Genomic DNA, 115,343 nt, shown 5'->3' with positions numbered 1-115,343 from the left:
GCCTGCCGGCGCGGATCCATCACGAACAGTTTTGCGCCGTTCTGCTTCACCGCGTTCTTGATGAAGGTCGCGGCGACCGGGTGGTTCACGGTCGGATTGGCGCCGATCACGACGATGACTTCCGCATCCATGGCCGCCGAGAACGGCGCGGACACCGCGCCCGAGCTCAGGCCTTCGAACAGCGCCGCCACCGACGAGGCGTGGCACAGGCGGGTGCAGTGGTCGACATTGTTCGAACCAAAGCCGGTGCGGACCAGCTTCTGGAACAGATAGGCCTCTTCGTTCGAGCCCTTGGCCGAACCGAAGCCGGCGAGCGCCTTGACGCCGTTCTCGTCGCGGATCTTGACGAGACCCTTGGCGGCGATGTCGAGCGCCTCTTCCCAGCTCGCTTCACGGAAATGCGTGAACGGATTGGCCGGATCGACCTGATCGTTGGCGTCCTTCTTCGCATTCGGCAGCCGCACCAGCGGTTTTGTCAGGCGATGCGGATGGTGGATGTAGTCGAAACCGAAGCGGCCCTTGACGCAGAGACGGTTGTGATTAGCCGGGCCGTCGCGGCCCTCGGCGTAAATCACCTTCTCGTCCTTGACCTCGTAGGTCACTTGGCAGCCGACGCCACAGAACGGGCAGAGCGAATCCACCTTCTTGTCCGCGTAAGTCACGCGGGTCTGCTTGTCGTCGAGCATCACGGCCGGCATCAGGGCGCCGGTCGGACAGGCCTGCACGCATTCGCCGCAGGCAACGCAGGTGGATTCGCCCATGGGATCGTCGAAGTCGAACACGATCTTGGCGCCGGCATTGCGATAGGCCATGCCGATGACGTCGTTGACCTGGACCTCGCGGCAGGCGCGCACGCACAGGCCGCACTGGATACACGCATCGAGATTGACGCGCATGGCCGGATGGCTGGCGTCGGTCGCCCAGCGCTCGGCGGCAGGGAAGCGGCTCTCGGTGACGCCGGTGGTCTCGGCCCAGTGCCAGAACTTCGAGTCCGGATCGTGCGAGGTTTCGCGCGCCGGCTGGTCGGCGACCAGCAGCTCCATCACCATCTTCTGTGCAGAGACTGCACGCGCGGATTCCGTCTTCACCTTCATGCCGACAGACGGCGTGCGCTTGCAGGACGCCGCCAGCACGCGCTCGCCCTCGATCTCGACCATGCAGGCGCGGCAATTGCCGTCGGGCCGATAGTCCGGTGCGGGCGAATAGCACAGATGCGGAATGTCCCGGCCCTGACGCTTCGCAACCTGCCAGATCGTTTCGCCAGGATTGGCCTCGACCTGCTTGCCGTCGAGCTCGAACGTAATCTTCGTCATTCGGCCGCTTCCTTGAACTCGTCAGGGAAATATTTGATTACGGAGGACAGCGGATTCGATGCCGCCTGTCCGAGCCCGCAGATCGAGGCATCGCGCATCGCCTGGCTCAATTCTTCGAGCAGGGCACGGTTCCAGACGGGCCTCTGCATCAGCAGCGCCGCCTTCTGGGTTCCGACGCGGCACGGCGTGCACTGGCCGCAGCTCTCATCCTCGAAGAACTTCATCAGATTCAGCGCAGCCGTTCTCACGCTGTCCTTTTGCGAAAGGATCACGATCGCGGCCGAGCCGATGAAGCAGCCGTATTTCTCCAGCGTGCCGAAATCGAGCGGGATGTCGTCCATCGATGCCGGCAAAATGCCGCCGGACGCACCGCCGGGGAGATACGCATAGAACTGATGGCCGTCAGCCATGCCGCCACAATATTCCTCGATCAGCTCACGCACGGTGATGCCCGCCGGCGCCAGCTTCATGCCGGGATTCTTGACGCGCCCCGAGACCGAGAAGCTACGCAGGCCGTGACGCTCGTGGCGGCCATGGCTCTTCCACCAGTCGGCGCCCTTCTCGACGATGTCGCGCACCCACCACAACGTCTCGATGTTGTTGATCAGCGTCGGCAGGCCGAACAGGCCGACCTGGAACGGGTAAGGCGGCTTGTGCCTGGGCAGGCCGCGCTTGCCCTCGATGCTCTCCAGCAGTGAGGATTCCTCGCCGCAGATGTAAGCGCCGGCGCCGCGGCGCATGTGCAGGGTCGGTCCGCCCGGCGGGAGCTTGGCGATCTCGCGTTCGAGGATCTCGCGCGAGGCCGGATATTCGTCGCGCAGATAGATGTAGACATCGGAGGCCTGAACCACATGCGCGCCGATCAGCATGCCTTCGATGAAGCGGTGCGGATCGGTTTCCAGATAGTAGCGATCCTTGAACGTGCCGGGCTCGCCCTCGTCGCCATTGATCGCCATCAGCCGCGGGCCGGGCTCGCCCAGTACGGCGCGCCATTTCCGTCCCGTCGGAAAGCCGGCGCCGCCGAGACCGCGCAGCGACGCATCGTCGAGCGCCTTCAGAAGATCGTCCTTCGGCAGCTCGCCCGAACGAACGCGATTGAGCAGCTTGTAGCCGCCAGCGGCGACATAGGCGTCGTACTCGGTATATTTTGGAAGATGCGCGTGAGTGTCGCGGGCCTTGGCCGTCGCCATCACATTAGCGACGGTGGCGTGATCGACGAAGTTGTGACCGACTTCCGCGGCGGGCGCAGTATCGCAACGGCCGACGCAGGGCGCGCGGACGACGCGGATGCCGGGACCTGATGCGCTCTGCAGATCCTCGAGCAGCTTCTCGCCGCCGAGCATGGCGCAAGTCAGCGAATCGCAGACGCGGATCGTCAGCGGCGGAATGTCGGGCTCACCTTCCTTCACCACGTCGAAATGCGCATAGAAGGTCGCCGTCTCGAACACCTCGGCGAAGGCGAGCTTCATCTCGTCGGCGAGCGCGGCCAGATGCGCAGCCGAGATCTGGTGGTACTTGTCCTGGATCAGGTGCAGATATTCGATCAGCAGATCGCGCCGTCGCGGCCTGTCGCCGAGCAACAGCTCGATCTCGTGCGCAGCGGTCGGATCAACCTGGCGCCCTTTGGGGGTGGCCTTGGCGCGTCGGCGTCCCTCGCCGGGATGCTCGAACGGGCGGACCTTGTGCGCGTCGTGGCTCATCGATTCGTCTCGACCTCGTCCTTTAGAACGGCTTAAGTTCTAACTCCTGGCATGCCAGATGCCAAGAAGATTATCATGTTCTCGGAAGCAGTTAAGCGCAGCCCAAGACAAGCCCTGGATCGCTGCGGGGACACGGCCTTGCGTTCGTCCAACGCGCCACCCGATAGAACGAAGCCTGAATTGGTCGGCAGATCAATAAAGGCTTCCCATGCTGCGATAGCGAAGTCGTATCGAGCTCTTGCTCCGAGGCGACGGCGGGAGCGCGCAAGGTGCGCTCCCGCTCGCGATGAATGTGCGATCAGAAAAACTTGACCGCGCTCTCCAGCGTCTTCCACACACCCCAAGCCAAGGGAACGCCGACGAAGGCCCAGAACAGCGCCGCCTTGGCGTCGAGCCCGCCAAAGCCGATGCCGTAGGAGCCGTGCGGGCCTGCGGCTGCAGCGCTGGCGCTCGCCGCCTGCAGCTTGGCGACATCGGCATCCTTCATGTGCCACTTCGAATCGACCGGCTTGATCAGGTAGTTGCAGATCAGGCCCGCGACCAGCATGGCGCACAGGATGTACATGGTGGTGTTGTAGAGCTGGTCGCGCGGCACGCCAGCGGCAAGCTGGAACTCGCGGATGTAGTTGACCACGACGGGACCGATGATGCCCGCCGTCGACCATGCCGTCAGCAGCCGGCCGTGGATGGCGCCGACGAACTGGGTGCCGAACATGTCGGCGAGATAGGCCGGCACGGTCGCAAAGCCGCCGCCATACATCGACAGGATGATGCCGAAGCCGACCACAAACAGCAGCTTCGAGCCCATCGCCGCGAAGGTCGGCGCCAGCGCATAGAGCGCGATGCCGAGGACGAAGAACGTGTAGTAGGTGTTCTTGCGGCCGATCTTGTCCGACAGCGAGGCCCAGAAGAAGCGGCCGCCGATGTTGAACAACGAGAGCAATCCGGCAAAGCCAGCGGCGATCGCTGCGATCTGGGCCTTCTGCCCGGCATCGAGCGCATTGAAGCCGACGTCCGGCAGGCCGATCAACTTACCGCCGAAGATCTCCTGCAGCATGGGCGAGGCCATGCCGATCACGCCGATGCCGGCGGACACGTTCAGGCACAGCACCCACCAGATCAGCCAGAACTGCGGTGTCTTGTGCGCATCGTTGAGATGCACGTTGTTCTTCGAGATCATCGCGTTGGCCTTGACCGGCGGGGTCCAGCCCTCCGGCTGCCAGCCGGGCGGCGGCAAGCGATAGCGGAATGCGCCGATCATCATGAACACGAAGTAGATGACGCCCATCGCGACGAAGGTCTCCCAGACGCCGACCGAACTCGGGCTCTTGAAGTAGTTCATCAGGAGGTTCGCCAGCGGCGCGCCGATCATGGCGCCGCCGCCGAAGCCCATGATGGCCATGCCGGTCGCCATGCCGCGGCGATCCGGGAACCACTTCACCAGCGTCGACACCGGGGAGATGTAGCCGAGCCCGAGACCGATGCCGCCGATCACGCCCGACCCCAGCCACAGCAGCCAGAGCTGATGGGTGTAGATGCCGATTGCACCGAGGAAGAGGCCGCCGCACCAGCACAGCGCCGAGACGAAGCCCGCCTTGCGCGGCCCCACGCGCTCCAGCCAGCCGCCCCAGACCGCCGCCGCAATACCGAGCAGCACGAAGAACAGCGTGTACATCCAGCCCATGCTGGCGACCTTCCAGTCGCAGCTGGTCGTGAACAGCTCCTGCACCAGCGACATGTCCGGGCAGGCCTTCGGCGCCGTGATGCCGATCGCGCGCGACAGCGGCAGCCAGAACACCGAGAAGCCGTAGGCCATGCCGATGCACAGATGGATGCACAGCGCCGCCGGCGGCACCAGCCAGCGATTGAAGCCGGCCGTCGCGATCGTGCGTTCACGATCGAGAAAGCCGGAAGCACCAACCGGTGCAAGAACGGTATCGGCAGTCGTCATAAGCATTACCTCCCAAGCGCGGCCTTGCCGGCACATCGGTTTGAGACCGGTCCTGCGTGCTTGCAGCCGCGCATGACAGGTCGAACTTCATGCCGAAGCGGAATTGTCTGGTGCGCATCGCCTCATGCGCGCCGAGCAAGCAGCTGATCGCGGGTGATGTCCCTTCGCCTCGCGAGCAGCGTTGCAGTGACGGCTATTGCGCCCTCATCCCCCTCAACACCCTGTCTTGAGATGAGCAACGCGCGTGCCAGAAATAGCATCGTGACAATTCAACGACTTGCCGCAGCGCAATGTGCTGAGTTGGACAGAATGTCCTGAGGCCTTCGGACAAAATGTCCAATCAGGCCGCTTCCGGCAGCCACACCGTGAATATACTCCCGGAACCGACGCGGCTTTCGGCCGTGATCTGTCCGCCCTGGCGCTTGATCAGCGTCTGGCTGATGGAGAGGCCGAGCCCGGTGCCTTGCCGCCGTTTCGTGGTGTAGAAGGGGTCGAATATCTTTTCGATCACCTCAGTGCTTATGCCGATGCCGGTGTCGGCGACCTCGATGGCGACGCCTTGATGGCCGTCGCGTTCGGCATCGAAGGAGCGGAGCGTCAGGGTTCCGCCTTCGGGCATGGCGTGGATCGCGTTGACGATGAGATTGACCAGCACCTGCTGCAGCTCGTTGCGGTTCATCAGCACGAGCCGGTTGGCGCGGTCGTCCCTGACCACGGCGATCTCGGTCTTGTTCAGAAGATGCTGCACCAGCGGCAGACAGTCGGAGATGACGCTTGCCGGCGCATGGCGCTCGACATAGCCGGCATATTCCTCCGGCCTTGCAAACTGCAACAGCTTGGTCACGATCTGGCTGATGCGGTGAATCTGCTCGTCGAGCAGTCGAAACTCGACCTTCGCCTTGTCGGCATCGGCGCCGAACACGCTGCGGATGACGTCGAGATTGCCCTGCATCACCGCGATCGGATTGTTGATCTCGTGCGCAACGCCGGCGGTGATCTCACCGATCGCAGCCAGCTTCTCGGACATGATGAGCTGCTTGGTGGTCGCCTCGAGCTTGAGATTGGCGTGCTCGAGGTCGCGCGTGCGCTCCCGCACGCGGACGTTCAATTCCTCATTCCATTCCCGGAGCTGTCGGTCGCGTTCCTGGATCTGGTCGAGCAGGCTGTCGAGATGAACCGCGACGCGGCCGATCTCGTCACCCAGCACCGGCATCTTGGTGCGCGCGGAGAGATTCCCGCGCTCCACCTCGGTGATCGTCGCCGTGACGCGCTCCAGCGGCATGAAGATGGAGCTCGCCCAGCGCAGGAAGATCGGCACGGTCGCAGCGGTGATCGCAATGAACGCTGCGACGATGATCACCAATGTCTGGTATTTGGCCTCGCTGAACGGCTTCTCCAGAAAGCCGACATAGAGCATGCCGACCCGCTTGCCATAACTGTCGACCAGCGGCTCGTAGGCGGAGATGTACCAGTCATTGACCACGAAAGCGCTGTCGAGCCAGGTTCGCCCCTCGCCCAGCACGGCCGAGCGCACTGCCGCCGACACGCGCGTGCCGAGCGCGCGCCGTCCCTCGAACAGGCGGACGTTGGTCGATATCCGCACGTCGTCCAGGAACAGCGTCGCGGTGCCCTGGCTGCCCTCCGGCAGGCTCGCCGCGCGGTAGACGAGATCGTTGATCGTGTCGATGAATTCGAGATTCTGGTTGAGCAATGTGCCGCCGACCAGCGCAGCGGCACCACCGTCAGGTAGCATCGCCCGACTGGCCGCATGCACGACCATGCCGCGCGTCTCGGTACTGCGGTCGGTCGGCACCGCGTTCGGGGTCGGCACGAGGTCCAATCGCGCGCGTTCAGCCAGCACGGGCGAAATTGCGGCGAGCTCGTCATTGCCGAAAATGTCGACACCCGTCGCAGGGACCTGGCCCGACAGTGCCGACATGATGATCGGCCAGTCACTTCTCGGTCCATGCTGCAGCGGCGGTGATGAAGCCAGGACATCGCCGCGATCGTTGGTCAGATATAGGAAATCGAGACCGATTTCCTTGCGGGTCTCGTCGAGCAGATCCTGCAGGGAGCCGCGGGCATCCGGCGCCAGCACCTCGTGGAAGCGGGCCGACAGGCTGAGCGCCCGGAGCTGGACGCCGGTCTTTTCCAGGATGCGGGCGAGATATTGGTGGGCGATGGTGAGATCGCCGTTGACCTTGGAGATCAGCGTCGCGTCGAATTTCGCGTTCCAGCGATAGATCGCAACGCCGAGCAGGAGCGGCAGGATAACCAGCATCGGCAGCAGCGCGATCGCGAGCAGCCGGAAGCGCACGGAGCGTCCCCGCACGGGCTCGCCGCTGCGGCCGCTAGCATCAGACATCCCACAACGCGCATTTGCGGTCGATGGTCTTGCGCGAGATACCGAGGCGCCGCGCCGCCTCCTCGCGATTGCCATGGACCTCCTTCAGCACGCCGAGAATGTGACGGCGCTCGAGCTCCGCGAGACTGTCGACAGGCGCCGACTGACCTTCGTTGCGGGAACCCGCGAAATCGTCGGGGAAGGCGCCGAGGATCAGCGTGCGCTCTATCAAATTGCGCAGCTCGCGCACGTTGCCCGGCCAATCATAGCTTGCAAGCGCCGCCCGCACCGAGGCGTCGATCGGCACCGGCGGCATGCCGAGCTGAACCGACAGCTTGCTCATGAAGATGGCGGCGAGCTCCTGTACGTCATCGCCGCGATCCTTCAGGAGCGGCAGACGGATCTGCATCACGTTGAGCCGGTAGAACAGATCGGCTCGGAAACGGCCCTTCTCGACCTCCTTCTGAAGCTCGGCATTGGTCGCGAAGATGAAGCGCAGGTCGACCGGAACCTCGCGCTCGGAGCCGACGGGCCGGACGCGACGGTCCTCGAGCACGCGCAGCAGCTTGCTCTGCATCGGCAGCGGCAGCTCCCCGATCTCGTCGAGGAACAGCGTGCCGCCATGCGCATACAGGAACAGGCCCTCGCGCCCCGAATCGGCGCCCGTGAAGGCGCCCTTGATGTGCCCGAACAGCTCGGCCTCGATCATCTCAGGCGGGATCGCCGCGCAATTCACGGGCACGAAGGGCTTGTCGGCGCGTTCGGACAGCGAGTGGATCGAGCGCGCGGCCACTTCCTTGCCGGTGCCGGATTCGCCGGTGAGGAGGACCGAGGTCGGCAGGCGCGCGACGCGCGCGATGGTCTCACGCACGCGCAGCGTCGCCGCCGACTGTCCGATCAGATTGTCGCGCAGAAAGGTGCGGTCGGACGAGGCCCGCAAAGCATAGCGCAGGACATAGTTCTCGCGCTGGAGGCGGACACGGTCGAGGCATCGTGCCACCGCGTTGAGGATCTGGTTGGAGCGGAACGGCTTGAGCACGAAATCGGCCGCACCGGCGCGCAGGGCCTGGATCGCGGTGTCGAGGTCGGCATAGGCGGTGATCAGGATGGCGTCGGCGAAAAAGCCGACGGCGCGCTGCTCGGCGAGCCAATCGACGCCATTCTTGCCGGGCATGATGTTATCGAGAATGACGACGTCGTAGCGGTTGGAATCGAGCTTGCGCGAAGCCTGGTCGGTATCGGCCGCCTCGTCCACCAGCTTGCAGCGCGGCGCCAGCGTGCGCACCAGGAAATTGCGCATGCCCGGCTCGTCGTCGACGATCAGGATGGAGGCCTGCGCCAGCGCGCTGAATTCCGGCCCTGCAGCCGTCTTGCCGACCTTGACGGCAGGCTCGCGGCCCACCGCGGGACTTGCGGCTGCGCTTGCCCTCGATGTTGAGAAAGTCATGCCCGATGTCTTAGGTTTGAGATCGTCCACGGCTTGTCGGCGCCTTTCGCATTGCAGCGAAGCTCCGGCCGTTTCCCCCGCGGGCGCAGCATAGTCAAACGTCACCGCCGCGAATATTCGCCTTTCTACGGGGCGTCGCTCTTTTCGACCAGGAACACGATGCGCGCCTCGCTGCGCTCAGTGATCTCGACCTTGTCGCCGGTCTCGCGAATCAGGTTCGGAATGTCAATCACCGACAACGGATCGGTGCAGTGAACCTCGAGCTGATCGCCCGGCTGCAAAGGTTTGAGCGCCTTGCGCGTCTTCAGAGCAGGCAGCGGGCATTTCAGTCCGGTGAGATCGAGTGTCGTTCTGGCCATGACCGCAACATGGCGGGACGAAGCGGCGGCGTCAACGGAAGGCCCCTAGAGCAGGTCGGCGTAGGACAGGAAGCCCACGTACTGCCCCTGCTCGACGTTAGTGATGTCCTCGCCGAGTTCGACGAGGCCGTCGGTCTCGACCAGCGAGGACAGCAGCCCGGCTCCTTCGCGCGGGAACTTGATCGCCTCGAGCCCGCCGTCCTCCGCGCGGCGCAGCGAGGCGCGTACATATTCGCGCCGGCCGGTCTTCTTCTTGTAAGTGAACGCCGCTCGCAGCGGGATGGGCGTCAGCGGCTCCGGCAGGGCTCCCGCCAGCGCCAACGCCGTCGGTCGCACCACATGGACAAATGTCACGAAGCTCGCGACGGGATTGCCGGGGAGCCCGATCAGCGGCACGCCATCAATGATGCCCATCGCCACGGGACGGCCGGGCTTGATCGCCATCCGCCACAGCACCAGCGAGCCGACGCTCTCGACCGCCGCCTTGACGTGATCCTCCTCCCCGGTCGAGACGCCGCCCGTGGTGAGGATCAGGTCATGGTAACCCGCAACCTGTTTCAGGCCGCTTGCGAGCGAGGTGCGCTCGTCGCGGAGGATGCCGAGATCGCTGACCTCGCAGCCGAGCCGCCGCAGCATCGCCATCAGCATGAAGCGGTTGGAATCGAACAGCTGCGAGGCGGCGCGCGGCTCGCCGGGCGAAGCCAATTCGTCGCCGGTCGAGAACACGGCGACACGGATGCGCCTGACAACGTCGAGCCTTGTCAGGCCGAACGCGGCGGCAAGGGCGACATGCTGCGGCCGCAAGCGCTGGCCGCCGCGGAGCGCGACGTGACCTTGCGGAATGTCCTCACCTGCGGGACGGACATTGGCGCCGGGCTTCAGCCCCGACGGCAACACGATCTTGCCGGACTCATCGATGCGGACGTCCTCCTGCATGAAGACGGTCTCCGCACCCGGCGGCATCGGCGCGCCGGTGAAGATGCGCGCGGTGTGGCCGGGCTTGATTGGCGCTTGCGCAAGGCCGCCGGCCTGGATGCGACCGTCGAGCGGGAACGCCTGCCCGGCGCTTGCCGGAAGGTCGGCGTTGCGCACGGCGTAACCGTCGACCGCGGAGTTGGTGAACGGCGGCAGCGGCAGAGGTGCGGCCACATCGCGCGCCAGCACGCGCCCGTCGGCATCGACGAGCGCCACAGTCTCGAGATCGGTAATCGCGTTGACGCGCGTCGTGATGAGACCGACGGCTTCGTCGACCGACATCATCGGGCCGCCGAAGGCAAAGCAATCGTCCGATAATTGCGCCATGGTGCCTCGTCAGCGTATCGCGGTGCTTCTTGCCACCGCTTCCTCGACCGGCATCGCCGCACGCAGCAGCAACGCGGCCACGGCGGGGATATCATCGAGATGGACGGTCGGCAGCCGGGTTTCAACCGCGGTGTCGGTCGCAATCCCGGCAATTCCGGGATCGTCCGGAAACAGCAGCGGTTTGCCGTTCGCGGCACGATACACCTCGATCTTGCGATGCGGCTCGCGCTTGAAGCCCTCGACCACGACGAGATCGACCGCGGAGAGCTTGCCGAGCAGTTCCGGCAGCCGCGGCTCGGCCGCCCCGCGCAACTCATGCATCAACGCCCAGCGCTTTGACGAAGCGACCAGCACCTCCGCTGCGCCGGCCTCTCGATGGCGCCAGGAATCCTTGCCGGGCACATCGACGTCAAACTGGTGATGCGCATGCTTGATCACGGAGACACGCAGGCCTTGCGCGTTGAAATGCGGGATCAACCGCGTCAACAGCGTGGTCTTGCCCGCACCACTCCAGCCCGCAAGGCCGATGACTTTCATCGCAACTCGATCTCCGCCAGCCGCACGACGCGACTGGAACCGCCTTCTCCATTGTCTTGAGCATGCTTATATCGGCTTGACCCGAATGTCATGCTAACCTCGCCGCCATGATGAAGATCGACAAAGCCCCGGTGCCGCTGATCGTCCCCAACCCGGACGACCCGCGCCTGACCCAGAGCGTGACCGGCACCGACCAGACCGGCGCCAGGGTCGAGATCAAGGTCCCGATGGAGCGGCCGCTGACGCTCTACCTGAATGCCCAGGAGATCGTCACCATGATGACGATCGGCGACTATCCGGAATATCTGGCGCTCGGCTACCTGCTGAACCAGAACATGCTGAAATATAATGACGTGGTCACCGAGGTCGAATACGACGACGACCTCCAGGTGGTCGTCGTGCGCACCGAGCACCACACCAATTTCGAGGCCAAGCTGAAGAAGCGTACGCAGACCTCGGGCTGCGCCCAGGGCACCGCCTTCGGCGACCTCTTGGAGGCGGTCGAGAGCGCCGCACTGCCGAAGGCGGAGCTGCGCACCTCCTGGCTCTACCAGATGACGCAGACCATCAACACCATGCCCTCGCTTTACCTCGAGGCCGGCGCGATCCACGGCTGCGTGCTATGCAAGGAGGGCGCGCCGCTCTGCTACACCGAGGATGTCGGCCGGCACAATGCCGTCGACAAGATCGCCGGCTGGATGTACCGCCACGGCGTCGATCCCTCCGACAAGATCCTCTACACCACGGGACGCCTCACCTCGGAGATGGTGATCAAGACCGTGCGCATGGGCATTCCGATCCTGGTGTCGCGCTCCGGCTTCACCGCCTGGGGTGTTGATCTCGCAAGGCAGGTCGGCCTGACGCTGATCGGGCGCACCCGCGGAAAACGCTTCATTGCGCTCGCGGGCGAGGAGCGCATCGTCTACGACCAGAACCTCGCTTACGTCGAGGAGGAGTCGGCCAAGCACAAGCGCAAGGGCGAAGGTGGTGACGACTAGGATTCCGGCAACGCGTGTTCCTTCGACTCTTGGCGTGCTGCTCGCCGGCGGGCTCGCACGGCGCATGGGCGGCGGTGACAAGCCGATGCGCACCATCGGCGGCCGCACCATTCTGGAGCGCGTGATCGCGCGCCTATCGCCCCAGTGCAGCGGGCTGATCCTCAACGCCAACGGCGATCCCGCCCGCTTCGCCGCCTTCGGCTTGCAAGTCGTCGCCGACGACGTGCCCGGCTTTCCCGGCCCGCTCGCCGGCATCCTCGCCGCGCTCGACTGGACCGCGGCGAACCGGCCGGAGATCGAATGGGTGCTCAGCGCCGCCGGCGACTGCCCGTTCCTGCCGCGCGATCTCGTCGCACGGCTGCATGACGCGCGCGCACGCGAGAACGCGCAGCTTGCGGTCGCCGCATCAGGCGAGCAATCGCATCCGGTGATCGGCCTGTGGCGCGTCGCCTTGCGCGACGAACTGCGCCACGCGCTTGTCGTCGAAGATCTCCGCAAGATCGACCGCTGGACCGCGCGCTATCCGCTGACGACGGTGACATGGCCGAACGAGCCGCTCGATCCATTCTTCAATGCGAACACAGTCGAGGACATTGCCGAGGCCGAGCGGCTGGCGGCACGGGATGACGCATCCTAAGGCGGTGCATTGAGCTTTTGGCCGTGAACCGGGCCGAGCAAGGGAACGACCAATGATTGGTACGTTACCCCGGACGAGCCATGGCCGACTCTCTCTTGGACGTCATATTCGACGTTGTCGATCTCGCACTGGATGTTTCGGACACGATCGATCGCACGAAACAGCTGAGCAAGCCTGACAGCGTCGAGGTCCCGCCGGACCCGAAGCCGCTGCCGCCCGCCGCGCAGCGTGCGCTCGCCGAAGCCGAGGAGCGCGAGCGCGCCGCTCAGGCCGCCAGTGGCACCGACCAGCCGTCGTAGCCATAGACCCAGCTGGTATCTACGCGGGCCGGAAGCCCGCGCGCTCGAGTGCTGCGCGCGCCGCGTCCGAGCCGAGCGCATCGAGAAAGGCCTGCACTCCCGGCCGGTCTTTGCGCGGCGTCACCAGCGCGAAGTCATAATGCTCTTCCGCCAGCGGAATGAAGCCGAGGCCGGCCGCATGGGCGACTGGCGCAATCGTCATGCCCCAGTCGGCGCGCTGCTGGGCGACGGCCGCCGCCACCGCATTGTGCGAACGCGGCTGGTTCCAGTAGCCTTCCGGCCGTACGCCGCCGAGTAGTCGGTCGATCAGGATGCGCGTGCCGGCGCTCTGGTTGCGGTTGACCATGATGCAGCTTGAGTCCGCGAGCGCGGCAGCGACCGCATCCTTCGCGTTCAGGCCCGCGAAGCGCGTGTCGTCCTTGCGGAAGACAATGCCCTGCATCCGGCGCCACCCCGGCACGAGCTCCAGTCCCTCGACAAGGTAAGGCGTGTTGTAGGTCTCGCTCTTATCGTCGAACAGATGGATTGGCGCGAGGTCGCACTCGCCACGCTTTGCTGCCGCCAATCCTCCGAGGCTGCCGATGGCGATCGAGCGCACGGTCAGGCCGGCATGCGCGAGCTGTGCGGTGACGAGATCGAGGCCGGTGCAATGGCTGCCGACGATGACGAGATCGGGCACGCGCACATGCGGCGTGAACAGCGTCACGTCGGCTTCAGTTCCGGCCGCCATCTGGTCCGCCAGCGCATCGATGCGCAGAAAACCGTCGGCCTGCGCGAACGAGGTGATTGCACCAGAACCCTTGCCGGAAGGATAGGCGATCAGGCCGTCCCTGCCCTGCACGAGCGAGAGCGAGACCATGACGAACTCGGTGCGGCCGAGCTCGGACGCAATGCGCACCGGCACGGTCGCGCTGACCTTGGCATCGGAGCGCGGCGGCAGGCCGGCCATCCTGCGCAGCACCGGCACGATCATGTCGTGGAAGGTGAACATGGCCGAGGTTGGAAATCCCGGCAGGATCACCACCGGCTTGCCGTCGCACACCGCAAGGCACAGCGGCTTGCCCGGCTTGAGCGCAACGCCATGCGCAATGATGCCGGGCTGACCGAGCCGGCCGATGATGCGATGGGAGAGATCGCCCGCGCCTTTCGACGTGCCGCCCGACAGCACCAGCATGTCGGAGTCCGCCAGCGCGCGCCGCATGGCGGATTCGAGCTCGGCTTCATCGTCGGGAATGGCACCGAGGAAGATGGCCTCGCCACCATTCTCGTCGACCGCGGCCACGACGATGGCGCCGTTGGTATCGTAGATTTCGGCAGGTCCGAGCGGCTGGCCCGGCTGAACCAGTTCGTCGCCGGTGGAGATCACGGCGACCCGCGGCCGACGCGCGACACTCACCTCGGCAATGCCGCAAGCGGCCAGCATGCCGATCTCGCGCGAGCCCATGATGGTGCCGGCGCGCAGCAGCGCCTCGCCGCGTGCGATGTCGGATCCGGCGTACGAGACGAACTGCCCCGGTGAGGCGGCGCGACGGACTTCGATCGCATCGAGGCCGGCCGGCTGGGTGTGCTCGACCATGACCACGGCATCGGCGCCGCGCGGCAGCGGACCGCCGGTGGCAATCAGCGTCGCGGTCCCGGCCGCCACTTGCAGCGACGGCGCGGTGCCGCAATGAATGGTCTCGCCGTTCAGCGCCAGGCGCACGGGCGCGCCTTCGCCAGCCGCCGCAAGATCGGCAGAGCGCACGGCAAAGCCGTCGACATTGGACCGGTCGAATGGCGGCACGTCGATCGGCGCGGTGATATCTTCGGCGAGCGCCGCACCGAGCGCAGCGGCGAGCTTGCGCGTTTCGCTTCGAAGCACGCGCGGGAACAAAGCCGCCTCGAAGCGCGCCAGGGCCTCCTCGCGCGAGAGGATCTTGAGGAACTGCTCCTGTTCAAGCGCGCTGCGATCTGGTGATTTCGGGATCATCGTCATGCCAGACCCATATCACTCCCGCATCGGATGCGCATCGACCGGCATACCTGCCGCAAATCCCTCGTCACTGGCGGGAATGAGCAGCCATGCGTCCGCACGGACGATTGCCTGAAGCGGCCATTCGCCCACGGCAAGCGGCAGCCACGCACGATGTTCCTCGGCCAGCAAAGCGATCTCAGTGATGCCGACACTGGATGCGATTTTTCGCGCGAGCGGCAGGGACACTTTTAGGCGCGGCCGACGCGCCGACAAACGGTCGACGAGCGGCAGCACGAGCGCGAGCCACGCCGCAAGCGCAGAATCGGGCGAGCCGGGCAACGCGACGACGGGAACTCGTCCCAGCCGTCCGACGGCGGCGGTACGCCCGGGCTGGAGCGCAAGGCCGTGCGCCATCACCTCGCCGCGCTGCGCCAGGGCCGTGATGGCGGCGTCCTGGCGTCCGACACCGCTACCGCCGATGGACAGCAGAAGATCGCAGGAGGACGCATCAAGCACATCGGCAATCGCTGCTTCATCGCGTGCACGAGCTTGACGCGTGTCCACGTCCAGCCCCGTGGCGCGCGCAATCCCGGCGATCATATGCATCGCTGCCGTTGCGCCCGGCACGTTCACGATGTGCAGCCGCGGCCGGCGCACGCCGATTTTCTCCACGCCCGCAACGCGCGCGAGCAGCAGATCCGCCGCGCCGATGGGACGGCCCTCGGCGCCGGCAGGCATGCGTTCCACGATGTCGCTGCCGGCGCGCCGGACGCCCTGTCCGGGCACGCCCTCCGCCAGCACCTGGGCAAGCGGCCCCGACACATCCACCGCGTCGGCATCGAGCACACAATCGCGTCCCGCCGGCATCGCGTCACCGGCCTCGACCCACGAAGGCACTTCTGTCAAAGGCAGCGGCGAGTAAGCGGACGCGCCGACGAGATCATTGGCGGATAGCGCCCAACCGTCTGCGGCGGCAATGTCGCGCGAAGGATAGGCCGCAAGCAGTGGAGTGCCCGCCGCGATGCAGCCGATCGCGTCCGCCAGCAGCACCTCCACCGGCGCGACGGGATCAACGCCTCGCAGCAAAGCGGCGAGCGCGGTGTCGAGCGGCGTGAGCGAGGACGGCAGGCGCTGGGTCATGCGCCATGATGGATCATGCATCGTCCGGTTTGGCAACCGCCGACGATGGCGACCTCAGCCGCCCGACCTGTCCGAATTGGGAAAGAACAGCTGCTGCCCGTCGACCTTGTAGCCGGCGATCGCCGTCTGCCCCTCGGGCGACGTCAGCCAGTCGATGAAAGTCTGCGCGAGGTCCTTTTTCACGTTCGGGAACTTCTCGGGGTTCACGAGCATCACGCCATACTGGTTGAGCAGCCGCCGGTCGCCTTCGACGACGATGTCGAGATCGCCGCGATCTCTAAAGCCGATCCAGCTGCCGCGGTCCGACAGCACATAGGCGTTTGCCGCACGCGCCGCCTCGAGCGCCGCGTCCATGCCCTGCTTGGCCTCGCGATACCAGGCGCCCTTGGCGCTCGCGATGTCGATGCCGGCGACGATCCAAAGCGCGAGCTCCGCGGCGTGAGTGCCCGATCGATCGCCACGCGTCACGAACGGCGTGCCCTTGGCCTCGATCGCCTTCAGCGCCGTCGCGATGTCCTTGCCCTTCACGCCCGCAGGATCGCTCTTCGGCCCGATCAGCACATAGTCGTTGTACATCACGTCGTAGCGCTTCACGCCAAAGCCGTCGGCAACGAATTTCTCCTCCTGAGGCCTCGCGTGCATCAGCACGACGTCGACCTCGCCCCGTCGCGCGCCGTCGAGCACTTCGTCGGCGCGCCGCGCGATCACGGTTACGTCGATGCCAGACTTATCGCGGAAGATCGGCAGCAGATAGTCGAGCAGGCCGGACTCCTGCGTCGCCGTCGTCGTAGCGAGGACTATGCCGCGGTCCTCCGCGGACGACGCCGCAACGCCCGCGACAAGGCCGCACAGAAGCGCGAAGGCAACGGACAGGCGGCCCATGATCAGGTTCCCCACTGGCTATGAGGCGATCATGATGATCGATTGCGCCGCGCTCGTGACGCGGTTGCGCTGCTTAGCCGGGAAATTTCGGCAACACAGAGCGCTTTGGGATCGTTCACCAAAGCAGAAATCGCGCGTGCGGATGTGTTGCAAAGCAGCGAGATGATCGGGCATGGTTCCCGCGGACAAAAATCTGAAATGCAGAATTCCACCTGCGTCGGACGTCAAAAAGAAGCAAGAATTTGCATAGGAATGCAGGATGGAATTCCTGACGACCAGCGAAGCCGCCGATTATCTCCGGCTCGGCGAACGCAAGCTTTACGAACTCGTCACCACCGGTGCGATCCCCTGCAGCAAGGTGACGGGGAAATGGCTCTTCCCGCGGCACGAGCTTGACCTCTGGGTCCTGTCGGGCCTAGCGCGTCCGGCCGGCATGCTGATCGCCGAGCCACCGCCGGTCGTCGGCGGCAGCCGGGACGAGCTTTTGGACTGGAGCTTGCGCGAATCCGGCTCAGGGCTGGGATCGATAAGCGAGGGCAGCGCGCGCGGGCTCGAGCGCTTGCAGCGCAACGAGGTGATGGCTGCGGCGGTGCACTTCCACGCCCTGGACGCCTCCGACAATCTCGCCAGCGATGCCAGTGTCGAAGCCCTGCGGGCGGCTGCCGACCTGCATGATGCTGTGCTGGTCGGGTTCGTGCGCCGGGAAACGGGCCTGGTGCTGCCGCACGGCAATCCCAAGCAGCTGCACGGACTGACCGATGTGCTCGCAACTGGCGCCCGGATGGCGATGCGGCAACAGGGCACGGGCGCGCAGATGCTGCTCGACATGCTCCTGAAGCGCGCGGGCGCCTCGATCCGGGATTTGCGCCGCATCGAGACGCCGGCGCTGACCGGGCCGGATCTTGCCGAACTGGTTCGCGCCGGCCAGGCCGATTGCGGCATTGCGACGCGCGCCGCGGCGCGCTCGGCCCGTCTCGATTTCGTGCCGCTGGTCTGGGAGAACTTTGACCTTGCGATGCGGCAGCGCAGCTATTTCCGCCCTGCCATGCAGGCCTTGCTCCGCTTCCTGAACGAGCGGCGGCTGCGCCAGCGCGCCGAGGAGCTGACCGGCTACGATCCCTCGCCCGCAGGACTGATCCGCTTCGCTGCCTGACGTTGACGCCCGCCCCTAAACAGTTGCAAAAGAAACCAATTCAGCCGGGCATACCCGGACGCAACACCGGCCAACGAGCCGGCTCAGGGGAGGACAAACGTGAATCCAACCAGATTTGGACGGCCGGTCGCGGCCGCCTTCGCAGCGATGCTCTCGGCGGCGGCGCTGCTTTCAAATGCGGCGTCGGCGCAGGTTTCCGACGACGTCGTCAAGATCGGCGTGCTCACCGACATGAACGGACCGGCCTCGGCGCCGACCGGCCAGGGCTCGGTGACGGCGGCGCAGATGGCGATCGACGATTTCGGCGGCACCGTGCTCGGCAAGCCGATCAGCATCGTGATCGGCGACCACCAGCTCAAGGCCGATGTCGGCGGCGCCATCGCACGGCGCTGGTTCGACGTCGACCAGGTCGACCTGATCGTCGACGTGCCGGTCTCGGCGGTCGGCCTCGCGGTGCAGAACATCGCCAACGAGAAGAAGCGGCTGTTCATCACCCACTCCACCGGCACCGCGGATTTCCACGGCAAGTTCTGCTCGCCTTACGCGATCCAATGGGTGTTCGACACCCGCGCGCTCGCTGTCGGCACCGCGGATGCCGTGGTCAAGCGCGGCGGCGACAGCTGGTTCTTCATCACCGACGACTATGCCTTCGGCCATTCGCTGGAGCGCGACGCCTCCGCCGTCGTCACCGCCAATGGCGGCAAGGTGCTGGGCTCGGTGCGGCCGCCGCTGGCAACGCCCGATCTCTCCTCCTTCGTGCTGCAGGCGCAGGCCTCCAAGGCCAAGATCATCGGCATTGCCGCAGGCCCGCCCAACAACATGAACGAGATCAAGACCGGCGCCGAGTTCGGCGTGTTCAAGGGCGGCCAGCAGATGGCGGCGCTGCTGGCGCTGATCACCGACATCCACGGCCTCGGCCTGCAGGCGGCTCAAGGCCTGCTCCTGACCACGTCGTTCTACTGGGACATGGACGACAAGACCCGCGAATGGTCGAAGCGCTACTTCGCCAAGATGAACAAGATGCCGTCGATGTGGCAGGCCGGCGTCTATTCCAGCGTGATGCACTATCTCAACGCGATCAAGGAGACCGGCACCGACAATCCGCTTAAAGTCGCGGCCAAGATGCGCGAGAAGCCGATCGAGGATTTCTTCGCCCGCAACGGCAAACTGCGCGAGGACAATCTGATGGTGCACGATCTCTGGCTGGTGCAGGTGAAGACGCCGGAGGAGAGCAAGTACCCGTGGGACTATTACAAGATCCTCACGACCATCTCCGGCGACAAGGCGTTTGGTCCGCCCGACCCGGCGTGTGCGCTGGTGAAGAAGTGACGATCGCTTAAAGCGATCGTCACTCCGTGGCGGTGCGAAGCACCGAACTACGGTGCGCAATTGCGCACCTGAGAATCTCGAGATTCCGGGTTCGCGTCTTCGACGCGCTCCGGAATGACGGCCGCTTAGGCGACCGTCACTTCACCACCCCGATCTCGCGAAAATACTTCATCACGCCCGGATGGATCAGCTCCACCTTTGGCGCGGCCGCGACCGTGTTCGCGGCCGTGGTTTCGCAGGCCTGCGCCAGCTTCCTGCAGAACGTCGCCTCGATACCGTGCAGCGTCTTCGCGAGCCGATAGGCGACATCGTCGGACAGATCTTCGCGCGTCAGCACAAAGCTCCACGAGCCGAGCGAGGCGATCGGCTCGGTCTGCTTCGGGTAGCTGCGGGCCGGCACAGTCAGCGGCTTCAGGAACGCATGCTTGGCGCGGATGCGCGCGATCTCTTCCGCGCTCGGCGCGATGAAGCGCGCGCCTGATGCGCTCGCGGCCACCGCGGCAAAGCCGGGCCAGCCGATGCCGGCGCCCCAGAGCGCGGCGACGCGGCCGTCCTCGACCATCGCAGGGCCGTCGCCGGCGCGGTCGAGATAGATCGCCTTGAAGTCCTCGTCCTGCTTCAGCCCGAGACCATCGAGCACATAGCGCGCCAGGATCGGCAGGCCGGAGCGTTTGGCGCCGAACGCGACGGGCTGGCCGACGAGATCGCGAATCGTCCTGTAGGGACTGTCCGCGCGCACCACGAACATGCCGGGGTTGGAATAGATCGCCGTGAGAATCTTCAGACGCACCGGCGCGCGGCCGATGCCGGCAAAGGCCTCGTAGGCCGGCTCGCCCGCGACCAGCGCGAGATCGAGCTCGCCCTTTTCCAGAAGCGGGATGTTCTCGTTGCTGCCCTTGGTGTTGCGGGGAGCGATGGACATTTGCGGATCCGCCGCGTTCATCACCTCGGCGAAGGCGCTGCCATAGAGCGGAAAGCCGCCGCCAGGTGTCGCGGTGCCCAGGCTGAGTGTCGTGGTCGGAATGGCCGTGCCTCCGGTTTGAGCGGCGGCCGGGCTTGCGAGCAACGCCGCGCTGATCAGGATAGTCGCGAATCTCATGGTCGTTCCTGGCGGACCTGCGTCAACACCGACTTGCGGCGATGTAGGCAGCGGCCGGTTTTTGTGAAAGCATGCGCCCAACGACAATAGAACAATGGGAGGTGTCATGTTGCGAATTTTGCGTAACGGTGTTTTCGGGCTCGCAATTCTCTTAGGTCTTTTCAGCGCCACCCCTCCCGCCGCCGCCGGCTACCCCGACCGCCCCGTGCATTGGCTGATCGGCTTTGCCGCCGGCGGTCCTGTCGACATCGTGGCGCGGATCATGGCGCAGTGGCTGTCGGACCGTCTCGGCCAGCAGGTCATCGTCGAGAACCGCACCGGATCCGGCGGCAACATCGCCGCCGCGGCCGCGATCAACGCAGCCCCGGACGGCTACACGCTGCTGTTCGTCGCGCCCAACAACGCGATCTCGACCTCGCTCTATAAGAAGCTGCCGTTCGACTTTTTGCGCGACACCGTGCCTGTCGCCAGCATCATGCAGCTCACCAACATGCTGGTCGTCTCCAACGCGTTTCCGCCGAAGACGGTTCAGGAGTTCATCGACTATTGCAAGGCCAATCCCGGCAAGATCTCCTTTGCCTCGTCCGGCAACGGCACCTCGGTGCACATGTCGGCCGAGCTGTTCAAGGTGATGACGAAGTGCGACATGGTGCACGTGCCCTATCGCGGCTCGGCCATCGCCTTCCCCGACATCATCTCCAACAAGGTGCAGCTGATCTTCGACAATTTGCCCTCGGCGATGGAGCAGGTGAAGGGCGGCAATGTCCGCGCGCTCGGGGTGACCTCGCCGCAGCGCTGGCCGAGCGTGCCCGACGTGCCCGCGATCGCCGAGACCGTGCCGGGATTCGAAGCGGTCGGCTTCTACGGCATCTCCGCGCCGAAGGGCACGCCGCCCGAAGTGATCGAGATCCTCAACAAGGCCGTCGGCGAAGCGCTGAAGGACCCGAAGCTGGTCGCGCGCCTCACTGAAGTCGGCGGCCTCCCCAAGCCGATGACGCCCGCCGAGTTCGGCAAGCTGGTTGCGGACGAAACCGAGAAGTGGCGCAAGGTCGTGGAGTTCGCCGGGGTTTCGGTGGACTAGGGCCGAGGCCCGCCCGCTTGCTTGCAAGACATCTGGGGGACCCGCGGGTCCCCTTCAAACAAAAAATCGAAAAACAACCCCATGCACAGTAGACGAGGCCAGCAATTACAAGGGCTTACGGAAGCACCAAACGAGCCTTGACGGAGTTCGATTTGACCCGTCGGGCAAAACAGGACTATAAGAGCATCATCGCGGATTTCGGGTATTCAAAAAGATCGGTCACGCTGGCGTTCCCGTCCGCGAGAGCCAGCATTGCACCCCCGCCTCAGGCCCTGTAAACGAACCGCGCACCGTTGCCGGCCGCGCCAAGCGGCCGCCTCGCGGCGGGGCCTGTAGCTCAATGGTTAGAGCCGGCCGCTCATAACGGTCTGGTTGCAGGTTCGAGTCCTGCCGGGCCCACCAATGAGATCAAATACTTGGCTTGACGTACATTTCTACGGCGGACCGTTTCGCGGACCGCTTCGCAACCCTCGTTATCACTTCAGGCCCGACATGAAAGGCCTTTTGACGCTCGCCATCCAACGGGAATGGCTCCCCGAGGCGGCATGTGGTCATGTGGTGGACATCCTGCCGATGCTGCGCAATCACCTCCGGCCCAGCCAGCCGCATCTCAACCCCGATGGCAGCTTACAAATGATGAAGCTTTGTCGCCTGTTCGCGCCCTGAAGGCGGCCACCCGCTCCCCCACGCAACCGGAAGCTGTTAGAGTGTTGCCGTGCCAAGGCTGGGGAGATCGCAGAGTTGAACGTCCAACAAGAAGTCACGATCAAGATCGACGATTCATTCACGGGACCAGTCTGCGACTACAGCATCGGTTTCCTCAAGTTCAGGTACGAGGGAAAGATTGAAGTCGCCGATCCAAAAGGGACCGGCACCTTCGTCAAGCTCGGCAAGCTCTACGGCATCCTGACTGCTGGGCACGTCCTGAAGGAATTTAGCGAGCAGGAAACGGTCGGCCTCGTACGCTTCCCCAGCGTAACACCTGCGCTCCAAAACCGCCGCCTCAACCTCGGCCACACCAAGCGCGTGATTGACTGGAACGGTATTCAAAGAAGACGGTAACGATCTGGTCGAAGTCGAAATCAGCTACGAGACGGGACCGAAAGTTCCGAAATCCTACGGCGGAGTTAGCGGCGGGGCTTTATGGGAGTTGCATGTTGAGCTCGACAAGGATTTGAAGGTGTTCAAGGTCAATAAAAAGCTCCACGGCGTCGCTTTCCGCCAGTCGGGCGATAAGAAGCGCGTGACGGCTAACGCCGCAGCGTTGATCGATGGCATCGTCGAAACGAAAATTATCCCGACCTGCCCTGAGGCCAGCGCTTAAACATTTCCCGCCCTGAAATTTGAGCCTCGAAGGAGCCCATGGCAAGCAGACTTTTCTTGGGAGTAGCAAGTGCAAGGAGGTTCCGGATGCAGTGCGCCGAGGGTCCGCGCGAGGGCTCCGTTTAGGGATACGCGGGGATGCGGCGCGATGAATCGGTATACCTTGCGCGCGCGAGGGGCTTGCCTTGCCCCTTAGCAAACGAATGAGGAGCCACCCGCTGAGGGGCAGTGATAGCGACGCGGGACGGCGGGACCCGAAAGCGAGTACAGTCGCGAGACCGGAAGGCACCCGCGCGACGGGCATTGATAGCGGTGCCGGAACGGCATTTCTGCGAGTGCCTCCGGCGAGCGATACCTGACCCGCGCGAGGAACGAAGGCGGATGGCCGACACGCCCATGCGGCTCGGTGCACGAGAGCCATTCCGACTATCGGACGCGCACCAAATGCTTGCATATTTGCTATCATAGATGGAGCATTTTTTGATTCTTCAACTTGATAGGCTTTCTTGTCAAAGACAACCTTTAAACCCGCTGCAATCACGCGCGCGGCTTTTGAGTATCAAGACCTCATTGGCATTGAGGTGTTGATCAATTTTTATCGCGACCCTAGCCGTTATCAGTGGGTCGAACTTGAATCAGAGGATCGATCGGCAGGCTATCTCGATGACGTAGTGGCATTGCGAACAGATGGAAAGTTTGAATACACACAGGTCAAGTTCACGGTCGACCCCGACCGTTACGCCCTTACCTGGGATTGGCTCCTCGAACGGAAGGAACATGGTACGTCGCGGCTGAAAAAGTGGGCCGCGTCGCTCCAAAAGCACGGCAAGTCGGGTTTTATGGGCCTCGCCCAGCTTAGGACCAACCGCACGCCTGACGCCGAATTTGACCGAGCGCTCAAGGGGGAATTTGTCCAGCTTGGAAAGCTCTCACCGTCTCGCCGAGCGGAAATTGAACAGGAGCTTGGCGGCAGTGCCCCAACCCGCGCCTTCTTCAAGGTCTTTCGATTCAGACATTCCGAGATTACAGATGTTCAAGGGCTGGAGCAGCGGCTCAAAGGGTCGGTTGTGCCGACGGACACGACCACGGACGGTTGGTTATTTCTCCGGCAACAAGTTCGGAGATGGGCCACGGAGAAAAGGCAGCCAGAACCGGATGGCAAAATCCGCCATGACCATCTCGTGCAGGCCATTTCAAAGAAGCGGCCGAGGCCAATACCGCAGAACTTTCTAGTGCCGGACGTCTACGCGGTTCCGAGCCTAGATTTTCATGATCGCTTTCTCAAACGCGTTACGTCTGGACGATCCGCTCTCTCCGTTCTTTGGGGAACGCCGGGGCGCGGAAAAAGCACTTATCTCAGCTTCCTCATCAACGAATTAAGCAAGAAGAAGCTGCCGTGCATTCGCCATCACTATTTCCTCTCACTCGATGACACGACGACGGACCGCATCTCGTTCGCGGATATTGCCGGGTCCATGATGGAGCAGATGGCCGCGCGCTATCCTGAAGCCGTGAAGGATCGGAACTTAGAGGAAGCGCCGAACACTCTGCGCAAGTGGCTCGAAGCGTGCGGAGAGTATTTCGCGGCTCAAAATAAAAAGTTCTACGTTGTGGTCGACGGGCTTGATCACGTCTGGCGCGAACGCATGAACATCGACCAGATGGATCATCTGTTCAGCTATCTACTCCCCTGTCCCAAGAATGTTGTGCTGATCGTTGGGACGCAGCGTGTCGCCGACGTACAGCTACCCGCGAAATTGTTGGCAAGGGCCAGCTCCTCGGCTTGGATCGAGATTCCGCCGATGGACGAGCGCGCGGTCGATGACTGGATAAGAGGTCAGGACAAGGCCAAGCGGTTGAGGCTTCCGGATTATGCGCGCCGAAAGGAGCAGCGGAATGAAACCCTCGACGAAGTTAGCCGCGCCTTCTTCAAGATATCGCGTGGGCACCCGCTTCATCTGATTTATTCCTTTGAGACTCTTGTGCGGAGAGGCGCGATCGTCACGTCTGACGAAGTAACGATCCTCCCTCGCTGCCCTGACGGTGATATTCGCACCTACTATAGGAGCCTCTGGCGAAGGCTAAACCCTCAAGGCAAGCAGGTACTACATCTCGTCGCCGGTTCGGAGTTTCGTTGGCCTGCAGATGGTTTGAGACGCTGCGGCGGGAGCCTCGATGAGGTTGATCATTTACTTGAGCATCGCCGAACGGGCGTCATGCCGTTTCACGGCAGTATCGTCGCTTACGCGCGCGAACAGAGTGATCATGAGAGCACCTACCGAGCACTTCTGCCGAAAGTAATTAGGTGGCTTGAACGCGACGCACCGCCATTTTGGCGTTGGGGGTGGTTGTGGATCGCAAAAGCTCGGGTAGGCAAAGAGAGCGATCTTCTCACGAAGACGACGCGCAAATGGGTGATTGACTCTCTCGCTCTAGGGTGGCCTGACAGCCAAATCATCGCCATTCTTCGTGAAGCGGAAAACGCGGCTTTCGCCAAGGGTGACTATTGCCGCTGCGTCGAAGCCAGGAGCCTGAAGGTTCGCCTCCAGAATGGACCTCAATTCCAGATGCACCGGTATCCGGAGTTGGCTGAGGCAACCCTTCGCTCCTCAGAAAACCGCCAGCAAGTTCTTAACATGGCCGATGAGATCGGCTCGCTTCCCGATGCACAAATTATTACGCTGCTGCGGTCGCTTCCGGATGATCTAGCGGATGAGATCGGCGCGGAGTGCGAAGCCGAATTGCGGCGACGCGTGAACCTCTGGCTGGTACTCCGCAATCGACGCAGTGACGAATTTCGCGCCCTAGTTCGGAACGCCTTCGAAGCCCTGACGCGGATGCCAGATATTAGCGTCAAGAAGATACTGACATTCGTTGAAGGGTTCTCCTCGAATGATCCAATGTTCCACGCATTACTCGATTGCTTGACTCGTGGATTGCAGCTCGACGCCCTCGCAGACCTCGTCGGACTACTAAAGGGCGAGAAGTACAAGGCTCGGCAGGCGTTGGCTGGCGATGCGCTACTCCGTGCGTGCTTGATCGCTGGAGCCGATCCCAAAACGCGGATCGACGTGCGGCCCATAGCCGCATCGCCTCTCGTGGGCTGCTATCTCGTTTTGCAAGGAGAGTCTTGCCCGATCCTCAATTTCGAGTTCGACCCGGGCTTTCTTGAGCTAGAAAGGTACGAATACACTCCGGGGCCCAATCCGGGCTTGCAGCGGTTTTTCCACGGGCTGTTCTTTTCCGCGCTTGCGACATGCCGCAGCGCCGTTGGCAGTTTTTCGTTTGTGTTTCCCGGCGTAGATGAAACACGAATGGGATGGATGAAGGCTGCGGTGGAGGCACTTCGCGATCTCGCGCTTAGCATTGGAAATGGGAGTGCTGAGGCCAGTTTTTCGATTGTATTTGAGCGAGCGAACAACATCGCTCAGGTGATGGGTCGACGAACGACCGAAGCCGATTCCGCGCAATACTGGTCCTTCAAGGGCGCACTCCGGCAAATCGCCCTTGATCTGCATCTCATCACAGCGCCTCCCGGCGAACTCATCCCGGCTGCTCAATTCGCGGCGGCGAGGGCTACGCGACACTGGCTGGACGAAGCATGGCTCAACGACAATCTGGAAAATCGCTTCGTCTTGGTGGAAAAACCTGGAGCGCAAGTTCTTTTGGATGCCCTGCGTGAAAAGGAAAGCCGATCCGTAACGACCTTCAACGAGAGGGCCGAACGCTGGACGGAGCTCGCCCTGTTCGCACTCCTCTATGGGTTGCCCGACGCCACGGGATACGTAAAGCGTGCGGCAGATTGCCTTATCGGCTATGGATACCATAAGGACGTTTACATTTATGATGTGCTTGGTTCGATCGAACTGCTTCAAAAAGCAAAGTCGCCCAAAGCACTCGGCTTTCTGAAAAAAGTCGCGCCTGTCGTTGACCAAATAATGGATATGACAGATGGCGACGAAGTCCGAGGATCGCGCTCCGAACTTATCGAATTGATTGCGGAGTTGTGTCCAGAGAAGCTTCCAGATTGCTACGCCCACCACATTCAAGCAGATCGGCTCTCCTTGGCTGAAGATGTGCTCGAAGCCCACTGTAAACGGCTAAGTTTCGAGAATGAGGTTGAGAAGGCATTGGCGCGTACGTTCCTGGAACGCCGTGATGTTCTAATTCTCTCCGACTTGAAGGCTGCCGGAGTTTCAGCGGCAGGCGTTGCCTTTGCCGAGCAGGAACGTTTTCTAGGTGGCATCGCTCCCAGTAGGGAGTTTGATCGCAGTAGTTCGGATGATCCCGGGCGCAGGGGTAAACCGCCGGACGTGCGAAAGTTCAAACCATCACAATTTGCACAGCTTGTTGCTCGGGTTGGAGATGTTAACCTGGGTTACGATCATCGCGACGAAGCGCTCAGGCAATGGATCGATTATTGGCATGAGAAAAGGAAAGGCCGGGAAGCGTTAAGGGCTGTTGAAGCGTTTTTTCGGGACGAAGAACGGACCTACTCAACGGAGAGAGTTCTCGACAGTGCGTTTCTCGTGAGCTTGGCCGTCCAAGGAAGGCGGGATGCGTACAAATGGCTTGTTAAGGCGCATGCCGTACGGCGTGGTTGGCAGAGTTATTGGAGTTCAAGCGAGGAAGTCATTAAGCGGCTAGAATGGGCTGCAAAATACTATAAGGACCGCTGGCAGGAATTCATTCGAGACAGCTCAAAACCCGAGGCATTCTGGGAAAAGCGCGACTATGGGTTTAGCCTCGGGCTCAGATACCTTGTCCGCTTTCTCATCCTAGTCGGCCAGATCGAACTTGCGGAGAGCTACACGGCCACTCTCGTTGCAATCCTAATCGAGGAAACAGCGGACCAACCTTTGCCGGAGATTCCATGGCTTCGGTAGCATCTTCCTTGGATTCCACACTTCGGATGTTGCTGGAGCGGCTCAACTGGCCTGTCCGGATGGTGCGCATGGTCGCGGCCCGTGAATATGCGAAGCTGCTTTCTTCCTCTAAGCATAAGAAGGCCGCCACTAGAGCGTTTCTGCACTGGCTCTCGATAAGAAGGTTTGAGAGCGAAATCGCGACCGGTCTTGCGGTCCTTTTATGCGCTCGCGACGAAGACTTGCCGCCATTCAAAGATGTTTGTGAAGCGATCCAGCAGCCTTCGATCATCGTGGATATGCTACTGCAACACATTTATGGGGTTGGGCACCGGAAGAACGATTGGCGTACCGCACATTCCGGCTTGGCCCCGGACGACTTTGTGCCATCGAAATACTTCGAAGACCATAAGACTCAGAATGTTCCATTTCTTTTCAGCAACCAGATTAAGCGACTTGAGGGCCGCTATTGGTTTCCGTTTTCGCGGCAATGGGCCTTTGAGTGGCAAAAATTGATGGATCGAGGCGGAATTCCCCATTCGGACTTTCCGTACCATTTCGTCGGAAACCTCGCGCGAAGTGGAATCATCGGCCAATTCGAGCTGGCTCAGAGCGACGTGATGCGGTCGGCCTATCTTCGGATGCTGGCCTGTGCGGTCGCCGAAGGAGCCATGACGGCGCAACAGACCGGTTTCTACGCCATGGATTGTCTGCCGATCAATCGCGGTTTGTTTCGCATCATGCCGGTCGATCGCCCTGCATGGTTGGCGGACATCCCGGAAGAGTGTTGTGCCGAAGGAGCTTCGCTCGAAGTAAGCGCACGGAAGCTCATCGCGGCGAACGTCAATGGTTCAGATATGCAGTTCGTGAGCTTACTAACCCCGATTAAAGCGAGCCTATATGAATTTGGCGACCTGACCGTTTCTGCGGTACTCGCGACTGATGACTTTGTGCCGCCTGACATGAAGGAACCGTACTTTTCCCCCGGAGCAGGATGGCCTTTGCCGGATGCAATTACGTTCGAGGGAAAGTTAGACGAGGAGGATACTGAACGCTACGCCGTCGATGGGAAGTTGGGACGTTGCTTGCCTACTTGTCTGGATATGTTCCCTATGCCGTACGGCTACTGGCTATCTGACTATCTTGTCGCAGGGTACGCGCTGCCTGCTTCCTATCTCTTCCCGACGCCTCCTGACGTCGCTTGCGACGAAGCTGGAATTTCGGTGTACGCGGATGGTTCGATTGTGGCGAAGCTTTCCATTTGGCACGACCAGTGGACGCCTCTCTACACTCAAGACGGCGGCAACACACGTTGCGGAGTGCTGACAGAGATGGATAAATCCGCTTTGGAGCAAGCTTCTGCGCGGCATGGCTTGCGCCTTGGGTGGGTTGCTCAGTTGCGTCTCTGGAGCCGCAAGACAGACTACGGTGAGTATGAACTATCGATGCGGCGAGAGTTCTTTTTTGATTAGTCTCAAAGGTGTCGGATTTGAACGATGACGAGCCAGACCTAGAAGAGCTAATGCGCGCGATTGCGGCGAGCGTCGGTGCTGTACCCGTTGCGATGGTCATTGAGGAGCACCGTGAAGCTCTTGCAGATGTGGCTGATTTTGATCCTCTTCGGCTTGCTGCGACGTTCGCGGGGCTCCTCACGGTCCCCGAACTTCAATCGAGCTGTATTCGCTTAGAAGCCCTGGTGCATGTTTCTCTGGCGGTTGGACAAGGTCGCCGCAAGCCGGTCGACAGAGTCGTCGCACGATTGTTTCAGGAATTTGGAACAGGAAGGTTGGGCCGTCAGGAGGACCCCGCAGAAGACGTATTCGTTTCACTGATACGCTCACCGCGTGGAAATTTCCGCATCTTAGAGGGGACGTGGGAATCAGCGGGGTTTGATCTGCAACGTGTGTTGAACGCCCTTGAGCGCACACCCGCAAGGCCCCAGTTCGATCATTTGCGCAATGCTACATACGCGTTGTTGCAGCTTTCCGAGGCGATCTGTGCCCGCGCTAAGCTGGACCGCTATCAGCTAGGAAATGACATTCCGCAGGAGGCGCTTTCAAGCAAAATAGTCGGCTCGCTGAGTAGCCTGCGGCGGATTGTGCGGTTTAGCGATAATGACCTCGCCGACCTCGGCATTTCGATGGATGCCCTCGCTGAATTCGGATTTGATCCAAGCAGGCGCGCAGAGCTTGCCAATGAGCGTGTTGGAAATTCGTTCCTGGAGAGGTTCCCCGTTGCGTACAGAAACGGAGAGTGTGTTCTTTTGCTGCCTACGGCAGTAAGCGTCGCTATACGCCGTTTTCTCGTGGAAGAGATGAGACGCAAGGGCCTTACGGCCGTGTTCGCTGCAACGTTGGCATATGAGCACGCGCAACTGCTTGCCGAGACACCCTTGCTGGGGATGGCATCAGGCGCGCCCATCGAGTTCAGGCAGACGGATTATGGTCTGCTTGCCGGTGCCATGACGACCGCTGATCGCGGGCTCTATATAAGTTTTGTGTTCTTCGCCGACACGTTGGAGGATTTTGAACGCGAAGGAATGATGGGCATCTACCCGCCCGGCGATGCTTCGAAGCTTGATCAACTCATAGAGCGTTGGATTGACGAGGCGTACAACGCGGCAGTCAAGGAGCCCGATTTTCGTGAGTGCATAACGATCTTGGTGGGCTGTGGAATAGGCCGCGCAATCTCGGTCTATAAACCTCAAAAACGCCGTGAAAATTGGAGGCTGGAGTTCATCAGCGCGCCTGATCTCGTGACGTTGAGTTGGCTTGAGGATTTTACGGCGCTTTCACTGTGGCGTCTTATGGACTCCCGCGAACGGCTGTCCCAACTCGGAGTGATGCTGCAAAATATAAATGGTCTCTTGAACATCGTTGGCTGGGCGCGGTCTCTGGGCGGCGGTCATCTCGTGCCTCACGGGGACATGCCAGACGATTTTGGCAAGAGCGGAGTTCCGGCGTTTGTCATGGTGCAACAAAACGCTATCAAGGACGTGCGACATGAAGTCGTAGCTCACTGGAACCCGCACGTCACGCAGGACGTAGATGGGAAATGGATCAACGTACGGCGCGATGGCCGCGCGCTATTTGCCGAAGATAACGGTACGCCGTTTTATATGGCGGAGGAGAAATACGTTGGCGAACGCTGGCCGCGCGGCGTCTATGAAACCGACACAAGAGCGTGGTGGATGCAGCTCGTTACAACCAGCGACACAAGCGGCCATTGGGCTTATCAGCGCTCGTTAATGTTGAAGACGTGGATTTGCCGCATGGCTCCCGTTTTGGAGAGCATTCTCCCAGGGTTGCCGCGCGGGGCTCTTCTGTGGCGTGTGGAGTTTTCGGGAACGATTGGAGATGTCGAAGGGGCGGGCAAACGGGAGTTTCTAACGTTCGAAGCGGCGCAGGATGCGATCTCTATTTCCCTTCCGGGTGGCGGTCGGACTGTCGTACTGGCTGCGGGGCCAGATTTTGAGAAGGCGATCTATCATCCTGAAAACATAGCGGAGCGCGCGCTCGTTAGTCGATCAGTTGAAGCGTTCGCTCGTTTAGGCGGTGCTTCCTTTACTGAGGAACAGGTTCGCGCGGCAGTTCAGCAGATCGTGCAAGACGCAAGTGCGCGTCAATCGCACGGGTTTATGGCTCGGCGTTTCCGGGACTATGTACGGGACAGCGTTTGGGGAGAGCCAATCAAGGTAGACGAGGATGATTCCGCTTGGCTCAAGCTAGGCCTCGGGTGGCGAAAGCGTTCAAGAGATGAAGGGGGAGATATTCAAGGCAAGGAGAATTGCACGACTTATTTGAATGCGGTTGTACAAGAACTTGAGCACGAAATATGCGCCGATCTTCGAGCCTTAGATCGTCGTTCCGTTATCATGTTTGCGCTGAATAATCACGAGGCCGCGATAAATGATCGTGATAACTGGCGTCGTACGTCTTCGGCGGTACTTGCCCTCCATTCCGATAAGGAGGCCACGCTACGAACGATTGCCGAGCACGACTTTGAGCTCAACGCGATTTTTCTCGGTTCGCGCCTGATTGTGGAGTTTGCGATTTGTGAATGCCCACTTAGCGGAGGTCGCAAGCCGGGCCGTTTGGATATGTCCCGGCTGATGGCAAAGATGCTAACTCTATCCAACATGGGCGGTTGGTCCTCCGCTATTCATTGGGATGCCATGGAGCCGCGCGTTCGCATTACGCCGCTTGGCGACATTCACGCCAATGTTAGCTTTCAGGACGAGGTTCTAGCGCCCTATGCTCGTGCGGGCAGTGATTTGACTGTCGGAGAGGCTGTAAAGAATTACGGGAAACACCTTGAGCAGCCCGTTCCGAAGCCGACAGATGAAAGTGGATTTCCAAAGGAGTTCTGGGACGCGCTCGAAGAGGAAAGCGGCGCATCATTTGATGCCTCGCGCAAATTTCTCGATCTGGTCGAGGATTTGGGTATTAAGCGCGGCAAGGCAATCTTCACTATCAAGAAGGGCGAGCTAATTGACCTTGCAAAGGCGCAGGATGGAATAGAGTCCGAGGAGGCGTCGCGGCTAGTTGAGTTTCTGACTTTCGAGAGCCGACCTAGCTGGCGAGATGTGCCAAGTGGCTATGATGAGCGCGACCGTTTCCCATGGCGATTTCGTCGGCGACTGACAATCCTGCGCAAGCCGTTCTTGCAATTGGGGGACGGCAGCGATGATCCGGACCTCATCGTATCTCCGGGGATCGCGCGAGACGCCTACGTATATATGGCGCGGAACTACCATCGGGGCGATTTCCCGCTGTGGCAGTTGAAGCCGAAGATGCGGGTATGGTCCGGTCGTTCTCGTGATCGGATTGGTCATGAGTTTTGCCAAGAGGTCGCCGCCCGGATGCGAGAACTCGGCTGGAACGTCGAGACGGAAGTACCGGTAACAAAACTTCTGAGAAAGGGCTTTGATCAAAATTATGGTGATGTCGATGTTTTAGCTTGGAATAAGGATCTCGGCCGTGTCCTGCTAATGGAGTGCAAGGACGTTCAGCATCGAAAGATCGAAGGTGAAATAGCCGAGCAGCTTGCCGATTTCAGAGGCGAGTTGCGGTCGGACGGAAAGCCTGATCACCTTTTGCGGCACTTGAGGCGAATTGAAGTTATCACGGCTCACCCAAAAGAGGTTGCTGCGTATGTCGCGATCAACGCGCCAAAGATCGAGGGCCACCTCGTATTTAGGCATCCGGTCCCAATGAAATTTGCATGGCAGCGGATGGAAGCTCGAATAACCCTAAATTTGATGGATGATTTGGGAGGGGTCTAAGCATTAGGAAGGCGTATATCCCTGTATGACTAAACCTACGAGATGTGCGAGGGATTCCGCGCGATGCGCTGGTTAAAGCTGGTCGCGTTTCGGATTCGCGAATGATCGAACCGAATCTACTGCACTCCTGCATACGTTGGAAACTGCGCTTGATCTGGCAGAACGTAAATCTCAAGAAGCCGACTCGATAAATTATGTTCACAGTCGTCGGGATCTGGGCAGACCTGAAGGCGCATTCAGCTATGGTACCCATTTTTGGAGGGGTGGAATGTCGTATGCGGAAGAGTGGGACGCTCTGGCTAACCGAATACGTTCGCTCGGCGAGGTTGCCAGACTGTTTGCGCAATTCGCGGCGTCTAACGCCTCCGATACTTATGGGATAGCGAAAGATTTGGGCGATCAATGCGAGGCCATACTGCGGGAGATTGCGTCGTTCGAATCCGTGCACCATTCGACGCTGCCTAAAGAAGCGCTCGATTGCCTCAATAGATTCTTGAACGGGCATCCGGCAAAAGTTATTGGCACCAAAGGGAGCTCCCGCGAAGTCAAGGCCAGCATCTCCTTTTTATTATCGTTTGAATCCGAACTGACATACGCGCTTAAGGGAAAGCAGGAACTTCTCCGATCAAAGACGGAGCGAGCATTTCTTCATCTTCAACGCACCTTGGCGGTGGACAAGCAACATCAACAGAAGTGGAAGGATGCCTTCGCTAGCACGCGCGGCGAAGAAGCCTGCGAAAAGCTCGGCGCAGTTCACTTGCTTTGGCACGGGATATACCCATTCAAAGCTGGTGCCGCTGGCGCGACCACCGATTTGATATACCAAGAGCCAATCGACACCTCTATTGGAAGACGCGGTATTGACGGCTTGGTGCTAACAGAATGGAAAGTGGCCGACGAAAAGACCGCTCAGACTCGTTTTAGAGAGGCGCGTGATCAAGCCCAACTCTACAAGGGCGGTCTCTTGGCTGGCCTCGAACTAGCACAGTATCGCTACGTGGTCGTAGTGACGTTGCTCGATTTGCCGAAGGCCTTGATACCGGACGATGTACGGATTGGGGACGTTATTTATAGACACATCAATGTCGCGATAGAGCCTCGCTACCCTTCGCAACAGGCCCGCGCGACGACTAAGAAGAGCTAGGCACATTTCTCGGAGGAAAAGGACCGATATCAAACGTTTCTGCAATTGCCGGGATGATGAGCGCCCTTCGGGGCGCGACGGACATAACGAAGCCGCTACGGTCGCCTAGAGATCCCCGGGGCTTCCTGCGATAGTCGATTCTACCCACACGCGGAGAGCGCAAGTTTACTACTGCCAGAGCAACTGATAGTTGTTGGGCTGGACGGCGGGACGTTCAATGGAGGCTTCGTATGCAATCGCCTCATCTTTTCATGCAAAATCTTTTGAGCAGCATTCGCCTTTTTGCCGGACTGGTCGCGATATGCCTGCTCGTCGCCTATAACTTGCATACCGAGCAAATCTTCAAATGGTCGAGTATTTCGGACTCGGCTGATATCGACGTGACAAAAGCGATAACTGACAAGCTCGCGACTCTTGGGAAGAGCGGTCGCGTTGATGAAGGAGCTTTTCTTGAGGTGCTGCGCTTGCGCGGCTCAGCGCGAAATTTGATGAGTATATTTGTTGCACAAGGCGATTTCACAGAATCTCGGACAATAGAAGGGATAGAACATTGGAAGGATTTGGTGGCGGGCGGGGCCTTGCTCGTGAATTCGACTGATGAGTGGCGAACGAACGATGGCGGAATGAGCAAGAGTGTAGCGGCCGGATGCACGATCCGTTCAAAGGATCCGAGCAAGGATTTTCCGGATCAAGTTGGAAGCGTGTCTATCGAACCCTGTGTTGGCTCCTATCAGTCAGAACATCACGTCGAGCGCGTCGCTCATGCAGCGATTGTGACGTGGGGAACGGAGGGAGACCTTGGTCGACCGTCTTGTAAGAGAACCGACAAGGACCAGTCTCCTGGACGCTATTCAACCGATCAGGGTTACCTAAAATGTGCGACTGAGGCGATCAAAGAAGCCGTTACCGACCTATTCTACCGACGCAAGGAAGTTCGCACTTTGCCGACGCTATTACTACCCGCGCTCGGTACAGGCACTGGAGCGGTCCAACCCAACGCCGTGTACGACGTCTACCAAAACGTCATATATGAGTTCTTGTCGAAACCCGAACTCTCGCCACAGCTCCCAGAGAAGCTTGTCTTGTTGTTGTCCCGAAACTGGACCGAGGCTCAGTGGAAATACCACCGTTACGGCATTGCGCACATGGTCTCGGGTCTCCACGACCGATGGAGCATATTCTCCGGCAAGTATCGACAGACAGGCCCGATAGAGACCTTGTTGGGAGTTCTGATAGGGCTAATCGTACTTGTTCTCGGGATCGCTGCGCGCACTCCCCCGATCTCACCTCGACTATTTGGGCTCGACGAAGGCAAATTGACGCTGACGTTAATCGGATGGGGCCTGGGAGCCTTTGGTTTGATAGCCGCGCTCCAGGCGGTCCTGACTCCGCTACTCGGACTGAATTTCTCGTCAAAGTTCGGCACGGAGATAAACATTGGTCTCGGGATAGCCGCAGTCCTGCTTGCGACATTCGTCCTTCAAGGTGAGGATCTTTTCAAGAATCTCATCAAAGACGGTGGTGGCAAGTCCTAGACAGCGGCGTCGCTTCTGTGGGCTGCAAAACTTGAATATCGGATCGAGGCGCAGATCGACAGAGCCTCAATTCATTTAAACGCGAGCCAAAGGGCAAATGAGGCACAGCGCCAAACCAAGCTCAAAATGCTTGCACTTCAGGAGCATTCCACCTTGGATCGGGTCGCATTCATTGAAAAAGTTGATGAGAATCGCAGTGGCTATGGTTCTCGATCCGCATGGCGCAGTTGGTACGGTCTTGAAGCTAAGAGACCGCGCCACGAGAACAATGGTCTGGTTGCAGGTTCGAGTCCTGCCGGGCCCACCAGCAAAGTCCCGATTATTTATCAGGCCTGGTTTGGTCTGATAGGAATCCTACATCCGAGGGCAGATGCACCTCCGTAGAATGACGGATATCAAATAACTACTTTAATGATAATGTCCTGAACTATTCGCGTAAAAATTGCTAAACGTTAATGAACATTCATTCTGTTACTATCGAGAATTTCAGAGGCATTCGCGCTGCAACCCTCGTTCTGCCAGAACACGCGATCCTCATCGGCGATAACAACGCTGGCAAATCATCCGTGCTCGAAGCAATTGACCTCGTGCTTGGTCCCGATCGGCTGAATCGACGCCCTCCGGTGGACGAGCACGATTTTTACCAGGGCAAGTATCGTGCGGAAACTCCCGATGCTGACGATGAAGACAACGGCGAAGATGCGGCACCTCCGGTGGAAGCGCCGAAAATCAGGATCGAAGTTGCAATCGCCAACCTTTCGCTGGAACAACAGGCACGTTTTGGCGGCCAAGTGGAATGGCTAAAGACCAGCACTGGCGACTTTTACGATGAGCCAGATCCCGCTGGTGTCGACGCGGCCGACATCGTTGCCGCTCTCAGGGTGACATTCATCGGTGAATATGACGCCGAGGAAGACGACTTCATCGGAAACACGTACTTTACACGAACTCTCTCAGAGGAAGAGAGGCCGACCCCATTCTCAAAGAAAGACAAGCAACACTGCGGCTTCCTGTTCTTGCGATCCCTGCGAACCGGATCACGAGCACTCAGCCTCGAACATGGCAGCTTGCTCGACATCATCCTGCGTCTTAAGGAAATCCGTCCTCAGATGTGGGAGGGCACCCTCAAGACTCTCGCAGGTTTTGATGTGGCAAGCGACCCGGAATTTGGCATTTCGGGTGTACTCGAGAGCATCAACAAGTCACTGAAGAAGTATGTTCCCCGCGAATGGGGCGTCAGCCCGCATCTCAAGGTGTCCAGCCTGACTCGGGAACATCTGCGGAAGGTGGTGACCGCATTTATCGCTACTGGCAGCGGCGACCATGCCGCACCCTTCTATCGGCAGGGAACTGGCACGATCAATATGCTGGTACTCGCACTGCTGTCCCAGATAGCAGAGGACAAGCAGAACGTGATCTTTGCGATGGAGGAGGTCGAGACGGCAATTCCGCCCTACGCTCAGAAGCGGATTGTCCATGAGTTGCGGAAGCTGTCGGCGCAATCGATCTTCACTTCGCATTCGCCCTACGTTCTGGAGGAATTTGCCCTCGAACAAACAGTAATTTTGTCGCGCTCAGACGATGGCGTTCTGACTTCTGCCAAGATCGAGCTGCCAGAAAGCGTGAAGCACAAGCGTTATCGTCAAGAGTTCCGGACGCGATTCTGCGAGGGCCTCCTGGCCCGTCGCGTGCTCATCACAGAGGGCGCGACAGAGGCGACGTCACTACCGGTTGCGGCGCGTCGACTAGCTGAGCTGAGTCCAACCACCTACGCCTCGATAGAAGCCCTTGGTATTTGCGTGATCGATGCCGGAACCGAGAGCCAAATCGCAGATCTGGCGAAGCTTTACAGGGCACTTGGCAAGCGCACCTTTGCACTCTGCGACAAACAAACGGATGGGGCAAAGGCGGCAATCGAGGCCCAGGTCGAACGTCTCTTCATGCACGGCGAGAAGGGGATCGAGGATCTCGTGCTGAAGAATACGACGCAGGCGGCGCTGGAACGGTTCGCCGACACTCTCCAGTGGCCCCCTCACCTGCTTGCAAAATACCCAAATCCGAAGGTGCAGGCTGTCGCCGCACTGAAGGAATATTTCGGTTGGACAAAGGGGAATTGGGGCATTGCGGATTTTCTTGCTCAATGCAACGAGAGCGAGATCCCACAGTGGCTTCGCGATACCTGCTTAGCACTCAAGTTTGCATGCGACCCGCCGCCATTTCCATTTCCTCTTCCTCCTCCGCCCCCAGCGCCACCGAAGGTGTGATGAAGATTCGGTGCTCGTAATCCACTCAGCTGAACGAGTCTAAATATGGTCGACCTGACCGATGGGCAAAAGGCCGTCCTGCGCGTTGATGGTCATCAGCTCGTGACCGGCGGCCCCGGATCCGGAAAGACGACGGTCTCCATCCTGAAGGCGGAGAAGATCGCGCGCGAGGCGCTTCGGCCAGGCCAGAAAATTCTATTCTTGAGCTTTGCACGTGCGACGGTCTCACGTGTATTGGAAGCAATAGACGAAGAAAGTCAGATCACGCGGGAAGAAAAGCGGCGGATTGAGGTCGACACCTATCACGCCTTCTTCTGGCGCATCCTGAAAACTCATGGGTACCTCGTCGGCTTTCCTCGCCGATTGACCATCCTCACGCCTCCGAGCGAGGCGATTGCGCTATCGAACGTTCGCAGCGAATACAAGAAGGAGTCAAAGCTTTCCGATGAGGAGAAGGCTGAGAAATGGCAGCGTGAGGACACGGAACGCAATCGGCTGGCGATGGAAGAAGGCAAGGTTTGTTTCGATCTTTTCGCAAGCCGCGTGGGTACATTACTGCACGGGTCGCAGAAGGTTCGGAAGCTGATCTCGACAATGTATCCCTTCATCATCCTGGACGAGTTTCAGGATACGAGTGCGGACCAGTGGCGGGTGGTAGAGGCTCTCGGCAAAGGAAGCACATTGATCGCTTTGGCCGATCCAGAGCAACGGATCTTCGACTTCATCGGCGCTGATCCAGAGCGGCTCAACCATTTCAAGGCCGCGTTCAAGCCATCGATCCATGATCTTGCCGCCGACAATCATCGAAGCAAGGGCACTGAAATTGCGCTTTTCGGAAACGATATCCTGACGGGCAGGTTTCGGCAGTCTAACTATCAGGGAATCGATTTTGGAGTTTTTGTCTCCAACCCAAACCAAGCTTTTGCAACTCTAGTAGGTCAGGTGCTCCAGGCACGAAAGCGGCTGCTCGCTAACGGAAAGCGCGACTGGTCACTCGCAATCTTGGTGCCGACGAAGAGGATGACTCGTCTTGTGTCTGACAACCTTCGCGAACCGTTTGGGACCGTCCCGCCTATCAGCCACACCGCAGCAGTCGACATGGAGGGACCGATCCTCGCCGCCGAGATCGTCGCCTTTCTGTTGCAGCAGGATGGAGATGGAGCATCGTTCGATCAATTTGTGGAGTTGCTGTGTGGGTATTTCCACGGGCGCGGAGGAGCTACGCCGACGAAAGGCGACTTGGAAGAAGCGGCACGCTTTCGGGCCGCGCTGGCAAAATGGAATGAATGTCTTGCAAAGGGAACGCCGACGCCCGCGAAGAGCATTTTGAGGGCGACTGATGAGATCTATAGGTCGGCAAGCTCGCTGGCACTGGTAGGAGATCCGGATAGGGACTGGGTCGCTGACCTTGCCCCCAAGTTTTATCCAATCCTGAGTTCGCTCCGGTCGTTGGATTTGCCCGGTTGGGCGGTGGGAGCGACGGGAGCTGGCGCGGAGCCTTCGGCATAGCGCAGCGCCAGATCCCGGCGCGGGTGACAGGTGAAGGCGAACTCGGAGGGCGTTTTCCATCCGAGCTGCGAGTGGGGTCGGGCATCGTTGTAATCGGCCCGCCAGCATCCGAGTGCGACGCGAGCCTGGGCCAGTGACGTGAACAGCGTCTCGTTCAGCAATTCATCCCGCAGCCGGCCGTTGAAGCTCTCGATGAAGGCATTCTGCATGGGCTTGCCCGGCGCAATGTAGTGCCAGGCGACGCGGCTCTGATCCGCCCATGTCAGGATGGCGTTGCTGGTCAGCTCGCTGCCGTTGTCGCTGACCACCATTTTCGGCTTGCCGCGCTCGATCATCAGCCGGTCCAGTTCCCGCGCCACGCGGATGCCGGAGAGCGAGGTATCGGCCACCAGCGCCAGGCACTCGCGGGTGCAGTCATCGACCACGGTGAGGACGCGGAAGCGGCGGCCGCAGGTCAGCTGATCCGACACGAAGTCGAGCGACCAGCGCTCGTTCGGCGCCATCGGCACCGTCATCGGCGCCCTGGTCCCGATGGCGCGCTTGCGGCCGCCACGGCGGCGCACTGCAAGCTTCTCTTCCCGGTACAGCCGGAACAGCTTCTTGTGGTTGACCCTATAGCCCTCCCGCTTGAGCAGGACATGCACGCGCCGATAGCCGAAGCGGCGGCGCTCGTGCGCGATCGCCTTCATGCGCTGGCGAAGGCCGCCATCGTCCGTCCGGATCGTCTTGTATCTCACAGTCATGCGGCAGCTGCCGATGGTTTTACACGCCCGCCGTTCGCTCATCCCGTGGGCATCCATGAGATGGGCGACAGCTTTCCGCTTCCTCGCGGGCGTCACCATTTCTTTCCCAGCAAGTCCTTCAGCGCGACATTGTCGAGCATGGCATCCGCCAGCAGCCGCTTCAGCCGCGTGTTCTCATCCTCCAGCGCCTTCAGCCGCTTAGCCTCCGACACCTCCATACCGCCGAACTTCGCCCTCCATTTGTAGATGCTGGCGTCGCTGACGCCATGCTTGCGGCACAGGTCGGCAACCGAAACGCCGGCCTCGTGCTCCTTCAAAATCCCGATGATCTGCTCTTCCGAAAAGCGGCTGCGCTTCATGCTCTGGTCCTTGTCGTGGGCCAGAACGAACTTCAAACTGGATTAAGCCCGTGGGGCAAGGTCATCGCGGTTCGCTCGATCCTCGAAGCTGGGGGTTGTTCACGTCTCAAAGACGTCGCCAAAGAGGTCCGAAATGTACGACTGCTGGAACGGGGAACTCAGCTTCGTCAGGGACTCTTGCAAGACTGGCGCGACTTTGGCGGATATCGCAATGCGTTGGAAATAACGCGGCAAGCCTTCGTGCAGGAGCATTTCGCCACAGCGCACAAGCCGGAATCTGGCGTGGTTGTGATGAACATGCACAAGGCAAAGGGCAAGCAATTTGACGAAGTTATCATCTTCGAGGGTTGGCCTAGGCGCGTCAGAGGTGAGATCGTAGCCAACCCAGACCGAATTGTCGGAGGAAACGTGCGAACCGGAGCGACGACTCAGGCGCGCCAGACTTTTCGTGTCAGCGTTACACGCGCGAAGATCCGTACCACGATCCTCACGCCGAAAGATGATATGTGCGTATTGCTGACTCGCGCCGACGACTAATCAGTTTGCGAGTGATGCCACCCGGCTTTACGGGTGGAGCGTGCTGTGAACGCTCCAGCGACCGTAATCGACTATTGCCCACCAGAGCGATTCTCCGGCGTCAAGATGCCAGTGCACCAAACTTGCAACTGCATTGCCGAGCGCGCGAACGGGAGTGCGCGGCCACTCTAATGCTGCATATCGTCGCCTCCGGCTGGAAAGAAAAGACCTGCGCCTAAGGCCTCGTATCCTCCACAGGCCCCGAAACACTGGACAAGATCAGCCCTGCCGTTCGGGAATCCCTGCTCCGTGCTAACCCCTCGGAACGATTCGGCGACCGCACGGATTCGTCCCGCAGGAGCGATCTCGCATGCTGATGACCAGGGAAAGACGGCCGGCGATCCGGACCTTGAGGGGATGGGCCATCCATGTGCTGCAGGAGGCCGGCGCGATTGCGAATGCGAGGAGCATGGCTGGGCCAGGGATCGTGCCGACCCGCACGCGCGGGAACGCGCGGTCGCGCTTGCGCGGCAGCATCCACCGGATGGCGTCTCCGCGGATCAGGCCGTCGCGGAGATCAACGATGTCCTCGATCGATCGGCGATACCTGTCCGGAGTGTCCTAACGAGGGCCTTTGAGGCCTGCGGCAAGGACCTTTGCGTACCAGGCGGCCTAGGGCGTGTTCCTGGCCATGTGGCGATTGCGGTCCGGCGAACCGTCCGTCCACCAGACCGGGCCCCGCTCGCCCAGCGCACGCTTGACCTCGTCCACCTCGCGATGCGCGGCCGCTTCTAGGTCCAGGTCTTTTCATGCCGATTTCCGCCGCGCCCCTGCCGCCGGCTTCTTCGCGGACGTCTCCTTGGCGGCCGCCTTCTTGCCCGCGATCGGCATCAGCATCTCCTTCTGGCCGGCCGCTGCCTTCCTCGGCTTCTTCGCCGGCTTGCCGGCCTTCGCGGGCGCGGCCTCCTTCCCGGCCTCCTTGCCGACGCTGCGCCGCAGCGCTTCCATGAGGTCGACGACGTTCTCGCCCTTTGGCCGCTCCTTCGGCCGGATCACCTTGCCGGCGCGCTTTTCGTTGATCAGCTCGATCAGCGCGGTCTCATAATGGTCCTCGAACTTCTCGGGAGCGAAGCGTCCGGCCTTCTGGTTGACGATGTGCCGGGCGAGGTCGAGCATGTCCTTGGTGACCTTCACGTCCTGGATCTCGTCGAAATATTCGGCCTCGCTGCGCACCTCGTAGGGGTAGCGCAGAAGGGTGCCGACGAGGCCCTTGTCCATCGGCTCCAGCGCGATGATGTGCTCGCGGTTGGTCAGCACCACGCGCCCGATCGCGACCTTGTTCATCTCGCGAATGGTCTCGCGGATCACCGCGAAGGCATCGTGGCCGACCTTGCCGTCGGGCCGCATGTAGTAGGGGCGAATCAGATAGCGCGGGTCGATATCGGACCTGTCGACGAACTCGTCGATCTCGATGGTGCGCGTGGACTCCAGCGCGATCTCCTCGAGTTCCTCCTTGGAGACCTCGATGTACTGGCCCTTCTCCAGCTCGTAGCCCTTGAAGATGTCCTCGTTCGTCACCTCGTCGCCGGTTTCCGCGTCCACCTTCAGGTATTTGATGCGGTGGCCGGTCTGCCGGTTGAGCTGGTTGAACGAGATCTTCTCGCTCTCGGAGGTGGCAGGGTAGAGCGCCACCGGACAGGTGACGAGGGACAGTCTCAGGAAGCCTTTCCAATTGGCGCGCGGGGCCATTTTACGCAGAACTCCGGTTCGAGGCGGCTTGGATTCAAGACGAACGGCGGGCCCGGGTTCCGACACGGCATGTGCAGAAAACTGCTGGACATCAATCGATCAGTCGCGTCCGGCCGATAGAATCCAATTTGAGCCCGCAACGCAGCTGCGCATCATCGCCATGAACGACATTCTCACCGTGAATATCCTCGACGAGCGCTATACCCGTAGCCGGCGCAAACTCGTCAAGGAGTGGCGAACTCAGGAGGTCCGCCCCTGCAATGGCCAGGGACATATTTGCTGACCAAAATCGTGCACGACATCGCGCATTGCTGAACCGCCCTCTGAGATGCGCTCGCGGTCAGTGATGTTGCGATCAAAGCTTGGATCGCACCAATTTCGCACCAGAAACAGCCTGAATGAAGCACAACAAGCGCAATCGAAACCAAACAAAAGCACCGCAAAATCAACGATTCCGACCGGTATCCCACCGCCCATAACGGTCCGATTGTCCTGGCGGGCCCACCAGTAGCTTAGGTTTCCATTTTCTTTCCGAGGCCGCACCAGAAATGCCGGTGTGGCTACTCGTTGTTCAGCTTTCTCGTCCGCCACAGCAACCTATCGTGCAGGTCGTTTAGTCCCGAGACTCCAACGAAAGATAGGTTCTTTGTCGCACACAGCGACTTTGTCCGAGTTCAAATCCAGCCTTTCGGAGAGCCCATCTTCGTCGTACCATGCCTCCCCCGAAAAGTCGGGTGAACACGAGGCGGCGCGAATTCCTCCGGGCGCAACGGCGGCCTGTTCGTCTCCCGCTGGTGCTGAGACGAGGTGACCGCAAGTCGGCCAGATGCTCCTCGATCGCACGCGTCGTCTCGTTAGTCCGCCAGCAGACTGCGGTGATCAATTCGATCTGAGGGCGTCTGCCATATCGAGCTAGCGATCTTTGATCTTCGACGAAGATTTCAAAATTCAGCCGTGGTGAACGACCCAATTGCCTAGTCCCGGCGCCGACGATGTCCGATCGACGATCACCCGACAGAGATTCATACCGCGGCGTCAGATACGTCGGTGGTCTGGTCGTGATTGGACTGATCTATTTCGCCTCGGCAAAGGGCGGCCTCGCCCTCGCCTCCATTCATCCCAGCGCAACACCAATTTGGCCGCCGACAGGTGTCGCGCTGGCGGCGGTGCTGTTGCGGGGATATCGAACTTGGCCCGCAATTTTTGTCGCGGCGATGATCGCCAATGCGACGACGGCAGGCTCCGTCGCCACCGCAATTGCGATTGCAACGGGTAACTCTCTCGAGGCGATTGCAGGCGCGTATCTCATCAATCGGTGGTCAGGCGGATGTGAAACGTTTTCAACGCCAAATTCTGTCGCAAAGTATACGGTGATCTGCGTCGTGATCGCGACACCGATCAGCGCCAGCATTGGACTGACCAGCCTGGCACTCTTCGGGTACATCGAGCCGAAGAATTTCGCGGACGCGTGGATCACCTGGTGGCTGGGCGACGTGACCGGCGCACTAGTCATTGCCCCCGTGATCGTGCTGTGGGCATCAAACCATCATCAAGCCTTCAACTGGCACGATTTTGTGGAGACCGCAGTGGTCCTCGCGACAGCGGCGGCTGTCGGCCTCATTGCTTTCAGCCCCCTGATAAAGCAGACGCCCGGCCGAGATCCACTCGGCTTTCTGGCCATCCTGCCCATGCTATGGGCGGCGCTTCGTCGCGGTCCACGCGAGACCGCAACGGTTGCTCTCGTGCTTGCGAGCATCACGATTTGGGGAACGCACGCGGGCGGCGGCCCCTTCGCGACTCCGGATCCCAATGCGTCTTTCCTGCTCGTGTTGATGTTCTTGATCAGTATTACCGTTCCAAGCTTGCTGCTGAGCGCGGATGTCGAGGTCCGCGAGAAAGCGGAAGGAAGCCTGCGCCGCGCGCATGTCGAACTCGAGCAGAAGGTCGCCGAGCGTACGCAGGAACTGGAGCTCGCCAACGCAGCGAAATCGCGCTTTCTCGCCATGGCAAGCCATGATTTGCGGCAGCCCTTACATGCGTTGGGGTTGTTCGTCGCCCAGCTGCGGACGCCACTCAAGCCGGAGGAAAGGACAAACACGATCGAACGGATCGACGCAACCCGCAAGGAAATGGATGAAATGTTCAATTCGCTCCTGGACATTTCCAGGCTGGATGCCGGGATGCTTACCCCCAAAATCACCGAATTCCCGATCGGGCGCCTGTTGCAAAAAATCGAGACTGCGTTTGACCAGGCCACGCAAAAAAGGGGCCTGCGGCTACGCGTCAGGCCAAGTGACGCCTGGGTACGAAGCGACGCGATGCTGCTCGAACGCATCATGCTGAATCTTGTGTCAAATGCGGTGCGCTATACGTTGCAGGGCGGAATCCTAGTCGGATGTCGTCGGCGCGGTGAAATGTTGCGTATCGAAGTATGCGATACCGGTCCTGGCATTCCCGAGGATCAAAAGCAGAATATCTTTCGCGAGTTTTTTCAGGTTCCCACCTCAGAACAGAACCGGTCCGGCGGACTGGGCCTCGGCCTCGCCATTGTCGACAGGCTTCGTCTGCTTCTCAACCATCAAGTCGACCTGGCTTCGACTGTGGGCCGAGGTTCGCGCTTTGCAATCCTGGTTCCGAAAGTCGATCAATGCGTCAGGTCCGCGGCGCCCGCCGACTTACCCCGCCCCGGCGCCTTGGCGGTCCACGGCAAGGCAATTCTTGTTATTGCCGATACTCCGATCGTGCAGGAGGGAACGGGCGGATTGCTTAGCAAATGGGGATACTCGGTTCTTACCGCCGGGTCCGACGAAGCTGCACTTGTCCGACTTGCCGAGCGCGAACAGCGTCCCGATCTCATAATCTCGGACTATCATCTCGCAAGCGGTAAGACCGGAATCCGGGCAATTGAACAAGTCAATGCGGCGTTTGGCGCGTCAATTCCCGCCATTCTCATCAGCGGCGATACCGCAGCTGAACCTCTGCGGGACGCTAGGGACAGAGGGTACATTTTGCTGCACAAGCCCGTCGATCCGATGCGGCTCCGCGCTGTCATGCATGAGCTCCTTAGGGATCATGATGGTGGGAGAGGCACCGGGGCAGTTTCATGAATCAGATTTCGGCGGCAACTCCCAGCCCATTTTTCCGACCTTGATCACGGCCTCAGTGCGCGTCGCTACGCCGAGCGCCTTGAGAACGACCGTGATGTGATTCTTCACTGTCGGCACTGCCATATTGAGCGTCCTCGCAATGACCTTGTTGCTTTTTCCCTTCATCAGCAGCGCAAGTACGTCGATCTGACGATCGGTCAATCCGAGCCCCTTGAGCGAGTCGCGAGCCAATGGTTTATCTGCAAACCGCGGGTCCGCTGTCTCCTCCAGAATTTCCGAGGGAATGTAAACTCCGCCAGAGAACACCAACTCAATAGCGTGGAGCATCACCTCACGTTCCGTGGTTTTCGGGATGAAACCCAGCGCGCCAAGCTTGAAAGCGCGCCTGACCGTGTCCTGATCATCGGAGGACGAGAGAATGATGATAGCAATGGTCGCATAGCGATGGCGCAGTTCGCAGAGGACAGAGAAGCCGTCGCGGTCGGGCAAATTGATGTCAAGCAAAATGAGGCTGATATCGGGATGCTCCTCGACGATGTGCATGGCCTCTCGACTGCTCGAAGCTTCGAATATCACGGCTTCTCGCTTCAATTGCTTGAGGACAGCCTGCAACGCCTCGCGAATCAATGTGTGATCGTCAACAACAAGTACTTTCATAAAAATGCTCTCCGTCCTCTGACCGCCCGGAGATCAATGAAAGATCATACACCCACCTTCGAAGCCGTCCATCTTCTATCTCTGGTCCAGCGGTTCGCCGTCGGGCACTCAAAGTAGGAGCCGAGCGCTGCTGTGTGGTATGGTTGCAATCGGCACGCATTCGTAAGGAGCGCGGACTACGTGAAGCGCGGAACTCGCTTGGCCCCTTCGTCCACGCGAGAGATGAATTGCTCATCACGTGTCTGCGGTCTCAAATAGATGGCGCGGCCCGGATGGTACTTTGGTCATAGGACCTAGGCACCTCTCTGTACCGACCTCCGGCCGATTTACACCCTGCGCCACTTGAATGATGATGTCGACAGTCAGTCCTCTCCACCTGCGTTCTACCCAGCGCGGCCATTGCGCAATTGCTGTCGGGGCCAGGTTGGTGTGAAGCAACTCTGGACTGCGGCGCTGTCACGAACGCTGCATGGCCGCGCTTTTTTGTCAGATTCGATACATCCCGATCGTCCCTCTTGAAGCGTGTGCGCACGCTGGACGAGGCAGGCCAATGCATGATCGAACCGCCACCCTGAAGCCATCAGAGCCATCGGCGGGCGCGTTGCCGGACCTGAAAGCCAACGGCCGTGACGTGCGCATTGATGCCTGCCGCGGCATCGCGCTCTGGTGCATCTTTCTTGATCATGTGCCCAATAACATTGGAAGCTGGCTGACGCTGCGGAACTACGGCTTCAGCGATGCCGCGGAAGTGTTCATGTTCGTCTCAGGGGTCACCTGCGCACTGGCCTACGGTAAGGTATGGAGCTGCGAGGGATGGAGCAGCGTGATCCGCCGGACGCTGCGGCGAAGCTGGGACATCTATGTCGCATTTCTGCTGCTCACGCTCGCCTGCGCCATCCTAGTCCACATCGCTGGCGTGGAACGCCTTGCCGACGAGAGCAATACGCGCATTCTGTTGGACCAGCCGGGCGCAACGCTCGCGCACGCGGCGATTCTGCAATACCGCCCAGTCAATACTGACGTGTTGCCGATCTTCGTGCTCCTTCACCTCTTGTTCGCGCCGTTGCTGTGGTTACTGCTCCGGCTGCCGAACGTGACGCTTGGCGCCTCGCTGGCGCTTTATGCGCTGGTGCATATGTTCGGCTGGTCCTTACCGGCGTGGCCGAACGGCCACTGGGCTTTCAATCCGCTGGCCTGGCAGCTGTTGGTGGTCCTTGGCGCGTGGGTGATAATCGAGGGCGAAAGAGTGCGCCCCTGGCTAACGTCACGTACGGCGCTCGTGCCTGCCGTTCTCTATCTCGCCTTCAGCCTCCTCATCGTATTGAGCTGGAGAATCAAGCCGCTGGAAGCGTTGATCCCGCAGGGGCTGACGAAGTTGGCCTACCAGGTGGACAAATCGAATCTCGATCCGTTGCGTCTATTGCATTTCTTGTCCCTTGCGGTTGTGGTGGTATGGTTTGTGCCGCCAAATCAACAAGCATTGACGACTGCGGTGATGCGCGGCGCCATCCTCTGTGGCAAGCACTCGTTGCCAATCTTCTGCCTCGGCGTTCTGCTTACGCTCGCTAGCCTCCTGGCGCTGCTCGACATATCGGCAGGGCTTGCGATGCAGATCACGCTCAGCGTTGGTGGCGTCCTGACGATGATCGTGGCGGCGACGCTGCTGAATTTGATCAAGAACAAACCCAGGCCGCAGTCGGCCGTTGCACTGCCGGTGAGTGTGCGCACCCAGGAGGACGCCTGGGGCACCGTTGGCTGGCGCACCGTGGAGGCGTTTCACCGAGGGCTGCGCGGACTGCGCGAATTCGGATGGGCCGGCGACCAGAATCGCCTCGTCCGCGAGCGGCAATCCCACCAGGCGCCTCGCTTCGCAGACGAATTGGTACGATCAAGCAGGCTTAACGTGAGCAAGCACCCGGCCATGTCGAGCGAGGTGACGTAGCTGCCGATCAGCGAGCGAGCGATGCGCAAGCCGCGCTTCCACTTGGTCGCGTCGGACCGCATTTGCCAATGCCACCCAACGCCTGTGGCATCATCCATGCCGCGCCCTTTCGAAAGCTGAAGGCGCTGCAGGCTGTCGCACGTAGTCTCACCCCTCCACCCGCCACAGTCTCCATCTTTCCGGCACGCCCTTCAGCCGGTGCACGCCGTGATCCCGCAGGCTGATCGCGGACTGCGTCGTCATCAGCTCCTTCACCGCGCTCGACACCAGCACCTCCCCGCGCGCGCTTTCGCTGCGACGCGGGTGCCGATGTGGAAGGCGAGGCCGACCATTTCGCCGCCGCTGATGGTGTATTCGCCGGCATGCAGGCCGACCCTGATCTCGAGACCGAGCGTGCGCACGGCTTTCTGGATCGCAGTCGCACAAGCGATTCCGGCGGCGGGCTTCCTGAACGTCGCGAGCACGCCGTCGCCGGTGGTCACGACTTCCTTGCCGCGCGCGCTCTTCAGCTCCTTGCGGACCGCGGCATAGTAATGGCCCATCACCTTGGTCCAGCGCGCATCGCCGAGCTTGGCAGCCTTCGCGGTGGATCCGACGATGTCGACGATCAGGATGGTGGCGAGCGCCTGCTTGAGCTCGGCGCTGCGTGTGGCCGATGGGCGCCGGTTCGCGATCGGCCCGGTCAGCGGCTCATAGCGATGGTTGCGGCGCCGCGCGATCGCGGTTTTTGTGTAGTCCTGCGCGCGCTGCGCAGTGCCGCAACGAACTGTTTTCTCCTGCGGCAGACGCGACCAATAGACCTTGCGCCCATCGCCGGCGCCATGCACCTCGACGGCGCCCCACTTCAGGAAGACCGCCGAGCCAACGCGCCTGACGCACCACGCCTTCGACGTGTACCCGGAGACGTTCGACTGATGGACCCCGATGCGAAGGAATTTCGGCATGAACGTGCGGCCAAGGACCGTTTGGGCGGAGCTTGGCGCAAAACCTAGTCGGACTAGTCTCACCCCTCCACCCGCCACAGTCTCCATCTTTCCGGCACGCCCTTCAGCCGGTGCACGCCGTGATCCCGCAGGCTGATCGCGGACTGCGTCGTCATCAGCTCCTTCACCGCGCTCGACACCAGCACCTCCCCCGCGCGCGCTTTCGCTGCGACGCGGGTGCCGATGTGGAAGGCGAGGCCGACCATTTCGCCGCCGCTGATGGTGTATTCGCCGGCATGCAGGCCGACCCTGATCTCGAGACCGAGCGTGCGCACGGCTTTCTGGATCGCAGTCGCACAAGCGATTCCGGCGGCAGGCTTCCTGAACGTCGCGAGCACGCCGTCGCCGGTGGTCACGACTTCCTTGCCGCGCGCGCTCTTCAGCTCCTTGCGGACCGCGGCATAGTAATGGCCCATCACCTTGGTCCAGCGCGCATCGCCGAGCTTGGCAGCCTTCGCGGTGGATCCGACGATGTCGACGATCAGGATGGTGGCGAGCGCCTGCTTGAGCTCGGCGCTGCGTGTGGCCGATGGGCGCCGGTTCGCGATCGGCCCGGTCAGCGGCTCATAGCGATGGTTGCGGCGCCGCGCGATCGCGGTTTTTGTGTAGTCCTGCGCGCGCTGCGCAGTGCCGCAACGAACTGTTTTCTCCTGCGGCAGACGCGACCAATAGACCTTGCGCCCATCGCCGGCGCCATGCACCTCGACGGCGCCCCACTTCAGGAAGACCGCCGAGCCAACGCGCCTGACGCACCACGCCTTCGACGTGTACCCGGAGACGTTCGACTGATGGACCCCGATGCGAAGGAATTTCGGCATGAACGTGCGGCCAAGGACCGTTTGGGCGGAGCTTGGCGCAAAACCTAGTCGGACAACCCGGCGTTGGCAACAGTGCTGCCAACCCGCCATGCCGCCGCCGCATTCCAACCTCGCAGCCTAAATTCCTCTGCCGCCGCCCTGCTTGCCGATCCTGCAGCGCCATCCGGCCAGACGTTCGGCCGGATGCTGCGCCATCCATTCGGCGAGCTGCGGCGCGCCCATCAGGCAGGACTGCATCGTCACGTCGGCGAAGTCCGAGGTCGTGACGATCTGTTCACGACAGTTCGTCGGCGACGAGAGGCTGCAGAGCACGGCGATGATCCTGATCATCTCACGCGAACTCCTTCGACCAGTCGTATGCGCTTCTGGCGCGGTTCCATCGACGGCAGCGCTGCGAGCTACGATTGGCACTTCCTGCGGCACGGTGCGTTGCGCTCTTTTCGAGGAGGCGCAGATGACAAAGACGCAGATGACCAAGACCAAGGTTTCCCACGCGCAGGATGCGAAGAGCGCAACCCAGCCAATGCTCAATCCTGGCGATGAAGCCCCGCCCGGAACCATGGGCACCGGCGAAGACGTCTGTCCCGACTGTCATGGCAAGGGGCGCATCGACGGTGCCCCCTGCGTCACCTGCGGCGGGAGTGGGACCATCACGCGGGCCATTGGCGGCGCTTGACCTTAGCCGGCACGACGGGAACGAACCGCAAATAGCCGCGGCCGGAAGGTCGCTTAGCCCTGATACGCAAACAGCTCGATCGGATCGCTGAAGCCGCGCACCTCGTGCCTGCCGACATGCTCCAGCTGAAACTCCCTCTCCACGAGCTCGGCGAAATCGCGTGACAGCAGCACGTTTTTGCCGAGCTTCTTGGTCAGCGCCTCGAGGCGGGAGGCCATGTTGACGGCCGGGCCGATCACGGTGAAGTCGAGCCGGCTGGTCGATCCGATATTGCCGTACATGACGTCGCCGACATGGACGCCGATGCCATAGTTCAGCGGCGCGCGGCCGGTCGCGCCGTTCCGTTCGTTCAGCGCGGCCATGGCTTTGCGGGCCTCGGCCACGGCATGGAGCAGATTGGCGCAGGCGTTGGGCGCGCGGAGCGGGAAGATGGCGAGCAGTCCGTCGCCGATGAATTTCAGGATCTCGCCGCCGTGGCGCGCAATCGGCTCCGACATCGCGTCGAAATAGTCGTTGAGCAGGTCGATGACGTCGTCGCGCGGCCAGTTGTCGGAGATCTTGGTGAAATCCCTGAGGTCGCAGATCATGATCGCGGCACGCACCGTCGTGCCGCTGCCGCGCCTTGTGGCGCCGGCCAGGATCAGCTCGCCGGCATGGGAGCCGACATAGGTCTCCAGCAGCGTTCGTGCCAAGCGGTTCTTGACGCGGATCTCGCTGACCAGCGCCAGCACCGGCAACAGCTTCTTCAGGCCCGCGACATGCGCATCGTCGAACCCGCCGGGCCGATCGGTCGCGAAAGTGACGATGTGCCGCTTGCCGAGCGTATGGTAGAGCGGCCAGGCGACATAGTCGGTGAGGCCCTTGGCCCGCATCTCGTCGTAGAGGGCGTGCTTGCGGCTGAGCGAGGAATCCTGCTCGAGCCGCTCGCGCACCTCGGCGGCGCCGTCATGGATCTCGTTGGCGGCGCTGCCGATATATTCGGACCGCTCGCGAACGTCATAGTCGACCAGCGCAATCTCCGCCTCGCGCATCCCGTCGGACCACATCATGCGGGCCCCCAGCCACTGCGGGTGATTGATCAGGATGTGAAGCGTCGCGCGCTTCACTGGAATGCCCGCCTGCTGGAGGCGGATGCACATCTGCGCGAAGATATTGTCGATGAAGCGCTCGTCGCGCGTGCCGTTGGTCAGCCAGTCGACGACGCCGTCGGCCTGCGTGGGGACATGGTTGCCTGGTGCGTTCATATCCTGCCCCTCGGGCTGCGGTCTTTAGCGAACCAGATATCGTGTTCCGGCCGCTCGGCGTCAACCTAGCCAGTTGCACGGATTGTGCGCAGCGATCGGCGCTAGCCGAGGAGCCGGATCGACCCCAGCACTGCCAGACCCGAGACGAGCGCGAGCTGGGATGGCCCGGCCAGCTCGACTTTCAGCGTGCCGTCGTGGGGAATCGCAAAATCCTTATGGTCGAGACGGATGCGGCATTCGCCGCGGGGGGCGTAGACCAGATGCGTGCCGGCGGCGAGCCGCCGGTCGCCAGGCTCCTTAAGCGCGAGGAGATCGATCTCAGCCGCACCGCGCCGCGCCATGAGGTTTACGACCTCGACGGGCCCGGCCTCGAGCTCGGTCACGATCTCGAGCTCGCCGGTGAAGCGCACGGTCGTAAAAGGTTCACGCTCGTCGAATTCCTGTGTGGGCGACTTCAGCACCAGCCCGCGCCCATCGACGACCATCTGCAAGCGATCGATGCCGGGCATATGGGAGAAGGGACCCGGCGCGACGATCGGCGTCGACGCAAAGCGCCAGAGCAGGGTGTCCCAGCTCTTCTCGCGCGCATCGACCCGATGAGCGTCCGCGATATCGGTGAAGATGCCGCCGCCGTTCTTCCAGGGCGAGCGGGTGTAGCTTTCGGGTTTGAACAATGTGGTTTTCATGTCTTGAGGTCGTCCGGGAACGTCGGGGTTTGTACCCGAGTTTGTCGCCCGGATGATATCGCTATTTCGACGTCAATGCCGCCACCGGCCGCCAGGCCGCGTCGGGCGAGGCCGCGGCGAGCTGCCGGCATCGCTCACGCATCAGCTCGGCCGGACGATCGTGGCCACGCTGCCTCAACACGGCTTCGAAATCGGCGAGCGCCGCTGCAAACCGGCCTGCGCGATAGAGGGCAAGGCCGCGCTCGTAGTCCGCGATCCAGGGGCCGTGTTCGCTCGTGTCATCATTCACCATCCCGATCAGCTCGTGGACGGAGAGCCCCTCCTCGCGTCCGTAGACCGCGATGCTGTCGACCTCGCGCGTGATGACGGCGCCGTGCGCCAGGCGTTCGGTCGCCGCGCCGATCAGGATCTGCGTGCCGTAGGATTTGTTGGCGCCTTCGAGCCGGCTGGCGACGTTCACGGCGTCGCCGATCACGGTGTAGTTCAGCCGCAGCTCCGAACCGATATTGCCGACCAGCATGCGGCCTGAATTGATGCCGATCCGGATCTGCAGCGGCTGGCCGAGATCATCGACAAGGCCCGACTGTTCGATCGCCCTGCGGCAGGCGAGCGCCGCGCGGCAGCATCGCGCGGCGTGATCGCCTTGCGGCTGCGGCGCGCCCCAGAACGCCATCACGGCATCGCCGATGAACTTGTCGATGGTGCCGCCGTTGGCGACGATGATCTCCGAGGTGAGGTCGAGATAGCGCGACAGCAGCGGCACCACGCGATCGCCCAGCCGCTCCGACAGCCCTGTGAAGCCGGCGATGTCGATGAACATCACGCTGAGCTCCTGGACGCTGCCGCCGGGCCGCGCCTCGACGCCCTGGCGCAGCAGGCCGCGGACGAGATCCGCCGGGATGAACTTGCGGAAGGCGGAGAGGCCGGCCGCCATCTCGGCGATCGCACCGGACAGGCTCGCGATCTCCTTGAGCCGCGACGGATGGCGGCGGACCTGCTCCAGCGCGAAGGCCTCGACGTGACGAAGCTCGCCGACGACGCGCGACAGCGGCGCGGCGATGACGGACCGCGCCAGCATCGCCGATGCTAGTGCCGCGAGCACAGCGCCGATGGCAAGGCCAAGGATCAAGCGGTGCAACGTCGTCTCGACCGGCCCGAGGAGCTCGGCCTCGGGGATCACGGTCGCGAGCGACCAGCCCGGAAACGGCAGCGGCGTGAGCGCAACCTGATAGGCCGCGTCGCCTGACGTGAGCCGGCTCCGCCAGGCCTCCTTGCGGCCGGCCTCCCCCGCCTTGTCGAGCGCTGCGCGCGCGAGCGGCAGCAGCGTCGTGTCGCCGCGCGCAAGGTGCAGCTCGTCAGCCTCTTTGTCCGGCGCCGCGACCAGCTCGCCGCTGCCATCGACGATGAACGCGGTGCCCGTATGTCCGACCTCGAGCTGCGACAGGAAGCGCGCGAGCCTGGTGTATTCGATGATGACGGCAAGCACGCCTTGCCGCTCCTGATAGACGTCGATCGGGCCGGCGAGAGCGATCGACGGCCGCTCGCCGGTCGGATGGCCCAACACCCTGAACCATTGCGGGTCGTCCGCGCCGAGCCCGGCCTTGAACCAGGCCTGATCGGCGACATGGAACGAGGTCGGCTCGAAGCGGCGATTGGCGAATTCGATGTCGCCGGGCACCACGTCATATTCATCGACGCGGCGCTGCCCCGGATGATCGGTCAGCGAGATCTCCATCATCTCCAGGCGCGGATCGCCGAGCTTGTGCGCGGCGAAGAAGGAGCCGTCGGGCCAGCCGAACGCGACCCAGGAAATCGTCGCCTGCGACTGCAATTGCGAGAGAAACACGAACTCGCGCTTGTCGGCCTCGCGGGTGTCGAGCACGTTCTGGAGGAACAGCGTGCGGATCGCGGTGTGGGCGGCGCGCGCCTCGTCGACGATGGCCGAGACCTCCTTGCGCACCGCCGCCACGATCTGCTCGTTGATGGTCGAGGCGAGCTGCCGGCTGGTCGCTTCCGCCGTCCGCCACCACAACAGGCTGGAGAGCGCGGCGGTCAGCAGGATCGCGGCCAGCACCAGCGCGGACACCGCAAGGCGGATGCTGACCGTCAGCCCTGCGATCGCATCAAGCCGTCGTTCGGGATCGACCTTCATCGCCGTACTCGCCTGCGCCTCGTTGCGGGTCACTGACACTGTGTTACGCCGCCGGCGCTCGTTCGTTACGTCTGGCAGGAACGGGTGCCGGTTGCCAATGCCCGGAGGCTAACGTCTCGATAGAAGCTGGGCATTGGCTTTGCGCCGACGTTTGCCCGCTAATCCCGGCCCAAGCGCACCACCCGTGCGCTCGATCCAATCGGTCTCACGGACTCGTGAGCAGCCTGGCAGTAACACGGGCGGCGCGCGGAGCGAAGGAGATCATGCGCGCATCCCCTGCAGGCGATGCCATCTCGAACAGGAGAATCTCGATGTCTGCCAAACATGCCGTCACCTCCCTCGTCCTCGCTGGTGCGGTGTCGACCGCGCTCGCGACCCTCGCCTCCGCTGCCCCCCTGACCAAGGCCGAAGCCGATGCCGCCGTCGCCGCCAAGAAGGAGAAGTGCTTCGGCGTCGCGCTGAAGGGCCAGAACGATTGCGCGGCGGGACCCGGCACGACCTGCCAGGGCACCTCGACCGTCGATTTCCAGGGTAACGCCTGGAAGTTCGTGCAGGGCGGCACCTGCACCAGCATCGAGCTGCCGAACGGCAAGAAGGGTTCGCTCAAGCCGGTTTGACGGCCGGCGCCACAGCGCCAGGACACACGAACGGAGCAGCACGATGAGCACGGTGATCAAGCCGGTCCGACCAGCAGCCATGCCGCTCCGATTCGCGACGCCCATCGGCGGCGTTGCCGGGACGAGCTTCAAGCCCGAGCATCTCCCGGCCATTCTCGAGGCCTGGCCTCGGCGAGGCTTCTTCGAAGTCCACGCCGAGAACTACATGAGCGCCGGCGGCCCGCCGCATCGTGCGCTGGAGGCGATCCGCCGCGACCATCCGCTCTCGCTGCATGGCGTCTGCATGTCGATCGGCGGCCCCCGGCCGCTCGACAAGGCGCATCTGGCGCGCTTCCGCGGTTTGGTCGCGCGCTATCAGCCCGCGCTGGTCTCCGAGCATCTCGCCTGGTCGACGCATGAGACCAGCTTCTTCAACGATCTATTGCCCCTGCCCTACACGCAGGCGACGCTGGCTTGCGTCTGCGATCACATCGACCAGATGCAGGAGGCGATCCGCCGCCCGCTGCTGTTGGAAAACCCCTCGACCTATGTCGCCTTCCGCGAATCCTCGATGAGCGAGACAGAGTTCATCCGCGCGATTACAGAACGCACCGGCTGCGGGCTGCTGCTCGACGTCAACAACGTGTTCGTCTCCGCGACAAATCACGGATTCTCGGCCCTCGACTACCTCGCGGACTTCCCGCTGTCGCGCGTCGCGGAAATTCACCTCGCGGGCCATGCCGAGCAGGCCGACGATGAAGGGGACCTGCTGTTGATCGACAGCCATGACGGGCCGGTCGCGGACGCCGTCTGGAAGCTCTACGAGATCGTGATCCGGCGCCTCGGCGCGGTACCGACGCTGATCGAATGGGACAGCAAGATTCCCGACTGGCCGGTGCTGCAAGCGGAAGCCTCTGCGGCCCAGGCGATCCTCGACCGTCATCAGTCCGCCGCGCCGGCAGGAGACCGTCATGCTGCCTGAACCCGGCTTGTCTTTCGCCGCTTCGTTCGCGCCGGCGCTGCTGGATCCGGCGCGCAGCACGCCCGAAATCGTGACCGGCCCAAACGGCAAGGCCGCAAAGCGGCGCTATGACGTCTACCGCAACAACGTCACGGTCAGCCTGATCGACGCGCTGGCCGCGATCTATCCTGCCGTGCAGCGCATCACCGGCACCGACTTCTTCCGCGCCATGGCGCGTTTCCATGTGCGCAGCAATCCGCCCACATCGCCGCTGCTGTTCGAATACGGCCGCGATTTCCCGGAGTTCATTGCGCAGTATGAGCATGCGCAGACCATGCCCTGGCTCGCCGACGTCGCGCATATCGAGCGGGCCTGGCTCGATGCCTATCACGCCGCCGACGCCGTGCCGCTGTCGCCGGCCCGGCTCTCGGCGGTGAGACCCGACCGTTTGCCCGATCTGGTTTTCACTCCGCACCCGGCCGCGCGATGCCTGCGCTCGGACTACGCCGCCGTGACGATCTTTGCAGCCAACCGCGACAAGGCACCGGTGATGCGGATCGATGCCTCCACGCCGGAGGATGCCCTGATCACGCGAGGCGAATTCGACGTCGCCGTGCGCCGCCTTCCGCCCGGCGGGGCGGTGTTCGCGGACGGCCTGATGTCGGGGCGGTCACTCGGCGAAGCTGCGGCGGCGGCGCTGAAAGCTGCAAGCGAATTCGACATCGCCGCGAACATCGCCGGGCTGATCGAAGCCGGCGCCTTCACCTCGCTCTGTTGCGGAGACCCATCATGATCACGGACCACATGAGCACCGACGGTGGCCTGCCGTCGCCCGGAGCGCTCATCGACAGGGCCAATCATCTGGTGCAGACGCTCGCGACGCCATCGCTGGTCCAGCTCGTGCTGCGCCTCGCGCTGGCCGTGCCGTTCTGGCGCTCGGGCATGCTCAAATGGGGCGGCTTCCTCAAGCTCAACGACACGGCGGTGACGCTGTTCAGCGACGAGTTCATGCTGCATCTGCCGGGCGGGCCCTATCACTTTCCGGCACCGACTGTGATGGCCTTCCTTTCGGGCTCCGGCGAGATCATGTTCCCGATCCTGCTGGTGCTTGGACTGGGCACACGGTTTGCCGCGCTCGGGCTGCTGTTCATGACTGTCATCGTCGAGCTCACGGTCCCCGACGGCTGGCCGATTCATCTCACCTGGGCGGCCATGGCGCTTGCCCTTATGGCCTATGGACCCGGGAACATTTCGCTCGACCATCTCGTCTGTCGCGCGCGATCGCGGGGGCGATGAGCGCGCGATCATGTATATCCACGAGCACGACTGTCATCCTGAGGTGCGCGCCTCGAAGGATGAGCTGCAAGCGCCTGTGGCCCATCCTTCAAGGCTTCACCTTGCGATGCGAGTGCATCGCAAGGTGAAGCCTCAGGATAACGCCGGTGAATGTGATTAGCGTAGCTACATCCCGCCCGTTCTTCGAAAAGGTCCGGCAGGCCGCGATGAGCTGGGACGGCACGCGGCCGATCCGTGAGGTCGGCGGCCGCCGATCATAGGGCCCGATCATCGGCAAGATTTACATCGTTGCTGGCGCGACGGAGAGAAAACCATGCTAACGTAAGGCCGCGTCCGAACCTTCAGCGAGGCAAGCATGTCCGATACTGACAAGGTTTTCGCCGGCTCGATCCCAAAGCTCTACGACGAATATCTCGTCCCGATGATCTTCGCCGTTTACGCCGACGACATCGCAAGACGCGTCGCCGCGCGCTCTCCCTCCGTGCTGCTGGAGATCGCGGCAGGCACCGGCGCGGTGACGCGCGCCGTGGCGGCGGCGCTGCCGCGCGGCATCCGTTATGTCGCGACCGATCTCAACGAGCCGATGCTCGCGGTTGCCGCGCAGCGCCAAGCGGGTGATGATCGCATCACCTGGCGCCAGGCTGACGGAATGGCCCTGCCGTTCGGCGACGCCGAGTTCGACGTGGTCTGCTGTCAGTTCGGCGCGATGTTCTTTCCGGACCGGATCAAGGCCTACGGAGAGGTGAAGCGAGTCCTGAAGCCGGATGGCACGTTCGTCTTCAACGTCTGGGATCGCATCGAGGAAAATGTGCTGACGCATGAAGCCACGGTCGCGCTCGAAAAGCTGTTTCCCGACGATCCGCCGCACTTCATGGTTCGGACGCCGCACGGCTATTACGACAAGGCCGTTATCAGAGGCGACCTCGAACAAGCGGGCTTCGGTGACATATCGATCGAAACCAGATCTGAGATTAGCCGCGCGCCGTCGGCCGAAAATGTCGCCATCGCGCTCTGCCAGGGTACGCCGCTGCGTAGCGAGATCGAGGCCAGGGATGCCAGCAAGCTTCAGGCGGCAACCGATATCGTTGCCGAGGCGATCCGGACGCGCCATGGGTCCGGACCGGTCGAAGGCAAGATCCAGGCGATCGTGATCGAGGCCCGCCCGTAGTTGCGGGAGCCGATCGACGCAGCACTTCCCTTACCAAAAGCCCCGCTGCATCGGCTGCGCCGGCTGATAATACTGATACTGGCTGCGCCGGCGCGGATTGACCGGCTGGACGTAGGGATCACGCTGCTGGAAGAAGAAGCCGAAACCGTTGCCGCCGTTGTCCCAGCCGTCATCGCTGGCGATCATGGCAGGCGCGGTCGGCTTGCGCGTGATGAAGCCGCCCTGCGGCTCGTTGCTCAGCACCGCGACGAATTCGGTCCGGTAATTGGTCTCGCTGCTCAGCGGCTCATCGGAGATGATGATCGAGGAGCGCGGCAATGCCGTCGGCCCGATGCGATCCCACACGTCCTGCGGGATGGTGATGCGGTCGAGGGCATTGCGGGCCTCGTCGCCGTTCTCGATCGTGACCACGCTCCAGCGCAGGCCGGTATCGGTCTTCGCCATCGCCGTGAAGATGTGCGTGCCGAGCGGCTGGTCGGGATTGCGGATCGTAACGGGAACCTCGATGCTGGTGTCGAACACCTCGCCGCCGCCATCGGGCGCCGGCTTGTGCGTGTTCCGCCTCACGTAGAGCTTCTGCGTCGCACGGCTGATGTAAACCGAGACCGGCTCGCCCGCGAGCTTTGCATCGGTGGCCGCCTTCACAGCGTCGGCTTTCCTGGCCGCGGCAGCCTTCGCGGCTTCCTTCGTGGCGGCCGCCGCATCGCGCTTCGGCTGCGCGGCGGCCCTGGCGGCGTCGAGCTGCGTCGCCGCGTCGGCAGCCTTGGTCACCGCCTTTTGCTTCAACTCCTCGGCCTTGGCGCGGGCCTGATCGGTTTTGGCGTTCGCGAGCGTCTTGTCGGCGAAGGCGAGCTCGGCATCTGCGCGGGCCTTCTGCTGCTCCAGCTTGCGCAGCGCGGCAGGGAGCGAGGCAGCTTCCTTCGCGGCAGCGGAAGCAGCCTTCTTGGCTTCGTCGGCAGCCCTTGTGGCCTCGTCGGCCTCGGCGGAGAGCTTGTCGGCCCGGCTGGGCGCTGCCGCGATGGCCTCCGGCTTCGGCACGAACAGCGAGGGGTGAGAGAAGTCGGTCGGGACCGTGTCATACGGCGAGATGATCACCCGCATCCCGATATAGGTCTTGTCGAACAGGTTCTCGGCAAAGCCGAACGGCATGCGCACGCAGCCGTGCGAAGCGGCATAACCGGGCAGCGGCCCGCCATGCAGCGCGATACCGTTCCAGGTGATGCGCTGCATGTTCGGCATCCAGGCATCGTCATACATGGTCGAACGGTGGTCCTTGTCCTTCTCGATGATGGCGAACACGCCGGCCGGCGTCTCGCGGCCCGTGGTGCCGGTCGACACCGGCGCGCGCAGGATCCAGCCCTCGGCATCGTAGAAAGTGACCTGCTGGCTCTTGATCGACACGATCGCCATGATCGGCTCGCCGGCCACACGCGGCGCCACCGCCTCGGCGACCTGGCGCGGCTGCTTGGCGGCGGTCGCCGGGGCCGTCGCCGTCAATGTGACGATCGCGGCCAGCGCCACAATTCCGGAAGGCCCCCAACGCCGCATCGCCACGGTGGATTGCGCCGTCGTCAGTCGGTTTTTCATGCCATCCTCGGTCGAAATGCCAGTCCGTCTGTGCCGATCACGTGCCAGATTGGAATCATTGCATTAAGAAATCGCAGCCGCCTTACGTTCCCTCTGTGGCGAGATTCGGCATGTTCCCGCGACAAATCACTCATATACGACGGCTGCCACAGGCGGAAGGCGGCCTCCGGTCGAAGCTGGCGTGAAGCTGGCCACGATCGCTGCGGCAGAATGTCCGGTTAGCCGGGGGTGCGTCGTGACGGCGGCGCCCACCGGCGCAATCAAACGCCCAGCGCCTTGCGGTTGAACGTGCGGAGAAATCGCAGCGATAACGTTCGCACGTTCGCAACATTCAGCAGCCAGGCCGCAACCGCATAAGCAAAGCCGCCGGCAAGGCTGACGATGATCAGCGACACGAGGCCGGTGCCGCCCGCTTGCGAGCGCGCAACCAGAATCGCGGCCGACATCACCGCCGCGGAGAAGGCAATGCCGGCGAGGCGATTGAGCTCGAACGGGACCGGGTGGGCCCGATGCATCAGGACGACGGCAACGAGGAAGCCGATCGCCTCGGTCGCCAGCGTCGCCAGCGCTGCGCCGTAAAGGCCGTAGCCGCCGATCAACGCGAACATCAGGATCACGCTGATCACCAGCGTGAGAAAGGATTGCGCGGCCAACATGAAGGGCCGCTCGGCGAGCTGGAAGCTGATCTGAACGTAGAACTGATTGGCGATACCGAAAAGCCGCGCGAGCACCAGCGTTGGCAGCAGCGCCGAGACGCCGGCGCGGAAGTCGATGCCGACGAGCGTGCCGGCGACCTGGTCCGCCGCTAGCGCGAGCCATACCGCAACGGGCGCCACGACGACCAGCAGGAGCTCAAGACTTTCAGTCAGCCGCTCCCGCGTCGTCTCGCTGTTATTCTCGGACAATGACCGGAACACCAGCGGCACTGTCGCCGCAGCAACGCTGGATGCGATCATCACCATGAACTGGCGCGGCAGATCGGCGGCAACGCCGAAGATGCCGGCAGCGTCCTTGCCGAGCAAATAGGCGACAATGAGCCGGTCGCAGGCCGAATAGACGGCAACGGACAATCCTGCCAACGTGAGCGGCAGGCCGTAGCGCGCCAGCTGCATGAACTGGCTGCGCTGGAAGCACGCGATCCTGGTGCGGTCGCCTGCAAGGTTCAGGATAATGCCGGCGAGCGACCCCAGACCGAACGCCGCAAGCAGCCCCAATCCGCCCCAGCCGAGCCAGATGCCGAGCAGACCGAAGCCGACGCTGGAGACGCTGCGCACGATCGAGATCGCCGCGAACCGGTAGGGCCGCAATTTGGCGCGCTCGAACTCCTGGCCGACATCGACCGCGTTCGCCATGATCGCGACGAACATGCTGGCGAGGAGCAGCTCGACGCTGATGTCGCTGCGAAACAGGACAACCAGCGGTGTGGTGGCACAGAGCACCGCGACCGTAAGGGCGAAGGCGACCATCGCCGTGCCACGAAAATCGACCTCCGCCGACATCGCCTGATAGCGCGACACCGACAGCTTGATCCAGGCGAAGAAGATCGCGCCCAGGATGCCCGCAAGGCTGATGCCGACGACATAGACGCCGTACTCAGCCGGGCTCAGGAGCCGCGTATAGGCGGTGACCGCGAAGAAGCCCACCGCCGCAGGCAGGATGTAGGCGACCAGATAGATCGAGAAATGGCGGTTCAGCATGCGAGCACGGGACCGGCAGCGGTCTTGCGATTATGACGGCCGTTAATCAATGGAACCTTGGCGAACGAACTGCACCGCAGCATCGCTCAAGAGTGTCACATAAGTCTGCAGATCGGGCGGCGAATGCGGCCTTGAAGCCGCTTTCGTGCGTTAGCGTTAAATTTGCCCTTCCTTGAGGGGCAAGGCTTGGCGATCAAAAGAAACTTGGCCATCGAAAGAAACCATGACTTGCGGACGGCAGAGGTTAACCCAACGAGGCAAAACCCCGGCGTCGCAAGGCGCCGCTTGGTACGATGCCGCGTTGGATCGATGAGGACTGCCGTGACCAGGCTCGATAGACGCGAATTTCTCCTCGGCAGCGCTGCGGCCCTCGCGGCGGGCGCATCTGCGTCCGCGGTGCCGGCGTCGAAACGCGCCCAGCGCCGTCCCGGCTTTGGCGCTGCGGCGACGCTCTGGGACCTGCAAGCTGACCCGCGGCTCGGCGAGGCCATCAGCACCTATTGCACGCAGGTGGTGCCGGTGCTCGAGCTGAAATGGCCGATGCTGCGGCCGGACGCCCATACGTTCGCCTTCGAACGCGCCGACGCGATCCTGGATTTCGCGCGAGACAACGATCTGACGATGCGCGGCCACGCGCTGGCCTGGTATCATGACATTCCGGACTGGACCAAGCGGATCAAGGACAACCGCGGCGTAGAGCGCGCCTATCTCGACCACATCGGCACCGTCGTCTCCTACTACAAGGACAAGCTGACGTCGTGGGACGTCGTCAACGAGCCGATTCCGGATAACCCCCGCAGCCCGAAAGACCGGCGCGACACATTCTGGACGCAGCATCTCGGCGAACGTTGGATTCCCTTGGCGTTCCGCACGGCGGCCGCGGCCGACCCCTTCGTCAAGCTCGCGATCAACGAATATGACATCGAGTCAGCGAAAGACTCGTTCATCGCCAAGCGGGCGGCCTATCGCAACCTCATCATGGATCTGCTCGACCAGGGTGTTCCGCTCCACGCCGTGGGACTGCAATCGCATCTGCACGCCGAGCTCGAGATCGACACGCATGGGCTCGCCGAATTCGTGACCGAGCTGCGTTCCTGGGGACTCGAGGTGCTCGTCACCGAACTCGATGTCGACGACCAGAAGCTGACGGGCAATCCGGCAGAGCGCGACGCCATCGTCGCCAAGCGCGTCGACGACCTGCTGACGGCCGTTTCGGCCAGCGGCCCGGTGCGCTCGATCCTCACCTGGGGCCTTTCGGATCGCTACAGCTGGATCAACGGCACCTTCGCCCGCGCGGACAAGCAGCCGAACCGTCCGCTGCCGCTCGACGGCGAGTTCAAACCGAAGCCGTTCATGGACGTCATCAGCAAGTTCACGAAGGATGCTTGAAGATTAGCGCGTCTTGGGCGCTTCGAACGCCGCCGCATCTCCGATGTGATCGGGAGCCAGGCTCGGGCTGCGGCGATCGCGCGAGGAGAGACGGAACACGTCGCGGATGTCGTCGATCGAGGTCGACGAATAGGACTGGATGCCGAGCGCGACCTGCTCGGGCGAGGCCATGCGCATCATCGCTTCGATGGCCGGGCGGTCGAGGGGCGTGTCGTCCCAGTGCGAGACCGCGATGCTATCTTCGGTGATCCGATGTCTCGCCAGATGTTCCGGCGAGGTCGCGACGAAGTTTCCGTAAAGCAGATACTCGGAGAATTTTTTCTTCCGGCACAGTGCCAGAGCCCAGCTCAAGCCCGTCGCCGACCTGATGGCGTTAGTCATCGCACGGGCCGTGTCCTTGTCCCAGACCAGCGCGTTGCCGACATAATCGTCAGCCGGGAACGAGCGCTCCTTGATCCCGAGAAGCTGATCGACGGTGCGGAGCCAGAGGCCATGCAACGGGTGGTCGGCGCCGATCGCCTCGCGCGTGACGAACAGCGGCGTCGTCTCGGCGCCGGCATACTGGCCGACGTCGAATTCACGGAAGAACAGATTATCCGAATCCAGGATGCAGATGCGCTGCTCCGGCGCATTGAGGACGCCGGCGATCTTCAGGATCTGCTGGATGTGCCAGCCGTGTACCGGAGACGACAGCAGCGACAGCCAGACGCGCCGGCTGCCGAACTGGAGGGCCGGCGGCAGCGCAAACAGCCATTTCGGCAAATAGCGCGAGGCCGGGACGATGACCCTCTTGTCGGAGACGAACCGCGTGAACAGCGGCACGTCCTCATCGTTAACGAGAACATAATGCCGCGTGTATCCCGTCAGCCAGGTGTCGATGCTCTCGCTGAGCAGCGAAAAGCGTTCGATATCCTTGGCGTAGCTGGCAGTCAGCAGTGCAACGGAATGCATGGAGTGCGCTCGAATGGCGATCAAGCCGCACTCATAGCGGTGCGAGGGGACACTGGAAACTCACAACCGGAATCAAGGTAAAATGAAACGAAGCATTAGCCATCCGACGGCAGCCCCTGCGCGAGACTGCGAAAGCGCAGCGGTGCCAGGGCTGATGCCCGCTGCCACCAGTCGGCGACGCGGTCGTCGAGCGCGGTCACACCGCGGCCGTGACCGGGGAAGATCCGGATCTGCTGCACCGCCTCGGCTTCGAACCCCCTGCCCTTGCGCCTGATCCTGAGGGCGGCGCCTTCGCGGTCCCGCTGGGTCAGCGGCACCAGGAGGCGGCCGCGCGGACGGAGCGCCTCAAGCCAGAGCGGGTGCGGGTACGGGAAGCCGGCATGCACGATGATCACGTCGGCCGGCTCGCCGACGTCCTTGCATCCGTCGCCGTTGACGACCCTGACGTTACCATAGTCGCGCAAGCAGTTCGCCGCTCGCGCCGCGAGACGCTCGTCGCATTCGATCGCGTGTACGCTGCCCTTTGGCCCGACCATCATCGACAGCACGGCGGAGAAATAACCCAGTCCGCAGCCGATCTGCACGACACGGTCCTTCTCCCTGATGTCGAGCATGTCGATGAAATGTGCCCACAGGCTCGGCAGGCCGGTGTCGAGCTTGCGGCGCGCATCGATCGCGACCAGTACGTTGTCGTAGAGATGAACGGGATCTGCGTTGGGCGTCAGCCGATAGCTGCGCGCCGCCTCGCTCTTGATGCGCCAGGGTCCCCTCGGCAGAAAATGCTCGCGCGGAACGGCGGCAAGCGCGTCGAGCAGGCGCTTTGAGGAAATCCGCTCGCGCCTGGCAATCAACTCCACATAGCGCGCACGCGCGGCGGCAAGATCGCTCATATCACAGATCGGCCTGCTCGCGAATGGGCGCGTCCGCCCCGAGCTCGTTGACGAGCTGCATCGCCTGCTTCAGGTCCGGGGTGTAAAAGCCCTCGCTGAACTTGTTTACGATCGGCACCAGCAGAAGACTTGCGTGCTCGCGTTTGCCGGCTTCATGCGACAGGCGCGCGAGACTGACGGCGGTGCGAAGCTCCCAGGACAGTGCACCCTGCTTGCGCGCGATCTCCAACGATAGGCCGAACAGATCCTCGGCCTCCTGTACCGAGGCCGGGTCGTGATCCGACAGCGTGATCTCGCCTTGCAGGCGATAGACTTCAGCAAGGTAGGAGTGATCGCCGGTCCGTCTCGCCGTCGCGAGCGCACCATCGAGCGCGCGCAAGGCGGCATCGCGCATCCCGATCTTGGCATAGGCCTCGGCCAGCAGACAGCGGAACCAGCATCCGGCGAGCCAGGAATCCATCGCCTCGTATTCGTCGAGGCCGAAGCGCATCTGGCTGAGACCTTCATCGGCCTCGCCGAGCTGCGTCAGCGCCCAGCCGCGCAGGATCGCGGCCTGCTGCTTCCAGTGCAAGAAATTGTGCTCGGTGGCAATGATCATGGCGCGGTTGGCATGGTCGCGCGTGCCCTCGACGTCGCGCAAATGCTGGCAAAGGTACGCGCCGAATACCAGTGCGAAGGCGAGGGTGAAGGGGTGACGGATCTTCTCCGCATTCGCGATCGCCTGCTCGCTGTGCTGGCGCGCCGCGTCGGGCCGGCCGAGGAACCACAGGAGGTAGCCGAGATAGGACAGCGAAACGACGCCGGGATCGGTGCCGTGCCGCTCCATCAGATCGGAATGCAGATCCGGACTGTAGAGATTGATGCAGCGATGCAGATGATGCTGCGAGGCGGCGAAGCGGCCGCGATAGAGCATGGTCATCGCGATCGCGCGGTGAGCCTCCATCAGATAGCCGGTCTGCTGTGCCGGCTGCGCTCGCTCGCTCAGCCGCGCGCGCTTGGCGAACTTCATCAGCTCGACGCTGAGATCGTGCGCGCGCGTGAGATCGGCACGGATGAAATGGCACACCCAGAGCCCGCGGGTCGCAGCAAAGGCCTTTTCGTCGTCATCGAGCTGCTGACCCAGCTCGAGCGCACGGATGTAATTCTCCTCGACTTCCTGCACCGCATAGCCTTTGGCGGCAATCAGCGCATTGCCGAGCGCTATCCGCAGCTCGAGCTCCATCTCATCCGCGCCCTGCATGCGCGCATTGGCCTGCACGACGTTGAGGCCGCGGCGCAGATGGCCGATCGCCTCCAGATTGGCGCCGCTCTTGGCCGCCTGCTTGCCGGCCTTGAGCCAAAAGCTGGCGGCGCCCTCGCTCTGGCCGGATTCGGTCAGGTGATAGGCAAGCAGCTCCGGTTCGCGCTCGGTCTTCTCCGGGTACATCTCGGCGAGCACCTGGGCGATCCGGGAATGCAGCTTGCGCCGCTCGCTGTGCAGCAGGCTCGCATGCGCGGCGTTCTGGATCATCACGTGCTTGAAGGAGTAGAGCGCGTCCGGCGGATGGCCGCGGCGCATGATCAACCCCGCCTCCTCCAGATGATTGAGCGCCGCCTCGATCTGCTCGGCCGGCGTATTGGCGATGGCGTGCAGGGCTTCGTAGGAAAACTCGCGGCCGATCGTGGCGCCGATCTGCGCGATCCGCTTGAACGGACCCATCCGGTCGAGCCGCGCCATCAGCGAATCGGTCAGGGTTGCCGGGATTGCGAGCTGCCGCCACGGTCCCGACAGCACATAGCGCCCGTGCCGCTCGGTGAGAAGGTTGGATTCGAGAACCGTCTTGGTCAGCTCTTCCAGGAACAGCGGCACGCCGTCGGTCTTGACGATGATCTCCTCGACGACCTCCTTGGGCAGTTCGCGTCCCGCAACACGCTCGACCAGCGTCGTGCGGAGCTGCCGGCTCAGGCGGTTCAGGACCAGGGTGGTGATGTGCGAATGCGCGTTCCAGCTCGGCTGGAATTCCGAGCGCGCGGTGATGATGACCAGGATCGACCGGTTCTGCACCCGATCGACCAGGAGGTCGATCACCTCGCGGGAGGTCGGGTCGATCCAGTGCAAATCCTCGAACGCGATCACCAGCGGCATCTCGCGCGCGAGGCCGAGGAAGTGACTGACCAGCGCCGCGACGGTCGCGTCCTTCTGCTGCTGCGGCGACAGATCGAGCGGCGGATAGCGCTCTCCGGTCGGTATCGACAGCAGCGCGGCAAACAACGGCGTGACCTGCTCGATGTCGCCATGCGCGGCGGCGATCGCGTTCTCCAGGCTCGCCAGCGACAGCGCGGAGGTATCCTCGCGGTCGAGGCCGAGGGAGAATTTGAGCTGCTCGGCGAACGGATAGAATGCGGTCGAGGTGTAGTAGGGCGAGCACTGGAACGAGACCTGCCCATGCCGGTCGCCTGATATTCGCTCGAAGATTTCCTGGATGATGCGCGACTTGCCGATACCGGGCTCGCCGAACTTGACGACGACCTGGCCGTCGCCGTCCTTGGCCTGCTGCCAGCGGCCCATCAACAGCGCAATCTCCTCCTCGCGGTTGACGAGCGGCGTCAGCCGCGCGCCCATCGCGGCGGCGAAGCGGGTCTCCACCCGCGTGGCGCGCACCACGTGCCAGGCCTGCGCCTTCTCCGAGATGCCCTTGAGCGCATGGACACCGAGATTGCGGTAGTCGAATTTCCCCTTCAGCAGCGACTGCGTCGAGGCGGAGATCACGACGCCATTGGGCGGCGCCAGTGCTTGCAGCCGCGCCGCGAGATTGACGGTTTCGCCGACCGCGGAGTCGCGCTCCTCGGTGCCCTGCCCGACGAGGTCGCCGACCACGACGAGGCCGGTCGCAATCCCGATGCGGACAGCGGGTGAATGGCTGAGCGCGCCCCGCGGTTCGACCGCGCGCGCAGTCGACAGCACCCGCACGATCTCGAGCCCGGCGCGCACCGCACGCTCAGCATCGTCCTCATGTGCGGTCGGATAGCCGAAATAGACCAGGATACCGTCGCCGACGAAACGGGCGGCAAAGCCCTCGTAATGTTTGACCACGCGGACGCAGGTTTCGCGAAAGCCCGCGATCATGTCGCGGACGTCTTCGGGATCGAACTGCGCGGAAAGCGAGGTGGAATCCACCATGTCGCAGAACATGGTGGTGAGCTGGCGCCGTTCGGCACCGACCTCCGCCCGTGTTTGCGGACGCACCGCCGCGGTTGGCGCCTCCGCTGCTTCCGCTTGAAACAGCGCCGCCATCGCCCGCTGGAGCCGCTTGCGATCGCCGAGCGGCAATCCAAGCTCGACCAGATCGGATTCGGTCAGGTCTCCCAGGACGTCGAGATCGAGACGGTGCTGCGCGAAAAGATCGGTGTAGTGCCCGAGGCCGACACCTTCGAGCCAGCGCTTCAGCCCGCTTTCCGATCCCGTATCCGGCTCATTCTCCAGCATGGTGATTCTGCCCGACCATCACTCCGTCGAAGGGCTTCAGGGTCCCTCAACCACAGATTTTGGGACCCAAACTTCACCTCGGACTGGACGCGTTCCCTAGCTTGTTGGAAGAATAGCCCAATCGGATCAAAAGGGAATGGCGTTGTCGGAGATTGCATCCGGATCGGAAGAAGGATCAGCCGGTACGACGGCCGAAACGCAGATATTCGCGCATATCAGCGGCCTTCTCGAATTTTACGCCCGCAAGACCCCGGCGGCGCCCGCACTCCTCGCCCCCGGCCGGCCGGTCCTCAGCTATGGCGCGCTGGACGGATCAGTCCGGCAACTGGTCCGTACCTTGCGTGAGCTCGGCATCGGCCCCGCAGGCCGCATCGCGGTTGCTCTGCCGCGCGGCGCCGACAGTGCGCTGGCGTTGATCGCGGTCGCCTCAAGCTGCGCCTGCGTCCCCGTCAATCCCGATCTGACCGCGGACGAGCTGCAGCGCTATTTCAGCGAATTGAAGTTGACGGCGCTCGTGACCCGGGCCGACATGAACTCTGCGAGCCGCGACGTCGCCAGGGCGCTCGATATCGCCGTGATCGATTTCGTTGCGGGGCCCATCGACGATCTCGGTGGCGGCGCGTTCATCGCGCCGACGGTCGGGCCGGCGAATGCCAGCGGTGCCGCGCGCGGCGACGACGACGCGTTCATTCTGTTGACGTCAGGCACCGCGGCGCGGCCGAAGATGGTGCCGCTGACCCATCGCAATGTCTGCCTGTCCGCTTACAATGCCGGCCACGTGCTGTCGCTCTCGTCGCACGATCGCCTGCTCAACGTCCTCCCGCTGTTTCATGCCCATGGCTTGATCTCCGGTCTTCTCACGGCGCTGGCCGCGGGCTCCAGCGTGATCTGCACCGACGGTTTCGACGCATCCTCCTTCTTTGGCTGGATGCGGGAGCTGCAGCCGACCTGGTACACGGCGGTGCCGACCATTCATCGCGCCCTCTTGACCGCGGCGGAAGCCAACCCGCACCGCGCCCGGCCGTCGTCGCTACGCGTGATCCGCTCGGCCTCGGCCTCGCTCTCGCCGGCGATTCTCGAAGGGCTGGAGGCGACGTTCGGCGTTCCCGTGCTCGAGACCTACGGAATGACGGAGGCGGCCTCGCAGATCGCGGCCAACCCGTTCGAGCTGCGCAAGGTCGGATCGGTCGGCCGCGCCGCCGGCCCGGAGATCGCGATCATGGACGAGAGGGGCCGCACGCTCGCGAGCGGCGCGCACGGCGAGATCATGCTGCGCGGTCCGAACATGTGCCGCGGCTACTATAATGACGATGCGGCGACGCAGGCCGCGTTTCGCGATGGCTGGTTCCGGACCGGCGACCTCGGTTATCTCGATGCCGACGGCTATCTCTTCATCGTCGGCCGTATCAAGGACATCATCAACCGCGGCGGTCAGAAGATCTCGCCGCTGGAGGTGGAAGAGGTTTTGCTCAGCCATCCCGCGGTGCTGGAGGCCGGCGTGTTCGCCGTTCCACACGAAAAGCTCGGCGAGAACGTCGCCGCCGTCGTGGTGTTGCGGCCGAATTCCGAGGCGACCTCCGACCAGTTGCGCCAGTTCGCACGACAACGGCTTGCAGCCTACAAGATACCCAGCCTGATCCGTAGCGTGGCGGCACTGCCGAAAGGTGCCAGCGGCAAGGTCAAGCGTAACGCGCTAGCTGGTTTGATCGCAGAGACGGCGGATGCCGGGGAGACGCGACTGCCGCGTAACGCGCTGGAGACGCAGCTCGCGGAGATCTGGGCCGGCCTCCTGGAGCTACCGCGGGTCGGCGTCGACCAGGACGTCTTCGCGCTCGGTGCGGACTCGCTCGCGGTGACTCAGATGCGCTCGCGCCTGCGCGAACGCTTCCATGTCGACTTCTCGTTCGAGGATATCTTCGATTGCTCCACGGTCACGGCGCTTGCGACCCGGATTGAGACCGCCGCAAGCCGACGCGAGACGGCGCTGCCGGCCTGGCGTCAGGCCGAGGATCTAGATGCACCGCTGTCGTTTCAGCAACAGCGGATGTACGTGCTCTCGCGGCTTGACCCGACCTGCTACAATTACAATGTCGTCGAAGTCGCGCTCCTCAATGGCGCGGTTGACGTCGCCGCGCTTTCTGCGAGCCTCGCTGCGATCTGCACGCGCCATGAGGCGCTGCGCTCGGTCTTCGTCGAACGCCAGGGCGAGCCGGTACAGCTTGTGCTGTCATCACCGCCGCGGGTCGAGCGCATCAAGCTGAAGCCCTGCCCTGCGGAGAAGCGGCCCGCGGTTATCAGGCGCGAGGCGTTCAAGCTCGCGCAACATCCGTTCGATCTTGCCCGCGAGCCACCGCTGAAGGTCGCACTGCTGTCGTTCGACAAGACCAGCCATGCGCTGGTGGTCAATGTCCATCACCTCGTCACCGACGGCTGGTCGCAGCGGCTGTTCTGGGAAGAGCTCGCCATCCATTACGCTGCGGCGCGTAAGAAGCACTCAGCCGCGCTGCCTGAGCCTGCGTTCCAATATCGCGACTTCGCGCTCTGGCAGCAGAGCTGGGCGCAGACGCCGGCGGCGAAGGAGCAGCTCGATTATTGGAGGGCGCAGCTCGACGGCGTCACCACGCTACCCCTACGGACGGACCGACCGCGGCCGGAGGTCTGGAGCGGTCACGGCGCGCGCCACTATCTCGAATTCTCCAAAACGCTGTCGGGTCAACTGCGCGCGCTGAGCCAGAACCAGGGCGTCACGCCGTTCATGACGCTGCTCGCCGTCTTCCAGTGCCTGTTGTTCCGCCATACCTCGCACGAGGACGTCGCCACCGGCTCGCTGATCGCCAACCGCAACCAGATCGAGAGCGAGCGCCTGATCGGGCTGTTCGCCAACACTCTGATCCTGCGCAACGATTTTAGTGGCGATCCGAGGTTCGGCGAGATGTTGCGGCGGGTGCGGCAGGTCACGCTGGACGCCTACCGCAACCAGGACCTCCCGATCGAGGAGGTGTTGCGCGCGCTGCAGATCGCGCGCCGCAGCGACGGCAATCCGCTGTTCCGGATCATGTTCATCCTCCAGAACGCCTCGATCGAGGCGGCACGCTTCCCGGGCCTGTCGACCCGGCGGCTGGAGGTGGACCCGAAGGTGGCGCGCTTCGACATCACGCTCGAACTGGTCGAGGCCGACGGCCGTTTCGCCGGCTTCTTCGAATACGCCACCGATCTGTTCGACACCGCGACGATCGAAGGCATGGCCGCCCAGTTCAAGACCCTGCTCAAAGCCGTCATCGCCAATCCGGAGCAGCGGATCTCGCGCCTGCCGCTCCTGACCGAGGCCGAACGCCGTCAGCTGCTGGCGAAAGGCCGGGGCGTGCCGGCCAATTTCACCACACGCGGGAATTTGAGCGAGCGCTTCGATCGCCAGGCGAAGAAGACACCGAACGCCGTTGCGGTGTCGGACGGCCGTGCGTCCCTCAGCTATCGCGAGCTAGCGCGCCGCAGCCAAGCGGCCGCACGCTGGCTCGCCCGCGAAGGGGTCGGCGCCGAGCGCGTCGTCGCCTTGCTGGCGGAGCGCGGGCCCGACCTGCTCGCCGCGATGATCGCAGTGCAGCGCGTCGGCGCGGCGTTCCTCAATCTCGATCCCGACCAGCCGCCGGCAAGGCTCACGACCATCCTCGGATCGAGCTGCGCCCGCGTGCTGCTGACCGGGCGGACTCAGTCCGCCATGGTCGAGACCCTGCTCGAGCCGCTGGTCGAGCGCATCCAGGTGGCCGAGCTCGAAGACGTGATCGCACCAGGGACAAACAAGCCGGTGCGCGCGCTGCGGCGCGCCGCCTCGAGCCTTGCCTATCTCATCTATACGTCCGGCTCCTCCGGCGCGCCGAAGGGCGTCATGATCGAGCAGCGCGGCCTGTCGAACCATCTGGCGTCGTTGATTGCCGAACTGAAGCTGTCGGCCAGGGACGTGATCGCGCAAACCGCACCGCAGAGCTTCGTCATCTCGGTCTGGCAATTCCTCGCCGGGCCCATGGTCGGCGCGCGCGTGCATATCTGCGGCAACGCGATCGTGCAGGACCCGACCCTACTGGCGCGGGAGATCGAGCGCGAGGGCATCACGGTGCTCGAGATCGTGCCTTCGCTGCTGCGCGTCATTCTCGATCGCATGGACGAGGCGCAGGTGCAGCGTGCCTTTGCAAAGTTGCGACTGCTGATCTCGACCGGAGAGCCGCTGCCCGTCGATCTCTGCCGCGCCTGGTTCACCCGTTGCCCGAAGGTGCCGCTGATCAATGCCTATGGCGCGTCGGAATGCTCCGACGACGTCTCCCTGCATCGCCTGACCAAGGCGCCGGCGATCGCAACGACCAACGTTCCGGTCGGCGCGCCGCTGCCGAACACCCAGCTCTACGTGCTCGACGCGAACCTCCAGCCGCAGCCGGTCGGCGTGACCGGCGAGCTCTGCATCGGCGGCGCCGGAATCGGCCGCGCCTACGTCAACGACCCCGCACAAAGCCAGCAGCGCTTTCTGCCAGATCCGTTCTCGCGCCAGGCCGGCGGCCGGCTCTACCGGACAGGCGATCTTGCCCGCCGCCGCGCCGACGGGACGATCGAATGCCTCGGCCGCGCCGACCATCAGGTCAAGGTCCGCGGCTACCGCATTGAACTCAAGGAGATTGAGAATGCGCTGGCCGAGCATCCAAACGTGCGCGCCGGCATCGTCGAGCCGCGCCGGGAGGCGAGCGGCGATATCAAGCTGATCGCCCATATCATCGCCAAGCCCGGCAGCCGGAGCAGCGCCAGCGAGCTACGCGAGTTCCTGAAAGGCAGGCTGCCGGCCCAAGCCATCCCGTCCGCCTTCCTGTTCCTGGATCAGGTGCCGCTAAACGCCCACGGCAAAATCGACCGCTCCGCGCTGCTGCCACCCGCTCAACCGGAAACGTCCGGGCCGGACGCGGCCGTGCCAGCGCGGCACTTCACCGAAAAGGTGCTCTCGGACATCTGGATCGATCTGCTGAAGGTCGAAGACCTCGGTGTCACCGACAATTTCTTCGACCTCGGCGGCCATTCGCTGCTGGCTGGCCAGGCAATGGCGCGCGTTGCCCGTGCGCTCGGCGTGTCGTTGCCGATCAAGACCATCTTCGAGGCACCGACGATCGAAGAGCTCGCCCGGCAGGTCGATGAGGCCATGGCGGCGAAACAGCACAAGCCTGCCGCAAGCGTGCCGCGATTAGCTGCAAGCGGGCCTCCTGCGCTTTCTATCGCGCAGGACCAGATGCTGCGGATCGAGCGGAATCTGCCGGGGCTACCGCTGTTCAACCTGCCCTTCGCCTTCCGCCTCCAGGGTCCGCTCGATCCGGCCGCCCTGGCGCAGGCGATCGATGATGTCGTGCGCCGGCACGAATCGCTGCGGACGGCGTTCGCCTGGAACGGCGAGGAGCCCGAAAGCCGCATCGCCGCGCCGCGCACCCTTGGCCGAATCATGACGGTCGAGACGATCGGCGACGGCCATCCTCATAACAACAAGCGGCGCAAGGCGCTGGAGCTCAGGAAGATCAATCTCCTGATCCAGCAGGAGACCTACGTGCCGATCGACATCACGCGCGCGCCGCTGTTGCGCGCCCGCTTGTTACGGCTCCACGACGACGATCACGTGCTGCTGCTGACGCTGCATCACGCCATTGTCGACGGCTGGTCGATCGGCGTGCTGTTCGAGCAATTGTCGAGCCGCTATGCGGCGCTGGCTGGATATCCGTGCGCGCCGTTACTGAGCTCACCGCCAGCCTTTTCCTATGTCGCACGCTGGCAGCGCTGGTGGTGCGGCACCGACGCCGCACGCCGCCAAGCTGCCGACTGGACGGAGAATTTGCGCGGAGCGGGTCCCGTGTTCGACGGCGAATCAAGCCCGGGCCCGTCCACAGGGCACCATCCGGTCAACCTCGAGCGTGAGCTGATCGGCCGGGTCACGGCGTTCGCCGGCCAGCACAGTTGCACGCTGTTCATGTGCCTGCTCACAGGTCTGAAGGCCCTGCTGCTGGCCCGGACCGGCCGCACCGACATGGCGGTCGCGACCGCCATGGCCAATCGTGCCCAGCCGGACACCGACCGAATCATCGGCCCGTTCGAGAACACGGTGATCATCCGCACGAGGATCACGCCGGATCTGTCGTTCGCGCAAGCCTTGGCGCGGGTTCGCCAAAGCGTGCTCGACGCGCATGCGCGGCAGGAGCTGCCGTTCAACGTCCTGGCCGATCATCTGGAGCGGGAGGGAATCGATCCGGCCTCGCTGCTCCAGGTCTATTTCACGCTGCAAAACCCGCTGCGCCAGCCGCTCGATCTCCCGGATCTCGCGACAGGATCGATCGGCAACATCGCGCGCGAGGGCCAGCCGGTGCTGCCGATCGACCAGACCTGGCTGTCGCTGATGCTCAAGGAGCGCCCCACCGGCATCACCGGCTCGTGCAATTACAAGCGCGAACTGCTCGAGGACCGAATGGTCGGCGAGTGGATGGAGGATCTCGTCGCGCTGCTGACGGCGGCCGTCGCCCGCCCCAATGCACCGCTCGGCCGGTTACTCGCGCGCAGGGCGGCCTAAAGCCGGTTATATCGCGGACGAGTACCGGATCACGCGCCAAAGCTGTGAATGATCAAGTTGCATCTTGATTATTTGGCGCCACCGCGCAAGATTATTCCCCGCGCTTGATTTGGACGATTATTTTTAACCGGGGAGTTGTTATGGGTTTCATCAAATTTACCAAGGGCACCTCGCTGAGCGACAAAGACCGCAAGGCCCTGCAAAAGTTGCTGACTGAAGAGAAGAGGAAGCTCCAATCCGCGCTGAAGGACGTCGACGCCAGCCTTTCGATGCTGGGTGCGGCGAAGAAGGCCAAGAAGAAAAAGAAGTAAAATTCGTCGGCCGGGACGTCGCACGAATTTCCAGCCTTCAACTTTCGAGCTTCAGTTTTCGGAATTGGGCCGCTCGCTCGTCGAGTTGGGGTCTCGCACAAGCTTGCGCCTGTAAACCGGCCTGCAAATCGACAAGAATTCGCCTGGGTGGACCGTTAGGAAGGGTCCTCTTGGTTGATTCTTGCTCAGCTGACTCTTCCGTCGGGACCGGGGATTTGGCCTCGCCTGACGCCATGGGCCCAATTGATGGCAGACGACAGAATCGAACTCTTTGTCGGGCTGATCGAGACGATCGACGCGCCGGGCGCGGTCGAGGCGTGCCGACGCCTGCTCTCGGTCGACGAACGAGCCCGGGCCGATCGCTTCGTGTTCGAGCGGCATCGGCGGCAATATATCTTTGCACATGCCATGTTGCGCCTGGCGCTGTCGCAGGTCGCCGCCAACGTCGCGCCCTCCGACTGGTCGTTTGGCGTCGGCCACTATGGGCGTCCGTTTGTTGCAGCGCCCAAGACCTCGTCCGCGCTGCATTTCAACCTCTCGCATGCCGACGGCTGCGTCGCCTGCGTGGTGTCGCGGCATGAGGCCGTCGGGGTCGACGTCGAAACCGTGTCACGGCGCGTCGCCCCGCTGTCCACCGCGCATCGCTTCTTTGCGCCGGAGGAGGTCGAAACGCTGCGCGGACTGCCGGAGCCGGCGGCGATCGAGCGCTTCTTCGACTATTGGACGCTCAAGGAGGCCTATCTGAAGGCCAGGGGCTTCGGACTCAATTTGCCGCTCGACGCCTTCGCGATGCAGGTGTCGCGCGAGGCCATCGAGATCAGCTTCAAGCCCGGCATTGCCGACGATCCGGACGGCTGGCGCTTCTCGCTATGCTCGCCATCGCCCTCGCATCGCCTCGCGATCGCCGATGGCTCCGGTGCGGATGGCGGCCTTCCCATCAGCCGCCATGCCTGGCCGCTCCAGGAAGCGGCTGAATGACGCAGCCGCGGCTGCGCGTCTTTCCCGCGATTTCACGCAACCGCGATCCCAAGACCTATGTTGGCGAGCTGGTGCGGGTAGCGCAGTTCGCCGACCGCAACGGCTTTGAAGGCATCCTGCTGTTCGAAGGCAACGACGTGTTCGTCGAACCCTGGGCGATGGCCCAGCACATCATGGCAGAGACCACGCGATCTTCGCCGTTGATCGCCGTCAATCCGGTCTACATGCACCCGTTCACGGCGGCGAAATTCGTCTCGTCCTTCGCGCAGCTCTACCGCCGCAAGGTCTATCTCAACATGATCACCGGGACGGCGGTCAGCGACCTGCAGGGACTCGGCGACGACCAGTCGCATGCCGATCGTTACATTCGGCTCAGTGAATTCGTCGCGCTGATGCGCCAGTTGCTGGCAAGCCCGCGGCCGGTGAATTTCGATGGGCAATTCTACCGCGCCAGAAATCTGCAACTTCGCCCGCACCTTCCCGCGGAGCTGGTGCCGGAATTCTTGATCGCCGGCCAATCCGAGGCAGCCCAGCGCGTCGCCAAGGAAACCGGCTGCATCAAGATGCAAATGCTGCCGCCCGATCTGGATCACGGCCTCGACGTAGCAGGCTTGAACTTTGGAATCTTCGCGCGCGCGGGACGCGACGAGGCTCGACAGGCCGCAAAGGCGCGCTTCCCTGACAATCCCGATGATCGCGAGCTGCTCGCGCTCACCGTGGAGAACAGCGACTCCGTATGGAAGCGGCGGCTCTACGAGGGGCAAAGCGGTGAGCTTCACGACAATGGCTATTGGCTGCTGCCGTTCCTGACCTTCCAGGCCGACTGCCCCTATCTCGTCGGCAGCTATGCCGAGATCGGCGCGAAGCTGAAGGCGTTTGCGACAAAGGGCCTGACCACTGTTATGCTCGACATGGTGGCGGACGAAGCCGAGATGCAACACGTCCGCAAGGCGCTCGCGGCGAGCGGGATGTTTTGAACTCTTCCCCCTCTCCCCGCTTGCGGGGCCGCGACGAGCTTCGCTCGCGCTAAGAGCGTTGGGGTGAGGGGCTCCGCCAGGACGCTGGCAGTTGGACTCGCGGAGACTCCCCCTCACCTGGAATTTGCTTACGCAAATTCCAGCCACTCCCCGCACGCGGGGGAGAGGCGAAGGTAAGCCTCACCGCGCCTCTTCGAATCCGGCCAGCACCGAAGTGAGGTTCGCGCCGAGGATATCCGAGAGATAGCCGCCTTCCTGCACGAACACGGTCGGCAGGCCCATCTTCGCGATGGCCTGGCCGATGCGGCGGAAGCCGGGTGTGGTGACGGCCAATCCCCTGAGCGGATCGTGCTCCGAGGCATCGAGGCCGAGCGCGATGACGAGGGCGCCGGGCGCAAAGGATTCGATCGCCTTGCGCGCGAGGTCCAGCGCCTGGATGTAGCCGTCGTCGCCGGTGCCGATGGCGAGGGGGATGTTGAGATTGGTGCCGAGGCCCGGGCCTTCGCCGCGCTCATGCGCGTAGCCCCACACGAAGGGGTAATAAGCAACCGGATCGGCATGGATCGAGATCGTGTAGACGTCCGGCCGCGCGTAGAAGATGCCTTGCGTGCCGTTGCCGTGATGGACGTCGACATCGAGGATCACGACGCGCTCGTGCTTCTGCCGCAGATGCGCGGCTGCGATCGCGCTGTTGTTGAGGAAGCAGAAGCCGCCGGCCATGTCGCGATAGGCGTGATGGCCGGGCGGACGGCAGAGCGCATAAGTGGCATCCTCGCCATCCATCACCATCTGCGCAGCGGTCACCGCAACGTCGGTCGCGGCGCAGGCCGCTGCCCAGGTGCCAGGACCAATCGGCGCTGCGGTATCGGCGGTGTGCCAGCCGAGCTTGCCGACGATGTGGGTCGGATAGGTCGCGGCATGGCGCACCGGGTGGATGTTGCCGATCATCTCCGGGCCGGAATCGCCGAGCGCGGTCCAGGCGTCCCAGGCTTCGCTCAGGAACGACAGGTATTCCGGACTGTGAATGCGTGCGCGCGGCCCCTGCCCGAACTTGGCCGGCTCGACCAGTTGATGCTTGCCATCCTTCAATCCCTTGAGCAGGCGGTCGGCGCGCTCGGGCTGCTCGGTGGTGCGCTTGACGACACCGCGAACCAGGAAGAATTGCGGATCATGGCTGCGGTGCAGCTCAGTATGGACGGCTTTCACTCAACACTCCGTGGTCGCAGGTTCTCTTGACGTGCCACGAAAGTCTTGATCTCCGCGGCGGCGAGATGCAAGCAAGAAGAATGCCGCACCTGTGCGCGCGCGGCTCTGCATCGGAAGCAGATCATGCTCTAGCAGCGCCCGCGCTGGAGGCAGTGCTCGCGCCCCGGCTGGTCGGTGCGGAAGGATTCGATGAAGCCACCCTGGCGCTGGGTGACGAAGACCGTCTTGCCGTCACTGCCGCCGAAGGCGAGGTTGGTCGGCTCCTTGGCCCGAAGCGCGATCTCCCGCTCGACGGCGCCATTGGGCTTCATCAGCGCGATCGTGCCTTTGAGAATGCGCGCGACATAGAGACGGCCGGTGACGTCGGTGCGCAGACCGTCGACGGTGTCGGGCTGAAACGACTTGACGAGCCTTGCGCCGGTGAGCTCGTTGCCGCTGATCGCATAAGACCAGATCTGGCCGCTGCTGGATTCGCCCACATAGAGCGTCTTGCCGTCCGGGCTGAGATCGATGCCGTTGGTGGTGCCCATCGCGCGCGGCGCCGGCATCACCTGCCCCTGCACCGTACCGTCCGCAGCCTTCGCGATGCGCCAAATATGGCCTTCTCTGCCCTTCCAGTTCGGATCGCTCGCATAGAGCGTGCCGTCGCGGGCGATGGTGATGTCGTTGGGCTGGTTCATCTCGTCCGAGTGAAACCAGATGACGGGCTCGGTCGTGCCCTTCGCGATCGCGAAGATGTTGTGCTTCTTATAGTCGGCAATGAACATGGTGCCGTCGCGCGCAAAGCGGATGGCGTTGCCGACACTGCCTTCGGGCAGCACCGTGAATGGCTCCGACGCCGCGCTGCCGGCCGGCAGCCTGCCGATGGTGCCGGGCTTGCCGAGATTGACCACGAAGAGATTGCCGTTGAGGTCGGCGGCGGGCCCTTCGATACCGAACGTATATTCGCCGGCGGGCGTCACCTGCACGCTTTCGAACAGCCTGGTCTCGGCCTGGGCGGGCGCCGTGGCGATGATGAAGAGGACGCTACTGCACAGGCACCAGAAATTCCTGCCGGATGTAATAGCCATCGCCGTCGGTGCACTCGCCATTCAGATAGGGATCGGCCGGCCGGAAGAATCGGCTGAAGCCGGGTCTGTCTACAGCGCTCCTTTGTGTCACGACAACGACCTTGGCGGCCGGTATTTCGCCGCATTCCTTGTTCGTTTTGTCATAGAACTTGCGCTGCGGCGGACCGGCTTTGATCCGCATCCGCGTGCCCGGAACCATCTTCGCGACGAGCAGATCCGCTACATCCAGCAGACGTTTGTAGCCAGGCTCGGTCTTCGGCAGGCTCTCGCCACCCGGCGGCATCAGCTTCTCCGTGCCCAACCCGCGCAGGCGCGTGCGCAGCTTGCCGGCGTCGGGATCGCCGGGATAGATCCAGCCATCCTGCGACAGCATGAAACGGAGCACGGCGCCGTCCTTCTCTGCCTCCGATTGGCCCGGCTTCAAGCCGAAATCCGAGTGGCAGCCGACGCAATGCTTCTCGATGAGGCCCTTGCGCAGCGTGGTCAGGCGAACGCTGTTCTGTGCGTCCCTGGCGACGAAAGCCGCGAGCTGGTCGATCATAGCCTGGCTGCGCATATCGCAGGGCAGCGGTGGCGACGGATCACCCGTGGCGCGATAAATGCGGATCACGGTCTTGTTCTTGTCCTCGACCAGCCAGATCGCGCCGTCCTCCGCAACCGTCATGCCGACCGGGGCGCCTTGCGGCCGCGCGCCGTTGACGCGGTGCCAGCCTGCGATCAGCTCCTCGAACGGCGCGGCGGGGACCTCGCCGGCGTCGGTCTGGAAACTGCGGGTCGGGTCAGCCGCGCAACTGACGTGATAGCGCACTGGTGCCGGGGCAGGTTTGGGAAAGCCGTGATCGTCGACGTCATAGACGAGCAGGCGGCTGCCGGTCGGCCGATAGCCGTGCAGGCCGACCAGCAGCTTGCCCTCGAGCTCCGGAAATTTGCCGCCGTGGTAATAGAGCATCGCGAGCGGCGCGCCATGCGGCGGCAGCAGCGAGAGCGGCGGCTTGTAGAGCGCATTGGCCGTGCAGAGCGACTTGTAGGCCCCGGATTGCAGCACGAGCCTGAATTCAGGACTCGGCGTCGACAGATCGTAGCAATAGGGCCAGCCGTAGTGCTTGCCCTGCTCGATCGCGTTGATCTCCTCGTTCGGCTTGAAGATGTCAGGCAGATCGCGCGCGTTCTCGCCCTGCAGGAAGGCGTAGCCGGCATCCGGAAAATTCGGATGCAGTGCCAGCGCCATCGAATTGCGCAAGCCGCGCGCATAGACGGTGTGCGGCGGGTCGGGATCGCCGGGCTTCAACGCCGGAAACACACCGCCTGCGGGCGGCGTGAACAGCCAGATCGATGCCATCGCGGAGGCGCCCTCGGCCGCAGCGCAGGGCTTTGTGATCGGCGCCGGTGTGATGCAGTCGTCGCTGTGCGAGCCGACATTGACGAACAGGCGCCCGGACTTGTCGAAGCCGAATGGCTTCAGCGGGTGGGCGCTCTCGTCCAGCTTCGTGCCGTCGGGCAACGTGATCCTGCGGCCGGGCATGTGGCGGATGATGGTCTCGACCGTGCTCCGTGGATTGTCGGCGAGCGGATCGAACCGGAAGATCGCCTCCGCGGTCGAGGCATAGAGCTTTTTGTCGGGACCGATCACGAGGCCGAACGGATATTCGAGCCTCGTGAGCAGCTCCTTGAGCCGTTGTCCCTGGGGCGCATGCGGATCGAGCAGCAGCAGCCGCCCGTCGGTATGACCCCAGCCGCCCATGTCGGCGACCACGAACAGGTCACGGCCGGGCACCTGGACGATCGAGCGCGGGAATTTGAGGCGGTCCTCTTCGCTGGCGACCAGACCGGCGCAGAATCCCACCTTCATGTCGATCTGGATTTTGCGGAAGGCGAGATCGCCGCTGCCGCAGGATTCCGTGCCGATCGCGTAGCCGCTCCTCCTGACCGGCTCGGACGACGCCGGGGCGAAGCCGAGCAGCGCGACCGCCAACACCGCTGCAAGCAAGCGCGGATTTCGCCGTCTGCTCTCGAATGTGAACTGGTTCACGGTCGCCCCCGACTTCCCGCGGACGTTGTTTCATGCCGCCTGGGTCCCGTCCAGCCATCACCCGCCTGTGATTAAACCTGTAACGACCTTGGTCCCGACCAATCTCCGTAAATTCCCTTACCGGGCTCGACCCGAATGTTTCGCGAATGCTTGGGGTGGTATCGATTTGCCGTCCCAATCGCTTTCTACAGGAGGCGCTTATGGTCCAGGTCTATTTTCACTGCTCCAACACCGAGGGCACACTGATCGACCACTACGGCGCCGCCGTCGCCAATCTGACCGAGGCGCGCGACCGCGCCACCCAGATCATGAACTCGATGATCCAGACGCCCGGTGCGGAAGACTGGCGCGACTGGGTGATCCATGTCAGCGACGACGATGGCGAGGAGATCTTCGATCTCCCCTTCACCGCCATGCTCGGCAAGCCGCATTGAGGTGATGCCATGCTGCTCGCTTCTTTGAGCGTGCTCCGCCAGCCCCTGAGCTTCGTCGCCACCAAATGGCAGACGCTGATCCGCGTCGCGGGCGACCCCTACCGCCCCGAGCTGCACTACATGCGCGGACCTGGCCCGAAATGGCGCGCCAAATATCAGGCCAGCCGGCTGGATCGCATCCGCTGAGGCGAGCATCGCCGCTTTCCAGCAATGGTCTCTCCACTCGTCATGCCCGGGCTCGTCCCGGGCATCCACGTCTTTGCCTCTAGGACAGTAGAACGTGGATGGCCGGGACGAGCCCGGCCATGACGAGGCGACAGGGCCCCACCTCTTAACGCCCGATGAACTTCGCTTGGCGCTTCTCGACAAAAGCATTGCGGCCTTCGATAGCGTCCGCGCTCTTGCGGATCACCGCCTGAAGCTCGATCTCGCGGCGGAACTGCGCCTCGTAGGTCGCATGCTCGCTCTCCTCGACCAGCGCGCGCGTTGCCACCAAAGCGCGCGTTGGTCCGTCGGCGAGGCGGCGGGCCAGAGCTAACGCCTCGTCCATCAGCTTGGCGTCGTCGACGACCTGCCGCACCAGGCCGATCTCCTGGGCGCGTTCCGCCGTCAGCGACTCGTTCAGCAGCATCAGCTCGAGCGCGCGCTGTCGGCCGATCAGCCGCGGCAGCAGCCAGGTCGAGCCGAGATCGGGCACCAGCGCGATGCGGCTGAAGACCTGGATGAAACTCGCCGACCGCGCCGCAACAATGATGTCGCCGGCCATGGCGAGGCTGAAGCCGCCGCCGGCCGCCACTCCGTTGACGGCGACGACTACGGGCACCCGGCACTCGCGCAAGGCCTTGAAGGCGGGCCAGTAGAAGCGCATCACGCCGGCCGCGATATCCTCGCCGAGCGCTCCCGATGCCTTCAAATTCTGTCCCGAGCAAAAACCGCGACCGGCACCGGTGAGGATCAGGGCGCGGACGCCTTCGTCCTGCGTCATCTCGGCGACAGCGGCGGCAAGTGCGCCGAGCAGGTCCGGCGTCATCGCGTTGAGGCTGGCTGGTTCGTCGAGCGTCAGGATTCCGACCGCGCCATCCCGCGCCTGTTTCACACCAGCCATGTCGCGTTCCTTTCGATGTTCTCGTTGGCCGCAATGTGCCATTGTCCGCGGGCTTCGCCAATTGCGGAGCTTCAAATTCCGCGCAATGAAGCCACGACACGACATCAAGCGACATCATGCCTCACCAGTTCAGCCTCAACCAAACCGTCCGCAAACCTGCAGTTAAATCGAAGGGCGGCATCGTCGCCTCACAATCGCGGCGGGCTGCTGAAGTCGGGGCGGAGGTGCTGGCCGCAGGTGGCGACTGCGTGGACGCGATCGTCGCGACCACGTTTGCGCTGAACGTGCTGGAGCCCTGGAATAGCGGTATCGGCGGCGGTGGCGCGATGGTGCTCTACCGCGCGAAGGAAAATCGTTACGAGGTGATCGACTACGGCATGTGCGCGCCGCAGAGCCTGCGCACTGCCGACTATCCGCTCAGCGGCGAAGGCGCGGCTTCCGACCTGTTTCCCTGGCAACGCGTGAAGGACGACCGCAACATCCATGGTCCCGGCTCGATTGCCGTGCCCGGCGTCGTCGCCGGAATGGAAGAGGCGCATCGCCGCTACGCCAAAATACCGTGGAAGGATCTGGTCGCGCCGTCTGCCGCGCTCGCCGGCGAAGGCCTGCTGGTCGATTGGTGGACGACGGTGACGATCTCAGGCGCGGCCGCCGATCTCAGGCGCTATCCCGCGAGCGCGGCCGCGTACCTGAACGATGGCCTGCCGCCGAGCGCGCCATGGGGCACCAAGTCCGAGACACGGCTGCCGCAGGACACGCTGAAGGCGACGCTGTCACATCTTGCCGAGGCCGGCCCTCGCGATTTTTACCAGGGCGATCTCGCCCGGAGCATTGCCTCCGACATCAAGGCCGACGGCGGCTCGCTGTCGGTGGAGGATCTCGCCGCGTTCCGCGCCCACCTGCGCGAGCCGCTGGCGATCCCCTATCGCGAGGGCAAGGTGCTTGCGACGCCGGAGCTCACGGCGGGGCCGACGATGGCGCATGCGCTGCGCCTGTTGCAGCAGAGCTTGACGCCCGCACGCGCGCCGGATGCCGCGACCTATGTCGAATATGCGCTCGCCTTGCAAGCAGCCTTCCGCGAGCGTCTCAAGGACATGGGCGATGCCGACGGCAAGCGCTCGCTCGGCGCGGAATATCTCGCGCCCGCCTGCACCACGCATTTCTCGGTGGTCGACCGTCACGGCAACATCGCGGCGGTGACTCAGACGCTGCTCTCGTCCTTCGGCTCGAAATATGTGACACCGCACAGCGGTATCACCATGAACAACGGCATCATGTGGTTCGATCCGATGCCGGGCACCACCAACTCGCTTGCACCGGGCAAGCGCTGCCTTTGCAACTACACGCCTGTTATCGCCGAGACAAAGGACGGCAAGCGCGTTGCCGTCGGCGCCTCCGGCGGCCGCCGCATTCTCCCCTCCGTGATGCAGCTCGTATCCTTTGCGATGGATTTCGGGATGGATCTGGACGCCGCCATCCATCAGCCGCGCCTCGACGCCAGCGAAGGCGCGATCGTGATCGGAGACGCCCGGCTTCCAGAAGAAGTACGCAACGCGCTGGCCGCGCGCTTCGACTACGAAGAAAGCCGGGTGCAGGCGTTGCCTCACAAATTCGCCTGTCCGAGCGTGGTGATGCGCGAGGGCGACACGAATTTTGGCGCGGTCGAGATTTTTCAGCCTTGGGCCGAGGCCGTCGCCGAAGGCTGAGCGCAGAGATCGACGCGAGATCATGCCATCGCTCGTTGAACCCTCGCGCGACCACGCATCTGCGCGAGCGTCATGACTCCTCCACATTCGCAGGGAACTTACCTGCGCACAGTTCGTTCATTGAGCGGACAGATGCGCTCGCCCCACTGGAGGACATGATGAAGAAACTTGCGCTCGCCGCGTCGCTGATCATCGCGGCCAGCTTTACGTTTGCCGACGCCGCGGTTGCAAAGGGCGGACATGGACATGGTCGCGGTCACGGCTATGGTCACGCGATGGGCCATTATCACTATGGCACGCCGCCCGGCTGGTCGCATGGACGCAAGGTCGGCTGGCGCGGCATGGGATGCCCTCCCGGGCTGTGGAAGCAGGGCCGCTGCTGACATCGGATCGAGCAAGGCGCTGCCTCGGCGGCGCCTTCTCTATATCCCCAATCGATCTCTCACCCGGCCGGCGATCACCGCTGTCGTCACCCCAACCGGCCAGAACGCGTGCATCGGGATCGGCTTGATCCCTGTGATCGGCATGTCGATCTCGGCCTTGGCACCGCCGATCAGCCGCCGCGCGAGCTGCGCGCCCATCGCGGTCGAGAGCGCGACGCCTCGGCCGTTGCAACCGAGCGAGATCAGGATGCTCTCCGCGGGCTCATGCACATGCGGATAGTGGTCATTGGTGATGGCGAGCCGGCTGTTCCAGCCATGGGTCCAGGCGACGCCCTTGAGCTGGGGCCATAGCCGCTCGGCGTAGTGCAAGAGATAGGCGACGTCGCTCGGCGATTTGATCCAACGCATCGGGCCGCGGCCGCCCATCAACAGGCGGTTCTGCTGATCGATGCGGTAATAGACGGTGATGTGGCCGCTCTCGTAGAGCACGGAACGCGTCGGCATGATCGACTGCGCGACCGCGTCAGAGAGTGGCGCGGTGGCGGCGATCGAGGAAAACACCGGCACGATCGTGCGGCGGAGCGCCGGCCAGAGATCGTCGGTGAAACCGTTGGTGGCGAGCAGGACCTTATCCGCATGAACCACTGCGCGCGGCGTCTCGATGCGCCAGCGATTGCCGTCGCGGCGAAGCGACAGCGCCGGCGTTTCACCATAGACCTTCGCGCCCGCGGAGATCGCGGCGCGCGCTAGGCCACGGGCGTAGCTCAGGGGATGCAGATCGCCGCCGCGGGTATCCAGCATCGCGCCGATGTAACGGTCAGTGCCGGTCATCTCGCGGAGCTGTTCGCGGTTCAGATAGGTCACCGGCATGCCGCGGCGAATGCATTGCTGCGCCGTTTTCTCGATCGCCGCAGCGCTGGCTTCATTGTAAGCCGCGCGCAACGTGCCGTTCTGCCGCGCCTCGCAGGGAATCTGGTAGCGGCGAATCAGATCGTGGGTGAAGTTCGTGGTGCCATAGGAGAACTCGATCATGCGGCGGCCGAGCTCCGCGCCGAAATCGGCCTCGATCTGATCAGGATCGTGCTTCAGGCCGGGATTGGTGTGGCCGCCATTGTTGCCGGACGCGCCCCAGCCGGGTTCCTGCGCCTCCAGCACCAGTGCCTCGACGCCCTGCTCGGCCAGATGCAGCGCGGTGGACAGGCCGGTGTAGCCGCCGCCGACGATCGCGACCGAGACATTCTTGTCGACGTCGAGCGGCGGCGTGGCAACCGGCGCGACGGCCGTATCGGCATAGAGCGAGGGTGGCAGAGGCAGGCGCGTCATGGCGAATTCCGGTCAAAGCGGATGCAGCACGCGGCGCAAGAAGTCCTGCGTGCGCGGATGCTGCGGCTGGTTGAGCAGCGCCTTGGCCGGCCCCTGCTCGACGATGACGCCGCCGTCGATGAACAGCACGCGGTCGGCGACATCGCGGGCAAAGCCCATCTCGTGGGTGACGACGACCATGGTCATGCCGTCGTCGGCGAGCTTGCGCATCACGCCGAGGACGTCGCCGACCAGCTCAGGATCGAGCGCCGAGGTCGGCTCGTCGAACAGGATCGCCTTGGGCTGCATCGCCAGCGCCCGCGCGATGGCGACCCGCTGCTGCTGGCCGCCGGAGAGCTGCGGCGGATGCGCGTCGGCCTTTTCCGCAAGCCCGACCTGGGCGAGCAGCGCGCGGCCACGCTCGAGCACCTGGGCGCGTGGCTCCTTCTTCACGAACAGCGGGCCTTCGACCACGTTCTCCAGCGCGGTGCGATGGGGGAAGAGGTTGAAGCGCTGGAACACCATCGAGACCTGGGTGCGGATGTTCACGATCGACGGCGCATCGCGGTCGACCTTCAAGCCTTCGACGCTGATCTCGCCGCGGTCATAGTTCTCGAGCCCGTTGATGCAGCGCAGGATAGTCGACTTGCCGGAGCCTGACGGCCCGATGATGCAGACCACCTCACCCTTTTGCACCGACGCATTGATGCCCTTGAGCACCTCGACCTTGCCAAAGCTCTTGTGGACGTCGTTCAGCTCGATCATCGTTTGCCGGCCCGCTTCTCGAAGTGACGAACCAGCAGGATCAGCGGGATGCTCATGGTGAGATACATCAGCGCCACCAGCGTGAACACGCTGGTGTTCTTGAAGGTCGAGGACGCGATCAGCTTGCCTTGAAGGGCAAGCTCGGCGACCGTGATGGTCGAGGCCTGCGAGGAATCTTTCAGCATCATGATCATGACATTGCCGTAGGGCGGCAGCACGATGCGCACGGCCTGCGGCAGCACCACGCGGCGCATGGTGAGCCACCAGCCCATGCCGATCGACTGCGCCGCCTCGATCTGCCCCTTGTCGATCGCCTCGATGCCGGCTCGGAAGTTTTCGGCCTGATAGGCCGAATAGGCGATGCCGAGCCCGAGGATCGCGGCCTGCAGGGCTGTCAGGGTGACGCCGAGATCCGGCATCACGAAGTAGAGATAGAACAATAGGACGATGATCGGGATGCCGCGGATCACGTTGATCAGGCTGGCGCTGAGCATCGACAGCGCCTTGATGCCGGAGACTCGCATCATCGCCCAGACCAGCCCCAGCACCGTCGAGAGCAGCAGCGAGCCGATCGTGACGACGATCGTCAGCGCGACACCGTTCAACAGGATCGGGAAGAACTCGACGGCGTCGCGCCAGAAGCCTTTCATCGGGCAGCCCAGTCTCTATCGATCACCCCTGTGCCTTCAGGCCCCATTTATCCAGGATCTTGTCGATGGTGCCGTTGGCCTTCAGCTTCGCGAGCGAAGCATTGATCTTGCCGAGCAGCGCGGTCTCGCCCTTGCGCACGCCGATGCCGACCGAGCCGACGGTGACCGGCTTGTAGCCGTCGACCAGGCGCACCTCGGGGAAGCCGCCCTGCTTCAGATTGTAGGCGAGGATCGGATAGTCGGCATAGCCGGCCTTGAGGCGGCCGGTGTTCACGTCGCGCAGGATGTCGGGAATGGTGTCGTAAGCCTTCACCTCGGCGAACAAACCGGTCTTCTTCAGCGCGTCGACGAAGGCGGTGCCGACCTGCGCGCCGACCGTCTCGCCCTTCAGATCGTCCTGCGTGGCGTAAGCCTTGGTGTCGGTCTTCGGCACCACGAGGCCCTCGCCGTAGGTGTAGATCGGGTCGGAGAAGTCGACGACCTCCTTGCGCGGCGGCGTGATGAACATCGCAGCCGCGATGATGTCGATCTTGCTCGAGGTGAGCGAGGGGATCAGCGCCGAGAACTGCATCGGCTCGATCTGCACGTTGAAGCCGGTATCCTTGCCGATCTCGGTGATGAGATCGACCATGATGCCCTGGATGGTGTTGGTCTTGGTGTCGAGGAAGGTGAAGGGAATGCCCGTCGGCGTCGAGCCGACCTTCAGCACTTGTTGCGCCGACGCCGGCACGGCTATGGCAATGGCGAGCGCCGCGATCGCGGCCTGAACAAAACGCTTCATCGCATCCCCCTTTGGGTCTGGCCGGTGACGGGGCTCGCGCATGTCGTGATCAGACGTTGCGGGCCGAGCCGTTTCGGCCTATTTTCACCAATATGAAAATTTGGTCACACTTTTGCGGACGATGCAAGTGGTTTTCATGCAGATGAAGGAAGCGGTCTGACGTGAGCGGTGGCAAAAGGATGCGCAAATCGGCCGCCGCAAAGCCGGTCAGGAAGGTGAAAGCCAAAGCCGTCGCCAAGCCGGCCGAGCCGGCGATGGACGTCGCGGTCGGCCGCCGCATCCGGGATCTCAGGCGGGTCAGGCAATTCTCGCTGGAGACGGTCGCGGCGCGCACCGATTTGTCGATCGGTTTTCTCAGCCAGATCGAGCGCGGGCTGTCGTCACCGTCACTGCGCGTGCTGGCAACGCTCGCCGACGTGCTCGGCGTCGGCATCGCCGCGCTGTTCGGCGCAAGCCCGAGCGCCGACGGCGCATCGGACCAGGTGGTGACGCGCGGACTGCAGCGCCCCGAACTGAAGCTCTGGCGGACCGGCGTCTCCAAACAATTGCTGAGCCCGGCCAGTGCGGACAACAAGCTCAACCTGTTCCTGGTGCATCTGGAGCCGGGCGGCTCCACCGGCGACGAGCTCTACACCCACGACGGTGAAGAGGCCGGGCTCGTGCTCGAAGGCGAGATGATGCTGACGGTGGACAGCGAGACGTGGTCGCTGAAGACGGGCGACAGCTTTCGTTTCGCGAGCCGAAGGCCGCACCGGTTTTCGAATCCGGCGAATGATGCGAAGGCGGTGGTGTTGTGGGTGAATTGTGTGACGGGGGCGGGATAGCTGCTCTCCCTCTCCCCGTTCTTACGGAGAGAGGGCTGGGGTGAGGGGCTACTTCCGCAAAGATGGTAGCGGCGGGACTCGCGGAGGCTCCCCCTCACCCGGAATTTGCTACGCAAATTCCGGCCTTCCCCGCACGCGGGAAGAGGCGAAGAGAACCGAAACGCCTCCACAACGTCATTGCGAGCGCAGCGAAGATTCCATGGGGAGTGGATAGCGACCGGGTCTGAGGCCAGACTGAGGTTGCTGAAGCACTCAACCTGGAGACAACGATGTTGCTCGATCATCTTTCCGACGGACTGGCCGCTATCCGGACGCAGATTGGCGCAATTTTTGTGTCATTGGAACTGAGCCGTTCGACATGGCTGGTTACATCGCTGTCGCCCGGCAAGGGCGAGAAGATGTCCAAACACAGCGTGAAGGCCGGCGCTATTGCGGAGCTTTTGAAGCTCTTTGCAGCGCTGAAGCGTAAGGCCCAGGCGCGAACGGGCGAGAGTTATCCGATCATCACCATCCAGGAGGCGGGGCTGGATGGGTTCTGGCTTCACCGCACTCTGCAGTCGGAGGGCGTCGAGAGCTACGTGGTCGATCCGGCCTCGATCGCGACGCCGCGCCGACGCCGGCGGGCCAAGACGGACCGGTTGGACGGCGAGACGCTGTTGCGGTCGCTTCTGGCCTACAAGCGCGGCGAGCCACGGGTCTGCGCGATGGTCGTTGCCCCCTCTCCGGAAGAAGAGGACCGCCGCAGGCTTTGCCGGGAGCGGCGGACCTTGATCGCGGAGCGGATCGTGCATGTGAACCGGATCAAGGGTGTTCTGTTTGCGCAAGGGATATTCGACTACGTGCCGCTGCGGCGCGATCGACGGACGCGGCTCGAGGCCTTGCGCACGGGGACGGGCGGCTGCTGCCGGCGCATTTGAAGGCGCAGATCAGCCGCGAGCTCGACCGGCTCGAACTTCTGCTCGACCAGATCGCGGCGGTAGAGCGCGAGCAGGATGCATTGCTGGCTGCAAGCCGACCAGCAGGCGAGAAGGCTGCATCGAACCCGGTCGCGATGCTGCTCGACTTGAAGGGCCTGGGCCCGAACTTTGCTGCCATTCTCTGGTCGGAGGCCTTCCACCGTCAGTTCACCAACCGCCGCCAGGTTGCGTCCTATGCGGTCTTGCGGCCACGCCATGGCGCAGTGGCGGCATTGAGCGTGAGCAGGGCGTGTCGAAGGCCGGCAATCCGCGCCTGAGAACCACGATGATCCAGCTCGCCTGGCTGTGGATACGTCACCAGCCTCAATCGGCTCTGACCCAGTGGTTCAAGGCCAACAGCCAGCGCGGCCGCAAGCGCACAATCGTGGCGCTGGCGCGCAAGCTGCTCGTGGCCCTGTGGAAATACGTGACCGCCGGCGTCGTGATCGAGGGAGCCGTGGTGAAGCCCGGCGCCTGACACCACGCCTCTCAGCCTCAAAACCAATCCGCCGAGGTTGATCAGCCTCGGCCGATCCGGGTGGACGAACCGATGGATTGCATGGCTTCAAACGCCGTAACGAAGAAGGGTCTCGTCCTCTCGAGCCTGCCCGCCGCAAGCGGAATGTTGGTGCAGTCGCCACCGCGCAACGACCGAATGTGAGTTTGATCTGGCATGCAAACCAGATTGCCAAAACCGGCTCGACCCTTGGATCGCCAACCATAGGAGTAGTTCACGCCGCACTTCCCGACCCAACGAGCCTGAAGGCGTGCTCGCTCAGGTCAAGGCCAAGCCGCTTCGCGGCGGCCCTCACGGGCCGGTCTTGACCTGATCTGCGCGCGCCATCCGAAAAGTTCCGCGGTCGGGACGAAGAGCTGGCCTGCAATCGAACAAAGAGCTGACCATAAACCTTGACACATCAAATCCCCATGTGAGCAATCCAGAGTCTCATCGCGGAAACAGGCTGGATTGCTTCGTCGAAGGGGCTCCTCGCAATGACGAGCGGATAGAGCTTTAGCCAAACCGGTGCTTGTACCGCTCCACCGAAAGCACACTCACGTCGATCTCCGGCTTCTTGCCCGACAGCATGTCGGCAAGCACGCGCCCCGAGCCACAGGACATGGTCCAGCCGAGCGTGCCGTGGCCGGTGTTGAGGTGGAGGTTGGCGTATTGGGTCGGGCCGATCACGGGCGGGCCGTCCGGCGTCATCGGGCGCAGGCCGCTCCAGAATGTCGCCTTGGCGAGATCGCCGCCCCGCGGGAACAGGTCGGTCAGGGAGTGATCGAGCGTGGCGCGGCGTGCATTATAGAGCTTGTCCGAATAGCCCGAGATCTCGGCGGTGCCGCCGACGCGGATGCGATTGCCGAGGCGGGTGATCGCGACCTTGTAGCTCTCGTCCATCACGGTCGATTCCGGCGCGCCCGAGGCGTCCTTGATCGGCACCGTGATCGAATAGCCCTTCACCGGATAGACCGGCAGCGAAATGCCGAGCGGCGCCACCAGCCGCGACGACCAGCTGCCGAGCGCGAGCACGTAAGCGTCCGCCTGCAACAGGCCGGCGCTGGTCGCGACACCGCTGACGCGCGAGCCCTCGGTGACGATGCGATCGATGCCGGTATTGAACAGGAAGCGCACGCCGAGCGCCTGGGCATGCTTGGCCAGGGATTGCGTGAACATGTGGCAGTCGCCGGTCTCGTCCTGCGGCAGACGAAGCCCGCCGACGAATTTTTCCTTCACGCCTGATAGCGCCGGCTCGACCGCGATGCAGCCCTCGCGGCTCAGCACTTCGAAAGGAACGCCGTATTGCTTGAGCACGGCGATGTCCTCAGCCGTGCCGTCGAGCTGGGCCTGGTAGCGGAAGAGCTGCAGCGTGCCCCGTGAGCGCTCGTCATACTGGATGCCGATGTCGCGGCGCAGATCGCGCAACGCATCGCGGCTGTATTCCGCGATCGGAATCATCCGGCTCTTGTTGACCGCATAACGCGCGCTGGTGCAGTTGCGCAGCATCTTGAGCAGCCAGACCCACATCACCGGATCGAGCTTCGGCCGGATCACCAGCGGGCCGTGCTTCATCAACAGCCACTTGACCGCCTTCACCGGCACGCCGGGGCCGGCCCAGGGCGAGGAATAGCCGGGCGACACCTCGCCGGCATTGGCGAAAGAGGTCTCCAGGGCCGGCTCCGGCTGACGGTCGACGACCGTCACCTCATGACCGGCACGAGCGAGGTAGTAGGCAGAGGTGACACCGATGACACCGCTGCCGAGGATCAGAACTTTCACGCTTGGTCAAACTCCCGCGGCGCTCGCCGCTGCAAGGAAACAACTCGCAACGGCGAGAGCAATTATCAGGCCACCTTCTTGATGGCGTCGCCGAGGATCGAGACCATCTGATCGATGTGGCTCTTCTCGACGATCAGCGGGGGCGACATCGCGAAGCTGTCACCGCTCATGCGCAGGTAAAGGCCGGTGTTGAAGCAGTCGACCATCACGTCATAACCGCGCGCGCCGACCACACCGTCGCGCGGCGCCAGCTCGACCGCGCCCATCAGCCCGCAATTGCGGATGTCGACAACATTGGGCAGGCCCTTCAGCGAATGCAGCGCATCGCGCCAGTATTCGGCGATCGAGGCACCGCGCGTCAGCAGGCCTTCGTCCTTGTAGATGTCGAGCGTCGCAATACCTGCGGCGCAAGCGGTCGGATGCGCCGAATAAGTGTAGCCGTGGAACAGCTCGATCTGGTTCTCCGGGCCGGTCATCAGACCGTCATGCACCTTGCGGCTCGCGAACACCGCGCCGCACGGAATGGTGCCGTTGGTGATGCCCTTGGCCGTCGTCATCAGGTCCGGCGTGACGCCGAAGAAATTGGCGGCGAACGGCGTGCCGAGGCGGCCGAAGCCTGTGATGACCTCGTCGAAGATCAGGAGGATGCCGTGCTTGTCGCAGATCTCGCGCAGGCGCTGCAGATAGCCCTTCGGCGGCGGCAGCACCGCGGTCGAACCCGGCACCGGCTCGACGATGACGGCGGCGATCGTCTCGGCGCCGTGCAGCGCAACCAGACGCTCGAGGTCGTCGGCGAGCTCGGCGCCATGCTCGGGCAGGTCCTTGGCGAAAGCGTTGCGGGTGAGATCGTGGGTATGGCGGATATGGTCGACGCCCGGCAGCAGGGTCGCAAAGGCGCGGCGGTTGGCGACCATGCCGCCGACCGACGTGCCGCCGAAGCCGGCGCCGTGATAGCCGCGCTCGCGGCCGATCAGGCGGGTGCGGCTCGCCTGGCCGTTGGCGCGGTGATAGGCGAGCGCGATCTTCAGCGCGGTGTCGACCGATTCCGAACCGGAATTGGTGAAGAAGACGCGGTCGAGCCCCTTCGGCGCGATCTCGGCGAGACGCTCGGCGAAGTCGAACGCCAGCGGGTGGCCCATCTGGAACGACGGCGCGAAGTCCAGCGTCATCAGCTGGCGCTCGACCGCGGCGGCGATCTGCTTGCGGCCGTGGCCGGCATTGACGCACCAGAGCCCGGCGGAGCCGTCGATCACCTGGCGGCCGTCGACGCTGGTGTAGTACATGCCCTCGGCCGAGGAGAACAGGCGCGGCGCCTTCTTGAACTGCCGGTTCGCCGTGAACGGCATCCAGTACGAATCGGTCTTGATGGTGTTCGGGATCTGATGAAGGGTCACGGCCGCGCTCCTTTGCTGACTCCATAGCTGAGCCACGGCTTGGAAACCGCAACAAGTCCTTTTCTGGTGGCCTGCAAGCCATTGATTTGACTGGGGCTGCCGGTCCATATTTGCGCGATCCGCAACACCTGCAACAGGGCTTGGGCTATGAGCGTCGACATCGGTGGACGGCTACGATTCATCCGGGCGCGCCACAAGCTGTCGCAGCGCGAGCTGGCCAAACGTGCCGGCGTCACCAATTCGACGATCTCGCTGATCGAATCCAACCAGATGAACCCCTCGGTCGGCGCGCTCAAGCGCATCCTCGACGGCATCCCCATGGGCCTCGCCGAGTTCTTCGCGCTGGAGCCGGAGTCGAGGCGCAAGATCTTCTACCGCGCCGAGGAGCTGACCGAGGTCGGCAAGAAGCCGATCTCGTATCGGCAAGTCGGCGACAATCTGTTCGGCCGCAGCCTGCAGATCTTAAAAGAGCGCTACGAGCCCGGCAGCGACACCGGACGCGTGCATCTCGTCCATGACGGCGAGGAAGGCGGCATCGTGATCTCGGGCAAGCTCGAGGTGACGGTCGAGGACGAGCGCCGCATCCTCAATCCCGGCGATGCCTATTATTTCGAGAGCCGGCGCCCGCATCGCTTCCGCTGCGTCGGCGGCAAGCCGTGCGAGGTGATCTCGGCCTGCACGCCGCCGACGTTCTGACGCGCGACCGAAGGCGCTCCGCAGGATGATGAACTGACCGGCGGAGCAAGAAGATCTCGCCCCGCCTTCTGCCTCAACGCTGCACCAGCAATTCCTCGATCCGGATCGGAAAGCGGCGGACGCGCACGCCGGTTGCGTGCCAGACGGCGTTGGCGACCGCGCCGGCGCTGCCGGTGATGCCGATCTCGCCGACACCCTTGATGCCGAGCGCATTCACGTGCGGATCGTGCTCCTCGACCGTGATGACGTCGAGCGGCGGCACGTCGGCATTCACGGGGATGTGGTACTCGCCGAGATTGGCATTCATGATCCGGCCGCTGCGCCGGTCGGTAATCGCTTCCTCGTGCAGTGCGAAGGACAGGCCCCAGATCATGCCGCCGAACAGCTGGCTCTGTACCATGCGCGGATTGACGATGCGTCCCGCCGCGAAGGCGCCGACCATGCGGGTGACGCGGACCTGGCCGAGCTCGGGGTCGACCTTCACCTCGGCGAACACTGCGCCGTGGGCGTGCATGGCATATTCCTCCATGGCCGCAGGGTTCGGCGCGCCGGTGCCGCGGGCCTCGACCTCGGCAACGCCGACGCGCGCCAGGATCTCGGCATAGCTCTCGCTCCGACCGTCGTCGTCGCGCCGGATCAGCCTGCCGTCCCGCGCGATCACGCCGGCATTGCCGGCACCGAACAGCGGCGAGCGCTCATCATTGGTGGCGAGATCGGCGAGCTTTGCGATCACGGCCGCGCCGGCATTGTGGATCGCGTTGCCGGCCGTCGCGGTGTGGGCCGAGCCGCCGGCGATGCCGCCGTCGGGCAGGTCCGACGTGCCGGACCTGAACTCGACGCGGTCGGCATCCAGACCCAGGCCATCGGCCGCGATCTGCGCCAGCGCGGTCCAGGCGCCCTGCCCCATGTCGTGCGCGCCGATCTCCATCACGCCAGAGCCGTCGCGGCGGATCACCGCGCGCGCTTCGGCCTGGAACATGAGCGCCGGGAACGTCGCGGTGCCCATGCCCCAGCCGACCAAGAGGCCGGCATCGTCGCGCATCTGCCGCGGCTGAAGCGGACGCTTCGCCCAGCCGAAGCGCGTCGCGCCCTGCTCGTAGCAGGCACGCAATGCCTTAGACGAGAACGGTTTGCCGGAGATCGGCTCGACCTCGGCGTAGTTCTTGAGGCGGAAGGCGAGCGGATCCATGCCGCAGGCCCAAGCCATCTCGTCGATCGCGCTTTCGAGCGCGATCGAGCCGGTCGCCTCGCCCGGCGCACGCATGAACAGCGGCGTGCCGGTATTGACGCGCACCGCATCGTGTGAGGTGCGGATCGCGGGCGCCGCGTAGAGCGCATGCGAGGCGCCGGCGGCCGGCTCGTAGAAATCGTCGAACGTGCTCGATACCGTACGGGCATGGTGGTCGAGCGCGGTCAGGCGCCCCTCGTCGTCGGTACCGATGCGCAGCCGCTGCCGCGTCGGCGCGCGATGGCCGACTGGGCCGTACATCTGCTCACGACGCAATACCAGCTTGACCGGCCTGCCGACCAGCTTTGCCGCCATGACACCGAGGATCTGCGGCCCGGTCAAGAACCCCTTCGATCCGAAGCCGCCGCCGAGGAATGGGCTCCGGATGTGGATCTTCTCCGGCGCAAGGCCGAACAGCTCGGCAACGCGGCCGCGCGCCATCACCATGCCCTGGCTCGGCGTGTCGATCGAGAGCTTATCGCCCTCCCAGCGCGCGACGATCGCGTGCGGCTCCATGGCGTTGTGATATTGCGGCGGCGTCTCGTAGGTCGCGCCGATCTGCTTCTCGGCAGCGGCAAGGCCCGCCTCGACGTCGCCGTGGTGATGTTCGCTGGGATTGCCGACGCCGACCACGGGCGGCACGAAGGTCTCGCCGGCATCGAGCCCGACCAGCGGCGGCAGTTCATCATAGCGCGGCGCAAGCAGGGCAGCGCCTTCAGTCGCGGCTTCCAGCGTCTCAGCGATCACAACGGCGATCGGCTGATTGGCGTAGCGAACCTCATTGCTCTGCAACACCTCCATCCTGAATACGAATGGATTGGTCTTGGTATCAGGAGCGACCGCGAGCTGTGGCTTGTGGTCTGGCGTCATGATGTCCACGACACCGGGATGGCGCTTGGCGGCAGCGACATCGAGCGAAACGACGCGGCCGCGCGCGATGCTGGAGACCGCCATCACCGCAAACAGCATGCCGGGCGGATGATTGTCGGCGGCGTAGGTCGCCCGTCCCGTGACCTTGAGGATGCCATCACGGCGGGTCATTGGCTGGCCGATATTCGAGCCGTGCCGCAGATGGGCGGGAGCGCTGGTCAGGTTGAGCTCAGGCATGGATGGCTCCGGAGGTCGAGGCAAAGGGAGAGGCCGGCAGCGCGGGGATACGCGCAGGCGTACCGGCTGCGGCGAGTAGCAGCGCGCGCACGACGATGCGGCGCGCGAGCTCGATCTTGAAGGCGTTGTCGCCGGACGGTTTTGCGTCGGCGAGCGCGCGCCAGGCCGCCTCCTGGAACGCGTCTGCCGTGGGCGCAACATTCCTGAGCACGTCCTCTGCTGCGCGAGCGCGCCAGGGCTTTGCGGCGACACCACCGAGTGCAAGCCGCGCCTCCGCGATTCTGCCGTTCTCGATCCGCAGCGCGGCGGCGGCCGAGACGACAGCGAAAGCGTAGGAGGTGCGCTCGCGAACCTTGACGTAGCGCGCATGCGCGGCAAAGCCGCGCGCGGCGGGCGGCAGGCGCACCGCGACGATGAGATCGCCGGGCTCGAGCGCGGACTCGCGCTCGGGCGCGTCGCCCGGCAGGCGGTGCAGTTCGTAGAGCGCGATCTCGCGCCGGCCGTTCCTGCTCTCGATCTCCACGACCGCGTCGAGCGCGACCAGGGGCACGCAGAAGTCGGACGGATGCGTGGCGATGCAGCTCTCGCTCCAGCCGAGCACGGCATGGCTGCGGTTCTCGCCGCCGCGGGCATCGCAGCCGGAGCCCGGCTCGCGCTTGTTGCAGCGGCTGGCGGTGTCGTAGAAATACGCACAGCGTGTCCGTTGCAAGAGATTGCCGCCGACGGTCGCGGCATTGCGCAACTGAGCCGACGCTCCGGAGAGCAGCGCTTCGGCCACCGCAGGATACGATCTCGCGAACTCGGCATTGTGCGCGAGGTCGGCGTTGCCGACGAGTGCGCCGATGCGCAACGAACCGTCGGCGAGAGTCTCTATGCCATCGAGTCCATCGAGATGCGTGACGTCGACCAGGCGATCCGGACGGCTGACGCCGCCCTTCATCAGGTCGAGCAGGTTGGTGCCGGCGGCGAGATAGACAGCGCCCGGCTGGGCCGCGGCGGCAACGGCTTCAGCGATCGTGCCGGGCCTGACATAATCGAACTGTTTCATGCGGAGCGCCTCTGATTGGTCTCGTCCAGGCCGGCCTGCGCTTCCAGCACGGCATCGACGATGCCGACATAAGCGCCGCAGCGGCAGAGATTGCCGCTCATGCATTCGCGGACGCGTTCGGGATCATTGCCGGCCTGGCCTTCGCGCATCATGCCGATCGCGCTCATGATCTGGCCGGGCGTGCAGAAGCCGCACTGAAAGCCGTCATGGGCGATGAAGGCGGCCTGCACCGGATGAAGCTGGTCGCCGCGTGCGATGCCTTCGATGGTGAGGACGTCGGCACCGTCGTGGCTGATGGCGAGCGCAAGGCATGAGTTGATGCGCTTGCCGTCGACGAGAATGGTGCAGGCGCCGCACTGGCCGCGGTCGCATCCTTTCTTGGTTCCGGTCAGATGGAGGCGCTCACGCAGGAGATCGAGCAGCGTGACGCGGGGATCGTCGAGGACGAAGTCGCGCCGCGCACCGTTCACGGTGAGGCTGATGGAGTGGTTCATACAAGGCTCCGATCAGATATGGACATGAATGATCGCGCGGCGCGCCACCGCCGTGGCCGCCGTCGATACCGCGCCGCCCGAACATGATGCGGCCCGACGCTTGAGCGAAGATACGGAGGCACCCTCCGTTTAACAAGAGCCGCGGAAAGATATTTGGAATCCGTCGAAAGCCCGTGCGCAAACAACGCGATGCGGCTCGCCAAGGGTTCAAGAAGTGTTCAATCTAACCAATTCGTGATCTACATTGCGCACCATGGACGACCAGACCGACCACACCCGCAAGCCTCGCGCCGACGCCGTGCGCAATCGCGAGCGCGTGCTCGAAGCGGCCAAGACCGTGTTTAGCGCCGGCGGCCCCGAGGCGAGCCTGGAGGCGGTGGCCAAACGCGCCGGCGTCGGCATCGGCACGCTCTACCGGCATTTTCCGACGCGCGAGGATCTGTTCGAGGCGGTGTACCGGCGCGAGGTCGAGCAGCTCAGCGAGCTCGCAGAGCAGTTGAAGAATGCCAAGGATCCGGTCGATGCGCTCAGGCGCTGGCTGCGCTCCAACGTTGAGTTCGTCGCGACCAAGAAGGGCATGGTGGCAGCCCTGGCGCTCGCGGTGCAAAGCGGGTCCGAGCTGCACGCCTTCTCGTTCGATCGGCTGACGAAGGCGATCGGCTCACTGCTTGACCGCGCAGTCGCGGCCGGCGAGATGCGCGCCGACATCAGCCCCGAGGACTTGCTGCGCGCGTTCTTCGGCATGTGCTACATCCATGACCAGCCCGGCTGGCAGTCAACCGCGCTGCGGCTTCTCGACGTGTTCGTCGACGGCCTGCGCGTGCAGCCAGAGTCCAAGGCGCGCGCAGCCAGGCCAGCGAAATCGGCGCCAAGGCGGAAGCGGTAGGCGCGGAGATGTGCTAGCATCGCGGCCGCCGGGATATCAACGCGGAGCCTGTCATGCGCATCGCAGGCTTGGTCGTCGCCCTCACGATTGCCCTTAGTCTCCTCGCCGCACGCGCTGACGATGTCACGGCGGCGCAAGGCGTGATCCGCGCCCAGGAGCAGGCCTTCATCCATGACGATGCGAGCGCCGCCTATTCCTATGCCGCACCGGCAATCAAGCAGATCTTTCCCGCCCCCGACATCTTCATGTCCATGGTGCAGAACGGCCACGCGCCGGTCTATCGTCACAAGAGTTTTGAGTTCGGCGACAGTAAGATCGAGGGCAGCTCGGTTGCCCAGCGCGTTCACATCATCGATGCCAATGGCGAGGCCTGGGAGGCGCTTTACACGCTCGAGCAGCAGGCGGATGGAAGCTACAAGATCACCGGCTGCTCGCTGCTGAAGGCAGGACAGGCGGTTTAAGCCGTCTCCAAGAATAGCGACAACATGGTCGCGCTGGCGCCCAAGGTGATTGCAGTGTCTGCGACATTGAATATGGCGAACGACCAGGACTTGTAAGAGAGATGGACGAAGTCGATCACCGCGCCAATCCGGGCGCGATCCAACATATTGCCGAACGCGCCGGCAATGATCAGGGCGAGTCCAGTTGTCAGGATCGGCTGATTCGGCGGCACGCGGTGGAGCCACAAAGCCAACAGTCCGCAGGCGAAAAGCGATAGGCCAACCAAGGGCCAACGCTGCACGTCGTCCGCGAACCGCAGGATGCTGAACGAGATGCCTTTGTTGTAGGACAGCAGGAAGTCGATTGACGGCAATGCGCCTGGCGCAAAAATGATTCTCGGGCGATCCGGCTCCAGCCAGCCAACAACGAGTTGCTTCGTGCCCTGATCCAGCAACACGACGGCAATAGTCAGCCACATCCAGCGGAGTGACGGTACCCGCGGCATGTCAAGATGTTCCGGGTTGCATCGATACGACCTCGCGCCGACGGGGCCGCGTTTCAGGTCGCGAAGCCTGCCCCTGCCCTGGTCGCGTTCATGCGCGAGCGGATCAGCAGCGTCAAGACGATGCCGATATTGAGGGCATTCCACGCCACGCCGTTGGCGAACGCCGCAGCGTACGAGCCGGTGGCATCGAAGATGACACCGGACACCCAGCCGCCGAAGGACATGCCGAACACGGACGCAAAGATCACGATGCCGACGCGCGTCGCGGCCTCGCTCGCCGGCATCGCCTCGCGCACGATGATGGCGTAGCTCGGCACGATGCCGCCCTGGAACAGGCCGAACATCGCGGAGATCAGATACAGCGAGGTGAGGCTGTCGAAGAACAGATAGAACACCAGCGCAAAGCCCTGCGCCAGCGATCCGACCAGCAGCGTGCGGATGCCGCCGATCTTGTCGGCAAGATAGCCGGAGCCGATCCGGCTGATGATGCCGCAGCCCATCATCAAGGACAGCATCTCGGCGCCGCGGGCGACGCCGTAGCCGAGATCGCCGCAATAGGCGACGATGTGCACCTGAGGCATCGCCATCGCCACGCAGCAGGAGATGCTGGCGATCGAGAGCAGCACCGTCAGTGTATTGGTCGACAGCTTGAGATCGACCCGCGGCGGCGGTGCGTTGGCATGATCGCGGATATGGTCGTTGCCCATCTGCGCGCGCAGGATCAGCACCAGCACCGCCATCAGGCCGGCGCAGACGATGCCGATGCCAATGTGGGTATAGCGCCAGCCGATCTCCTGTGTGCCCCAGCTCACGATCGGCGGCCACATTGTTCCCGCGACATAATTGCCGCTGGCGACGATGGTCACGGCCAATCCGCGATAGCGCTCGAACCAATGCGAGGCTTCCGCCATCAGCGGCGCGAAGGTGGCCGAGGTGCCGAGCCCGATGAGGAAATACGCCGCCACGAACTGCCAGAGCTGCGTCGACAGACCCGCGAGCACGTTGGCAACGCCGAGGAAGGCAATGCTGATCGCCATCGCCGGCACGATGCCGAACCGGTCGGTGATCTTGCCGGCGATCACGCCGCCGAGCCCGAAGCCGAACATCATGAGGGTGAAAGCCAGCGACACCGCGCCGCGCGTGGCGCCGAATTCGGCCTGCACCACGGGAATCACGACCACGACCGCCCACATGCCGACAGCGCCGATCGAGCCGATCACAAGCGCAATGACCAGGCGCACCCAGGCCTGGCGGGAGTCAGGGGTGAAGGACGCAGGTGTTTGTCCTGGATGATTTGGCGCGTGCACGGGCCGGACCATGGCCCGCGGATCGCCGCATGGTCAAGCATCGTGGCGCGATATTGGGCATGCGCGGTGCACTGCGGTAAGAAGAGCTTGGCGAATGCGGGTTTTGCCATTAGTTTGCAATCAGCGTGTGCAACATTGCCGCGCGGAGAGCCTATCGGCGGAATGTTGTTGCGATTGACGCGATCGTTGCGGATCAGGGTGGGGCGGATCATCGCCTTCGCCTATCTGTTCTGCGTGCTCGCGCCGGCAGCAAGCCTTGCCTGGGGCAATGCCATTGCGCCGTGCCTTGACGACGCACGCCGCACAGATCCCGTGTCGGCGCATCACCAGATGAGCCATGTGCATGGCGATGCCTCGCACGAGCATGCGGGAACCCACGCTCATCACCAGACGGCCGCGAAGGACGCGCCCACACCGCATCACCAAGACGGCAAGGGAACAGTGGGCCCGTGCTGCGCGATGATGTGCGTCAGCGCGCTGCCGGCCGATCTGCCTGATGTCGCCAATCCGCTTCTGCCCGTCTCCGCTTGCGCACCCGATATCGTGGCCGGCCTGCACGGCGCGGCGCCGCCCCAGCACTATCGTCCCCCCATCGCCTGATCTGACGCGACGATTTCGGGCCGAGCGCGCTTCTGCGCGCGCGAACCTGTGGTCTCCAGATCAAGGACTATCATGTTTACGCTTTCCGGGGCGAAGTCCGCCGCATCTGCGGTGCGTCGACGATATTTTCGATTCAATTGGCTGCTGCTCGCCTTTGCTGCGCTGGCGCTGTGCGGCTGCATGCCGGCAACGACCGAAGTTGCCAGCGCCGACCCCGCCGATCCAGCGGCGAAGGTGGCGCGCATCGGCTATCGCTCGACCATCGCGGCCTATACCAGCCTGAGGCCTGCAACGCCGGTGCCGTGGCGCGGCCGCAACGACGCGGTGACGCCGCAGCCGAAGCAGACCGGTAGGAGCGCGCCTTGACACGCCATCTTGCGCGAAGCCTGCTCGTCCTCACCGCGCTCAGCATTTCCGGCTGCGCCGCGTTCTCGCCCGACAGCGGCATGACTGATGTGTCGGATCTGACGAGCCAAGCCATCAACAAGGATGTCGCCTTTGTGCGAACCGCCGAGGGCGCCAGCGCAGTCGACGTGCGCGTGCGCCAGCTGCTGTCGCGGACGCTGAGCGCAGACGCTGCCGTGCAGATCGCGCTGCTCAACAACAAGGGCTTGCAAGCCGCCTATAACGAGCTGGCGCTGGCGGAGACCGATCTCGTCGAGCAGAGCCTGCCGCCCAATCCGGTGTTCTCGATCTCGCGGATATCAGGCAATGGCGCCAGCGAGATCGAGCGCCAAGTGGTCGGCGACATCCTCGCGCTCGCCACCCTGCCGTTCCGCTCCGACATCGCCAGTGACCGCTTCCGCGGAGCGCAGTTGCGCGCTGCCCTGGCGACGCTGCGGCTCGCCGCCGACGTGCGCCGCGCCTACATCCGCACGGTTGCCGCCAACGAGATGGTGGCGCTGCTGACCGACGCGAAGGCGACGGCGGAATCGACCGCACAGCTTGCGGTCAAGCTCGGCGAGACCGGCTCGCTCAACAAGCTCGACCAAGCCCGCCAGCAGGTGTTTTACGCCGAGACCACCGCCGATCTCGCCACCGCGCGGCAGGCGGCGACGAGCGCGCGCGAAAGGCTGGCGCGCCTGATGGGGCTGTGGGATGACGGTCTCGACTTCCGCCTGCCCAATCAACTGCCGCCGCTGCCGCGCCGGCCGCTGGCCTTGCCCACGATCGAGGCCGATGCGGTGACGCATCGCATCGACCTGCAGATCGCACGGTTGGAGCTGACGGCGCTGGCCAAGGCCCTGAACCTCACCGAGGCGACGCGTTTCGTGACGCTGCTGGATCTTGCCGGCATTTCCCGCCGCACTCGGGATCCGGAAGGGCCGCCATTCCGCGAGCGCGGCGTCGACGTGCAGTTCCAGATCCCGATCTTCGACGGCGGCGAGGTGCGCGTGCGGCAAGCGGCCGAGACCTACAACCTCGCCTTCAACCGCTTGACCGAGCGCGCCGTCAACGTGCGTTCGGAGGCGCGCGATACTTATCGCGTCTACCGCTCCGCTTACGACATCGCCAGCCATTACCAGCGCGAGATCATCCCCTTGCGCAAGATCATCACCGAGGAGATGCGGCTGCGCTTCTCCAGCATGCAGGTCGATATCTTCGCGCTGCTCACCGAGTCGCGGCAGCGTCTGGCCTCGCTGCGCGGCGCCATCGACGCCAGGCAGAGATTCTTCCTCGCCCAGGCCGACTTGCAGACCGCCGTCAATGGTGGCGGCGCGCCGGCAGCCGGCAGCGACAATCCAACCACCATCGCCGCGGCAGCACCTGCCGATGGCGGCGGCCACTGAGATGGAGGCCAGGATGTTTTCCCGCCGAGGATTTTTGGGCACCGCCGCGCTTGCCGGCGCGTCGGCTATTCAAGGCCGCGTCCAGGCCGCTTCGATTCCGGAAGCACCCACCATGGACAAGGTGGTGATGCAGCCGCCGCTGCATCCGATCAGCGGCCCGGACTATCGCCCCGTCGTCACGCTGAACGGCTGGTCGCTGCCGTTCCGCATGAATGGCGACTGGAAGGAATTCCATCTCGTCGCCGAGCCGGTGGTGCGCCAGTTCGCCGAAGGCATGACGGTGAATTTGTGGGGCTACAACGGGCAATCGCCGGGGCCGACCATCGAGGCCGTCGAAGGCGACAAGGTCCGCATCTTCGTTACCAACAGACTGCCCGAATACACCACCGTGCACTGGCACGGCATGATCATTCCGAGCGGCATGGACGGCGTCGGCGGATTGAACCAGCCGCACATCCAGCCCGGCAAGACCTTCGTCTACGAATTCGAGATGAAGAAGAGCGGAACGTTCATGTACCACCCGCATTCCGACGAGATGGTGCAGATGGCGATGGGCATGATGGGCATGGTCGTCGTGCATCCGCGCGACCCGAACTTCCGCGCCGTGGACCGCGACTTCGTCTTCGTGATGAGCACCTATCGCGTCGACCCCGGCACCTACCTGCCGCATGTCAACGAGATGACCGATTTCAACATGTGGACCTGGAATGCGAGGGTATTTCCCGGGATCGATCCGCTGCCGGTCAGGCTCGGCGACAAGGTACGCGTGCGCATGGGTAACCTCAGCATGACCAATCATCCGATCCATCTGCATGGCCACAGCTTTGCGATGACCTGCACCGACGGCGGCTGGATCCCGGAGAGCGCGCAATATCCGGAGACGACCACGGACGTTCCGGTCGGCGCAGTGCGCGTGTTCGACGTGCTCGCCGACAATCCCGGCGACTGGGCTTTCCATTGCCACAAGTCGCACCACACCATGAACGCGATGGGGCACGATGTGCGCAACCTGATCGGTGTGTCGCGCAAGGATCTCGCGCGGGCCGTCGGCAAGCTCGCGCCTGACGGCATGGCCATGGGCTCGGCCGGCATGGCGATGGGCAACATGGAGATGCCCGCGCCCGACAACACGCTGCCGATGATGACCGGCACCGGCCAGTTCGGGCCGATCGAGATGGGCGGCATGTTCACCGTGATGAAGATCCGCGAGGACCTCGCGCGCGACGATTACCGCGATCCAGGTCCGTACAAATTCCCGCAAGGCACCGTCGCCTACGAGGTCACGGCGCCGGCCGCAGAGCCGGCAAGGCAAAAACCGGGCAGCCCGCCGATGAAGAACATGAAGATGTGAGCGTTTCGATGAACCACCAACTGGAGACCATGATGAAGACCGCTATCAAGCTCGGCCTCGCGCTGGCTGCGCTTTCGATCGTACCGGCCTTTGCCCACGACAAGCACAGTCACGGGACCTTTTCGGCCGGCGAGCCCGGCGATCCCAACAAGCCCGCGCGCACGATCGAGATCCTGCTCAACGAGATGGACTACTCACCCGCCCGGATCGAGGTCAAACGCGGCGAGCAGATCCGCTTCGTGCTGCGCAATGTCGGCAAGGAGGACCACGAATTCCTGCTCGCCACACCTCAGGAGAATCTCGCGCATGCCGTTGAGATGAAGAAGCATCCGCACATGGAGCATGACGATCCCAACGGCGTGCGCCTCGCCCCAAGCAAGACGGCCGAGATCCTCTGGAAGTTCAGCAAGCCCGGCACGTTCGAATATTCGTGCCTCATTCCCGACCACCGCGACTACGGCATGGTCGGCCACGTCACCGTGAAGTAAGGCGAAAGGAGACTTCCATGAACCACATCATCCGTATCACCACGGCGCTGGCGCTGACGTTCAGCGCTGCCACTGGAGCTTTGGCGGCCGGGGCTGCCGCGATCAACGGTGAGGTCAAGAAGATCGATGAGGGCGCCGGCAAGATCACGCTCAAGCACGGACCGGCGAAGAGCCTCGGCATGGATGAGCCGATGACCATGGTCTATCGCGTCAAGGACGCAGCGATGCTCAAGCAGGTGAAGGTCGGCGACAAGGTGACTTTCGAAGCCGAGGAGGCGACGTCGGGCTACACGGTGACGAAGATGGAGAAGGCGAAGTAGGACGCCTCCCCGTCCACGTCATTCCGGGGCGGTCCGCAGGACCGAACCCGGAATCTCGAGATTCCGGGTTCGATGCTCCGCATCGCCCCGGAATGACACCTTGGGGTTCCTCCCCGCCCCCTCCGTTAACCCTTTGCTAACCATACACCGGGCAAAAATTGCCGGGTGAAGTCGAGTGTCGTCGGCCGCGTTTAGAACGGGAGAGCCCCCGTGGACGCCAGTGCGGTGCCTCACTTTCGGAACGGCGGCCCATCGGCCGCCGCGCAGACGTTTGGGGCGCGCGGACGGCAGTCGCGCGGGGAGGCAGCTACCATGGTCGACGTCACCGCGGGACAAGGCGTAGGCAGCGCCAAGCCCGGCATCCCCTCCCTCAACGAGATCGTCACCATCCTCAAGCGCGGCGACATCGCGCTGGCGCTCGGTATCCTCACCATCCTGGTGGTGCTGATCCTGCCCCTGCCCGCGATCGTGCTGGACCTGTTCCTGGCGATCTCGATCACGCTCTCGATCCTGATCCTGATGACGTCGCTGTTCATTCAGGCGCCACTGGAATTCTCCGCCTTCCCGACCATCCTCTTGATCTCGACCATGCTGCGCCTGTCGCTCAACATGGCCTCGACCCGCCTGATCCTGTCGCACGGCCACGAGGGCACGGCTGCCGCCGGTCACGTCATCGAAGCCTTCGGCAGCTTCGTGATGGGCGGCAATTTCGTCATCGGCATCATCGTCTTCGCCATCCTGATCATCGTCAACTTCGTCGTCATCACCAAGGGTTCGGGCCGCATCGCCGAAGTCGCCGCGCGCTTCCACCTCGACGCCATGCCCGGCAAGCAGATGGCGATCGACGCCGATCTCTCCGCCGGCCTGATCGACGAGAAGGTCGCCAAGGAACGGCGCAAGGAGCTGGAGGACGAGAGCGGCTTCTTCGGCGCCATGGACGGTGCCTCCAAATTCGTTCGCGGCGATGCCATCGCCGGCCTCTTGATCGTCTTCATCAACGTCGTCGGCGGCATGATCATCGGCGTCGCGCAGCAGGGCATGTCCTTTGCCGACGCCGGCCGCAGCTACACGCTGCTGACCGTCGGCGACGGTCTCGTCACCCAGGTACCGGCTCTGATCGTCTCGACCGCGGCCGGCCTGCTCGTCTCCAAGGCCGGCGTATCAGGCGCCGCCGACAAGGCGCTGATGAAGCAGTTCTCCGGCTATCCGCAGGCGCTGGCGATGTCCTCGGCGGTGATGCTGGTGCTGGCGGCGCTGCCGGGCATTCCGACCATCCCCTTCCTCGCGCTCGGCGCCGGCGCCGGTGCGCTGGCCTGGCACGCCCGCAACCACAAGAAGACCGCCGTCAAGGCCGAGGAAGCCGCCAAGGCCGCGCCCGCGCCGGGGATGCCGGGTGCGCCCGGTGCTGCGGCGACCGAAGAGCCGATCTCGGCCGCGCTCAAGATCGACGACCTCAAGATCGAGCTCGGTTATGCGCTGCTGCCGCTGGTCAACGGCCCTGATGGCACCGATCGCCTCACCGAGCAGATCAAGGCTCTGCGCCGTTCGCTCGCGATCGAGATGGGCTTTGTGATGCCGGCGGTGCGCATCCTCGACAACGTCCAGCTCGAAGCCAACACCTACATCATCAAGATCAAGGAGGTCGACGCCGGCATCGGCAAGATCTGGCCGAACCAGTTCATGGTCATGGACCCCGGCGGCAGCCAGGTGCAGGTGCCCGGCATCCACACCACCGAGCCGACCTTCGGCCTGCCCGCGACCTGGGTCGATGCCAGCCTCAAGGAAGAGGCCTCGCTCAAGGGCTACACCGTCGTCGACGCCGCGACCGTGCTCTCGACTCATCTCACCGAGCTGCTCAAGGCCAACATGTCGGACCTCTTGTCCTATGGCGAGGTGCAGAAGCTGCTCAAGGAGCTGCCGAAGGAGCAGAGTGAGCTGGTTAAGGACATCGTCCCGGGCCAGGTTACGGTCTCCGGCATCCAGCGCGTGCTGCAGCTGCTGCTCGCCGAGCGCATCTCGATCCGCGACCTCTCCACCATCCTCGAAGGCATTGCGGATTCGCTCGCCTTCTCGCGCAATCCGACCACCATGGTCGAGCACGTCCGCGCGCGCCTCGCGCGGCAGATCTGCGCGCAAAACACCTCCTACGCCGGCTATCTGCCGCTGATCGCGCTGTCGGCGAAATGGGAGCAGGCCTTTGCCGAGTCGATCATCGGCCAGGGCGAGGAGCGCAGCCTCGCGATGCAGCCGTCGAAATTGTCGGAGTTCATGACCGCCGTGCGCGAAGCCTTCGAGCGCGCCGCCCGCGAAGGCGAGGCGCCGGTGCTGGTCACCTCTGCGGCAATTCGTCCGTTCGTGCGGTCCCTGGTGGAGCGGTTCCGGGCCCAGACCACCGTGCTGTCGCAAGCTGAAATCCACCCTAGGGCGAGGTTGAAAACGGTCGGAAGCATCTGATTTGCCTGAAGAAGCCGTGTGTTTTTCGGCCACATGCAAATGGTTTTTGAGTTCCTGGCGCCTTGTCGACCAAGGAGAGAAAAAGCGCCTGGCAGGCACATTACAGCTTTGAAATAATTATAAAAAAGAACGATGGGGGATCGCTTTTGATCGCGATCTTTCACGTCCTGTCACGCCCTTGTGATCGCCCCTTGGGAACGAATCCCGTCAATACTAGGTTGTTGGGCACCGGAAGCATGAACCTGCCTGCACGGGCGGGCGACTACTTCGGGTAGATGGCGGCAGGAGGCTTCCATGAACCACTCGATCTACAGCGCTGATCGCGCGACCCATTTGAAAATTGTGGTCGTCGCCCTCGTCGCAGGGATCGCGGTGGCTGGCCTCGGCATCACGGCGCGCTCGGGTTCGGATGAAGGCCTGACCCAGACCGCCCGCGTCATCAAGGCCGGCAAGCCGGTCATTGTCACCAGTTCGGACGCGTCCCTCGTTCGCTGAGGAGATCTGACGAGTTTTGTGAATTCACGCGGCTCTTTACCAGCCCCCCAAAGTCGCCACGTGGATATGTAGACGACCCCAACCCCAAGTCGACTACAGAAAGCGCCCGCCCCCCACGGGCGCTTTCTCACGTTTGGACCTTGTCATTCCGAGCAACGCGAAGCATCCAGAGTCTTTCCGCGAAAACATTTCTGGATTGCTTCGCTTCGCTCGCAATGACGGAGCAAGGCGCGAAGCCTTCATCTGCCAACGAGCATTCACTATTCCTACCTCGCCCCATATGTCGGCGGCGGCGCCTGCACGATCGGCGCGGCAGCTGCGAAGAGTTCGGCCTTGCTGCCGGTCAGCGGCGGATAGATCCGCTTGCGATTGATGGTCTGTTTGGTCGCCTTCGCAGCCACGCCGGTGGCGCGCACCTCGCGATCCCACCCCTCGGTGTAGAGCGCGCCCCAAGCGCCGAGATCGAGTACCGTCACGTACCAGTCGATCCGCAGCGACAGCATCGGCAGGCCGGCGAGATCGGCCACCACATTGTGGCCGGCGAAGCGGCCCATGGGGCGGGCGAACTGGCAGGACATCACGGTCGGATGCAGCCCGTCGATCACGCTCGAGGCAACATCGCCGGCAGCGAACACGCCGCCGACATCCGCAACCCGCATCAAGGGGTCGACGAGGAGCCGGCCGAGGCGATCGCGTCCGCCTGGGAAGCTCGCTGCCAAAGAGCTTGCACGCATGCCCGCACACCAGATCACCGTCTGCGCCGGAATGAACTCGCCCGAGTTCAGGCGGATGCCGGCGGCCTCGATCGACGCGACACGCGCACCGAGCCGCGTCTCGATATCGAGCGAAGCCAAGGCCGTCTCGATGACGGGACGCGCATGCGCGCCGATGCTGGCGCCGACCGCCGGATTGGGATCGAGCAGGATGATGCGGCGGCTGCCGGTGATGCCCGCACGCGCCAACCGGTCGGGCATCTCGGCTGCGACCTCAATGCCGGTGAAGCCGGCGCCGACCACCACCACCGTTGAACGTCCCGGCGACGGCGCGCTGCGTCCAAGCGAAACCAGATGATCTTCAAGGCGGAGCGCCGCGGTATAGCTATCGACGTCGAAAGCGTGCTCGGCGAGACCGGGAATGTCGGGGCGCATCACCTCGCTGCCGAGCGCCAGCACGAGACGGTCATAGCCCAACATCGCCTCGCCGCTGCTGGTGACGAGCGCAATTTCGTGCCGCACCGGATCGATGGCCTCGACCTCGCCGAGGCCATGGCTGACACCGATCGGATCGAGCAATTGCCCGAGCGGAAGTGCGATCTCGCTAAGGTCGGCCTCGTAATTGCGCACGCGGATATTGTGATAGGGATTGCGATCGACGAGGTGGATCTCGATGTCGCGGTCGCTCGCGCCGATCTCGTCGCGCTTGCGCGCAGCGCCGATGGCCGCCCACAGGCCTGCAAACCCGGCGCCGAGCACGACGATACGCGCCATGACCGCCTACTGCACTTTCCAGAGGAATCCTGCGGCCTGCCCGCGGAGACATATATATAGCTCAACAACCGGCATCGACCAAATGCGGCAGCGCCGCGCCGCTGCACGATATCGCGACTTACGCCTCGCGCAGTTCCGACGGCGTCGCGCCGAAGCGCTTGCGGAAGGCGCGGTTGAAATAGGACAGATCGGAGAAGCCGGAGGAATGCGCGATGTCGCTGATCTTGCGCGCCCTGGCGCGGGGATCACCGAGCAGCTTGCGCGCGTGGAGCAGGCGCTGCTCCAGCACGAATTCGGTGAAGGTGGTGCCGGCCTGCTCGAACAAGCGCTGTGCCTGGCGCGGGCTTAGCCCCGAGCGCGTCGCGACTTCGGACAGGCAGAGATCATTGCGGCCGAGTGCGGCCATCACGTCGGCGCGCATCAGATCGAGGCGAGCCGCCGCCTGCCCCCGGCCGCGTGCGCGGCTTGCATGCTCCGCATCAGTGCCGAGCAGGAGGCCGACGAGATCGACCATGTGCTGCGCGGTCAGGCGCTGGCCGACCGCATCGAGATGCGGCGCGTGGTTGGCGGCGAGCGCATGGTAGCGGAAGATGGTCTCGGCGACCGCACCGTCTGAGAGCACCTGCGAGAGCTTGTCCTCGGCACGCGGATTGATGTCGAGCAACGCACGGCGCGGCATGCGAATGGAGGTGAAGCGGTCTGCATCGGTGTGGCCGACGGTCCCGGTCACGCCCATGTCGACGAGCACCATCTGTGCGGGCGCGAGCTCGACGGTATGGCCGTTCTGCCCAACGCGGACGAGCCCCGCATGCGCCGCGATCAGGACGAGATCGTCACTGCCGTCGGCAAGGTGGCTCTGCGTGCGGGAATATTGCGCGGAGGCGCCTTCCGGAATGGCGAGCGCGATGTTGTCGATGACGCTGATCTGCAGCCGGCAATCGATGCTGTCGCCATGGCTCGGCCCGATATCGAGGCCGCAGGTACCGACGGCCCGCTCGCGCCAATGTTCGAATGCGGCGCCGTGTGGCAGGCCTGCATATTGATGAATGAAGATGCCCGGCGTTCTCGCTGCATCCATTTGATTTTCTCGCCCTTTCCGGCACCACGGACTTCAAATTCCGGGGATTTGACGCGGCGAATTGAGCGGAGGTTCAAAGCGGGAGCGGATTCGGCGGGACTTGTCGGGATGCGACAGCAGGATGGACCGTAGCGACAGGGACGTAGCCCGGATGGAGCGCAGCGCAATCCGGGGTTGTCGCCGAGTGGGGACAGTGGTCCCGGATTACACTTGCGCTCCATCCAGGCTACGCACCTATTTTTTCGCGGGCGCTGGCGGCACGGTCTCGATCAGCTTGCCGGAAAACACCGGGGCCGAGGTCGGCTGGCCGCTCGGCGAACCGCCGGCCTGCTCGACGGTGACGGCGTAGGTCGCGCCGTTGACGACCTCGGCATCATAGGAGGCGAGCAGCGGACGCGCGGTGAAATCGCTGGCGCCGATGACGCCGAGCGAGCGCGGGCGCGGCAGCTTGTCCGAGATCAGCCAGAGCTCGAAGCTCTTGCCGGGCTCGGGCGTCGCGCCGACCTTCCGCACCGTAAAATTCCGCGTCGCGCCGTCGATGGTGAGGATGAAGGCGGGGCCGCCGCCCTGGCCCTGCAGCAGCGCAACATATTGCGCGGAGGCGGCGAGCGGTGCGGCCGGGGTCTTCACCTCGACCGTCTGGATGCGCGGCGCGGGACGCAAGGCGCCCGGCAGCGCGTCGGGCAGCAAAATCTGCAGCGACAGCGTCACGAGCAGCGCGGCCGCAAGCGCGGCGGCGGCCGACGCAACGGAGCGCCAGCGCTTCACCCGCCCCTCGAGGCGAATCACATTGCTGTCGTCGACGACCGGCGCCTGCGGCGCACGAACGACGTTGATGTCGGGAGCATGGACTTGCGGGATGAATTGCGGCGTGATGTCAGGGAGAGCGTCCGGCTCGGGACGCGACGTCTCAGGTGGCCCGGCCTCGGGATGCTGCACCTCCGCCGACTGCGAGCTCTCGGTCGGCGCCTCCGCGGTCTGCAGCGACGATGACTCCGGCACAGGCGGTGGTGGCGACGCCTCGGCAAGCACGGGCGGCTCCTGCGCAAGGGCCGTGCGCGCGATCTCGGACCTGATGTTCTCCCACACGATCGGACGCGGCTCGACCGAGCCGACCATCTGGTTGAGCACGCCGAGCCGATAGGACCAGCCCTGCACGATCTCGGCGAACGCCTCGTCCACCGCCATCATGGTCTCGACCTGCGCGCGCTCATCGGCGTCGAGCGTCCCGAGCGCGTATTCCGCGGCGAGCGCGATATGGTCCTCCGTGTAGGCCATCACATTCCTTCACCTCTCCCGAAGGGAGAGGTCGGAGCGCATCGCAAGATGCGGTCCGGGTGAGGGGTTACGGCCTCTCGGGAGATCTGCGGCCCCGCACCCGGCGCTACGCGCCGACCTCTCCCCAACGGGGAGAGGTCGACTGCCGTTGCCGCACTGGTTGTTGCCACTCTCATCATCCCCTAAAGCCCGAGGCACTCCCGGATATCCAACATGCTGCGCCGGAGCCACGTCTTCACCGTGTTGACGGGCGCCGAAAATTTCTCCGCCAATTGCTCGCGGCTCCAGCCGTTGTAATAGGCGAGAAGCACGAGCCTCTGACGCTCCGGCTCGAGCCGGCCGATACATTCCAGGAGCCGCTTCAGCTCCTCGGTCATCTCGCGGCGCGCCAGCGGATCGGCACTCTCGGCCGCAACCTCCATCGCCTGAGGCTCTTCCTCGATGGAGGCTTCCGATTTCTTGCGCACAATGTCGATCGCACGGTTACGCGCGATCGAGGCCATCCACGTGATCGGCGACGACAGCGCCGCATTGAACTGGCCGGCGCTGTTCCAGATCTTGACGTAGGTCTCCTGAATGACCTCCTCTGCGAGATCCTGCCGACGCAAGATACGGAGCACGACGCCATAGAGTTTCGCGCGCGTGGCGGCGTAGAGGCGCTCGAACGCGGCCTGATTGCCCTTCGCCACCGCCTCGATCAGCCCGACCAGCTCTGCTGGCGTCAGCATTCAGCCCCCTGAAACGCGGCTCCGTTGCTTCCCTTCACCTCTCCCCAACGGGGAGAGGTCGATTTGCGCAGCAAATCGGGTGAGGGGGCGCAGGGCTAACGGGAGACCGTCACCCCTCACCCGGCGCTCCGCGCCCACCTCTCCCAGGGGAGAGTGGGCACCGCCGTCGCTGACACAGCATTCGTTCCCGTCACCATAGCGCGCGGCCAAGCCGACCACCAAGGGGCGCGGCGCCACACTGTGGACAGCAGATACGAAAACCCGGACCTTGCGGGTCCGGGTTTTGGCAAATTCCTGGATCGTTTGGTTGCTGGGGCGTCAGGCGACGGCGCCGATGCGGGCGCGCATCAGGCCGATGCTGTCGAGGTCGGCCTGCTCACGGGCGTTTTCCTCGGCGCGTTCGCGGGCCTGGTCACGCTCGTCGAGGAGCTCGACCTTCTTCAGCTCCTCGAAGGCCTCGGCCAGCGCGGCCTTGGCTTCGTCGAGCTGGCCCTTGAGCTCGTCGGCCGAACGGGTCAGGTTCTCGCGGCGCTGGATCGCGGCCTTGGCATAAGTCGGATAGGCGAAATGCGAGGGATCGTTGATCCCGGCACGCTCCTGCTCGGTCTGGATCTCGCGCTCGAGATCGACCGACATCCGCTGGAAATCGGCGATCATGGTCTCTATCTGGGTGACCCGGCGGCGCTTCTCGTCGACCTGAAACTTCTTCAGGCGGATGAGCGTATCTCGTGACTTCATCGACTCGTACTCC

At 63.4% G+C, this 115,343-nt stretch carries 91 protein-coding genes, 1 tRNA gene and 5 pseudogenes (1 of these 97 cut by a window edge); 50 read left to right on the top strand and 47 right to left on the bottom strand.

The window, feature by feature from the left end; all coding sequences use genetic code 11:
* From fdhF to mobB, 8 genes are all read right to left on the bottom strand, one after another.
* Positions 1-1,313: the beginning of a formate dehydrogenase subunit alpha gene (fdhF, locus tag P6U29_RS08525; RefSeq protein WP_407117173.1), read on the bottom strand. It extends 1,456 nt beyond the left edge of the window; 1,313 of the gene's 2,769 nt are visible here — the first part of the coding sequence; the start codon lies at positions 1,311-1,313; the stop codon falls past the left edge of the window.
* Positions 1,310-3,013, bottom strand: coding sequence for an NADH-ubiquinone oxidoreductase-F iron-sulfur binding region domain-containing protein (locus P6U29_RS08520; RefSeq protein ID WP_407117172.1), 1,704 nt, complete (start codon positions 3,011-3,013; stop codon positions 1,310-1,312). Before P6U29_RS08520 ends, fdhF begins: the two co-directional genes overlap by 4 nt.
* Before the next feature lie 298 nt (positions 3,014-3,311).
* Complete coding sequence (locus tag P6U29_RS08515) at positions 3,312-4,964, bottom strand: OFA family MFS transporter (RefSeq protein ID WP_407117171.1); 1,653 nt, start codon at positions 4,962-4,964, stop codon at positions 3,312-3,314.
* 340 nt (positions 4,965-5,304) lie between these two features.
* Complete coding sequence (locus P6U29_RS08510) at positions 5,305-7,329, bottom strand: cache domain-containing protein (RefSeq protein ID WP_407117170.1); 2,025 nt, start codon at positions 7,327-7,329, stop codon at positions 5,305-5,307.
* A complete protein-coding gene (locus tag P6U29_RS08505) occupies positions 7,322-8,755 on the bottom strand; it encodes a sigma-54-dependent transcriptional regulator (protein WP_407117169.1) in 1,434 nt (477 codons plus the stop codon). The genes P6U29_RS08510 and P6U29_RS08505 overlap by 8 nt, the downstream gene beginning before the upstream one ends.
* 125 nt (positions 8,756-8,880) lie before the next feature.
* A complete protein-coding gene (locus P6U29_RS08500; protein ID WP_407117168.1) occupies positions 8,881-9,114 on the bottom strand; it encodes a sulfurtransferase TusA family protein in 234 nt (77 codons plus the stop codon).
* Between the two features lie 45 nt (positions 9,115-9,159).
* Complete coding sequence (gene glp, locus P6U29_RS08495) at positions 9,160-10,416, bottom strand: gephyrin-like molybdotransferase Glp (protein WP_407117167.1); 1,257 nt, start codon at positions 10,414-10,416, stop codon at positions 9,160-9,162.
* 9 nt (positions 10,417-10,425) lie between these two features.
* The gene (gene mobB / locus P6U29_RS08490) at positions 10,426-10,953 is read right to left on the bottom strand and encodes a molybdopterin-guanine dinucleotide biosynthesis protein B (RefSeq protein WP_407117166.1); all 528 of its coding nucleotides are present in this window, start codon (positions 10,951-10,953) and stop codon (positions 10,426-10,428) included.
* A 107-nt stretch (positions 10,954-11,060) separates the two neighbouring features.
* Here mobB and P6U29_RS08485 point away from each other — a divergent pair, with 107 nt between their 5' ends.
* The 3 genes and pseudogenes from P6U29_RS08485 to P6U29_RS08475 all read left to right on the top strand — a co-directional run.
* Positions 11,061-11,951, top strand: a complete 891-nt coding sequence (locus P6U29_RS08485; protein ID WP_407117165.1) for a formate dehydrogenase accessory sulfurtransferase FdhD — start codon at positions 11,061-11,063, stop codon at positions 11,949-11,951.
* 64 nt (positions 11,952-12,015) lie between these two features.
* Positions 12,016-12,588, top strand: a complete 573-nt coding sequence (gene mobA, locus P6U29_RS08480) for a molybdenum cofactor guanylyltransferase MobA (protein WP_407119276.1) — start codon at positions 12,016-12,018, stop codon at positions 12,586-12,588.
* Positions 12,589-12,668: 80 nt separating this feature from the next.
* Positions 12,669-12,860: pseudogene (locus P6U29_RS08475) on the top strand (hypothetical protein); the annotation flags it as partial.
* A 46-nt stretch (positions 12,861-12,906) separates the two neighbouring features.
* Here the strand turns inward: P6U29_RS08475 and P6U29_RS08470 are convergent.
* Genes P6U29_RS08470 through P6U29_RS08460 form a run of 3 tightly spaced genes read right to left on the bottom strand, consistent with a single transcriptional unit; the run spans position 12,907 to position 16,863 of the window.
* A complete protein-coding gene (locus P6U29_RS08470; RefSeq protein WP_407117164.1) occupies positions 12,907-14,862 on the bottom strand; it encodes a molybdopterin biosynthesis protein in 1,956 nt (651 codons plus the stop codon).
* A gap of 12 nt (positions 14,863-14,874) precedes the next feature.
* Complete coding sequence (locus P6U29_RS08465; RefSeq protein WP_407117163.1) at positions 14,875-15,981, bottom strand: molybdopterin-binding protein; 1,107 nt, start codon at positions 15,979-15,981, stop codon at positions 14,875-14,877.
* 54 nt (positions 15,982-16,035) lie between these two features.
* Positions 16,036-16,863: a substrate-binding domain-containing protein gene (locus P6U29_RS08460; protein ID WP_407117162.1), complete on the bottom strand. Its 828-nt coding sequence runs from the start codon at positions 16,861-16,863 to the stop codon at positions 16,036-16,038.
* 259 nt (positions 16,864-17,122) lie between these two features.
* On the opposite strand from P6U29_RS08460, the gene P6U29_RS08455 reads away from it, so the two are divergent.
* Both P6U29_RS08455 and P6U29_RS08450 read left to right on the top strand, forming a co-directional pair.
* Complete coding sequence (locus P6U29_RS08455) at positions 17,123-18,016, top strand: substrate-binding domain-containing protein (protein WP_407117161.1); 894 nt, start codon at positions 17,123-17,125, stop codon at positions 18,014-18,016.
* A gap of 99 nt (positions 18,017-18,115) precedes the next feature.
* Complete coding sequence (locus tag P6U29_RS08450; protein ID WP_407117160.1) at positions 18,116-19,345, top strand: ABC transporter substrate-binding protein; 1,230 nt, start codon at positions 18,116-18,118, stop codon at positions 19,343-19,345.
* 136 nt (positions 19,346-19,481) lie between these two features.
* On the opposite strand, the gene P6U29_RS08445 is transcribed toward P6U29_RS08450, so the two are convergent.
* Positions 19,482-20,444, bottom strand: a complete 963-nt coding sequence (locus tag P6U29_RS08445; RefSeq protein ID WP_407117159.1) for a TAXI family TRAP transporter solute-binding subunit — start codon at positions 20,442-20,444, stop codon at positions 19,482-19,484.
* A gap of 106 nt (positions 20,445-20,550) precedes the next feature.
* On the opposite strand from P6U29_RS08445, the gene P6U29_RS08440 reads away from it, so the two are divergent.
* The 12 genes from P6U29_RS08440 (at position 20,551) to P6U29_RS08385 (ending at position 39,449) form a co-directional block, all read left to right on the top strand.
* Entirely contained in the window at positions 20,551-21,525 is a 975-nt protein-coding gene (locus P6U29_RS08440) for a Bug family tripartite tricarboxylate transporter substrate binding protein (protein ID WP_407117158.1), read from the top strand.
* 326 nt (positions 21,526-21,851) lie between these two features.
* Positions 21,852-21,927: transfer RNA gene (locus P6U29_RS08435), tRNA-Ile, on the top strand.
* A 102-nt stretch (positions 21,928-22,029) separates the two neighbouring features.
* The gene (locus P6U29_RS08430; protein WP_407117157.1) at positions 22,030-22,191 is read left to right on the top strand and encodes a hypothetical protein; all 162 of its coding nucleotides are present in this window, start codon (positions 22,030-22,032) and stop codon (positions 22,189-22,191) included.
* Between the two features lie 75 nt (positions 22,192-22,266).
* A complete protein-coding gene (locus tag P6U29_RS08425; RefSeq protein ID WP_407117156.1) occupies positions 22,267-22,587 on the top strand; it encodes a hypothetical protein in 321 nt (106 codons plus the stop codon).
* Positions 22,556-22,849, top strand: coding sequence for a hypothetical protein (locus P6U29_RS08420; protein WP_407117155.1), 294 nt, complete (start codon positions 22,556-22,558; stop codon positions 22,847-22,849). Before P6U29_RS08425 ends, P6U29_RS08420 begins: the two co-directional genes overlap by 32 nt.
* A gap of 505 nt (positions 22,850-23,354) precedes the next feature.
* Entirely contained in the window at positions 23,355-27,734 is a 4,380-nt protein-coding gene (locus P6U29_RS08415; protein WP_407117154.1) for a hypothetical protein, read from the top strand.
* The gene (locus P6U29_RS08410; RefSeq protein WP_407117153.1) at positions 27,722-29,185 is read left to right on the top strand and encodes a hypothetical protein; all 1,464 of its coding nucleotides are present in this window, start codon (positions 27,722-27,724) and stop codon (positions 29,183-29,185) included. Before P6U29_RS08415 ends, P6U29_RS08410 begins: the two co-directional genes overlap by 13 nt.
* A gap of 17 nt (positions 29,186-29,202) precedes the next feature.
* Positions 29,203-32,997: a hypothetical protein gene (locus P6U29_RS08405; protein ID WP_407117152.1), complete on the top strand. Its 3,795-nt coding sequence runs from the start codon at positions 29,203-29,205 to the stop codon at positions 32,995-32,997.
* Between the two features lie 268 nt (positions 32,998-33,265).
* Complete coding sequence (locus tag P6U29_RS08400; protein WP_407117151.1) at positions 33,266-34,141, top strand: hypothetical protein; 876 nt, start codon at positions 33,266-33,268, stop codon at positions 34,139-34,141.
* A gap of 230 nt (positions 34,142-34,371) precedes the next feature.
* Positions 34,372-35,676 carry a hypothetical protein gene (locus P6U29_RS08395; protein ID WP_407117150.1) on the top strand — a complete coding sequence of 435 codons (1,305 nt, stop codon included), beginning with the start codon at positions 34,372-34,374 and terminating at the stop codon, positions 35,674-35,676.
* Between the two features lie 455 nt (positions 35,677-36,131).
* A complete protein-coding gene (locus P6U29_RS08390) occupies positions 36,132-37,940 on the top strand; it encodes an ATP-dependent nuclease (RefSeq protein WP_407117149.1) in 1,809 nt (602 codons plus the stop codon).
* A 45-nt stretch (positions 37,941-37,985) separates the two neighbouring features.
* Complete coding sequence (locus tag P6U29_RS08385) at positions 37,986-39,449, top strand: UvrD-helicase domain-containing protein (protein ID WP_407117148.1); 1,464 nt, start codon at positions 37,986-37,988, stop codon at positions 39,447-39,449.
* Here the strand turns inward: P6U29_RS08385 and P6U29_RS08380 are convergent.
* Positions 39,362-40,551 (bottom strand): IS3 family transposase gene (locus tag P6U29_RS08380; RefSeq protein WP_407117147.1). Its coding sequence is split into 2 segments (ribosomal slippage): positions 39,362-40,302 and positions 40,302-40,551, totalling 1,191 coding nucleotides; the frame shifts between segments, so codons are not numbered across the junction. The two genes, P6U29_RS08385 and P6U29_RS08380, sit on opposite strands and share 88 nt — an antisense overlap.
* Positions 40,552-40,566: 15 nt before the next feature.
* On the opposite strand from P6U29_RS08380, the gene P6U29_RS08375 reads away from it, so the two are divergent.
* Both P6U29_RS08375 and P6U29_RS08370 read left to right on the top strand, forming a co-directional pair.
* Positions 40,567-41,088 (top strand): hypothetical protein, encoded by a 522-nt coding sequence (locus tag P6U29_RS08375; protein ID WP_407117146.1) that lies wholly within the window; start codon positions 40,567-40,569, stop codon positions 41,086-41,088.
* A gap of 349 nt (positions 41,089-41,437) precedes the next feature.
* Positions 41,438-41,705 (top strand): annotated as a pseudogene (locus tag P6U29_RS08370) (hypothetical protein).
* Positions 41,706-41,874: 169 nt separating this feature from the next.
* Here the strand turns inward: P6U29_RS08370 and P6U29_RS08365 are convergent.
* Both P6U29_RS08365 and P6U29_RS08360 read right to left on the bottom strand, forming a co-directional pair.
* Positions 41,875-42,816 (bottom strand): Ku protein, encoded by a 942-nt coding sequence (locus P6U29_RS08365; RefSeq protein ID WP_407117145.1) that lies wholly within the window; start codon positions 42,814-42,816, stop codon positions 41,875-41,877.
* A gap of 240 nt (positions 42,817-43,056) precedes the next feature.
* Entirely contained in the window at positions 43,057-43,407 is a 351-nt protein-coding gene (locus P6U29_RS08360; RefSeq protein ID WP_407117144.1) for a hypothetical protein, read from the bottom strand.
* A gap of 467 nt (positions 43,408-43,874) precedes the next feature.
* Between P6U29_RS08360 and P6U29_RS08355 the strand changes: the two genes are divergently transcribed.
* Entirely contained in the window at positions 43,875-45,923 is a 2,049-nt protein-coding gene (locus tag P6U29_RS08355) for an MASE1 domain-containing protein (RefSeq protein WP_407117143.1), read from the top strand.
* Here P6U29_RS08355 and P6U29_RS08350 read toward each other — a convergent pair.
* Entirely contained in the window at positions 45,918-46,580 is a 663-nt protein-coding gene (locus tag P6U29_RS08350; protein ID WP_407117142.1) for a response regulator, read from the bottom strand. The genes P6U29_RS08355 and P6U29_RS08350 overlap by 6 nt on opposite strands.
* Positions 46,581-47,130: 550 nt before the next feature.
* On the opposite strand from P6U29_RS08350, the gene P6U29_RS08345 reads away from it, so the two are divergent.
* Positions 47,131-48,522 (top strand): OpgC domain-containing protein, encoded by a 1,392-nt coding sequence (locus P6U29_RS08345; protein WP_407117141.1) that lies wholly within the window; start codon positions 47,131-47,133, stop codon positions 48,520-48,522.
* 147 nt (positions 48,523-48,669) lie between these two features.
* Here P6U29_RS08345 and P6U29_RS08340 read toward each other — a convergent pair.
* The 3 genes and pseudogenes from P6U29_RS08340 to P6U29_RS08330 all read right to left on the bottom strand — a co-directional run bounded on the left by P6U29_RS08340 (position 48,670) and on the right by P6U29_RS08330 (position 50,653).
* Positions 48,670-49,466 (bottom strand): annotated as a pseudogene (locus tag P6U29_RS08340) (adenylate/guanylate cyclase domain-containing protein).
* A 59-nt stretch (positions 49,467-49,525) separates the two neighbouring features.
* Positions 49,526-50,323 carry an adenylate/guanylate cyclase domain-containing protein gene (locus tag P6U29_RS08335; protein WP_407117140.1) on the bottom strand — a complete coding sequence of 266 codons (798 nt, stop codon included), beginning with the start codon at positions 50,321-50,323 and terminating at the stop codon, positions 49,526-49,528.
* A 117-nt stretch (positions 50,324-50,440) separates the two neighbouring features.
* Positions 50,441-50,653 (bottom strand): hypothetical protein, encoded by a 213-nt coding sequence (locus P6U29_RS08330; protein WP_407117139.1) that lies wholly within the window; start codon positions 50,651-50,653, stop codon positions 50,441-50,443.
* Positions 50,654-50,777: 124 nt separating this feature from the next.
* On the opposite strand from P6U29_RS08330, the gene P6U29_RS08325 reads away from it, so the two are divergent.
* A complete protein-coding gene (locus tag P6U29_RS08325) occupies positions 50,778-50,999 on the top strand; it encodes a hypothetical protein (protein ID WP_407117138.1) in 222 nt (73 codons plus the stop codon).
* 53 nt (positions 51,000-51,052) lie between these two features.
* Here the strand turns inward: P6U29_RS08325 and P6U29_RS08320 are convergent, their stop codons facing one another.
* The 3 genes from P6U29_RS08320 to P6U29_RS08310 all read right to left on the bottom strand — a co-directional run bounded on the left by P6U29_RS08320 (position 51,053) and on the right by P6U29_RS08310 (position 55,081).
* Positions 51,053-52,243, bottom strand: coding sequence for an adenylate/guanylate cyclase domain-containing protein (locus tag P6U29_RS08320; protein ID WP_407117137.1), 1,191 nt, complete (start codon positions 52,241-52,243; stop codon positions 51,053-51,055).
* A 101-nt stretch (positions 52,244-52,344) separates the two neighbouring features.
* Positions 52,345-52,929, bottom strand: a complete 585-nt coding sequence (locus P6U29_RS08315) for a HutD family protein (RefSeq protein WP_407117136.1) — start codon at positions 52,927-52,929, stop codon at positions 52,345-52,347.
* Positions 52,930-52,990: 61 nt separating this feature from the next.
* On the bottom strand, positions 52,991-55,081 hold the full coding sequence (locus P6U29_RS08310; RefSeq protein ID WP_407119275.1) for an adenylate/guanylate cyclase domain-containing protein: 2,091 nt from the start codon (positions 55,079-55,081) through the stop codon (positions 52,991-52,993).
* Positions 55,082-55,392: 311 nt separating this feature from the next.
* Here P6U29_RS08310 and P6U29_RS08305 point away from each other — a divergent pair, with 311 nt between their 5' ends.
* The 6 genes and pseudogenes from P6U29_RS08305 to P6U29_RS08280 all read left to right on the top strand — a co-directional run bounded on the left by P6U29_RS08305 (position 55,393) and on the right by P6U29_RS08280 (position 59,102).
* Positions 55,393-55,698 (top strand): DUF2282 domain-containing protein, encoded by a 306-nt coding sequence (locus P6U29_RS08305; RefSeq protein ID WP_407117135.1) that lies wholly within the window; start codon positions 55,393-55,395, stop codon positions 55,696-55,698.
* A 43-nt stretch (positions 55,699-55,741) separates the two neighbouring features.
* Positions 55,742-56,659, top strand: coding sequence for a DUF692 domain-containing protein (locus P6U29_RS08300; RefSeq protein WP_407117134.1), 918 nt, complete (start codon positions 55,742-55,744; stop codon positions 56,657-56,659).
* A complete protein-coding gene (locus P6U29_RS08295) occupies positions 56,649-57,431 on the top strand; it encodes a DUF2063 domain-containing protein (RefSeq protein ID WP_407117133.1) in 783 nt (260 codons plus the stop codon). The genes P6U29_RS08300 and P6U29_RS08295 overlap by 11 nt, the downstream gene beginning before the upstream one ends.
* A complete protein-coding gene (locus P6U29_RS08290) occupies positions 57,428-57,934 on the top strand; it encodes a DoxX family protein (RefSeq protein ID WP_407117132.1) in 507 nt (168 codons plus the stop codon). The genes P6U29_RS08295 and P6U29_RS08290 overlap by 4 nt, the downstream gene beginning before the upstream one ends.
* A 167-nt stretch (positions 57,935-58,101) precedes the next feature.
* Positions 58,102-58,194 (top strand): annotated as a pseudogene (locus P6U29_RS08285) (VOC family protein); the annotation flags it as partial.
* Between the two features lie 95 nt (positions 58,195-58,289).
* The gene (locus P6U29_RS08280) at positions 58,290-59,102 is read left to right on the top strand and encodes a class I SAM-dependent methyltransferase (protein ID WP_407117131.1); all 813 of its coding nucleotides are present in this window, start codon (positions 58,290-58,292) and stop codon (positions 59,100-59,102) included.
* 30 nt (positions 59,103-59,132) lie between these two features.
* On the opposite strand, the gene P6U29_RS08275 is transcribed toward P6U29_RS08280, so the two are convergent.
* Positions 59,133-60,689 carry a L,D-transpeptidase gene (locus P6U29_RS08275; protein WP_407117130.1) on the bottom strand — a complete coding sequence of 519 codons (1,557 nt, stop codon included), beginning with the start codon at positions 60,687-60,689 and terminating at the stop codon, positions 59,133-59,135.
* Between the two features lie 260 nt (positions 60,690-60,949).
* Positions 60,950-62,386 carry an oligosaccharide flippase family protein gene (locus tag P6U29_RS08270; protein WP_407117129.1) on the bottom strand — a complete coding sequence of 479 codons (1,437 nt, stop codon included), beginning with the start codon at positions 62,384-62,386 and terminating at the stop codon, positions 60,950-60,952.
* A gap of 321 nt (positions 62,387-62,707) precedes the next feature.
* Here P6U29_RS08270 and P6U29_RS08265 point away from each other — a divergent pair, with 321 nt between their 5' ends.
* Positions 62,708-63,775 (top strand): endo-1,4-beta-xylanase, encoded by a 1,068-nt coding sequence (locus tag P6U29_RS08265; RefSeq protein WP_407117128.1) that lies wholly within the window; start codon positions 62,708-62,710, stop codon positions 63,773-63,775.
* A 3-nt stretch (positions 63,776-63,778) separates the two neighbouring features.
* On the opposite strand, the gene P6U29_RS08260 is transcribed toward P6U29_RS08265, so the two are convergent.
* The 3 genes from P6U29_RS08260 to P6U29_RS08250 form a co-directional block, all read right to left on the bottom strand.
* Complete coding sequence (locus tag P6U29_RS08260; RefSeq protein ID WP_407117127.1) at positions 63,779-64,726, bottom strand: DUF6492 family protein; 948 nt, start codon at positions 64,724-64,726, stop codon at positions 63,779-63,781.
* 95 nt (positions 64,727-64,821) lie between these two features.
* A complete protein-coding gene (locus P6U29_RS08255; protein WP_407117126.1) occupies positions 64,822-65,616 on the bottom strand; it encodes a protein-L-isoaspartate O-methyltransferase family protein in 795 nt (264 codons plus the stop codon).
* Between the two features lies 1 nt (position 65,617).
* Positions 65,618-69,082, bottom strand: coding sequence for an ATP-binding protein (locus tag P6U29_RS08250; protein ID WP_407117125.1), 3,465 nt, complete (start codon positions 69,080-69,082; stop codon positions 65,618-65,620).
* A gap of 136 nt (positions 69,083-69,218) precedes the next feature.
* On the opposite strand from P6U29_RS08250, the gene P6U29_RS08245 reads away from it, so the two are divergent.
* The 4 genes from P6U29_RS08245 (at position 69,219) to P6U29_RS08230 (ending at position 77,928) form a co-directional block, all read left to right on the top strand.
* Complete coding sequence (locus P6U29_RS08245; protein ID WP_407117124.1) at positions 69,219-75,662, top strand: amino acid adenylation domain-containing protein; 6,444 nt, start codon at positions 69,219-69,221, stop codon at positions 75,660-75,662.
* Between the two features lie 140 nt (positions 75,663-75,802).
* Positions 75,803-75,973: a hypothetical protein gene (locus P6U29_RS08240; protein ID WP_407117123.1), complete on the top strand. Its 171-nt coding sequence runs from the start codon at positions 75,803-75,805 to the stop codon at positions 75,971-75,973.
* A gap of 246 nt (positions 75,974-76,219) precedes the next feature.
* Complete coding sequence (locus P6U29_RS08235; protein WP_407117122.1) at positions 76,220-76,951, top strand: 4'-phosphopantetheinyl transferase family protein; 732 nt, start codon at positions 76,220-76,222, stop codon at positions 76,949-76,951.
* Positions 76,948-77,928, top strand: coding sequence for an LLM class flavin-dependent oxidoreductase (locus P6U29_RS08230; RefSeq protein WP_407117121.1), 981 nt, complete (start codon positions 76,948-76,950; stop codon positions 77,926-77,928). The genes P6U29_RS08235 and P6U29_RS08230 overlap by 4 nt, the downstream gene beginning before the upstream one ends.
* 180 nt (positions 77,929-78,108) lie before the next feature.
* Here the strand turns inward: P6U29_RS08230 and P6U29_RS08225 are convergent, their stop codons facing one another.
* The 3 genes from P6U29_RS08225 to P6U29_RS08215 form a co-directional block, all read right to left on the bottom strand.
* Positions 78,109-79,134: a histone deacetylase family protein gene (locus P6U29_RS08225; RefSeq protein WP_407117120.1), complete on the bottom strand. Its 1,026-nt coding sequence runs from the start codon at positions 79,132-79,134 to the stop codon at positions 78,109-78,111.
* A 128-nt stretch (positions 79,135-79,262) separates the two neighbouring features.
* Positions 79,263-80,204 (bottom strand): SMP-30/gluconolactonase/LRE family protein, encoded by a 942-nt coding sequence (locus tag P6U29_RS08220; protein ID WP_407117119.1) that lies wholly within the window; start codon positions 80,202-80,204, stop codon positions 79,263-79,265.
* Positions 80,161-82,233, bottom strand: coding sequence for a PQQ-dependent sugar dehydrogenase (locus P6U29_RS08215; protein WP_407117118.1), 2,073 nt, complete (start codon positions 82,231-82,233; stop codon positions 80,161-80,163). Before P6U29_RS08215 ends, P6U29_RS08220 begins: the two co-directional genes overlap by 44 nt.
* Before the next feature lie 200 nt (positions 82,234-82,433).
* On the opposite strand from P6U29_RS08215, the gene P6U29_RS08210 reads away from it, so the two are divergent.
* Entirely contained in the window at positions 82,434-82,667 is a 234-nt protein-coding gene (locus P6U29_RS08210; protein ID WP_122401210.1) for a DUF6894 family protein, read from the top strand.
* Positions 82,668-82,676: 9 nt separating this feature from the next.
* Positions 82,677-82,853 (top strand): hypothetical protein, encoded by a 177-nt coding sequence (locus P6U29_RS08205; RefSeq protein WP_407117117.1) that lies wholly within the window; start codon positions 82,677-82,679, stop codon positions 82,851-82,853.
* 145 nt (positions 82,854-82,998) lie between these two features.
* Here P6U29_RS08205 and P6U29_RS08200 read toward each other — a convergent pair whose 3' ends face one another.
* Entirely contained in the window at positions 82,999-83,772 is a 774-nt protein-coding gene (locus tag P6U29_RS08200) for an enoyl-CoA hydratase-related protein (protein WP_407117116.1), read from the bottom strand.
* A 116-nt stretch (positions 83,773-83,888) separates the two neighbouring features.
* Here P6U29_RS08200 and P6U29_RS08195 point away from each other — a divergent pair, with 116 nt between their 5' ends.
* The gene (locus tag P6U29_RS08195; RefSeq protein WP_407117115.1) at positions 83,889-85,478 is read left to right on the top strand and encodes a gamma-glutamyltransferase family protein; all 1,590 of its coding nucleotides are present in this window, start codon (positions 83,889-83,891) and stop codon (positions 85,476-85,478) included.
* 158 nt (positions 85,479-85,636) lie between these two features.
* Positions 85,637-85,861, top strand: a complete 225-nt coding sequence (locus tag P6U29_RS08190; protein WP_407117114.1) for a hypothetical protein — start codon at positions 85,637-85,639, stop codon at positions 85,859-85,861.
* Positions 85,862-85,900: 39 nt separating this feature from the next.
* On the opposite strand, the gene P6U29_RS08185 is transcribed toward P6U29_RS08190, so the two are convergent.
* From P6U29_RS08185 to P6U29_RS08170, 4 genes are read right to left on the bottom strand one after another with little or no spacing between them, the layout of a single operon-like run.
* Complete coding sequence (locus P6U29_RS08185) at positions 85,901-87,184, bottom strand: NAD(P)/FAD-dependent oxidoreductase (RefSeq protein ID WP_407117113.1); 1,284 nt, start codon at positions 87,182-87,184, stop codon at positions 85,901-85,903.
* Between the two features lie 12 nt (positions 87,185-87,196).
* The gene (locus P6U29_RS08180) at positions 87,197-87,928 is read right to left on the bottom strand and encodes an amino acid ABC transporter ATP-binding protein (protein ID WP_407117112.1); all 732 of its coding nucleotides are present in this window, start codon (positions 87,926-87,928) and stop codon (positions 87,197-87,199) included.
* Positions 87,925-88,578, bottom strand: coding sequence for an amino acid ABC transporter permease (locus tag P6U29_RS08175; protein WP_407117111.1), 654 nt, complete (start codon positions 88,576-88,578; stop codon positions 87,925-87,927). Before P6U29_RS08175 ends, P6U29_RS08180 begins: the two co-directional genes overlap by 4 nt.
* A 22-nt stretch (positions 88,579-88,600) precedes the next feature.
* Entirely contained in the window at positions 88,601-89,359 is a 759-nt protein-coding gene (locus P6U29_RS08170; RefSeq protein ID WP_407117110.1) for an ABC transporter substrate-binding protein, read from the bottom strand.
* Between the two features lie 179 nt (positions 89,360-89,538).
* Between P6U29_RS08170 and P6U29_RS08165 the strand changes: the two genes are divergently transcribed.
* Together P6U29_RS08165 and P6U29_RS08160 are read left to right on the top strand one after the other, a co-directional pair.
* Complete coding sequence (locus P6U29_RS08165; RefSeq protein WP_407117109.1) at positions 89,539-90,183, top strand: helix-turn-helix domain-containing protein; 645 nt, start codon at positions 89,539-89,541, stop codon at positions 90,181-90,183.
* Between the two features lie 269 nt (positions 90,184-90,452).
* Positions 90,453-91,617: pseudogene (locus P6U29_RS08160) on the top strand (IS110 family transposase).
* 534 nt (positions 91,618-92,151) lie between these two features.
* On the opposite strand, the gene P6U29_RS08155 reads toward P6U29_RS08160, so the two are convergent.
* Positions 92,152-93,417 (bottom strand): D-amino acid dehydrogenase, encoded by a 1,266-nt coding sequence (locus tag P6U29_RS08155; RefSeq protein WP_407117108.1) that lies wholly within the window; start codon positions 93,415-93,417, stop codon positions 92,152-92,154.
* Between the two features lie 65 nt (positions 93,418-93,482).
* Positions 93,483-94,811, bottom strand: a complete 1,329-nt coding sequence (locus P6U29_RS08150; protein ID WP_407117107.1) for an aspartate aminotransferase family protein — start codon at positions 94,809-94,811, stop codon at positions 93,483-93,485.
* A gap of 147 nt (positions 94,812-94,958) precedes the next feature.
* On the opposite strand from P6U29_RS08150, the gene P6U29_RS08145 reads away from it, so the two are divergent.
* On the top strand, positions 94,959-95,507 hold the full coding sequence (locus P6U29_RS08145; RefSeq protein ID WP_018646206.1) for a cupin domain-containing protein: 549 nt from the start codon (positions 94,959-94,961) through the stop codon (positions 95,505-95,507).
* A gap of 73 nt (positions 95,508-95,580) precedes the next feature.
* Here the strand turns inward: P6U29_RS08145 and P6U29_RS08140 are convergent, their stop codons facing one another.
* Genes P6U29_RS08140 through P6U29_RS08130 form a run of 3 tightly spaced genes read right to left on the bottom strand, consistent with a single transcriptional unit; the run spans position 95,581 to position 99,384 of the window.
* Positions 95,581-97,842, bottom strand: coding sequence for a xanthine dehydrogenase family protein molybdopterin-binding subunit (locus P6U29_RS08140; RefSeq protein WP_407117106.1), 2,262 nt, complete (start codon positions 97,840-97,842; stop codon positions 95,581-95,583).
* A complete protein-coding gene (locus P6U29_RS08135; RefSeq protein ID WP_407117105.1) occupies positions 97,835-98,890 on the bottom strand; it encodes an FAD binding domain-containing protein in 1,056 nt (351 codons plus the stop codon). The genes P6U29_RS08140 and P6U29_RS08135 overlap by 8 nt, the downstream gene beginning before the upstream one ends.
* Positions 98,887-99,384, bottom strand: a complete 498-nt coding sequence (locus P6U29_RS08130; protein ID WP_407117104.1) for a (2Fe-2S)-binding protein — start codon at positions 99,382-99,384, stop codon at positions 98,887-98,889. The genes P6U29_RS08135 and P6U29_RS08130 overlap by 4 nt, the downstream gene beginning before the upstream one ends.
* Positions 99,385-99,637: 253 nt before the next feature.
* Here P6U29_RS08130 and P6U29_RS08125 point away from each other — a divergent pair, with 253 nt between their 5' ends.
* Entirely contained in the window at positions 99,638-100,270 is a 633-nt protein-coding gene (locus P6U29_RS08125) for a TetR/AcrR family transcriptional regulator (protein WP_407117103.1), read from the top strand.
* 53 nt (positions 100,271-100,323) lie between these two features.
* Positions 100,324-100,731 (top strand): DUF4864 domain-containing protein, encoded by a 408-nt coding sequence (locus tag P6U29_RS08120; RefSeq protein ID WP_407117102.1) that lies wholly within the window; start codon positions 100,324-100,326, stop codon positions 100,729-100,731.
* Here P6U29_RS08120 and lspA read toward each other — a convergent pair.
* Positions 100,728-101,189: a signal peptidase II gene (lspA, locus tag P6U29_RS08115; protein WP_407117101.1), complete on the bottom strand. Its 462-nt coding sequence runs from the start codon at positions 101,187-101,189 to the stop codon at positions 100,728-100,730. The genes P6U29_RS08120 and lspA overlap by 4 nt on opposite strands.
* An 80-nt stretch (positions 101,190-101,269) precedes the next feature.
* Positions 101,270-102,535: an MFS transporter gene (locus P6U29_RS08110; protein WP_407117100.1), complete on the bottom strand. Its 1,266-nt coding sequence runs from the start codon at positions 102,533-102,535 to the stop codon at positions 101,270-101,272.
* 162 nt (positions 102,536-102,697) lie between these two features.
* Here P6U29_RS08110 and P6U29_RS08105 point away from each other — a divergent pair, with 162 nt between their 5' ends.
* The 8 genes from P6U29_RS08105 to P6U29_RS08070 all read left to right on the top strand — a co-directional run bounded on the left by P6U29_RS08105 (position 102,698) and on the right by P6U29_RS08070 (position 110,021).
* Complete coding sequence (locus tag P6U29_RS08105; protein WP_407117099.1) at positions 102,698-103,123, top strand: hypothetical protein; 426 nt, start codon at positions 102,698-102,700, stop codon at positions 103,121-103,123.
* Between the two features lie 72 nt (positions 103,124-103,195).
* Positions 103,196-103,489 (top strand): hypothetical protein, encoded by a 294-nt coding sequence (locus P6U29_RS08100; protein ID WP_407117098.1) that lies wholly within the window; start codon positions 103,196-103,198, stop codon positions 103,487-103,489.
* A complete protein-coding gene (locus P6U29_RS08095; RefSeq protein ID WP_407117097.1) occupies positions 103,486-104,913 on the top strand; it encodes a TolC family protein in 1,428 nt (475 codons plus the stop codon). Before P6U29_RS08100 ends, P6U29_RS08095 begins: the two co-directional genes overlap by 4 nt.
* Positions 104,914-104,926: 13 nt before the next feature.
* Positions 104,927-106,264, top strand: coding sequence for a copper oxidase (locus P6U29_RS08090; RefSeq protein WP_407117096.1), 1,338 nt, complete (start codon positions 104,927-104,929; stop codon positions 106,262-106,264).
* Between the two features lie 32 nt (positions 106,265-106,296).
* Positions 106,297-106,752: a cupredoxin domain-containing protein gene (locus tag P6U29_RS08085; RefSeq protein ID WP_407119274.1), complete on the top strand. Its 456-nt coding sequence runs from the start codon at positions 106,297-106,299 to the stop codon at positions 106,750-106,752.
* 17 nt (positions 106,753-106,769) lie between these two features.
* Positions 106,770-107,072: a copper-binding protein gene (locus P6U29_RS08080; RefSeq protein WP_407117095.1), complete on the top strand. Its 303-nt coding sequence runs from the start codon at positions 106,770-106,772 to the stop codon at positions 107,070-107,072.
* 312 nt (positions 107,073-107,384) lie between these two features.
* Positions 107,385-109,526: a flagellar biosynthesis protein FlhA gene (gene flhA, locus P6U29_RS08075; RefSeq protein WP_407117094.1), complete on the top strand. Its 2,142-nt coding sequence runs from the start codon at positions 107,385-107,387 to the stop codon at positions 109,524-109,526.
* A 294-nt stretch (positions 109,527-109,820) separates the two neighbouring features.
* Positions 109,821-110,021 carry a hypothetical protein gene (locus P6U29_RS08070; protein WP_407117093.1) on the top strand — a complete coding sequence of 67 codons (201 nt, stop codon included), beginning with the start codon at positions 109,821-109,823 and terminating at the stop codon, positions 110,019-110,021.
* 266 nt (positions 110,022-110,287) lie between these two features.
* Here P6U29_RS08070 and P6U29_RS08065 read toward each other — a convergent pair whose 3' ends face one another.
* From P6U29_RS08065 to fliJ, 5 genes are all read right to left on the bottom strand, one after another.
* Positions 110,288-111,508, bottom strand: coding sequence for an NAD(P)/FAD-dependent oxidoreductase (locus P6U29_RS08065; protein WP_407117092.1), 1,221 nt, complete (start codon positions 111,506-111,508; stop codon positions 110,288-110,290).
* Between the two features lie 118 nt (positions 111,509-111,626).
* Positions 111,627-112,586: an AraC family transcriptional regulator gene (locus P6U29_RS08060; RefSeq protein ID WP_407117091.1), complete on the bottom strand. Its 960-nt coding sequence runs from the start codon at positions 112,584-112,586 to the stop codon at positions 111,627-111,629.
* Positions 112,587-112,820: 234 nt separating this feature from the next.
* A complete protein-coding gene (locus tag P6U29_RS08055) occupies positions 112,821-113,864 on the bottom strand; it encodes an anti-sigma factor domain-containing protein (RefSeq protein ID WP_407117090.1) in 1,044 nt (347 codons plus the stop codon).
* A 182-nt stretch (positions 113,865-114,046) separates the two neighbouring features.
* Positions 114,047-114,592, bottom strand: a complete 546-nt coding sequence (locus tag P6U29_RS08050) for a sigma-70 family RNA polymerase sigma factor (RefSeq protein ID WP_407117089.1) — start codon at positions 114,590-114,592, stop codon at positions 114,047-114,049.
* A 318-nt stretch (positions 114,593-114,910) separates the two neighbouring features.
* Positions 114,911-115,330, bottom strand: coding sequence for a flagellar export protein FliJ (gene fliJ, locus P6U29_RS08045; protein ID WP_011084990.1), 420 nt, complete (start codon positions 115,328-115,330; stop codon positions 114,911-114,913).
* Positions 115,331-115,343: the final 13 nt, after the last annotated feature.

This window comes from Bradyrhizobium sp. LMG 9283 (assembly GCF_045571415.1).
GTDB lineage: Bacteria > Pseudomonadota > Alphaproteobacteria > Rhizobiales > Xanthobacteraceae > Bradyrhizobium.
The sequence above is the reverse complement of the archived record's forward strand: the minus strand, read 5'-3'. Positions and strand labels throughout refer to the sequence as shown.

Coding starts and splice junctions, on each gene's coding strand:
- glp (WP_407117167.1), bottom strand. CDS start 10,416: ATGGCGCAATTATCGGACGATTGCTTTGCCTTCGGCGGCCCGATGATG.
- P6U29_RS08335 (WP_407117140.1), bottom strand. CDS start 50,323: ATGCCGAAATTCCTTCGCATCGGGGTCCATCAGTCGAACGTCTCCGGG.
- P6U29_RS08165 (WP_407117109.1), top strand. CDS start 89,539: ATGCGCAAATCGGCCGCCGCAAAGCCGGTCAGGAAGGTGAAAGCCAAA.
- P6U29_RS08085 (WP_407119274.1), top strand. CDS start 106,297: ATGAAGACCGCTATCAAGCTCGGCCTCGCGCTGGCTGCGCTTTCGATC.
- P6U29_RS08205 (WP_407117117.1), top strand. CDS start 82,677: ATGCTGCTCGCTTCTTTGAGCGTGCTCCGCCAGCCCCTGAGCTTCGTC.
- P6U29_RS08290 (WP_407117132.1), top strand. CDS start 57,428: ATGATCACGGACCACATGAGCACCGACGGTGGCCTGCCGTCGCCCGGA.
- P6U29_RS08135 (WP_407117105.1), bottom strand. CDS start 98,890: ATGAAACAGTTCGATTATGTCAGGCCCGGCACGATCGCTGAAGCCGTT.
- fliJ (WP_011084990.1), bottom strand. CDS start 115,330: ATGAAGTCACGAGATACGCTCATCCGCCTGAAGAAGTTTCAGGTCGAC.
- P6U29_RS08510 (WP_407117170.1), bottom strand. CDS start 7,329: ATGTCTGATGCTAGCGGCCGCAGCGGCGAGCCCGTGCGGGGACGCTCC.
- P6U29_RS08175 (WP_407117111.1), bottom strand. CDS start 88,578: ATGAAAGGCTTCTGGCGCGACGCCGTCGAGTTCTTCCCGATCCTGTTG.
- P6U29_RS08515 (WP_407117171.1), bottom strand. CDS start 4,964: ATGACGACTGCCGATACCGTTCTTGCACCGGTTGGTGCTTCCGGCTTT.
- P6U29_RS08390 (WP_407117149.1), top strand. CDS start 36,132: ATGAACATTCATTCTGTTACTATCGAGAATTTCAGAGGCATTCGCGCT.
- P6U29_RS08255 (WP_407117126.1), bottom strand. CDS start 65,616: ATGAGCGATCTTGCCGCCGCGCGTGCGCGCTATGTGGAGTTGATTGCC.
- P6U29_RS08455 (WP_407117161.1), top strand. CDS start 17,123: ATGGAATTCCTGACGACCAGCGAAGCCGCCGATTATCTCCGGCTCGGC.
- P6U29_RS08050 (WP_407117089.1), bottom strand. CDS start 114,592: ATGCTGACGCCAGCAGAGCTGGTCGGGCTGATCGAGGCGGTGGCGAAG.
- P6U29_RS08120 (WP_407117102.1), top strand. CDS start 100,324: ATGCGCATCGCAGGCTTGGTCGTCGCCCTCACGATTGCCCTTAGTCTC.
- P6U29_RS08240 (WP_407117123.1), top strand. CDS start 75,803: ATGGGTTTCATCAAATTTACCAAGGGCACCTCGCTGAGCGACAAAGAC.
- P6U29_RS08200 (WP_407117116.1), bottom strand. CDS start 83,772: ATGGCTGGTGTGAAACAGGCGCGGGATGGCGCGGTCGGAATCCTGACG.
- P6U29_RS08320 (WP_407117137.1), bottom strand. CDS start 52,243: ATGAACGCACCAGGCAACCATGTCCCCACGCAGGCCGACGGCGTCGTC.
- P6U29_RS08385 (WP_407117148.1), top strand. CDS start 37,986: ATGGTCGACCTGACCGATGGGCAAAAGGCCGTCCTGCGCGTTGATGGT.
- P6U29_RS08300 (WP_407117134.1), top strand. CDS start 55,742: ATGAGCACGGTGATCAAGCCGGTCCGACCAGCAGCCATGCCGCTCCGA.
- P6U29_RS08520 (WP_407117172.1), bottom strand. CDS start 3,013: ATGAGCCACGACGCGCACAAGGTCCGCCCGTTCGAGCATCCCGGCGAG.
- P6U29_RS08485 (WP_407117165.1), top strand. CDS start 11,061: ATGATGAAGATCGACAAAGCCCCGGTGCCGCTGATCGTCCCCAACCCG.
- P6U29_RS08220 (WP_407117119.1), bottom strand. CDS start 80,204: ATGGCTATTACATCCGGCAGGAATTTCTGGTGCCTGTGCAGTAGCGTC.
- P6U29_RS08145 (WP_018646206.1), top strand. CDS start 94,959: ATGAGCGTCGACATCGGTGGACGGCTACGATTCATCCGGGCGCGCCAC.
- P6U29_RS08110 (WP_407117100.1), bottom strand. CDS start 102,535: ATGGTCCGGCCCGTGCACGCGCCAAATCATCCAGGACAAACACCTGCG.
- P6U29_RS08190 (WP_407117114.1), top strand. CDS start 85,637: ATGAAGAAACTTGCGCTCGCCGCGTCGCTGATCATCGCGGCCAGCTTT.
- P6U29_RS08275 (WP_407117130.1), bottom strand. CDS start 60,689: ATGAAAAACCGACTGACGACGGCGCAATCCACCGTGGCGATGCGGCGT.
- P6U29_RS08230 (WP_407117121.1), top strand. CDS start 76,948: ATGACGCAGCCGCGGCTGCGCGTCTTTCCCGCGATTTCACGCAACCGC.
- P6U29_RS08245 (WP_407117124.1), top strand. CDS start 69,219: ATGGCGTTGTCGGAGATTGCATCCGGATCGGAAGAAGGATCAGCCGGT.
- P6U29_RS08180 (WP_407117112.1), bottom strand. CDS start 87,928: ATGATCGAGCTGAACGACGTCCACAAGAGCTTTGGCAAGGTCGAGGTG.
- mobA (WP_407119276.1), top strand. CDS start 12,016: ATGGGCGGCGGTGACAAGCCGATGCGCACCATCGGCGGCCGCACCATT.
- P6U29_RS08210 (WP_122401210.1), top strand. CDS start 82,434: ATGGTCCAGGTCTATTTTCACTGCTCCAACACCGAGGGCACACTGATC.
- P6U29_RS08315 (WP_407117136.1), bottom strand. CDS start 52,929: ATGAAAACCACATTGTTCAAACCCGAAAGCTACACCCGCTCGCCCTGG.
- P6U29_RS08410 (WP_407117153.1), top strand. CDS start 27,722: ATGGCTTCGGTAGCATCTTCCTTGGATTCCACACTTCGGATGTTGCTG.
- P6U29_RS08250 (WP_407117125.1), bottom strand. CDS start 69,082: ATGCTGGAGAATGAGCCGGATACGGGATCGGAAAGCGGGCTGAAGCGC.
- P6U29_RS08280 (WP_407117131.1), top strand. CDS start 58,290: ATGTCCGATACTGACAAGGTTTTCGCCGGCTCGATCCCAAAGCTCTAC.
- P6U29_RS08260 (WP_407117127.1), bottom strand. CDS start 64,726: ATGCATTCCGTTGCACTGCTGACTGCCAGCTACGCCAAGGATATCGAA.
- P6U29_RS08505 (WP_407117169.1), bottom strand. CDS start 8,755: ATGACTTTCTCAACATCGAGGGCAAGCGCAGCCGCAAGTCCCGCGGTG.
- mobB (WP_407117166.1), bottom strand. CDS start 10,953: ATGAAAGTCATCGGCCTTGCGGGCTGGAGTGGTGCGGGCAAGACCACG.
- P6U29_RS08130 (WP_407117104.1), bottom strand. CDS start 99,384: ATGAACCACTCCATCAGCCTCACCGTGAACGGTGCGCGGCGCGACTTC.
- P6U29_RS08345 (WP_407117141.1), top strand. CDS start 47,131: ATGCATGATCGAACCGCCACCCTGAAGCCATCAGAGCCATCGGCGGGC.
- P6U29_RS08295 (WP_407117133.1), top strand. CDS start 56,649: ATGCTGCCTGAACCCGGCTTGTCTTTCGCCGCTTCGTTCGCGCCGGCG.
- P6U29_RS08235 (WP_407117122.1), top strand. CDS start 76,220: ATGGCAGACGACAGAATCGAACTCTTTGTCGGGCTGATCGAGACGATC.
- P6U29_RS08350 (WP_407117142.1), bottom strand. CDS start 46,580: ATGAAAGTACTTGTTGTTGACGATCACACATTGATTCGCGAGGCGTTG.
- P6U29_RS08445 (WP_407117159.1), bottom strand. CDS start 20,444: ATGAGATTCGCGACTATCCTGATCAGCGCGGCGTTGCTCGCAAGCCCG.
- P6U29_RS08440 (WP_407117158.1), top strand. CDS start 20,551: ATGTTGCGAATTTTGCGTAACGGTGTTTTCGGGCTCGCAATTCTCTTA.
- P6U29_RS08270 (WP_407117129.1), bottom strand. CDS start 62,386: ATGCTGAACCGCCATTTCTCGATCTATCTGGTCGCCTACATCCTGCCT.
- P6U29_RS08470 (WP_407117164.1), bottom strand. CDS start 14,862: ATGACGATGATCCCGAAATCACCAGATCGCAGCGCGCTTGAACAGGAG.
- P6U29_RS08065 (WP_407117092.1), bottom strand. CDS start 111,508: ATGGCGCGTATCGTCGTGCTCGGCGCCGGGTTTGCAGGCCTGTGGGCG.
- P6U29_RS08055 (WP_407117090.1), bottom strand. CDS start 113,864: ATGGCCTACACGGAGGACCATATCGCGCTCGCCGCGGAATACGCGCTC.
- P6U29_RS08140 (WP_407117106.1), bottom strand. CDS start 97,842: ATGCCTGAGCTCAACCTGACCAGCGCTCCCGCCCATCTGCGGCACGGC.
- P6U29_RS08305 (WP_407117135.1), top strand. CDS start 55,393: ATGTCTGCCAAACATGCCGTCACCTCCCTCGTCCTCGCTGGTGCGGTG.
- P6U29_RS08080 (WP_407117095.1), top strand. CDS start 106,770: ATGAACCACATCATCCGTATCACCACGGCGCTGGCGCTGACGTTCAGC.
- P6U29_RS08465 (WP_407117163.1), bottom strand. CDS start 15,981: ATGACCCAGCGCCTGCCGTCCTCGCTCACGCCGCTCGACACCGCGCTC.
- P6U29_RS08125 (WP_407117103.1), top strand. CDS start 99,638: ATGGACGACCAGACCGACCACACCCGCAAGCCTCGCGCCGACGCCGTG.
- lspA (WP_407117101.1), bottom strand. CDS start 101,189: ATGTGGCTGACTATTGCCGTCGTGTTGCTGGATCAGGGCACGAAGCAA.
- P6U29_RS08500 (WP_407117168.1), bottom strand. CDS start 9,114: ATGGCCAGAACGACACTCGATCTCACCGGACTGAAATGCCCGCTGCCT.
- P6U29_RS08100 (WP_407117098.1), top strand. CDS start 103,196: ATGTTTACGCTTTCCGGGGCGAAGTCCGCCGCATCTGCGGTGCGTCGA.
- P6U29_RS08310 (WP_407119275.1), bottom strand. CDS start 55,081: ATGAAGGTCGATCCCGAACGACGGCTTGATGCGATCGCAGGGCTGACG.
- P6U29_RS08070 (WP_407117093.1), top strand. CDS start 109,821: ATGAACCACTCGATCTACAGCGCTGATCGCGCGACCCATTTGAAAATT.
- P6U29_RS08365 (WP_407117145.1), bottom strand. CDS start 42,816: ATGGCCCCGCGCGCCAATTGGAAAGGCTTCCTGAGACTGTCCCTCGTC.
- P6U29_RS08395 (WP_407117150.1), top strand. CDS start 34,372: ATGCAATCGCCTCATCTTTTCATGCAAAATCTTTTGAGCAGCATTCGC.
- flhA (WP_407117094.1), top strand. CDS start 107,385: ATGGTCGACGTCACCGCGGGACAAGGCGTAGGCAGCGCCAAGCCCGGC.
- P6U29_RS08325 (WP_407117138.1), top strand. CDS start 50,778: ATGACAAAGACGCAGATGACCAAGACCAAGGTTTCCCACGCGCAGGAT.
- P6U29_RS08330 (WP_407117139.1), bottom strand. CDS start 50,653: ATGATCAGGATCATCGCCGTGCTCTGCAGCCTCTCGTCGCCGACGAAC.
- P6U29_RS08185 (WP_407117113.1), bottom strand. CDS start 87,184: ATGACGCGCCTGCCTCTGCCACCCTCGCTCTATGCCGATACGGCCGTC.
- P6U29_RS08460 (WP_407117162.1), bottom strand. CDS start 16,863: ATGGGCCGCCTGTCCGTTGCCTTCGCGCTTCTGTGCGGCCTTGTCGCG.
- P6U29_RS08060 (WP_407117091.1), bottom strand. CDS start 112,586: ATGGATGCAGCGAGAACGCCGGGCATCTTCATTCATCAATATGCAGGC.
- P6U29_RS08400 (WP_407117151.1), top strand. CDS start 33,266: ATGTCGTATGCGGAAGAGTGGGACGCTCTGGCTAACCGAATACGTTCG.
- P6U29_RS08090 (WP_407117096.1), top strand. CDS start 104,927: ATGTTTTCCCGCCGAGGATTTTTGGGCACCGCCGCGCTTGCCGGCGCG.
- P6U29_RS08195 (WP_407117115.1), top strand. CDS start 83,889: ATGCCTCACCAGTTCAGCCTCAACCAAACCGTCCGCAAACCTGCAGTT.
- P6U29_RS08170 (WP_407117110.1), bottom strand. CDS start 89,359: ATGAAGCGTTTTGTTCAGGCCGCGATCGCGGCGCTCGCCATTGCCATA.